Source organism: Bacillus inaquosorum (assembly GCF_023238325.1).
Taxonomy (GTDB): Bacteria; Bacillota; Bacilli; order Bacillales; family Bacillaceae; genus Bacillus; species Bacillus inaquosorum.
Genome location: NZ_CP096592.1, coordinates 523,529 through 638,871 on the forward strand (window position 1 = coordinate 523,529; position 115,343 = coordinate 638,871).

110 protein-coding genes, 7 tRNA genes, 13 pseudogenes and 1 riboswitch (2 of these 131 running past the window's edge) are annotated in these 115,343 nt (G+C 39.7%); of the genes and pseudogenes, 81 read left to right on the top strand and 49 right to left on the bottom strand.

Going from position 1 to position 115,343, the window contains the following annotated elements:
* Positions 1-55, top strand: the 3' end of a protein-coding gene (rsbX, locus tag M1M80_RS02665; protein WP_060397967.1) for a phosphoserine phosphatase RsbX. 545 nt of this gene lie to the left of the window's left edge; the window shows 55 of its 600 coding nt (coding positions 546-600); the start codon falls outside the window, past its left edge; the stop codon is at positions 53-55.
* Positions 56-261: 206 nt separating this feature from the next.
* Positions 262-2,421, top strand: a complete 2,160-nt coding sequence (locus M1M80_RS02670) for a Tex family protein (RefSeq protein WP_060397968.1) — start codon at positions 262-264, stop codon at positions 2,419-2,421.
* A 9-nt stretch (positions 2,422-2,430) separates the two neighbouring features.
* On the opposite strand, the gene cmpA is transcribed toward M1M80_RS02670, so the two are convergent.
* Positions 2,431-2,544 (bottom strand): cortex morphogenetic protein CmpA, encoded by a 114-nt coding sequence (gene cmpA, locus M1M80_RS02675; protein ID WP_003225207.1) that lies wholly within the window; start codon positions 2,542-2,544, stop codon positions 2,431-2,433.
* 103 nt (positions 2,545-2,647) lie between these two features.
* On the opposite strand from cmpA, the gene M1M80_RS02680 reads away from it, so the two are divergent.
* From M1M80_RS02680 to M1M80_RS02720, 9 genes and pseudogenes are all read left to right on the top strand, one after another.
* A complete protein-coding gene (locus M1M80_RS02680) occupies positions 2,648-3,100 on the top strand; it encodes a SprT family protein (RefSeq protein ID WP_019257543.1) in 453 nt (150 codons plus the stop codon).
* Between the two features lie 122 nt (positions 3,101-3,222).
* Positions 3,223-3,297, top strand: a tRNA-Asn gene (locus M1M80_RS02685).
* Between the two features lie 4 nt (positions 3,298-3,301).
* Positions 3,302-3,392: transfer RNA gene (locus M1M80_RS02690), tRNA-Ser, on the top strand.
* Positions 3,393-3,421: 29 nt separating this feature from the next.
* Positions 3,422-3,493, top strand: a tRNA-Glu gene (locus M1M80_RS02695).
* 12 nt (positions 3,494-3,505) lie between these two features.
* Positions 3,506-3,580: transfer RNA gene (locus M1M80_RS02700), tRNA-Gln, on the top strand.
* A gap of 26 nt (positions 3,581-3,606) precedes the next feature.
* Positions 3,607-3,682: transfer RNA gene (locus tag M1M80_RS02705), tRNA-Lys, on the top strand.
* Positions 3,683-3,693: 11 nt separating this feature from the next.
* Positions 3,694-3,775, top strand: a tRNA-Leu gene (locus M1M80_RS02710).
* A gap of 79 nt (positions 3,776-3,854) precedes the next feature.
* A tRNA-Leu gene (locus tag M1M80_RS02715) sits at positions 3,855-3,938 on the top strand.
* A gap of 171 nt (positions 3,939-4,109) precedes the next feature.
* Positions 4,110-4,222: pseudogene (locus tag M1M80_RS02720) on the top strand (phosphatase RapI inhibitor PhrI).
* A gap of 147 nt (positions 4,223-4,369) precedes the next feature.
* Here the strand turns inward: M1M80_RS02720 and M1M80_RS02725 are convergent.
* Positions 4,370-4,684 carry a YfzA family protein gene (locus tag M1M80_RS02725; protein WP_003240437.1) on the bottom strand — a complete coding sequence of 105 codons (315 nt, stop codon included), beginning with the start codon at positions 4,682-4,684 and terminating at the stop codon, positions 4,370-4,372.
* 156 nt (positions 4,685-4,840) lie between these two features.
* A pseudogene (locus M1M80_RS02730) lies at positions 4,841-4,992 on the bottom strand (IS1595 family transposase); the annotation flags it as partial.
* A 585-nt stretch (positions 4,993-5,577) separates the two neighbouring features.
* Here M1M80_RS02730 and M1M80_RS02735 point away from each other — a divergent pair.
* From M1M80_RS02735 to M1M80_RS02745, 3 genes are all read left to right on the top strand, one after another.
* Positions 5,578-6,003: a MarR family winged helix-turn-helix transcriptional regulator gene (locus M1M80_RS02735; RefSeq protein WP_032732229.1), complete on the top strand. Its 426-nt coding sequence runs from the start codon at positions 5,578-5,580 to the stop codon at positions 6,001-6,003.
* Positions 6,004-6,175: 172 nt separating this feature from the next.
* Entirely contained in the window at positions 6,176-7,135 is a 960-nt protein-coding gene (locus M1M80_RS02740) for an NAD(P)H-dependent flavin oxidoreductase (protein ID WP_060397969.1), read from the top strand.
* A 235-nt stretch (positions 7,136-7,370) separates the two neighbouring features.
* A complete protein-coding gene (locus M1M80_RS02745; protein WP_060397970.1) occupies positions 7,371-7,919 on the top strand; it encodes an NADPH-dependent FMN reductase in 549 nt (182 codons plus the stop codon).
* Between the two features lie 619 nt (positions 7,920-8,538).
* On the opposite strand, the gene M1M80_RS02750 is transcribed toward M1M80_RS02745, so the two are convergent.
* The gene (locus M1M80_RS02750) at positions 8,539-9,360 is read right to left on the bottom strand and encodes a MerR family transcriptional regulator (RefSeq protein WP_060397971.1); all 822 of its coding nucleotides are present in this window, start codon (positions 9,358-9,360) and stop codon (positions 8,539-8,541) included.
* Between the two features lie 162 nt (positions 9,361-9,522).
* Between M1M80_RS02750 and M1M80_RS02755 the strand changes: the two genes are divergently transcribed.
* A complete protein-coding gene (locus M1M80_RS02755) occupies positions 9,523-10,347 on the top strand; it encodes an SDR family oxidoreductase (protein ID WP_003240449.1) in 825 nt (274 codons plus the stop codon).
* Positions 10,348-10,477: 130 nt separating this feature from the next.
* Here M1M80_RS02755 and M1M80_RS02760 read toward each other — a convergent pair whose 3' ends face one another.
* Positions 10,478-11,371: a DMT family transporter gene (locus tag M1M80_RS02760; protein WP_060397972.1), complete on the bottom strand. Its 894-nt coding sequence runs from the start codon at positions 11,369-11,371 to the stop codon at positions 10,478-10,480.
* 576 nt (positions 11,372-11,947) lie between these two features.
* Between M1M80_RS02760 and M1M80_RS02765 the strand changes: the two are divergent.
* A pseudogene (locus M1M80_RS02765) lies at positions 11,948-12,193 on the top strand (response regulator aspartate phosphatase); the annotation flags it as partial.
* Positions 12,194-12,372: 179 nt separating this feature from the next.
* Here M1M80_RS02765 and pdxR (M1M80_RS02770) read toward each other — a convergent pair.
* A complete protein-coding gene (pdxR, locus tag M1M80_RS02770; RefSeq protein ID WP_060399989.1) occupies positions 12,373-13,848 on the bottom strand; it encodes a MocR-like pyridoxine biosynthesis transcription factor PdxR in 1,476 nt (491 codons plus the stop codon).
* 268 nt (positions 13,849-14,116) lie between these two features.
* Here pdxR (M1M80_RS02770) and M1M80_RS02775 point away from each other — a divergent pair, with 268 nt between their 5' ends.
* Both M1M80_RS02775 and M1M80_RS02780 read left to right on the top strand, forming a co-directional pair.
* Positions 14,117-15,055 carry a DMT family transporter gene (locus M1M80_RS02775; protein WP_060397974.1) on the top strand — a complete coding sequence of 313 codons (939 nt, stop codon included), beginning with the start codon at positions 14,117-14,119 and terminating at the stop codon, positions 15,053-15,055.
* 450 nt (positions 15,056-15,505) lie between these two features.
* Positions 15,506-15,652, top strand: a pseudogene (locus tag M1M80_RS02780) (tyrosine-type recombinase/integrase); the annotation flags it as partial.
* A 2-nt stretch (positions 15,653-15,654) separates the two neighbouring features.
* Here M1M80_RS02780 and M1M80_RS02785 read toward each other — a convergent pair.
* A pseudogene (locus M1M80_RS02785) lies at positions 15,655-15,788 on the bottom strand (tyrosine-type recombinase/integrase); the annotation flags it as partial.
* 3 nt (positions 15,789-15,791) lie between these two features.
* Here M1M80_RS02785 and M1M80_RS02790 point away from each other — a divergent pair.
* The 3 genes and pseudogenes from M1M80_RS02790 to M1M80_RS02800 all read left to right on the top strand — a co-directional run.
* Positions 15,792-15,893, top strand: a pseudogene (locus M1M80_RS02790) (lipoprotein); the annotation flags it as partial.
* Between the two features lie 691 nt (positions 15,894-16,584).
* Positions 16,585-16,818, top strand: a complete 234-nt coding sequence (locus tag M1M80_RS02795) for a helix-turn-helix transcriptional regulator (protein WP_003240464.1) — start codon at positions 16,585-16,587, stop codon at positions 16,816-16,818.
* Positions 16,815-17,171, top strand: coding sequence for a hypothetical protein (locus tag M1M80_RS02800; RefSeq protein ID WP_060397975.1), 357 nt, complete (start codon positions 16,815-16,817; stop codon positions 17,169-17,171). Before M1M80_RS02795 ends, M1M80_RS02800 begins: the two co-directional genes overlap by 4 nt.
* Before the next feature lie 371 nt (positions 17,172-17,542).
* On the opposite strand, the pseudogene M1M80_RS21640 reads toward M1M80_RS02800, so the two are convergent.
* Positions 17,543-17,686 (bottom strand): annotated as a pseudogene (locus M1M80_RS21640) (SMI1/KNR4 family protein); the annotation flags it as partial.
* A 1-nt stretch (position 17,687) separates the two neighbouring features.
* Here M1M80_RS21640 and M1M80_RS02805 point away from each other — a divergent pair.
* The 6 genes and pseudogenes from M1M80_RS02805 to cspC form a co-directional block, all read left to right on the top strand.
* A pseudogene (locus M1M80_RS02805) lies at positions 17,688-17,905 on the top strand (hypothetical protein); the annotation flags it as partial.
* Positions 17,906-17,916: 11 nt separating this feature from the next.
* Positions 17,917-18,245, top strand: a pseudogene (locus M1M80_RS02810) (lysozyme family protein); the annotation flags it as partial.
* Between the two features lie 181 nt (positions 18,246-18,426).
* Complete coding sequence (locus tag M1M80_RS02815; RefSeq protein WP_060397977.1) at positions 18,427-19,119, top strand: FadR/GntR family transcriptional regulator; 693 nt, start codon at positions 18,427-18,429, stop codon at positions 19,117-19,119.
* Positions 19,116-20,324 carry a CynX/NimT family MFS transporter gene (locus M1M80_RS02820; protein WP_060397978.1) on the top strand — a complete coding sequence of 403 codons (1,209 nt, stop codon included), beginning with the start codon at positions 19,116-19,118 and terminating at the stop codon, positions 20,322-20,324. Before M1M80_RS02815 ends, M1M80_RS02820 begins: the two co-directional genes overlap by 4 nt.
* A 370-nt stretch (positions 20,325-20,694) precedes the next feature.
* A complete protein-coding gene (locus tag M1M80_RS02825) occupies positions 20,695-21,612 on the top strand; it encodes an EamA family transporter (protein WP_060397979.1) in 918 nt (305 codons plus the stop codon).
* A 572-nt stretch (positions 21,613-22,184) separates the two neighbouring features.
* A complete protein-coding gene (gene cspC / locus M1M80_RS02830; RefSeq protein ID WP_003240492.1) occupies positions 22,185-22,388 on the top strand; it encodes a cold shock protein CspC in 204 nt (67 codons plus the stop codon).
* A 623-nt stretch (positions 22,389-23,011) separates the two neighbouring features.
* Here cspC and M1M80_RS02835 read toward each other — a convergent pair.
* Positions 23,012-23,473 (bottom strand): CarD family transcriptional regulator, encoded by a 462-nt coding sequence (locus M1M80_RS02835; RefSeq protein WP_080428960.1) that lies wholly within the window; start codon positions 23,471-23,473, stop codon positions 23,012-23,014.
* 492 nt (positions 23,474-23,965) lie between these two features.
* Positions 23,966-24,853 (bottom strand): AraC family transcriptional regulator, encoded by an 888-nt coding sequence (locus M1M80_RS02840; protein WP_060397981.1) that lies wholly within the window; start codon positions 24,851-24,853, stop codon positions 23,966-23,968.
* A 226-nt stretch (positions 24,854-25,079) separates the two neighbouring features.
* Between M1M80_RS02840 and M1M80_RS02845 the strand changes: the two are divergent.
* From M1M80_RS02845 to M1M80_RS02855, 3 genes and pseudogenes are all read left to right on the top strand, one after another.
* A pseudogene (locus M1M80_RS02845) lies at positions 25,080-25,199 on the top strand (hypothetical protein); the annotation flags it as partial.
* A gap of 138 nt (positions 25,200-25,337) precedes the next feature.
* A complete protein-coding gene (locus M1M80_RS02850) occupies positions 25,338-25,715 on the top strand; it encodes a hypothetical protein (RefSeq protein WP_060397982.1) in 378 nt (125 codons plus the stop codon).
* 583 nt (positions 25,716-26,298) lie between these two features.
* The gene (locus tag M1M80_RS02855) at positions 26,299-26,892 is read left to right on the top strand and encodes a YdeI/OmpD-associated family protein (protein ID WP_060397983.1); all 594 of its coding nucleotides are present in this window, start codon (positions 26,299-26,301) and stop codon (positions 26,890-26,892) included.
* A 121-nt stretch (positions 26,893-27,013) separates the two neighbouring features.
* On the opposite strand, the gene M1M80_RS02860 is transcribed toward M1M80_RS02855, so the two are convergent.
* Positions 27,014-28,183, bottom strand: coding sequence for an MFS transporter (locus M1M80_RS02860; RefSeq protein WP_060397984.1), 1,170 nt, complete (start codon positions 28,181-28,183; stop codon positions 27,014-27,016).
* A gap of 93 nt (positions 28,184-28,276) precedes the next feature.
* Positions 28,277-28,558: an HPr family phosphocarrier protein gene (locus tag M1M80_RS02865; RefSeq protein WP_060397985.1), complete on the bottom strand. Its 282-nt coding sequence runs from the start codon at positions 28,556-28,558 to the stop codon at positions 28,277-28,279.
* 443 nt (positions 28,559-29,001) lie between these two features.
* On the opposite strand from M1M80_RS02865, the gene M1M80_RS02875 reads away from it, so the two are divergent.
* Both M1M80_RS02875 and M1M80_RS02880 read left to right on the top strand, forming a co-directional pair.
* Positions 29,002-29,547: a TetR/AcrR family transcriptional regulator gene (locus M1M80_RS02875; RefSeq protein ID WP_060397986.1), complete on the top strand. Its 546-nt coding sequence runs from the start codon at positions 29,002-29,004 to the stop codon at positions 29,545-29,547.
* Positions 29,548-29,584: 37 nt separating this feature from the next.
* A complete protein-coding gene (locus M1M80_RS02880; protein WP_060397987.1) occupies positions 29,585-30,361 on the top strand; it encodes a GNAT family N-acetyltransferase in 777 nt (258 codons plus the stop codon).
* Positions 30,362-30,594: 233 nt separating this feature from the next.
* Here M1M80_RS02880 and M1M80_RS02885 read toward each other — a convergent pair whose 3' ends face one another.
* The 7 genes from M1M80_RS02885 to M1M80_RS02915 all read right to left on the bottom strand — a co-directional run bounded on the left by M1M80_RS02885 (position 30,595) and on the right by M1M80_RS02915 (position 39,390).
* Positions 30,595-31,482 carry an LCP family glycopolymer transferase gene (locus M1M80_RS02885; protein ID WP_080428961.1) on the bottom strand — a complete coding sequence of 296 codons (888 nt, stop codon included), beginning with the start codon at positions 31,480-31,482 and terminating at the stop codon, positions 30,595-30,597.
* Positions 31,483-31,713: 231 nt separating this feature from the next.
* The gene (locus M1M80_RS02890) at positions 31,714-32,544 is read right to left on the bottom strand and encodes a polysaccharide deacetylase family protein (RefSeq protein WP_060397988.1); all 831 of its coding nucleotides are present in this window, start codon (positions 32,542-32,544) and stop codon (positions 31,714-31,716) included.
* A 261-nt stretch (positions 32,545-32,805) separates the two neighbouring features.
* The gene (locus tag M1M80_RS02895) at positions 32,806-33,942 is read right to left on the bottom strand and encodes a TolB-like translocation protein (protein WP_080428962.1); all 1,137 of its coding nucleotides are present in this window, start codon (positions 33,940-33,942) and stop codon (positions 32,806-32,808) included.
* Entirely contained in the window at positions 33,933-35,390 is a 1,458-nt protein-coding gene (locus tag M1M80_RS02900; RefSeq protein ID WP_060397990.1) for a sensor histidine kinase, read from the bottom strand. Before M1M80_RS02900 ends, M1M80_RS02895 begins: the two co-directional genes overlap by 10 nt.
* 3 nt (positions 35,391-35,393) lie before the next feature.
* Positions 35,394-36,095: a response regulator transcription factor gene (locus tag M1M80_RS02905; protein ID WP_060397991.1), complete on the bottom strand. Its 702-nt coding sequence runs from the start codon at positions 36,093-36,095 to the stop codon at positions 35,394-35,396.
* A 697-nt stretch (positions 36,096-36,792) separates the two neighbouring features.
* Positions 36,793-37,650 (bottom strand): YitT family protein, encoded by an 858-nt coding sequence (locus tag M1M80_RS02910; protein ID WP_003240507.1) that lies wholly within the window; start codon positions 37,648-37,650, stop codon positions 36,793-36,795.
* A gap of 363 nt (positions 37,651-38,013) precedes the next feature.
* A complete protein-coding gene (locus M1M80_RS02915; protein WP_003240509.1) occupies positions 38,014-39,390 on the bottom strand; it encodes a sigma-54 interaction domain-containing protein in 1,377 nt (458 codons plus the stop codon).
* Between the two features lie 202 nt (positions 39,391-39,592).
* On the opposite strand from M1M80_RS02915, the gene M1M80_RS02920 reads away from it, so the two are divergent.
* Positions 39,593-40,576 (top strand): proline racemase family protein, encoded by a 984-nt coding sequence (locus M1M80_RS02920; RefSeq protein WP_003240511.1) that lies wholly within the window; start codon positions 39,593-39,595, stop codon positions 40,574-40,576.
* A 443-nt stretch (positions 40,577-41,019) separates the two neighbouring features.
* Positions 41,020-42,378: a branched-chain amino acid transport system II carrier protein gene (gene brnQ / locus M1M80_RS02925; protein ID WP_060397992.1), complete on the top strand. Its 1,359-nt coding sequence runs from the start codon at positions 41,020-41,022 to the stop codon at positions 42,376-42,378.
* A gap of 746 nt (positions 42,379-43,124) precedes the next feature.
* Here brnQ and M1M80_RS02930 read toward each other — a convergent pair.
* Positions 43,125-44,015, bottom strand: coding sequence for a LysR family transcriptional regulator (locus M1M80_RS02930; protein ID WP_003240517.1), 891 nt, complete (start codon positions 44,013-44,015; stop codon positions 43,125-43,127).
* 169 nt (positions 44,016-44,184) lie between these two features.
* On the opposite strand from M1M80_RS02930, the gene fumC reads away from it, so the two are divergent.
* Positions 44,185-45,573, top strand: coding sequence for a class II fumarate hydratase (gene fumC, locus M1M80_RS02935; protein ID WP_060397993.1), 1,389 nt, complete (start codon positions 44,185-44,187; stop codon positions 45,571-45,573).
* 288 nt (positions 45,574-45,861) lie between these two features.
* On the opposite strand, the gene M1M80_RS02940 is transcribed toward fumC, so the two are convergent.
* On the bottom strand, positions 45,862-46,623 hold the full coding sequence (locus M1M80_RS02940; protein ID WP_060397994.1) for an MBL fold metallo-hydrolase: 762 nt from the start codon (positions 46,621-46,623) through the stop codon (positions 45,862-45,864).
* A gap of 241 nt (positions 46,624-46,864) precedes the next feature.
* Between M1M80_RS02940 and M1M80_RS02945 the strand changes: the two genes are divergently transcribed.
* On the top strand, positions 46,865-47,275 hold the full coding sequence (locus M1M80_RS02945) for an Lrp/AsnC family transcriptional regulator (RefSeq protein ID WP_003240524.1): 411 nt from the start codon (positions 46,865-46,867) through the stop codon (positions 47,273-47,275).
* Positions 47,276-47,418: 143 nt separating this feature from the next.
* Here the strand turns inward: M1M80_RS02945 and M1M80_RS02950 are convergent, their stop codons facing one another.
* On the bottom strand, positions 47,419-48,282 hold the full coding sequence (locus M1M80_RS02950) for a DMT family transporter (protein ID WP_060397995.1): 864 nt from the start codon (positions 48,280-48,282) through the stop codon (positions 47,419-47,421).
* Between the two features lie 154 nt (positions 48,283-48,436).
* On the opposite strand from M1M80_RS02950, the gene pdxR (M1M80_RS02955) reads away from it, so the two are divergent.
* Entirely contained in the window at positions 48,437-49,828 is a 1,392-nt protein-coding gene (pdxR, locus tag M1M80_RS02955) for a MocR-like pyridoxine biosynthesis transcription factor PdxR (protein WP_060397996.1), read from the top strand.
* A 447-nt stretch (positions 49,829-50,275) separates the two neighbouring features.
* Complete coding sequence (locus M1M80_RS02960; protein WP_003240530.1) at positions 50,276-50,701, top strand: MaoC family dehydratase; 426 nt, start codon at positions 50,276-50,278, stop codon at positions 50,699-50,701.
* A 51-nt stretch (positions 50,702-50,752) separates the two neighbouring features.
* Here M1M80_RS02960 and M1M80_RS02965 read toward each other — a convergent pair whose 3' ends face one another.
* A complete protein-coding gene (locus M1M80_RS02965; RefSeq protein ID WP_060397997.1) occupies positions 50,753-51,325 on the bottom strand; it encodes an alpha/beta hydrolase in 573 nt (190 codons plus the stop codon).
* Positions 51,326-51,408: 83 nt separating this feature from the next.
* Complete coding sequence (locus M1M80_RS02970) at positions 51,409-51,738, bottom strand: winged helix-turn-helix transcriptional regulator (protein WP_060397998.1); 330 nt, start codon at positions 51,736-51,738, stop codon at positions 51,409-51,411.
* A 367-nt stretch (positions 51,739-52,105) separates the two neighbouring features.
* Here M1M80_RS02970 and M1M80_RS02975 point away from each other — a divergent pair, with 367 nt between their 5' ends.
* Positions 52,106-52,978 carry a YitT family protein gene (locus M1M80_RS02975; RefSeq protein WP_060397999.1) on the top strand — a complete coding sequence of 291 codons (873 nt, stop codon included), beginning with the start codon at positions 52,106-52,108 and terminating at the stop codon, positions 52,976-52,978.
* 121 nt (positions 52,979-53,099) lie between these two features.
* Here M1M80_RS02975 and M1M80_RS02980 read toward each other — a convergent pair.
* A pseudogene (locus M1M80_RS02980) lies at positions 53,100-53,265 on the bottom strand (winged helix-turn-helix transcriptional regulator); the annotation flags it as partial.
* 347 nt (positions 53,266-53,612) lie between these two features.
* On the opposite strand from M1M80_RS02980, the gene M1M80_RS02985 reads away from it, so the two are divergent.
* The 4 genes from M1M80_RS02985 to M1M80_RS03000 all read left to right on the top strand — a co-directional run bounded on the left by M1M80_RS02985 (position 53,613) and on the right by M1M80_RS03000 (position 57,874).
* Complete coding sequence (locus M1M80_RS02985) at positions 53,613-55,265, top strand: FAD-dependent oxidoreductase (RefSeq protein WP_060398000.1); 1,653 nt, start codon at positions 53,613-53,615, stop codon at positions 55,263-55,265.
* A 54-nt stretch (positions 55,266-55,319) separates the two neighbouring features.
* Complete coding sequence (locus tag M1M80_RS02990; RefSeq protein WP_060398001.1) at positions 55,320-55,667, top strand: ArsR/SmtB family transcription factor; 348 nt, start codon at positions 55,320-55,322, stop codon at positions 55,665-55,667.
* A 12-nt stretch (positions 55,668-55,679) separates the two neighbouring features.
* On the top strand, positions 55,680-56,978 hold the full coding sequence (locus tag M1M80_RS02995) for an arsenical efflux pump membrane protein ArsB (protein ID WP_060398002.1): 1,299 nt from the start codon (positions 55,680-55,682) through the stop codon (positions 56,976-56,978).
* 149 nt (positions 56,979-57,127) lie between these two features.
* Positions 57,128-57,874, top strand: coding sequence for a MerR family transcriptional regulator (locus tag M1M80_RS03000; RefSeq protein ID WP_060398003.1), 747 nt, complete (start codon positions 57,128-57,130; stop codon positions 57,872-57,874).
* Positions 57,875-57,990: 116 nt separating this feature from the next.
* On the opposite strand, the gene M1M80_RS03005 is transcribed toward M1M80_RS03000, so the two are convergent.
* Positions 57,991-58,911: a DMT family transporter gene (locus M1M80_RS03005; RefSeq protein ID WP_060398004.1), complete on the bottom strand. Its 921-nt coding sequence runs from the start codon at positions 58,909-58,911 to the stop codon at positions 57,991-57,993.
* Positions 58,912-59,045: 134 nt separating this feature from the next.
* Here M1M80_RS03005 and M1M80_RS03010 point away from each other — a divergent pair, with 134 nt between their 5' ends.
* Positions 59,046-60,494: an aminotransferase-like domain-containing protein gene (locus M1M80_RS03010; protein WP_060398005.1), complete on the top strand. Its 1,449-nt coding sequence runs from the start codon at positions 59,046-59,048 to the stop codon at positions 60,492-60,494.
* 78 nt (positions 60,495-60,572) lie between these two features.
* Here M1M80_RS03010 and M1M80_RS03015 read toward each other — a convergent pair whose 3' ends face one another.
* The gene (locus M1M80_RS03015) at positions 60,573-61,190 is read right to left on the bottom strand and encodes a flavin reductase family protein (RefSeq protein WP_060398006.1); all 618 of its coding nucleotides are present in this window, start codon (positions 61,188-61,190) and stop codon (positions 60,573-60,575) included.
* A gap of 90 nt (positions 61,191-61,280) precedes the next feature.
* Between M1M80_RS03015 and M1M80_RS03020 the strand changes: the two genes are divergently transcribed.
* A complete protein-coding gene (locus M1M80_RS03020; protein WP_060398007.1) occupies positions 61,281-61,961 on the top strand; it encodes an ArsR/SmtB family transcription factor in 681 nt (226 codons plus the stop codon).
* Positions 61,962-62,049: 88 nt separating this feature from the next.
* On the opposite strand, the gene M1M80_RS03025 is transcribed toward M1M80_RS03020, so the two are convergent.
* From M1M80_RS03025 to M1M80_RS03035, 3 genes are all read right to left on the bottom strand, one after another.
* On the bottom strand, positions 62,050-62,487 hold the full coding sequence (locus M1M80_RS03025; RefSeq protein WP_060398008.1) for a carboxymuconolactone decarboxylase family protein: 438 nt from the start codon (positions 62,485-62,487) through the stop codon (positions 62,050-62,052).
* 89 nt (positions 62,488-62,576) lie between these two features.
* Positions 62,577-62,753, bottom strand: a complete 177-nt coding sequence (locus M1M80_RS03030) for a hypothetical protein (protein WP_080030882.1) — start codon at positions 62,751-62,753, stop codon at positions 62,577-62,579.
* Positions 62,750-62,899: a hypothetical protein gene (locus M1M80_RS03035; RefSeq protein WP_003240557.1), complete on the bottom strand. Its 150-nt coding sequence runs from the start codon at positions 62,897-62,899 to the stop codon at positions 62,750-62,752. The genes M1M80_RS03030 and M1M80_RS03035 overlap by 4 nt, the downstream gene beginning before the upstream one ends.
* A 272-nt stretch (positions 62,900-63,171) precedes the next feature.
* On the opposite strand from M1M80_RS03035, the gene ydfH reads away from it, so the two are divergent.
* The 3 genes from ydfH (at position 63,172) to M1M80_RS03050 (ending at position 67,325) form a co-directional block, all read left to right on the top strand.
* Positions 63,172-64,395, top strand: a complete 1,224-nt coding sequence (gene ydfH, locus M1M80_RS03040) for a two-component system sensor histidine kinase YdfH (protein WP_104010195.1) — start codon at positions 63,172-63,174, stop codon at positions 64,393-64,395.
* Positions 64,388-65,029, top strand: coding sequence for a two-component system response regulator YdfI (gene ydfI / locus M1M80_RS03045; RefSeq protein WP_060398010.1), 642 nt, complete (start codon positions 64,388-64,390; stop codon positions 65,027-65,029). The genes ydfH and ydfI overlap by 8 nt, the downstream gene beginning before the upstream one ends.
* Positions 65,030-65,150: 121 nt before the next feature.
* Positions 65,151-67,325, top strand: a complete 2,175-nt coding sequence (locus M1M80_RS03050) for an MMPL family transporter (protein WP_060398011.1) — start codon at positions 65,151-65,153, stop codon at positions 67,323-67,325.
* Positions 67,326-67,377: 52 nt separating this feature from the next.
* Here M1M80_RS03050 and M1M80_RS03055 read toward each other — a convergent pair whose 3' ends face one another.
* The 3 genes from M1M80_RS03055 to mneP form a co-directional block, all read right to left on the bottom strand.
* The gene (locus M1M80_RS03055; protein WP_060398012.1) at positions 67,378-68,067 is read right to left on the bottom strand and encodes a DUF554 domain-containing protein; all 690 of its coding nucleotides are present in this window, start codon (positions 68,065-68,067) and stop codon (positions 67,378-67,380) included.
* Positions 68,068-68,158: 91 nt separating this feature from the next.
* Entirely contained in the window at positions 68,159-68,971 is an 813-nt protein-coding gene (locus M1M80_RS03060) for a MerR family transcriptional regulator (RefSeq protein ID WP_060398013.1), read from the bottom strand.
* Positions 68,972-69,126: 155 nt separating this feature from the next.
* The gene (mneP, locus tag M1M80_RS03065) at positions 69,127-70,020 is read right to left on the bottom strand and encodes a manganese transporter MneP (RefSeq protein ID WP_060398014.1); all 894 of its coding nucleotides are present in this window, start codon (positions 70,018-70,020) and stop codon (positions 69,127-69,129) included.
* 499 nt (positions 70,021-70,519) lie between these two features.
* Between mneP and M1M80_RS03070 the strand changes: the two genes are divergently transcribed.
* The 4 genes from M1M80_RS03070 (at position 70,520) to M1M80_RS03085 (ending at position 73,161) form a co-directional block, all read left to right on the top strand.
* Positions 70,520-71,140 (top strand): nitroreductase family protein, encoded by a 621-nt coding sequence (locus tag M1M80_RS03070; RefSeq protein ID WP_060398015.1) that lies wholly within the window; start codon positions 70,520-70,522, stop codon positions 71,138-71,140.
* Between the two features lie 27 nt (positions 71,141-71,167).
* Entirely contained in the window at positions 71,168-72,106 is a 939-nt protein-coding gene (locus tag M1M80_RS03075; protein WP_060398016.1) for a ring-cleaving dioxygenase, read from the top strand.
* A gap of 138 nt (positions 72,107-72,244) precedes the next feature.
* Entirely contained in the window at positions 72,245-72,634 is a 390-nt protein-coding gene (locus tag M1M80_RS03080; RefSeq protein ID WP_060398017.1) for a DoxX family protein, read from the top strand.
* Between the two features lie 188 nt (positions 72,635-72,822).
* Positions 72,823-73,161, top strand: coding sequence for a thioredoxin family protein (locus M1M80_RS03085; protein ID WP_060398018.1), 339 nt, complete (start codon positions 72,823-72,825; stop codon positions 73,159-73,161).
* Positions 73,162-73,227: 66 nt separating this feature from the next.
* On the opposite strand, the gene pdxR (M1M80_RS03090) is transcribed toward M1M80_RS03085, so the two are convergent.
* On the bottom strand, positions 73,228-74,613 hold the full coding sequence (gene pdxR, locus M1M80_RS03090; protein WP_060398019.1) for a MocR-like pyridoxine biosynthesis transcription factor PdxR: 1,386 nt from the start codon (positions 74,611-74,613) through the stop codon (positions 73,228-73,230).
* Positions 74,614-74,758: 145 nt separating this feature from the next.
* Between pdxR (M1M80_RS03090) and M1M80_RS03095 the strand changes: the two genes are divergently transcribed.
* The 4 genes from M1M80_RS03095 to M1M80_RS03110 all read left to right on the top strand — a co-directional run bounded on the left by M1M80_RS03095 (position 74,759) and on the right by M1M80_RS03110 (position 77,273).
* Positions 74,759-75,394 (top strand): FMN-binding negative transcriptional regulator, encoded by a 636-nt coding sequence (locus M1M80_RS03095; RefSeq protein WP_060398020.1) that lies wholly within the window; start codon positions 74,759-74,761, stop codon positions 75,392-75,394.
* 313 nt (positions 75,395-75,707) lie between these two features.
* Complete coding sequence (locus M1M80_RS03100; RefSeq protein ID WP_060398021.1) at positions 75,708-76,307, top strand: TetR/AcrR family transcriptional regulator; 600 nt, start codon at positions 75,708-75,710, stop codon at positions 76,305-76,307.
* On the top strand, positions 76,304-76,648 hold the full coding sequence (locus tag M1M80_RS03105; protein WP_003240587.1) for a DoxX family protein: 345 nt from the start codon (positions 76,304-76,306) through the stop codon (positions 76,646-76,648). The genes M1M80_RS03100 and M1M80_RS03105 overlap by 4 nt, the downstream gene beginning before the upstream one ends.
* Positions 76,649-76,799: 151 nt before the next feature.
* The gene (locus M1M80_RS03110) at positions 76,800-77,273 is read left to right on the top strand and encodes a GNAT family N-acetyltransferase (RefSeq protein ID WP_060398022.1); all 474 of its coding nucleotides are present in this window, start codon (positions 76,800-76,802) and stop codon (positions 77,271-77,273) included.
* 10 nt (positions 77,274-77,283) lie between these two features.
* Here the strand turns inward: M1M80_RS03110 and M1M80_RS03115 are convergent.
* Positions 77,284-77,594, bottom strand: a pseudogene (locus M1M80_RS03115) (HIT domain-containing protein).
* Positions 77,595-77,945: 351 nt separating this feature from the next.
* Between M1M80_RS03115 and M1M80_RS03120 the strand changes: the two are divergent.
* The 4 genes from M1M80_RS03120 (at position 77,946) to M1M80_RS03135 (ending at position 82,337) form a co-directional block, all read left to right on the top strand.
* Positions 77,946-78,971 (top strand): Gfo/Idh/MocA family oxidoreductase, encoded by a 1,026-nt coding sequence (locus M1M80_RS03120; RefSeq protein WP_019257606.1) that lies wholly within the window; start codon positions 77,946-77,948, stop codon positions 78,969-78,971.
* A 93-nt stretch (positions 78,972-79,064) separates the two neighbouring features.
* On the top strand, positions 79,065-80,069 hold the full coding sequence (locus tag M1M80_RS03125; RefSeq protein ID WP_003240593.1) for a LacI family DNA-binding transcriptional regulator: 1,005 nt from the start codon (positions 79,065-79,067) through the stop codon (positions 80,067-80,069).
* A gap of 87 nt (positions 80,070-80,156) precedes the next feature.
* Positions 80,157-81,500 carry a sugar porter family MFS transporter gene (locus M1M80_RS03130; protein ID WP_060398023.1) on the top strand — a complete coding sequence of 448 codons (1,344 nt, stop codon included), beginning with the start codon at positions 80,157-80,159 and terminating at the stop codon, positions 81,498-81,500.
* 15 nt (positions 81,501-81,515) lie between these two features.
* On the top strand, positions 81,516-82,337 hold the full coding sequence (locus tag M1M80_RS03135) for a sugar phosphate isomerase/epimerase family protein (protein WP_060398024.1): 822 nt from the start codon (positions 81,516-81,518) through the stop codon (positions 82,335-82,337).
* A gap of 58 nt (positions 82,338-82,395) precedes the next feature.
* On the opposite strand, the pseudogene M1M80_RS21600 reads toward M1M80_RS03135, so the two are convergent.
* From M1M80_RS21600 to dinB, 4 genes and pseudogenes are all read right to left on the bottom strand, one after another.
* Positions 82,396-82,518: pseudogene (locus M1M80_RS21600) on the bottom strand (Hsp20/alpha crystallin family protein); the annotation flags it as partial.
* Positions 82,519-82,666: 148 nt separating this feature from the next.
* The gene (vmlR, locus tag M1M80_RS03145) at positions 82,667-84,292 is read right to left on the bottom strand and encodes an ABC-F type ribosomal protection protein VmlR (protein ID WP_060398025.1); all 1,626 of its coding nucleotides are present in this window, start codon (positions 84,290-84,292) and stop codon (positions 82,667-82,669) included.
* Positions 84,293-84,614: 322 nt separating this feature from the next.
* The gene (locus tag M1M80_RS03150) at positions 84,615-85,991 is read right to left on the bottom strand and encodes an amino acid permease (RefSeq protein WP_060398026.1); all 1,377 of its coding nucleotides are present in this window, start codon (positions 85,989-85,991) and stop codon (positions 84,615-84,617) included.
* A 175-nt stretch (positions 85,992-86,166) separates the two neighbouring features.
* Entirely contained in the window at positions 86,167-86,685 is a 519-nt protein-coding gene (gene dinB, locus M1M80_RS03155) for a damage-inducible protein DinB (protein WP_060398027.1), read from the bottom strand.
* Positions 86,686-86,850: 165 nt separating this feature from the next.
* Here dinB and M1M80_RS03160 point away from each other — a divergent pair, with 165 nt between their 5' ends.
* The 4 genes from M1M80_RS03160 (at position 86,851) to M1M80_RS03175 (ending at position 91,464) form a co-directional block, all read left to right on the top strand.
* Positions 86,851-87,309 carry a MarR family transcriptional regulator gene (locus M1M80_RS03160; protein WP_029316777.1) on the top strand — a complete coding sequence of 153 codons (459 nt, stop codon included), beginning with the start codon at positions 86,851-86,853 and terminating at the stop codon, positions 87,307-87,309.
* Entirely contained in the window at positions 87,306-89,963 is a 2,658-nt protein-coding gene (locus tag M1M80_RS03165) for an MMPL family transporter (RefSeq protein WP_060398028.1), read from the top strand. Before M1M80_RS03160 ends, M1M80_RS03165 begins: the two co-directional genes overlap by 4 nt.
* Positions 89,964-90,100: 137 nt before the next feature.
* On the top strand, positions 90,101-90,703 hold the full coding sequence (locus tag M1M80_RS03170) for a TetR/AcrR family transcriptional regulator (RefSeq protein WP_060398029.1): 603 nt from the start codon (positions 90,101-90,103) through the stop codon (positions 90,701-90,703).
* Between the two features lie 20 nt (positions 90,704-90,723).
* Complete coding sequence (locus M1M80_RS03175; RefSeq protein WP_060398030.1) at positions 90,724-91,464, top strand: SDR family oxidoreductase; 741 nt, start codon at positions 90,724-90,726, stop codon at positions 91,462-91,464.
* Between the two features lie 37 nt (positions 91,465-91,501).
* Here the strand turns inward: M1M80_RS03175 and M1M80_RS03180 are convergent, their stop codons facing one another.
* The 3 genes from M1M80_RS03180 to M1M80_RS03190 form a co-directional block, all read right to left on the bottom strand.
* Positions 91,502-92,131: a nitroreductase family protein gene (locus M1M80_RS03180; RefSeq protein WP_003240607.1), complete on the bottom strand. Its 630-nt coding sequence runs from the start codon at positions 92,129-92,131 to the stop codon at positions 91,502-91,504.
* A 15-nt stretch (positions 92,132-92,146) separates the two neighbouring features.
* Positions 92,147-92,641 carry a MarR family transcriptional regulator gene (locus tag M1M80_RS03185; protein WP_080010747.1) on the bottom strand — a complete coding sequence of 165 codons (495 nt, stop codon included), beginning with the start codon at positions 92,639-92,641 and terminating at the stop codon, positions 92,147-92,149.
* Positions 92,642-92,725: 84 nt separating this feature from the next.
* On the bottom strand, positions 92,726-93,283 hold the full coding sequence (locus M1M80_RS03190) for a helix-turn-helix domain-containing protein (RefSeq protein WP_003225384.1): 558 nt from the start codon (positions 93,281-93,283) through the stop codon (positions 92,726-92,728).
* 118 nt (positions 93,284-93,401) lie between these two features.
* On the opposite strand from M1M80_RS03190, the gene M1M80_RS03195 reads away from it, so the two are divergent.
* From M1M80_RS03195 to M1M80_RS03205, 3 genes are all read left to right on the top strand, one after another.
* Positions 93,402-94,127 (top strand): AzlC family ABC transporter permease, encoded by a 726-nt coding sequence (locus M1M80_RS03195; protein ID WP_003240610.1) that lies wholly within the window; start codon positions 93,402-93,404, stop codon positions 94,125-94,127.
* On the top strand, positions 94,124-94,447 hold the full coding sequence (locus tag M1M80_RS03200; protein WP_019257616.1) for an AzlD domain-containing protein: 324 nt from the start codon (positions 94,124-94,126) through the stop codon (positions 94,445-94,447). Before M1M80_RS03195 ends, M1M80_RS03200 begins: the two co-directional genes overlap by 4 nt.
* A 194-nt stretch (positions 94,448-94,641) precedes the next feature.
* Positions 94,642-95,850, top strand: a complete 1,209-nt coding sequence (locus tag M1M80_RS03205; protein WP_060398031.1) for an MFS transporter — start codon at positions 94,642-94,644, stop codon at positions 95,848-95,850.
* 38 nt (positions 95,851-95,888) lie between these two features.
* Here M1M80_RS03205 and M1M80_RS03210 read toward each other — a convergent pair whose 3' ends face one another.
* Entirely contained in the window at positions 95,889-96,626 is a 738-nt protein-coding gene (locus M1M80_RS03210; RefSeq protein ID WP_019257618.1) for a sulfite exporter TauE/SafE family protein, read from the bottom strand.
* Between the two features lie 233 nt (positions 96,627-96,859).
* Here M1M80_RS03210 and M1M80_RS03215 point away from each other — a divergent pair, with 233 nt between their 5' ends.
* From M1M80_RS03215 to M1M80_RS03225, 3 genes are all read left to right on the top strand, one after another.
* On the top strand, positions 96,860-97,534 hold the full coding sequence (locus M1M80_RS03215; RefSeq protein WP_060398032.1) for a GntR family transcriptional regulator: 675 nt from the start codon (positions 96,860-96,862) through the stop codon (positions 97,532-97,534).
* A 127-nt stretch (positions 97,535-97,661) separates the two neighbouring features.
* Positions 97,662-98,924, top strand: a complete 1,263-nt coding sequence (locus M1M80_RS03220; RefSeq protein WP_060398033.1) for a glycoside hydrolase family 18 protein — start codon at positions 97,662-97,664, stop codon at positions 98,922-98,924.
* A gap of 162 nt (positions 98,925-99,086) precedes the next feature.
* Positions 99,087-100,274, top strand: a complete 1,188-nt coding sequence (locus M1M80_RS03225) for a macrolide family glycosyltransferase (RefSeq protein ID WP_060398034.1) — start codon at positions 99,087-99,089, stop codon at positions 100,272-100,274.
* Positions 100,275-100,311: 37 nt separating this feature from the next.
* On the opposite strand, the gene M1M80_RS03230 is transcribed toward M1M80_RS03225, so the two are convergent.
* Together M1M80_RS03230 and phoB are read right to left on the bottom strand one after the other, a co-directional pair.
* Positions 100,312-101,022 carry a DUF4352 domain-containing protein gene (locus M1M80_RS03230; protein ID WP_032732239.1) on the bottom strand — a complete coding sequence of 237 codons (711 nt, stop codon included), beginning with the start codon at positions 101,020-101,022 and terminating at the stop codon, positions 100,312-100,314.
* A 65-nt stretch (positions 101,023-101,087) separates the two neighbouring features.
* The gene (gene phoB, locus M1M80_RS03235; protein ID WP_080428964.1) at positions 101,088-102,476 is read right to left on the bottom strand and encodes an alkaline phosphatase PhoB; all 1,389 of its coding nucleotides are present in this window, start codon (positions 102,474-102,476) and stop codon (positions 101,088-101,090) included.
* A gap of 388 nt (positions 102,477-102,864) precedes the next feature.
* On the opposite strand from phoB, the gene M1M80_RS03240 reads away from it, so the two are divergent.
* On the top strand, positions 102,865-103,236 hold the full coding sequence (locus tag M1M80_RS03240) for an iron chaperone (protein WP_060398036.1): 372 nt from the start codon (positions 102,865-102,867) through the stop codon (positions 103,234-103,236).
* 132 nt (positions 103,237-103,368) lie between these two features.
* On the opposite strand, the gene M1M80_RS03245 is transcribed toward M1M80_RS03240, so the two are convergent.
* Together M1M80_RS03245 and M1M80_RS03250 are read right to left on the bottom strand one after the other, a co-directional pair.
* Positions 103,369-103,854 (bottom strand): DUF4944 domain-containing protein, encoded by a 486-nt coding sequence (locus tag M1M80_RS03245; protein WP_060398037.1) that lies wholly within the window; start codon positions 103,852-103,854, stop codon positions 103,369-103,371.
* A 9-nt stretch (positions 103,855-103,863) separates the two neighbouring features.
* Complete coding sequence (locus tag M1M80_RS03250) at positions 103,864-104,352, bottom strand: GNAT family N-acetyltransferase (protein ID WP_060398038.1); 489 nt, start codon at positions 104,350-104,352, stop codon at positions 103,864-103,866.
* Positions 104,353-104,437: 85 nt separating this feature from the next.
* On the opposite strand from M1M80_RS03250, the gene M1M80_RS03255 reads away from it, so the two are divergent.
* Both M1M80_RS03255 and M1M80_RS03260 read left to right on the top strand, forming a co-directional pair.
* Complete coding sequence (locus M1M80_RS03255) at positions 104,438-105,415, top strand: HD domain-containing protein (RefSeq protein WP_060398039.1); 978 nt, start codon at positions 104,438-104,440, stop codon at positions 105,413-105,415.
* Positions 105,416-105,622: 207 nt separating this feature from the next.
* Positions 105,623-106,192, top strand: coding sequence for a YdhK family protein (locus tag M1M80_RS03260; protein ID WP_060398040.1), 570 nt, complete (start codon positions 105,623-105,625; stop codon positions 106,190-106,192).
* Between the two features lie 13 nt (positions 106,193-106,205).
* Here M1M80_RS03260 and pbuE read toward each other — a convergent pair whose 3' ends face one another.
* Complete coding sequence (gene pbuE, locus M1M80_RS03265; RefSeq protein ID WP_060399991.1) at positions 106,206-107,372, bottom strand: purine transporter PbuE; 1,167 nt, start codon at positions 107,370-107,372, stop codon at positions 106,206-106,208.
* 54 nt (positions 107,373-107,426) lie between these two features.
* Positions 107,427-107,526: riboswitch (purine riboswitch) on the bottom strand.
* A 176-nt stretch (positions 107,527-107,702) separates the two neighbouring features.
* Here pbuE and M1M80_RS03270 point away from each other — a divergent pair.
* The 8 genes from M1M80_RS03270 to M1M80_RS03305 all read left to right on the top strand — a co-directional run bounded on the left by M1M80_RS03270 (position 107,703) and on the right by M1M80_RS03305 (position 114,938).
* Positions 107,703-108,014: a PTS sugar transporter subunit IIB gene (locus M1M80_RS03270; protein WP_003240632.1), complete on the top strand. Its 312-nt coding sequence runs from the start codon at positions 107,703-107,705 to the stop codon at positions 108,012-108,014.
* Positions 108,014-108,346 carry a PTS sugar transporter subunit IIA gene (locus M1M80_RS03275; RefSeq protein ID WP_060398041.1) on the top strand — a complete coding sequence of 111 codons (333 nt, stop codon included), beginning with the start codon at positions 108,014-108,016 and terminating at the stop codon, positions 108,344-108,346. Before M1M80_RS03270 ends, M1M80_RS03275 begins: the two co-directional genes overlap by 1 nt.
* An 18-nt stretch (positions 108,347-108,364) precedes the next feature.
* Positions 108,365-109,690, top strand: a complete 1,326-nt coding sequence (gene celB, locus M1M80_RS03280) for a PTS cellobiose transporter subunit IIC (RefSeq protein ID WP_104010194.1) — start codon at positions 108,365-108,367, stop codon at positions 109,688-109,690.
* An 18-nt stretch (positions 109,691-109,708) separates the two neighbouring features.
* A complete protein-coding gene (gene gmuD, locus M1M80_RS03285) occupies positions 109,709-111,106 on the top strand; it encodes a 6-phospho-beta-glucosidase GmuD (RefSeq protein WP_003240637.1) in 1,398 nt (465 codons plus the stop codon).
* A gap of 139 nt (positions 111,107-111,245) precedes the next feature.
* Positions 111,246-111,959, top strand: coding sequence for a transcriptional regulator GmuR (gene gmuR, locus M1M80_RS03290; protein WP_003240639.1), 714 nt, complete (start codon positions 111,246-111,248; stop codon positions 111,957-111,959).
* A 28-nt stretch (positions 111,960-111,987) separates the two neighbouring features.
* The gene (locus M1M80_RS03295; protein ID WP_060398042.1) at positions 111,988-112,887 is read left to right on the top strand and encodes an ROK family protein; all 900 of its coding nucleotides are present in this window, start codon (positions 111,988-111,990) and stop codon (positions 112,885-112,887) included.
* A complete protein-coding gene (manA, locus tag M1M80_RS03300) occupies positions 112,884-113,831 on the top strand; it encodes a mannose-6-phosphate isomerase, class I (protein ID WP_060398043.1) in 948 nt (315 codons plus the stop codon). The genes M1M80_RS03295 and manA overlap by 4 nt, the downstream gene beginning before the upstream one ends.
* A gap of 18 nt (positions 113,832-113,849) precedes the next feature.
* Entirely contained in the window at positions 113,850-114,938 is a 1,089-nt protein-coding gene (locus M1M80_RS03305; RefSeq protein WP_060398044.1) for a glycoside hydrolase family 26 protein, read from the top strand.
* A 65-nt stretch (positions 114,939-115,003) separates the two neighbouring features.
* On the opposite strand, the gene M1M80_RS03310 is transcribed toward M1M80_RS03305, so the two are convergent.
* Positions 115,004-115,343 carry the 3' end of a manganese catalase family protein gene (locus tag M1M80_RS03310; RefSeq protein ID WP_060398045.1) on the bottom strand. The gene runs 515 nt beyond the window's last position, so the window shows 340 of its 855 coding nt (coding positions 516-855); its start codon lies beyond the right edge, outside the window; its stop codon occupies positions 115,004-115,006.

Consider the following 115,343-nt stretch of genomic DNA (forward strand, 5'->3'; position numbering starts at 1 on the left):
GTATACGACATCGAGAAAAGATGATCTGACCTATATTCTTGGACAGCTGTCCTAATAAATCAGAAAAAGAAGCTGGACATCCGGCTTCTTTTTTTGCGGTGAGGATTAGAATTACGATGTGTGTTTGAAAACATTCTAAGCGACCTGCAGGAATCATAAAAAATGAGTAAACACGGGCAGCGCCAGCTGTCTTTTTTTATGTGTTTTTTTCGGTTTTTGATACACTAGAGAAAGAACGACAAAATTGGAGGCTTTGGTTACATGGAAACGTCAGCCCTTTTAAAACAGCAAATTGCGAAAGAAATAGGTTTATCACAAAAACACGTTGAAAGTGTCATCCGCCTGCTAGAGGACGGTAACACAGTCCCGTTTATCGCCCGGTACCGAAAAGAGCAGACGGGTTCAATGGATGAGGTTCAGATTCAGACGATTTCTGAACGCTGGCAATACATACAAAACCTGAATCAGCGAAAAGAAGAAGTCATCAGGCTCATTGCAGAGCAGGATAAACTGACAGATGACTTAAAACGAAAAATTGAGCAATCGGTGAAGCTTCAAGAAGTGGAAGACCTTTACCGCCCGTATAAACAAAAACGCAAAACAAAGGCGACAGTCGCGAAAAGCAAAGGCCTCGAGCCGCTTGCTGACTATATCTTGACACTTCCGCAGGATGATCGCCTGGCAGCAACTGCAGACCAATACATCAGTGAAGAAAAAGAAGTGTTCACAAGGGAAGAAGCGATTGAAGGCGCCAAGCACATTATTGCGGAACAAATCTCAGACGAGCCGAATTTCAGAAAGTGGATTCGCCAGGAAACTTTTAAAAAAGGAACCATTAAGTCTGCATCCGGTAAGTCGGCAGACACCGACGAGAAAAATGTTTATGAAATGTATTACGAGTATGAAGAGCCAATCGCAAAAGTCGTTCCGCACAGGGTGCTGGCGATGAACCGCGGCGAAAAAGAAGACATTTTAAAGGTATCTATCGAACCGCCTGCGGATCACATCAAGGCGTATTTAGAAAAACAGATCATCAAGAACCGCTCAACATCCGTAAAAGAGATTTTGCAGGAGACGATTGAAGACAGCTATAAAAGGCTGATCCAGCCGGCAATAGAGCGTGAAATCAGAAAAGAGCTGTCAGAAAAAGCGGATGAACAGGCGATTCATATTTTCTCTGAAAACTTGAGAAAGCTTCTGCTTCAGCCGCCGATGAAAGGCAAAACCGTTCTCGGTGTTGACCCGGCCTTCCGAACTGGCTGTAAGCTCGCTGTGTCAGATGAGACCGGAAAAGTCTTGAAAATTGATGTCATCTACCCGCATGCGCCAGTCAAAAAAACGAAGGAAGCCCATGAAAAAGTCAAAGCGATTCTTGAGCAGTATCAAGTCGAGATGGTGGCGATCGGAAACGGCACGGCGTCCAGAGAAACGGAGCAATTCATCGTCAATGTACTGAAGGACATGTCGCGTGAAATTTATTATGTGATCGTCAATGAAGCGGGAGCAAGTGTATATTCGGCTTCTGAGCTTGCCAGAGAAGAATTCCCTGAACTTCAGGTTGAAGAGCGCAGCGCCGTATCTATTGCGCGAAGACTTCAAGACCCGCTCGCGGAACTCGTCAAAATCGATCCAAAGTCTGTGGGTGTCGGGCAGTATCAGCATGACGTCAGCCAAAAACGCTTAAATGAATCTCTGCGTTTCGTCGTCGAAACGGTCGTTAACCAGGTTGGAGTAAACGTCAACACAGCATCCGCCGCGCTGCTTCAATATGTAGCGGGATTATCAAAGTCTGTCGCAGGCAACATTGTCAAAAAACGTGAGGAAATCGGGAAGTTTTCGAATCGAAAGGAATTGAAGGACATCCCGAGACTCGGTGCGAAAACCTATGAGCAGTGTATCGGTTTCTTAAGAGTGCAGGAAGGGACAGAGCCTTTGGACAGAACAGGCATCCACCCGGAAAGCTACAAAGAAACAAAAGCGCTATTGAAAAAGCTCGGCCTTACAACAGAACAAATCGGCACGGCGGAATTGAAGGACAAAATCAATCAGCTGGCGCTTTCTGAAACGGCAAAAGAGCTGGGAATCGGAGAAATCACCCTGAAAGATATTTGTGAACAGCTGACAAGGCCGGAACGTGATCCTCGCGATGAGGTGCCTAAGCCTTTGCTGAAAACAGACGTCCTTCAGCTGGAAGATTTGAAAGAGGGAATGGAGCTGCAGGGCACCGTGCGCAATGTAGTGGACTTCGGAGCGTTTGTTGATATCGGAGTCAAACAAGACGGGCTTGTGCATATCTCAAAACTCAGCAATCAATTCGTCAAGCATCCTCTTGATGTCGTATCTGTCGGCGATATCGTGACAGTTTGGGTTGACGGCGTAGATGTACAAAAAGGCAGAGTATCGCTGTCTATGGTAAAATAAAAGCACTGCTTACGAGCAGTGTTTTTTCCTATAGAAATACCAGCATTGATTCAGCAGTTTAATTTGGTAATTATCTTTTTCAAGGAACGCTTTTTGCATCTGCTTTTTAAGCCAATTTGGCATAGGCTCATTCCTCCTCAGCTTTTATCATAAGAGGGACGGTGATTACCATATTGTATGCGAACGGTGAATTGTCCCGTTCAATGTTTTTTAAGTGAGGTGCACCATGGATAACAAAGAGCTTCAAAAGCTGACAGAGGATATTTCTGAAACGTATTTTAAAAAGCCGTTCCGCCATCAGGCGCTTTTTAATGACCGGCTCAAGACCACGGGCGGAAGGTACCTGTTAACCTCTCATAACATTGAATTGAACAGGAAATATTTGATTGAGCACGGCAGGGAGGAACTGATCGGCATCATTAAGCACGAGCTCTGCCATTATCATCTTCACCTTGAGGGAAAAGGGTACAAGCACAGAGACAGAGATTTTCGAGTGCTGCTGCAGCAGGTCAACGCGCCAAGGTTCTGTACACCCCTTAAGAAAAAAACAGAAAGCAAAAAAACTTATATGTATATCTGCACGGCCTGCGGCCAACAGTATATAAAGAAGCGTGCCATGAACCCTGACAGATACAGATGCGGAAAATGCCGCGGAAAAATAAAAAGAATTTTTTCGTGAAAAAGGTTGACGAATATGGCAAGCCTATGTTACATTATAAAAGTCGTCACGAGAGATAAATAAAAACATTTACCTCTTGACACTGTAAATTGAGGCTGATATAATAAGTCTTGTCTCATTATTCCACAGTAGCTCAGTGGTAGAGCTATCGGCTGTTAACCGATCGGTCGCAGGTTCGAATCCTGCCTGTGGAGCCATATTGGAGAAGTACTCAAGTGGCTGAAGAGGCGCCCCTGCTAAGGGTGTAGGTCGCGTAAGCGGCGCGAGGGTTCAAATCCCTCCTTCTCCGCCATAAGAATTCGATATAAGTTCTCAACCATCGGCCCGTTGGTCAAGCGGTTAAGACACCGCCCTTTCACGGCGGTAACACGGGTTCGAATCCCGTACGGGTCATTCCATTTTCGTTGGGCTATAGCCAAGCGGTAAGGCAACGGACTTTGACTCCGTCATGCGTTGGTTCGAATCCAGCTAGCCCAGCCATTTTTATTTTTGAAATTGAATAGTAAGAGCCATTAGCTCAGTTGGTAGAGCATCTGACTTTTAATCAGAGGGTCGAAGGTTCGAGTCCTTCATGGCTCACCATTTGTCTTTTTGCGGGTGTGGCGGAATTGGCAGACGCGCTAGACTTAGGATCTAGTGTCTTACGACGTGGGGGTTCGAGTCCCTTCACCCGCACTTTATTTACAAAGTGCACGCAAATCAGTTTTACTAGGTTAAGAGCCTACTAAACCAGCACAAACAGTTTAATGATCACGCGGTCGTGGCGGAATGGCAGACGCGCTAGGTTGAGGGCCTAGTGGGTGAATAACCCGTGGAGGTTCAAGTCCTCTCGGCCGCATCCCAATAATACCAAGGGTTTAACCACCTTTGGTATTATTTTTTTGTGCGGAAAATACGGCTAGAAGTAGAGAAAGAATTGCTAAACATGGAAGAAAACCAAGATGCCCTGTTATAGTTATATTATCAGTCGCTGATTATTTTCATGAACAAGGAAATTTAATGCTCTCTAATCAGCCGGATTCTATTGGCAGCAGTCATTTTAAGTAGTGTGTTATCAATAACTTATTTGCAAAGTGATCATAATACTGAGATCAAAGTCGCTACAGTAGGGTAGGGGCATAGGTTACTAAAATAATTAGAAAAAGCTTAATCTTTTTGATTAAGCTTTTTTTAAAAGTTCTGTTAAAGTTTAATGTTAATTTATAGTCTAAGTAAAACTCTTCTCAAACTTTATTCATTTTAATAAACCATATTTATTTTTAATCACGGTTATTTAGAGCTATTGCTATAGTGTCTAGGCGAAAATACGTTTTTTAATGCACTTATTATTCCAGGCACAAGAAAGAAGACGCCAAAAAAGACAGTAAGTAAATTTAATTGTGGTGTTTCATAAAAAGTAAACCATTCTATAAAAATTGATGATTCCGTAATTCTCCCAAATAGTGTTCCATCAATCTCTTTATAATTAGGTAACCATCCTGTTGTTTCAAATGTAATAAAAATTATCTGTGACAATAAAAATACACCAATTTGAGAAACCCAATATTTTTTCAAAGATGAAACACTTTTTTGCTTTTCAGCCAACTAAAATCCCTCCCTGCATTAGATTCCATTTTATATTGATATACGGAAAATTAAAGTTCAAAATTTAACATCTTTTTCTATTGTTTATTTTGTTATTGAACTCAACTGCATGTTTAGTTCAATTAAACTGCCCGTTAGTTGAATAAGAAATAATGTTTATATCGTAAATCTAGATATCCTTAGTATATCATACGTTTCCATATTTTGTATTAATTTTCTTTTATCAAGTTATTTATAGTAACAGTATTCCTTTGATGTTGAATGGATTCTAACACTTGAAACCAAGCTAGATAATTGTTCAGATATTGAAGGAAGTTGACGCGGAGAGATACCTGTATACACTGCAAGAATGGGAGCAATATCAAAGAGATTTAGAATTGTTTTATTACGACAGGGCAATGAGTGACATATCACTTGATGAAATGTAGAGTTCCGTTGGTCTCTCATAGGTGCCCAATTTGTGCCCGGAATTCATAAAAAATGATGAAAATAGGTGTAAATAAAATAAACAGATGCTTTGATTAAAAGCCTTTGTAACCCATGATACGTTTTCACTATGTTGAGGGACTCGATTTAATGAAGGTACAAAACCATATTGGTATCTTTTAATTTTTGCCTTATCGTTATTCGTCTCGTTGTTTATCAAGACCTAAATTGTAAAAAGTCATATAAAATAAGGAGTGAAACATGTTATACATGAATAATATGTTTCACTCCTTATACTTTTTGTTCAACAATCGCATCGGTTTCTAAAAGAAAGATATACCATTCTTATGTCACAAACGGAGCAGGTTAGCTGAAGAAGAGCAATCAATGTAGAAACGTTGACAACTAAAACACAACCATGATATATTTAGCCCGCTAAATATTTTTTGGCTAGAGGAGGTTTATCTTTGAAGATTAGTGTGGACTGTGATATTCGTATGTCCTTGGATAAAGTTTCTTCCCAAATGCGTCGGAATTATAGTGAGAGCCTTAGAGAACTCAATCTTTATGTCGGCCAAGATAATTTACTCTCGCGTTTGTGGTTAGGTGATGGAATAACACAAATGCAGCTATGTGAACATTTAAAATGCGAACCGCCTACGGTAACAAATATGGTTAAATCGCTAGAGCAGAATGGTTTCATATACCGTAAACGTGATGAAGAAGATGCAAGGGTTATGCGAATTTATCTAACGGACAAAGGCAAAGAATTAGAAGAACCCGTTAGAATTAAATGGAATGAACACCAAGAAAAATTACTACAGTCAATTTCAGCGGAAGAACGCTTAATATTAAGGGATTTAATAAAGCGTATGGAGAAAAACTTATCTTAAGTTTTCTCTCAAATGTATATTTAGTACCCTAAATAAATATTTAGTAACCTGGAAGATACTCTGCCCAAAATATTGTACTAATAAGTAAGCCAAACTGAAAATTATTTAGTAAACTAAGTATTTCTTTAAACCAACTGAAGGTTGAAAATAATCTAAGCAGGAGGATTCAATAATGAATAATAGAATATGCAAAATATTAAATATAGAAAAGCCGATTATACAGGGCCCGATGTCTTGGGTTACTAATGCCGAATTTGTTGCGGCGGTAAGCAATGCTGGTGGATTAGGATTTCTAGGTCCAAATGCCGGTCAGGTTGATATAACTCGTTCACCCGAAATAAGTGCGGAAAGAATGAGAACTGAAATACAAAAAACAAAATCATTAACTAATAAACCATTTGGAGTACCTGTAATCGTAAATCGTGATTTAGCTTACACATGGCCAATTTTAGAAACAGTTATTGACGAGAAAGTTCCTGTTGTTATTGTGAACGATATACTGGATGAAAGAATCTTTAAACCATTAAAAGAAAACGATATTAAAATTGTTTATAGACCACTTACTCCTACTATTGAAAATGCAAAAGCTGCAGAAGAATTTGGAATAGATGTTTATGTAGCGACTGGATTTGATGAAGGTGGTACGGTTCCAGAACGAGTTATTGGAACATTTTCGATTGTTCCAATGATTGTAGATGCTATAAATACCCCTGTAATGGCAGCTGGTGGTATTGGAGATGTTAGAGGAGTGCGTGCCGCATTTGCTTTAGGCGCTGAAGGTGTGTTTGCTGGTAGTGTCTTTATTCCAACAAAAGAAAATCCAGCAGCAGAAAACGTGAAACAAATGATTGTAGATGCTACAGCAGAAGATTTACTAATGTTCCGTACTTTACCAGCATACTATCGTTCTTTACCTACTAAATTTGCGAATGAACTAGTAGAAATGGATAAACAAGGTGTTAGTCGTGAAGAAATAGCAAAAATGATGCGTGGATCAATTGGAATGCGTATCGGCATGCTAGAAGGCAATACAGATGAGGGCTATATTTCTGTGGGTACTGGAATTACGCCAATTAAAGAAATCAGAACTGTAAAAGAAGTGGTTGATACTTTAATGCAAGACTTTAATTAAAATATTAGGGTCTTCGGAATATTTAATGGAATTCCCTTTTCAATAGTTAAAAACATTTACTTATAACTCGGACTATTTGGCGGTATGTTAGTTCAAACACTAGTTAAATTAAATTCGATATTCGAATGCATCACGTGCAAAATAAATTTCACCCTAAACTAAGAAATAGTTTAATGGAAACAGAGTCTCTGAAGTGAAGTAATTTTAATTAATATTTATTGTAGGAGAGATTCGTATGGAAACAAAGATTAATATTGTAGCCCTATCAGGAAGTAGCCGGAAAAAATCATCAACTCAAAAAGCACTTAATAGCCTAAAAAAATTCATGCCCAACGGTGTTGAATATGAAATATACAATGGTATTGAAAAACTTCCGCATTTTAATCGTGATTTAGATAGTGATAAACCACCAGTAGAGGTGCAAGTATATAGAGAATCGCTTTCAAGAGCCGATGGAGTCATTATCTGTACACCCGAATATATAAAGGGTGTACCTGGTGTCTTGAAAAATGCTTTAGAATGGTTGGTGTCGTCTGCAGAGCTTTATTCGAAACCAGTAGCGGTTATTACAGCTTCATGTGATGGGAAAAATGCGCATCAAGCATTACAACTCAATCTAAGTGTGTTAAATGCGAATGTATTCGATGGTGGAGCGTTATTAATTTCAGGAGCAAACAATAAATTGAACGAAGACGGGGAATTTATAGAAAATGAGGTTAATTCCTCACTAGAGTTATTAATATCTAAATTGCTTGAAGAAGTCAATAAGAAAGGTTCTTTTTAGAACAGGTGTTTAGATAAATAAAAAGGACAACGGGTAATTGCCGACAGATTAGTTAGTATGCTTAGTTTTTTGTTTTCTTCGATCTGTTTGGTTTTCAGCTTCAGATAACAAAGACTTTACTTCAAATACCTTCATTGTCCAATCCTTTCAGTGATTTTATATCTAAATATTACCATGGAATAGATGTGAAAGTTTCAAAAATTGTTGTTTAAGAAGAAGTAACGAATGTTAAAACATTTGATCCTAGTGAGATTTGGAGAAGTGGGGGAGTATAGGGTGATTTTTGCTCACCAAATATTAACCATAATTCATACAAACCTATAGAAATGATGTAAAGTGAAGTTAGAAAGTGTAATGAAAATAAGCTTTCATAACCAGTGATACTGATTTACAATGTTGAGGGACTCGATTTAGATGAAGATACCAAATCATATTGGTATCTTTTTTGCTTTAGATTTATTAAATCTCCTTTAGGAGTTCATGACTTGCCACCAAATACAAGTTGTGTTCCTGAGGTTAATCAACTTTATTATTTTTGCATTCTTTCGTTTTAAGTCTTGAATAACACCTTATATGTTTACAAACCATTTTTCTTTGTCGTCGCCCAATATAATGAGCTTCACTTTAAAATTTGCACAAAAACCTTAATTAAATACTTTTCATAGCCTTTAACTGATAGCTCATCTAACATAACTTCCTCATAGAAAAAGCCTTGCAATTGTAGGCCTTTGTCATAAGAAAACTTTAATAATCTGTTATAAGTTTCTTTAATACGTGAATACCCGTCTGAGTGATACGCAGTTAAATATGTGCCTTTGCTTCGGACATAATTATAATGATTCAGTGTTTTGTCAACCCTAGTATAAAGATGATCATAACTAAAAGGTTTACCACTTACTATTTTCTTAATATCCATCATCCAACCTGGTGAGTGATGAGTATCTATATTGTAAGTGTTTAAGTACTTATTATGATTTATCATGGAATCATAAATGCTTTTATCTCCTGTAAAAGGTTCTGCTTCAGTTAATACTAATGCTTCTTCTTTCCTTTCTTCAAATATAATAGCTGAACGATCTATTTTGGCTGCTTTCTTCGTAATACTTGATTTCTCCGAGATGATTTTTTTCATTTTTTGAAGCTGTTTAATTTTAGCGTCAAGAACTGCTTCTTTACTTTCAAGAAGATAAATAAGTTCATCGGGAGATCTTTTATTAAGATATTCCTTTATCTCCTTTAACGGCATTTCTAATTCTTTTAGGGTTGATATTACTTGAAAAACATCGATTTGATTTATTGAATAATATCTATACCCGTTATCAGCTTTCAATTCCGGAGAAAAAATCCCAATTCGATCATAGTAAAATAGTGTGTCTTTGCTTACTCCCATTAACTTGGAAAATTGCCCAGTCGTTAAATGAGTTTGTAAATGTAAGTCCATTAAAACATCTCCTTGACTATGGTGTTACACCACCCTTTATTATAACCAAGAAGGGCAGAGATGAGTAGATATGGAGTTCATTTTATATATTCATTTCATTGATTATTTCGATAATTTTCTGAGTCCTTCAAATTTAAAATGTGATTTTGGGAGGAAATAAACATGACAATCTTAGTTACAGGAGCTACGGGAACAGTAGGCTGCTGCATTGTGGGGCTTTTACATGAAAAAGGAGTTAAGGTAAGAGCGTTAACAAGAGCTATAAACAAAACAAATCTGCCTGCTGAAGTTCAAATTGTCTCTGGAGATCTTGATAAACCTGAATCTTTACAGCCTCATCTTTATAAAGTCGATAGTTTATTTTTTATCACGCAAAGTGATCAATCAGACACTAAATTCATGACAAATAAAAAAATTGTTCAAATGGCTGAAGAAGCTGGCGTTAAAAGAATAGTTGCAATAATGGATTTTGAAGGGAACCCTATTGAAGAAGTAATTAAGAATAGCGGAATGGAGTGGACGATATTAAGGCCTGTAGAATTTATGAAAAACGTCCTTTATGATTGGGCAGAATCTATCCAAAAAGAAGGAATAATTCGAACTGCATTCCCTGATAGTCTAAGCGCTAGAATCCATGAAGCTGATATTGCGGCTGTTGCAGTAAAAGCTCTCACGGAGGAAGGACATCATAGACAAACATACGATTTGACTGGACCAGAAGCATTAACTCCTAGAATTATGGTTAAACAAATTTCTGAAGTTATTCAAAAACCTATTGAGTTGATTGAAATGACAGAAGATGAAATGAAAAAAGAATGGAAGAGCAAAGGATATGAAGAGGAGTTTATTAATTATTTCATCATAGAAATGGGAAAAAACCCGCCAAAACAAGTTTATACAGTTTTACCAACAATAGAACTGGTCACAGGAGAACCAGCAAGAACATTTGCACAATGGGTTAAGGAAAATAAGCATCACTTTGAGTGAAGTTTAGAAATAATTCTCTTAAATTAACAGGATATTTGTCAATTGCTAAAGCCGAATTTTTTTATAATATGAAAAAATCTGCAAAAGAACAAAACCAGTGGGAAATGAATGCCGCCCACTGGTTTGTGTGTTACTTAGTTGATAATTTCTTTAATTGTTTTGGAAATTTGATTGATTTATTCTCACTAACAAATGTTGAGCCTAAAAGGAGTGCGCCACCTAGCATTTGAACAATGGTCATTTGTTCTTGTAGGATCATTGCAGAAATTAATATAGCTACAAATGGATCGACATAGCTTAGCATAGCAATACTCTGCCCTTTTAATTTTTGCATACCCGAGAAAAATAACCAAAATCCTATACCGGTGTTTACAATTCCTAAAATGATGATAAAAGGGACGGATGATCTAGATACTCCAAAGATACCGAATCCTTCTGTGAAAAACACATATGGCAAGAGCAGTAATGCTGTTATTCCAAGTTGGATGATTGTAATTTCTAACCTGCCCATGTGGTGAATAAATTTATTGATTAACATCAATGCAGCGTAAAATGCAGCTGCAACTAACCCGAAAAAGATCCCAAGTAGATCCTCTGTTCCAGATGCACTTATGCCGTTTCCAACAACTAATAACATTCCTATTATCGCTATACCAATACAAACAATTTTTTTGACAGGTAGTTGTTCCTTAAGGATAAATGGTGAGAGAATCATGACAAACACCGGTGCAAAGTAATACCCTAATGTTGCATTAGTAAGTGTTGTATGATCGTACGATTGATAAAGAAATATCCAATTTCCGCCTAATGCAATACCAGATAGAAATAAGATATAAGCATTAGCTTTTACTAATTTCCACGGAATGGTTTTCTTCATTATAAAAAACACGATTATTAAAAATAAACATCCAATTGAACTACTTAGTAAAGCTGTTTCACTCGAAGATAAATCAATGTATCTTACAACTAAACCCATTGTACCGAAAATAATCATTGATAATATAAACTGTATCTTAGATTTCATTGTCTACTCCTTCGAATCTGCGAAACAGCTTATATTTCGCAGATTCTTAATCTGTTTTAAATATAAGCTTATTCACTGCTGATTCAACAGCTGGAGTAAACGGCGGTGGCGGTGATGTTGAAAATGGCTTCCAGACGTAAAGATTTATATCTGAGAGTAGCATGTTAATCCCCCTATTTATACTGTATTTTCAAAAAGTTAGATATTACGAAAAGATGGTTCTAAATAGATTATACATGAAACATTTTCTTGAAGGATACGAATGTTTCATATTTAATTATAAATACTTGGAAGACCGACTGGGGTTGTCGAAGAAACACCAGACTTAAGGGAAAAGAGACAGAAGTATGAAGAGTAGACACAATGTGTTTGCTCCTCTTTTTTTCTGTCTTGAAAGGGATCATCGTGATGGTTGGCGTCAAGTCGCCAAAGTATTGCTATAACCGCAAAAAAAACCGCAAAGGAGTAGATAAAATGTACCTTTTTGTAATTCGTATTTGTAAAATAAAGGATGTTCTGACATAATACAATTAATGTAAATGTTCTCACAATTTATGTAAGGATGGGGCAATTTTCTTGCGGGGTGTTTTCTTAGATAAAGATAAAATTCCGTACGACTTAGTCACAAAAAAATTAAATGAATGGTATACATCAATAAAAAATGATCAAGTTGAACAAGCAGAGATTATAAAAACAGAAGTAGAGAAAGAGTTGCTAAACATGGAAGAAAACCAAGATGCCCTGTTATATTATCAGCTATTAGAATTTAGACACGAGATAATGCTGAGTTATATGAAATCTAAGGAAATAGAAGATCTCCATGTAAAAGGATACGAACAAAAACCGATGTCCCGCACATATAGGAACATCGGTTTTTTCTTTATTGAGGACTTGTGATCACTTATATTAAATACGATTAAGAATCTTCGAAATATAAGCTGTTTTGAAGATTCTTAGGAGTGGACGATGAAAACATTCAGTCTATATTATCAATGATTACTTTAAAAATTTGGCCTATTTTCACTTGTTTTTTGGGATGAAATCGCAGCATGAAAGATATTACATAATGTTGTAATTCCATGTTTCAATAGTTCCTCATTTATATATGAGTAACTAATACGCAAATGATTATTTTCTTGCCCTACTGGATAACATGCTGATCCTGGTAAAAATGTTATCTGTTGTTTTTTTGCTTCTGATAAAAGAAGATGACTATCAATCCAAGAAGGCAAACTGATCCATAAATTTAATCCTCCTTCTGGTATCGTCCAAGATACACCCTCAGGAGAAAGACTTGTAAGTAAATCAAGAGCTAAATCTCTTCGGATTTTTAGAGCCGTCCTCAACTTCTTTGAGTGATCTATCATTCTTTTAGAGTTAATCAAGGGAAGAATAGCCTTTTGTGTAAGTAAAGGACTTCCTAAATCAGCATTTGCTTTTGCAGCTAATAAACGATTGAAAATAGAGCCAGAAGCTGTTAATATTCCTATTCTACAACTCGGAGCAATCGTTTTGCTCAATCCTCTTAAATAAATTACATTACCAAACTGATCCATGCTTTTAAGGGTGACAGGTGGTTTCTTTTCAAAATAAATCTCGCTGCATGGATCGTCCTCCACAATAATACTATGAATACTCCCGGCTATATCAAGTAACTGCTTACGTCGTTTTAGAGACATAACAAAACCTGTTGGATTATGAAATGTAGGAATCGTAAAGATAACTTTGGGCTTATGTTTTTCACATACGTTTTGGAGTATATCTATTCGCATTCCATCTTTATCAACAGGCACCGTAAGTATGGTAGCACCTCTTCCCCGAAAAATATCAATTGCCCCCGGGTATGTCGGTGCTTCCATTACTACCACATCCCCAGGTCCAACAAATGTACGAGCAACAAGATCTATACTTTGTTGAAGACCACTTGTAACTAAGATATTTTCTGGTGTAGAAGTAACCCCTGACCTTTTTAAATAGGCAGACATTTCACTCCTTAGTTGATTATCACCTTGAACATTCCCGTATATAGACAATAACTCTGGATTCTCCGAAAGAACCTGTTGTACCTCATGCTCAAAATATCTGTTTGGAAGTAGTTTAGGATCTATCATGGACGATGAAAGATGAACTTTTTGAGGAGCAATATGATAACGAGCAAACTGGGATCTTGGTAGATAATCTTGAAGTGATAATTGCCAATCGTATGAAGGTATTGCTTCTACTTTCTTTTTCTCGCTTATTTTTGCTTTTACAAAAGTACCTTTTCCTTGGATAGAGGTAGCAAATCCATCTTGTTCTAATTGTTTGTACGCCTTGACAGCTGTAACCAAACTTACTTCCAGTTGTTTGGAAAGACTACGTACAGAAGGCAATTTCGATCCCTCTTCCAAAAGTCCTGAACGGATTCGGTCAACAATAGATTGATATATTTGTTTAGATAGTGATTCCCTTTTATTTCTTTGAATATCAATTTGCACCATAAATCCTCCTAAGTGTTATACATTTGGTTAGTGTTATAGACTTATTTCATATAGCAGATTTTAATATATTTATTTTAACCCTTGAATGAAAGTTATTCACACATAAGAATAAAACGCTATTAAGTAAGTCTTCATACAGTAGTTCCACAGATGAAAACACAAGGTTAAGTGTTATAGAAATGTGTTGAGTGTTATACAAACGTTAAAGTAATATGGCACTTATAGTTGAACATAGCATTACACTTGGAAAATGGAGGAGTAACTTGTGAATCAAAAACGCTTATTACTAACTTACGGTTTAGTGTTTTTTGTTACAGCTATTTGGGGACTTAATCTTGTTATAATTAAAGTATTGGTGGAAGATTTACCCCCTCAAACAATGACAGCTTTTCGAATTATGATGGCTGGGATTACAGCATTAATCATGATCGTTCTGGGGAAATCATTTCGTCGTTTATCGAAAAAGGAATGGATTTATACATTACTTGGAATGTTATTCGGTGTCATCTTACACCATTCGCTAATAGCAGTAGGCTTAACAATGATTGATGCTTCGAATGCTTCTTTAATTCTTGCATTAGTTCCACTCACAACTGCAATACTTGCTGTTCTCTTTTTAGGTGAACAATTAACAAAATTACGAGTGCTTGGTTTTATTCTAGCATTAACCGGCGTCTTCTTTATTCAGGGTGGATCATTCAGTAACATGCAATTATCTCAGGGAGAATTAATTTTAATTATTGCCATGTTTGTCCAAGCCATTAGTTTTATTTTCGTAAAAAAGGCAACAGAAACACTTGATTCAAAACAGGTAACAACAATAATGTACCTAGCTGGCTCAATTGGATTGTTGATTATTAGTTTTATAACCGAACCTGGAGGGGTCAGTGAAATGACTTCTGCATCTTTATTTACTTACTTTTTATTTATCGTATCAGGGTTAGTGGCAACGGGAATTGGATATATTGTTTTTAATGCAGCTATTCAGCAGATAGGTGCAGGTCAAACAGCCATATTTAACAACTTTGTTCCATTTTTTGGTCTTGTTTTTTCCGCTATTTTTTTAAATGAAACAATTACAACTTCACAATTAATCGGATTTGTATTTATTGTGGCTGGTGTTCTATTTGGTACAGGTTATATTGGTAGACTATGGGCGAAAAAACATAGACGGATTAACAATACTAAAAAGAGTGTGGGATAAACTATCTCTCGCCAGCTTTTTTAAATTGGATGGAAACTTTTGAATGTGGAAAGTGATATAGTGGTTATTGGCAGAGTGACACGTGCAATACCATAAAAATATTCAGTGGTTTAATAACCTAAAAACAGAGCCCATTTTATTGAGGTACTTGAAGAAAGAGGATACCAAATGAACAGGTAGGTATCTTTATCGTTTTAGCTCACCATTTTTTAACCATATTTCATATAAACGTATAGAAATGGTGCAAAGTGAATATACAGAGTGTAATGAAAATAAGCTTTCATAACCAATGATATGGATTTACTATGTTGAGGGCCTAGTGGGTGAATAACCCGTGGAGTTCAAGTCCTCTCGGCCGCATCAATGATACCAAGGGTTTTGACGCCCCTGGTATTTTTTTGTGCTTATTTTTATTGTCTGCTGCCCACAAACTGCCCACTTACCTAAAGGAAGTCATCACAAGAAGAGTTGTTTAATGAATTAGGTATTAGACATTCACATGATACCTATATCTTTCAATATAAAGATATACCTTCAAGAAAAGATATATTCAGTCGAAAGATTAAATACTTTTGCAAGGACAGCGATCTTACTCCTCCTCTCCAATGTTCTAGTAGCTTAAGCAATTTTTTATTGATACTAACTCGTCGAATCGAATTTTTGGAACAACATATTGACCATCAAGCCAGGTACACGATTTATTCACATCTATTTCTAATATGATTTTGTCAACTAAGGAGATAAATACGAGAAGATGACCGGTATGCCGGGAAATGGAGAAAATGATCGTCTTGGCTTGTCGAAGAAAACACCAGACTATGAAGAAGTAAAAGGTTAAGGGACAAAGTTAGAGGAGTAAACAATGTGTTTACTCCTCTTTTTTTCTGTCTATAAAAGGATTTGCACGATGATACCGTTAAGTGCAAAAGTATTGTTGTAATTGCTTACTGATTAATAAAAAAATCCTTCATTGTAATGAAGGATTTATAAGGTGATTCCATAATTTTTTTCTTTCGTAGATGGGCTGATGCCATGTTACACATTTTCCTTCTCCATATATCATTTTTGATGACTATTAGAATATTTCACAATTGCTTTTGCCAATTTTTCCGGAGCCATTATATCTGCTGAGTGATCTTGCCCCGGAAGCGTTTCGTATTTAGAATTAACAATTGTAAGTGCACATAATCAAAATAATCATGAAGATAACAAACCATATTGGTATCTTTTTTGTTTATGCTTTAAAGTTATAAGTTGTTTTTCAAATTGTTGTGCTCTCCATCACCCGATTTCATTACTCTAACCGTTTTTTGCACTACTGAATATCATAAAACGCACCACCAAAAACCAAATAACACCAGATTGATAAGTGAACCTGACAGAATCATGAATTTCATCAGGTTCTTTCTGCATTCTGGTTCTTAAATCAAAGTAATCTAAGTAAACATAAAGGTATTTTATATTTTTGTATAAGTTTACTTTACTTTTGTATAAGGTAAGTTTATAATTTGGTTCAAGAGGTGATGGTCATGAAGAAGGATTTTGGTGATTCGATCTCAAATAAGGTTTATGAATATCGTGTACTTGCCAGATTGTCTCAGCAAGAATTAGCAAAGAAAGTCGGGGTTTCCAAACAAACCATCTTTGTAATGGAGAAAGGAAATTATGTTCCGACTCTGCTGTTAGCTTTTCGAATTGCCGAATTTTTTAATGTGGATGTAAACGAGATTTTTACTTATGAGAAAGGAAATGATCAAAAATGAAAATGAATTCGATCACAGATACTATCACTAACGCAATTTTTTCTCCTTTAAAGTCCTGGGCTGAACATTCTCCGGGAAATTGGAATATTCTTATTGGCAGTGGGTTTGTATTGCTTGTAGTCGGATTGTTTCTGACATTCGTATTTACTAAAAAAATGGGTAAGGCTGACGAAAGAACAAACCAAATCGCTTTAAAAGGTAGCCTCTGTACGTTATATGCACTAATTTTTTGCGACTTGCTTTTCCCAAAAGAATATATGTGGCACGTTTTCTTCTTATTTAAGTATTCTATTGCATTCGTCGCTTCAGGAATCTATCTAGCCGTTCGATATAAAAAAGATTTTTTAAACTAAAGAACTAAATTAAACTTATAGAAGTGATGGAAAGTGAAGTTAGTAAGTGTAATGAAAACAAGCTTTTATAACCAATGATATGGATTTACTATGTTGAGGGGCCTAGTGGGTGAATAACCCGTGGAGGTTCAAGTCCTCTCGGTCGCATCAATAATACCAAGGGTTGTAGACCCCTGGTATTTTTTTGTTTATAGAATATTGATCTGTTACTGCCCACTTACTTATAATAAGTCGTCTGGTTTGTCAGCAAATTTAGGGCGCTTTTTTTCCGTTAAAGCGCCCCTGTGGTAGTACATTATCCTCAATTACTTCTTTGGATTATAAGTTTATAATTAACCTCCTCGCATTATTTTTCTTTTAACTTGTAAAGTTTAATCTTCCCAATCCTGATCTTCGTCTAAGTCCTCTTTACCTTTTTTCAGTTGCTGAAAAAGAAATTCAGGAAAATTATTTGCAGCAGTATAACCATATCCTTCATGGTTGTCCCAAAGGATAACAGGACATTCTCCATTTATTTCGGATCAAAAAGTCATAATGAGTCAATCTGAACCACAACATGGCTTTGAAAGCCCTCAACCTACAAAAGTAGAGGATCAACCTATTGTTCATCACAAACCATTAGACGAACTGAACAAAGTGTAAATACATTCGAGCAAGTGTCTTTAAATGATATAGCAAGACGCACTTCTTCAAAAGTAGAAGATCGACTGAGAAGGGATAAAAGAACAAGATGATGAGTAAATAGGTAGTTCTTTCTTTAGTATTCTCGGCTACTTATCTTCTTTTTTGCTATGTATCGTAGTGGTCATGACGATTTCAAGAGAAAATCAAGTCGGAGACGATTTTATAGGCGGCGGGGATGGCGAATATGAAACAGTAGGCATTGCACCGAAAGTGGGACGATGTAGGGCGGTATTTGAGAAATACGCCCGTCAGAAAGGCGTTTTTGACCAAGTGAATATTATTATGGCGCTCACCATGCAGGAAAGTGGTGGGCGTTCTTTAGATATTATGCAAGGTTCCGAGAGTATCGGCTTACCTCCTAACTCCATAACTCATACAGAATATTCGCTTGTAAATTTAAATAAAGGCTCTGCCATTTTGCTGTTAAATTCTATATCATCACCATGAGCATCGGCATTCCCTGCCTCTTTAATTACCTTCTTATTTTGTTGTCTTAATTTCATAGGTGTGATAAAATACCAATTAACCAAACATCCTATGTTTGATAAATGCATTACAGGAGGATAGACACATGCTTCAGAAAACAAACCGGCAGACGCTGGTTGAGCAAGTCGCTCTACAAATGGAAAGTTTGATCGAATCAGGCAAGTGGGGTGTCGGGATGCGCATTCCGGCCGAGCCGGAGTTGATGAACGAGCTGAATGTTAGCCGCAATACATTAAGGGAAGCAATTCGGGCATTGATACATGCGGGACTCTTAAAGACGAAACAAGGTGACGGAACTTATGTCTGCTCTTCAAGTGCTTTGGGGGCCGTGTTGAAAAAACGTATTTTGCGCTCCGATACGTTGCAAACATTAGAAGTCCGGTATGCACTCGAACGTGAGGGAGCCCATCTAGCTGCACAACGCAGAACCGACGACGAGGCCCGCGAACTTCTTCTCCAACTTGAACGCTGCGAGGCAGCGGCAGAACTCGGTAACATTGATGGCTTTGTAACGGCGGATATTCATCTGCATCAAAGCATCGTCAAGGCGTCGCATAATGAAATATTGATCGAAATATACAACCATATCGCTGAAGCGTTGCAAGATTCGATTACAAGCCTGACTCGTTATGAAGTCGATGCGGATTTTTTGGAAATGCACAGACAGCTGGTGGAAGCGATTGTCGGTCAGGACGCCGATCGTGCCGTGGAAGCAGTTCATCGCTATATCCAGGAATCGAAGGATGTTATCGCCGTTGAAGAGGGGGAGCGGCCATGAGCGTACAAAGTGGTACGAAGCCAACTGGGTTAAAGCGTTCGCTCTCATTGAGTTGGCCGATCATCATAGGCATCGTCCTTATATCACTGACGATGCGGTCACCGCTAACGTCGGTAGGCCCACTGGTAGGATCGATTCGTGAGTCCCTTGGATTATCGAATACAGCGGCAGGCTTGCTCACGACATTGCCGTTGCTTGCTTTCTCGCTTCTTTCCCCCTTCGCGCCTATCTTGGCGCGCCGCTTCGGGATGGAACGGATCATACTTTATGCATTGGTTCTTCTCATGGTAGGTATTGCTGTCCGCTCGCTGACTGCAACAGTTCCTTTGTTTGCAGGCACCGTTTTGCTTGGACTCGCGATAGCGGTGTGCAACGTGCTAATTCCAAGTCTTGTTAAACGGGATTTTTCTCATAATGTCGGTCTTATGACAGGGCTGTATTCAGTGTCGATGAATTTATGCGGTGCGGTAGCCTCCGGTGTAAGTGTCCCGCTCGCCCGCAATCTCGGTTTTGGCTGGAATGGCGCACTTGGAATCTGGGGCCTTCTTGCTCTGGTAGCCGCACTATTCTGGTTTCCTAAAGTGCGGGCGAGTCACGCGTCAGTCATGATAACAACTAGCGGTGCGTCGACGCGGCGAAGTCTGTGGCGTTCACAGCTGGCATGGATGATTACACTTTTTATGGGATTGCAGTCTCTGCTTTTCTATGTTTTGATCGCTTGGTTACCTGAAATCATGACAAGCCGGGGCTTGAGTGAAGACAGCGCTGGTTGGATGCTATCGCTATTTCAATTCGCTTCGCTTCCTGTATCATTCATCGTACCGATCGTTGCGGGACGCATGAAGAACCAGCGTTTACTGGTTGTCATAATGACTGTCCTGTTTTTTGTTTCATTGAGTGGCCTTTATTTCGGCGATAATGCACTTATTTTGTTATGGACAATTTTACTCGGAATTGCTGGGGGATGTGCGTTCAGTTTGGCTATGATCTTTTTAAGTTTGCGGACGAAGGATGCCTCCGATGCGGCTTCTTTGTCCGGTATGTCGCAATCTGTTGGATATTTGCTGGCTGCAACAGGACCGACCTTGTTTGGTTTGCTCCATGACGTCACGGCAAGCTGGAACCTCCCAATATCATTGTTGCTTATGGTCAGCATTCTGCTGTTCATATTTGGCCTGGGTGCGTCAAAAAATCACACGGTATAAGGGGCTTTGTTTCAGTAAAGCTCTTTCTAGAGGAACCCATGAACTGCCTATGCCGTTGGGTTTAATAAAAAAGGCGAGTTGGTGCATAACATAGTTATGAATGTATTTCTAAAAAAAGACATTATGTTTCATGTTCAGTTTTTCATTAAACGGTATTTAAATTTTATAAGGACAAATTTAAAATAAGTTTTGTAAACAGAATCAATTATTTTATTGACAATTAACATTTTTTGATTTTATAATACTGTTAAATTTGAATAATAAAATCTATTTTAGAGCGTGGATTTTTCTAGAGGAAACTCTATTTTCGCCACACTACTGTCAATTGATAGTAGTGTGGTTTTTTTTATGAAAAAAGGAGGGAGAACTTTTGAAAAGTTGGCATTATGGATTAATTGTATTTTTAGGTGGGTGCTGTTATGGGATATTATCTACATTCGTTAAGCTAGCCTATTCAGCTGGTTATTCGGTCACTGAGGTGACAGGTGGGCAGTATTTATTTGGCACACTGATGGTCTGGATACTAGTTTTGTTTACAAAAAAGCGAAAAGTAACGCGAAGTCAAACTATTAAGTTACTACTATCCGGCATCCCTTTTGGTTTAACAGGAGGATTTTATTATCAATCGTTACAATCACTTCATGCATCACTGGCTATCATTTTACTTTTCCAATTTGTTTGGATTGGTACATGTTTCGAGTGGATGTTTTATAAGAAAAAGCCTACAAAAGGGAAAATAATTTCGATAGCTATCCTGCTAGTCGGGTCTATCCTAGCAGCTGGGATTATTTCAGCGAAGGGAATGAATATGTCTTGGCAAGGTATAGTCTGGGGACTACTCGCTTCCTTAACGTTTTCAACCTTCATCCTTCTTAGTGGTTCAGTTGGGAAAAATACTCCACCCTTACTAAAGAGTGCTCTGCTTTCCACCGGGGGTTTAGTCGTTGTATTTCTATTGTTTCCCCCTATATATCTATTTGATCTTCCTGTTTTAAAGGGCGTGGCACCCTATGGTTTGCTTCTTGGTTTTTTTGGAGTTGTCCTTCCGCCTCTTTTGTTTACCATTGGGATGCCACATGTTGGACCAGGACTTGGCACCATATTAACAGCATCTGAACTTCCAGTAGCTGTTTCAATGGCAGCACTAGTGTTAGAAGAGCATGTGAGCATAGTACGATGGATGGGAGTCATCCTCATATTAGGTGGAATTGCCGTCGGTAATGTACGTGTAAAAGCTAAACTGGATTCTGGCCAGGCACAACGAGATTCTTCTTCGCAACATTCTTGATTGCGTTTAACTAAGGGGTCAATGCATTAATGGCGCTCATCAATTAAGAGACTAACTCTTTTTACTAATACATTGAAAAGGAGTATTATCATGACAAAGTATAGAGATTTCCTGAAGGTTTTTTAATGGGGTATTGACATCGCAACACACCAATATTCTGTGTCCTCTTCTTTTTCTAATGAGGACGTACCATCGATAACTCCATTATTCATTAATTAAAAAGGCAGATTATTTATGGGCAAGTTTATTTTTTATGAGCATCTTAGCAAATGGGGATATACCATGAGTGACCGTTTGGAAGCATCTGCAGAAACAAAGCTTGAACCGATGCGAAATTATTGACATTTTCTATTTTTGCTTATTGCTTCTGCACTGATATCCACATGTTTAATAAATAATGCCATTAATAAAATGATAATATTAATTTGCAGTTATTTCCGTTTCGTGTTAAGATAAAGAAGAATTATTTTTGTTCGGTGTAAAGGATAGTATGAATATCGACTTTTCGTCTTGATGATACTTTGGGCAGGGATAGTAAAACAATGTGTGGTAACGCACTAGGAGGCAACAAAATGGAACAAGGTACAGTAAAATGGTTTAATGCAGAAAAAGGTTTTGGATTTATCGAACGTGAAAATGGAGACGATGTATTCGTACACTTCTCTGCAATCCAAGGTGACGGATTCAAATCTTTAGACGAAGGTCAAAAAGTAACGTTTGACGTTGAGCAAGGTGCTCGTGGAGCTCAAGCTGCTAACGTTCAAAAAACTGCTTAATCTTCAATCGTGTATACAAACAGGCTCTTTATAGAGGGCCTGTTTTTTTATGTTCTGCTGTATAATACTCAATAAAAAACCCTACTCAACGTTCGAGTAGGGAGATGCTACAAGGTAATAGAAAAAGATTTAACACTTCAAAGGTTTGTTTACAGTATAACATACTTGATTGACAATATGCGGAATGTATATAAATTAATTACTTTTCTTTTCGTATAGACCTACATTTAAGATAAACAATTACTATTCACTGTCGCAATGGATATAAGAAATTCTTAAAGATAGAGGTGAGATTGATTGTACTTTCTTCCAGAAATAATCACTTAGATATACCTAACTCAATGAAAGCCCTGCCTCTCTTCCATCCTTACGGCTCCTTGTCCGTGCCAGTGTGAATCAGGATTACAAAAATCGAGTGACTATTTTCTCGAGTTTTTTGATAAAACTTTAAATGTTCGTGAAGACATTTAAATAATAAAAATGGATTAGAAGGAATAACAAAAGAGGTTAATGTTCTAAAAGTAAGTTGAAGAAGTTGAACGTTTTTGAAATGGATTTACTTTTTATCATAATATTATCGGAAAATTCAGGGTATTTATGCAATACATGATCTATAATTAATCTTAACAGAAACTTTTTATTTGTTTTTCAGTGATTCCTTTAATTACTTCCAGTTCACTAATCAAAAATTCATATGCATTATCCAACATTTTTTTTTCGCTTGCATTAAGTGCTTTTTCTTTCTTCATACGCATTAAATCACGTACAACTTCAGCGCCTTCTTGTATTTCACCCGTTTTTATTTTGTTCGTGTTTACTATAAACCTTTGCTTATACGGCAGTAACCTATCTGATTCTCCATGCTGAAAAATGTGTATAATGTGTTTTAATGCACGTATATCAGTAACTGGTCGTATACTTGAACTCAATATTTTACGCGTTGGAATCATAACTTGCATATTACTAATAGTCATTTTTATGACATAATACTGTTGTTTTTTTCCTAAGATTTCTTTTTCTTCTATGGCTTCAATTATACCTGCTCCGTGCATTGGATAAACAATGTTATCGCCAATTTGAAACATATAATCCACCTCCATATATGGTAACCTTCTTAAGGTTACCATATATGGAGGTGGATTATCAAACTTTTAATAATAACATGATTAATTTTTTGTTGTCAATAACTTTTTTTATAAAATCAGATCAAGCAAAAATAACATCAAAACAATAGGGAACTTGTCGGATTTCCAATAAAGGAAATGTCAATGGGTCCATGTATATAAATCAGTTTTTCATTAAAAATGAGTTATTAAAGCTCCTTTAGGAATTCATGACTTGGCATCAATGACATGTTTGCTGATCTATATGGGCACAAATTTAATCACCAATTTTCAACCATAATACGTGAAAACTTATAGAGTGGAGGATAGAGAGTGTAATGAAAAACATGCTTTCATAACCAGTGATATGGTTTTATAATGTTGAGGACCTAGTGTTAGAATAATTCACCCAGCTTATGAAATGTTTGCTGACGTTGAAAGAGGAAGGGGTTAGACCCCTTCCTTAAAGAACCTTTAGTTCCTCTTATTTCTCTTTTTTGAAATTGGTATCCAAATTTCACTTTTAAAAGATGGTGATGTTACATCCTTATGCTCGTTCCACAGTATTTCTGGACCTTCTATTTGTTCATAATTTGACGATGGAAACCATTCGGAATAAATGCGTCCCCATACTTCTTGCAGTGTATCCGGAAATGGTCCGATTGCTTCGAATACAGCCCACGTTGAGGCAGGAACTTCAAGCTGTGAGAGGTTATTTGGACACTGTTTCGTTGTGGCTACGCCAATATAGTGATCGAGCTCTCCTTTTTCCTCTAACCGACCTTCAGAAAAGTTCGTGGATGCACTAATCAGACCCAAAGGCGCTACATTAGAAAGCTTTTTAAGTTTATTGATTGCCTCTTCATCTAAACTGTTCCACATAGATGCAATTTCCGGATTAACCCCTTTAAAAATAATGGGAACTCTTTTTTTAATGCCAACGATGCGAAATGCCTCTTTTTCTTCAATACGATAGTTCATTTCACTTCCTCCTTTGATTGATAATTGGAAGGTCATTCGTGGATAAGCTTTAAGTGAATGGCCATTATTTCTAGCTTCTGATGGTCTTATGCCATGCAAATTTTGAAATGCTCGTGCAAAGGAATCTGGTGAGTTATAACCGTACTTTATTGCAATGTCAATAACCTTTACGTTGCTGTCTTTAAGTTCAAAAGCTGCAAGAGTAAGACGTCTGCGACGGATATATTCCGATAATGAAATACCTGCAAGGAAGGAAAACATCCTTTTAAAATGATAATCAGAGCAGAAAGCAAGCTTCGCTACTTCTTTAAAATCAATATCATTAGTGAGGTTTTCTTCAATATACGTTAATGCTCTATTCATCCTTTTAAGCGAATCCATTTATTTGACCTCCTTTAACAAAAGAATAACAGGAGTGAAAAGTATCTACCCGACATTCCGTGCACAGTTTTGCAGGATAACTTATATGTAATAAAGTATGTTATTCACCTGTATTTGTACAGGTATTTTTTTGGTTTCTTAAAACATTCTATAAAGACATATGCATACTACAACAATTATTCGGTGGTTTGTTTTGAAATTTCTTTTTTGAAGCGCTGTAGGTTTTGAATTGTCTGATTTCCATGAATTTGTTATGTTGTTAGATAAAGGTTACATTACAGTAATTGGCGAAAAAGGAGTGAAGTTTTCAGGAGGTCAACGTCAACGAATTGATATTGCAAGAGCTTTATCAGTTCACTAGAAGAATTAATGAAAAATAGAACTGCATTCATATTTTTTCATTGAATAACATAAAGTGGTTATGGAAATTGAAAAAAAGCAGGATACCCGTTTTTAGTACGTTTAAAAAAAAGGAGTCATAACGTTGTTAAAAAGGTTTTCTCTGGTTTTTCTTACGCTAATTATGTCTATAATTGTTGTACTTGTGGCCGCTAAAAATTTCCCTGGAGATAATGTCATTTCATTTGATGAGCCTATTATTTTAATGATATCAATTGGGATCGTTGTATTTTTATTCATCCCTCCTTTAGTCATGTCCTTTTTTGGTAACTGGGTTGTACGAATAATATCTGGAGTATACCAATGTTTTATTGTTTTAACTTTTATGGGGCTCATTCCAATTGGATTTCTTATTCCCAATGGCTTTTTGACAATTCTTCTTTCTATTGCAGGAACTTTAGTTAGCATAACTAGTGTTGCAGTAACCTTATTAATTGGTAAGAATAAAGAAGTTAAATACTAATAAAATAGTTACATTTAATGAACTATCCCTGCCAAGTTGACGGTGAAATAATAAACAAGGTTAGAAGGCTTTATTCCAAATTTCGATGGAAAGAGGCCTTCTCTTTTTTTTGTAGGTTTTTTATGTTATGAACATGGATATAGCCCTTGATGACTTGGGTGTAGCACTTGAATAGCAAAGTGTACCGGGGCATATCTTATAAGATTTCCTGCATTGATAACGTTTATTATAAATCAGGAGATGTATTTCGACGTGAAATGCAACAGCCCGCAAATTTCCTATTTACCTCAAAGTAAGTCCTCTAAACGGTCAGCAGTTTCTTGTCCAAGCCTTTTTTTATGGTTGCATAATCTTCACCGTAAGCTTAATCTATTGAATAAATCATATAGTTTGAACCTATACAATGGATGATAGGAGAATAAAACAAATACCGTGATGTCAAAAATAAAATTGACAGGGCAGGGGGAGGGGATGAAGAAAAACAGAGCGTGATATCTATGTAGAATCGGGAAGAGCCTAAAAAATTGTTAGTGGAATAATGCAAAGGAATAAACCGAACTGCTCCGGAAAGAGGGGGATCATGATGTCATATAGCAGAACGAATCCTAAGGTTGATGAATTTTTAAATAAAGCTACAAAGTGGAAGGAAGAATACGAGAAGTTAAGAAATATCTGTCTTGACTTTGAGCTGACCGAAGAATTTAAGTGGAAGCATCCTTGTTACACGTTTAATAGTAAAAACATCGTTTTAATACATGGATTTAAAGAATATTGTGCGCTTCTGTTTCACAAAGGTGCCTTGATAAAGGATGACCATGGGATTCTCATCCAACAAACGGAGAATGTACAGGCGGCACGCCAGATTCGGTTCACCAATGTTCAGGAAATAGTTGAAATGGAAACGATCTTGAAAGCCTATATTCATGAAGCCATTGAGGTTGAAAAAGCCGGTTTGGAAGTGGATTTTAAAAAGGATACAGAATATAAAATTCCTGAAGAACTTCAAAATAAATTCGATCAAATCCCTGCCTTGAAAGCTGCTTTTGAAGCATTAACCCCGGGGCGGCAAAGAGCATACATTCTTTATTTTTCTCAAGCCAAACAATCCAAAACACGAGAGTCAAGGATTGAAAAATATATGGAGAAAATCCTCAATGGAAAGGGATTAAAGGATTAGTGTGATCGATGAGAACATACATGGAACTTGTTCACAATGCTGAAGGTCTGCCTAAACAAGAAAAACATACCAAATAATATTGGTATGTTTTTAAATTTCACCTACCATCCGGGTGTACAGTTCATCTGAAAAATTGTTTCGCGGGACTATACAAAGAAGTTCTTAGTAAAATTGATATCAAGCTTAATATGACTGATAAAAATCCCACTAATACAACGTATTGCATACCAAATACTGATATAAATAATCCGCCTGCAGCTGTACCAATGGTTGTTCCTAAGTTAGCGGATGTTAAAAATAATCCATTAGCGAAATCAGGAGCTTCTGGAGCTGCAGATGTAATCCAATATTGATTGATATTATTTCCTATCCCAGCTACTATTCCCCAAACTAAAGTAATGATAGCCATAGGTAAAGTAAACTGCCCTATTAAAAATAATATGATGTACACGATTCCTAATATGAATGGATAAAAAATGACAGATTTGATGGGGTTTTTAGTGAGTAACTTACCTGCCGCAATGTTTCCAATCATATTCGCCCCGCCGAAGATGACTAATATTAAACTAATTGTATTTGGAGACATTTCCGTAACTGTTTTCAGATATTCCGCAAGATAACTATACACCCCGAATATTGCTGAGTTTATTAAAATAACAGCGATAATGGAAAGCCAAGTAACTGTTTTTTTTAATACGCTTACCTGTGCTCCATAAGAAAGTCTTTCTTTTACAGGCATAGAAGGGAAAAATACGAATGTAGCAATGAATGTTAGAGCATTCACGATAGCAAAGAATGACATGGCCATTTGAAGCGAAAGCGTACTAGCAAGAAAACTTGCGATTGGCACACCAAGCACCATACCTGCAGACACTCCCATAATTACCTTAGCAACAGCCTTTGGTGATTCTTCCTTGGGAACTGAGTGAGCAGCTATTGTAAAAGCCGCTGAAAAATAAATGGGATGAAAAATGGCTGGAATCACTCGAGCAATTATTGCGATCGTAAAGTTTGTTGCAAATAGAGAGACTATGTTACCAAGAACAAAAATACCAAGTACAAGCAACATTGCCTTCTTGCGGTTTATCCCGGAAAATAATAACGGCATAGTTGGCCCGCATATAGCAACAGTAAGTGCAAAGAGGCTCACCAGCCATCCTGCCTTAGATACACTAATATGAAAATAATCAGCAATGAAAGGTAATATCCCGATAACTCCCATTTCGGTGTTTATAATGCCAAAAGTTCCAACGGTCAATATAAATATTAATAAATTATTTCGTTTGGTCAAACAAGCAACCCCTAACTTCAGTATTTAATAATTAGGCTACAGGTTTACATTTTTTAGGGTATATATATCCGGTCCACCTTTGATGGGCGGACATCAAGTTTCCTGTACATAATCTCTTTTTATTAAATAATCTTTAATGAATTGTATAGCCTGCGCCTCGTCCGCTCCATCAGCCTGTATATATATTTGGGTTCCAGGTTTTATTCCTAAGTCCATAATATCCATTATGGATTTAGGTGAGTGTTTTAGATTAACAGTTTTTCCTCGATATTTAAGAAAAATATCTGATGTAAATCGATGAGATAAACTTACTAACAAGGTTGCTGGTCTCGCAAATCCTGTTTCCTTAATGATCGTAAATTGTTTTTTAATCATTCTTCACCTCATATGATCATGATTGACACCAATGTAACCTTTAATAAAACCTTTTTAAAAAGCTAAGAGAGGAGGTTTTAAAAGCCTCATTTTTTCTTCAGATTCTCTTCGAAGAAGGACTCAAGCTTGTAAAACGGGATGTACTGCTTTTTGTCGTACAGATCCACATGCCCTGCATTGAGTTTGCCGCCAATTTGTAAGTATCTTCGCTGAAGTACCTGGAGTGGCATTTTCACCTGCGATGAACAGAATAGGATTTTGTAACTAAAATGGACATTGACGTCATTTGAAAAGGAAAAGCATTATTGATTAATGAATCAGCAGTTGTTTATTATTGTAAATAGAAAAATAGTGTGTACAATGGTTAAATTCATGCAATTTGTTGATTATTCAACATTTCAAACGAAATTGTTGATTATCTTAAGAAAGTTTGGTGACCAGCTATGACCAAAGTGGATAGAAGAATAACAAAAAGCCAAGAAGCTATTAAGAGGGCTCTGATTGAGCTGATGACTGAAAAAAGTTTTGATAACATTACAATTAAGGATATTGCTGACAGAGCAAATGTTAATCGAGGAACCATCTATCTTCATTATTTAGATAAATTTGATCTGTTGGATAAAATCATGGAAGAACATATAAATAATATGGGGGATTTTTGTGAATCGGCAGCTGAAATGGATTGGATTGAATCGACTGTACACTGCATGGAATACCTTGAGAGTAATTATTTATTCTTTTCAACGATGTTAGCCAGTGAAGGAGCGCGATATTTTCGCAGCCAGTTCCTTAAGTTTAATATCGAAGAGTTTAAGAAAGATGTCGATATAACGAAAGGAAAAAATCACGGCCAAAGTGAAGATGTCATTGTTGAATTTGTTGCAAATGCTTACGTAGGGGTAGTGGAATGGTGGTTAAAAAACGAAATGCCTTATCCGCCTCGTGTCATGGCAGAAAAAGTGGGGGAATTGTTAGAGAGGATTGTATAATTTATCTACTTCTAGGATTCTCCAAGGAGTTGTCAGTTTGCAAGAGTTAAGCAAAGAAAAATATAATGGCTTGATAACATTGTTTCAAAACAAATGTTGCCCAACATTTGTGTATTCAATATTAGATCAAACGATTCCGGGAGTTGTTTATGTAGATGATCAAACATTGCCTAAATCGTTTTTTATAGGGACTGAATCAGGAATTTATTATATTGCGGGAGAACACGGGAATCAAGAATTTAACGATTTCATTGCTGGATTTTATGAAGCACAATCGAAATCAACAAAAAGATTTACCTTGTTTTCTTCTAGCGATACATGGGATAGAGTAATGAAAACAATACTGAAAGATGAATTGAACCAAATGAAAAGAATGGCATTTTCTTTTCAGCAAAAACCTTCTAAAACGGTTTTGAGACTTCCAAAGGGGCTTATATTGAAAAGAATAGACGAAGACATCATTTCTAACAGCACAGCTTTTAACAGAGCTTATTATAAGGAGTACTGGGATTCTGTCTCACATTTTTCTGCAAATGGCTTTGGATTTGCTGTAGTACATGGCAATCATGTTGTAAGTGAGTGTACCTCTATATTTTTAGGGCATAATCATGCAGAAATGGATATCTATACACTTGAAGAATATAGAGGCATGGGTTTAGCTTACTGTGTTGGAAGTGAATTTATAGAATTTTGTCTGAAAAATGGGATTATTCCTAGTTGGGATTGTGATGTTTATAACAATTCGTCCATCACTTTAGCAACTAAACTAGGCTTTAAGGCAAAAAACGAATATTCTATTTTCTATTCTGGATAACCGTATATAAGCAGTAAAGCAAGATGAACAATTAAAAAAGGGGAGAGTACCGGTGAAAATCAGTCGGATTCTATTGTCAGCGGTGGCCCATATAGAAAGTGATTCGTTTGTAAAAGAAGTTAAAATAGCGGGACGCAGTTGGGGCATAAAACGAGATATAAAATATTCACGAAAAAATGAGAGAAGAGATAAAAACTCTTCTCTATACCTGAGTAATAGGTCATGAATTTATTTTAAGATTCTAGATTCAGTTGCTGGCGAAGTTTTTTCGATAAGTCCTTTCTCGTTTCATCAGTTACAACATGGAACCATAAGTGATCTATTTTTTTATCATCACCTTTTATTTCTATCTGATGAATATTGTTAACGGCTTCTTTATAAGAACGTTGAATATCAATCATTTTATCAAGTGTTAAGTTCGTTTGAATATTTTCTTCTAATGCGGTTAAAATCCCTTGGTAATTTGCTAATGATTTTAATTGTGCACCTTCGTGAATAATTTCGTTAATGATTTCACGCTGCCGCTGCTGCCGCCCAAAATCACCGCGTGGATCTTCTTTTCTCATCCGTGCATATTTAAGAGCGATCTTTCCATCAATGTGCTGTTCCCCTTTTGGTATATGTACGCCTTCAAGGGTGAAAGGGAAATCATTATTCACTTTGATACCGCCAATAGCATCTACAATATCTTTAAAACCTTCCATATTCACTTTGATATAATAGTTGATTGGAATGTTTAAAAATTGTTCGACGGTTTGAACGGTACCTTCAATTCCTTCATAAGTATAGGCTGCGTTTATTTTAATATTGGTATTCTTTGATTGCATAAATACTCTGGTATCACGCGGTATGCTTACCATTGTTGATGTTTTAGTCTCTGGATTTACAGTCAGTACGATCATCGAATCAGTGCGCCCCTTATCACCGGGGCGCTCATCTACTCCCAGCAAAAGAATGGATATAGGATCATGCCCAATACCATCATCTTGTTGCTTGGAATCTCTATGTAGAGGCTCATACATATGATTGACTGATTTTGCTACGTTGCGGTAAATACTGTAGCAAGTCAGGCCTCCAATGGTTAACAAGAGGGCTAGAATAAACAATATAATACTTTGCATTTTCAGTTTCCTTCTCCCAATTTTCACTATCATAATCCTTTCTAAACAAGTTGGTAGATTCCTATACAAGTTGTTATGCACTGTATCTTATGCTTCGTATCTCAGATATTTTTGGAATGAAATTGTGTTAAAAAGGTTAACGGTTCCCTCATAAATAATTCCTTCATCTCTGTGATATTTTTAAGCTAATATAAGATACCTTAATCATGATTTTATTGTTAGACTTTTACTTCAATTGAATCTGAATTGTACCGGTTTTATTGAATCATCAATTGCTTTCATTTCGTAGCCGCTTTCCCGGAAATATTTTAATAATTCTTCTAGATATGCCGCAGTAGTCGGTTTTTCATGCATTAATACAACAAGCGGCTCTTTCCCGACAAGATTGTTTACTTGTTGAATTGTATTTTTTACAAATTCGCCGTGAGAGTACTTCCAGTCCTCTGAGTCTACTGTCCAATCCCATAGATTAAAATGATCGCGCTTAACAACTTCTCTAAATGGGCCGGTAATGTAGGGCTTTGACCCGTAAGGTGCTCTTATCAAATGTGTGTTGATTTTGGTCGTTTCATTGATAAAATCAAGCGTGTCGTTCATTTCTGTAGCAAAGCTTTCAGGGGATTTATAGATTTCGGAAACCTGATGCGTCACGCCATGAGACCCAACAGAGTGACCGCTTTCCACCATTTTTCTCACAAGATCAGGATTTCGCTCGAGATTAGGTTTTAACATAAAAAACGTTCCTTTTGCATTGTATTTATGGAGCAAATCCATAATTTTTTCTGAAGCAGCAGGGTTTGGGCCGTCATCAAAAGTTAAATAGACCACCTTTCCGATTTCAGATGATGATTTTTTTTCTTCCTTTTTTTCTGCTGCATTTTTGTTCTTTTCTTTGTGCATCTGCTCAGAAGCAGCAGCACTTTCTTTTATGGGTTCCTGCTTTGGACCGGCAAGTGCTTTCCAAGAAATGCATAATAAAGCTATACCTAGAATAATCAATATCCCAAAACCTATTTTGCCTATTTGATTCAATTTACGGTCCCTTCTTGGTGAATTTGACACTTTTTCCAACTCCTCAATTGTAGATATCAAAACTAGTTTTTTTAAAACCAGTTACATCGATTAGAAAGTCAATTAAACTCCGGGGCAAAGTTTGATAGAAATGATGCTCTTTTAATATAAAGAGAAGATATCGCAGAAGTTTGATCAACTTGTAAACAAAATGTCAAAAAAGAAGGAAACAGCATATAGACTAGCAGATTGCAATAAAAAACCTTATTTCCGTCTTCAACAGAAATAAGGTTTTAAGCATAAAGCGGCAGATTATTTAAATGTTATGATATAAGAGTGATCATCAAAAAATCGGGCCGATGAACTTTCCATAGCGGAATATGGATTTTGGTTATATACGAGCAGATTGCTGCCATCCGGACTCCAATATATTTCTGATGGATTGGTGCCATGGTATATTGGCTCTGCGAACAGGATATTTTTCCCTTGCAGCTTTCCTGCATACGTATTGTCCTTGTCATATAAAGAGTAAGCAATTTTCTTTCGATCATTTGATATTTTGAAAACCGCTACATTTTCGAGCAGAACAGAAAGCTCACTGTTTCTGAGATCGTATTCATACAAGGTTTCTCCGGTACTTAAAAATACAAACTGGTCATTGTTTAACCAAACAGGTTCGGCATAGCTGTTCTGGCGCTTTTTCTGAACAGTGATGCCATCATCGCTAACGTTCCCCGTCATAATGCGATATTGTTGCCCGTGTAACGCCGTAAGCAGCACCTTGCGTCCATCATCTGAAATAGAAACTGCTGTAAGCGACTCTTTTTCATCCACATTCTTCAATGGATACGTTTTGAGCGTTCCGGAATCTATATTGTATACATTGACTGCAGTCTGGCCATTTTTCGCAGGATCTATGACAAGATAACAAATGGATTTGCTATTATTTGACCATGAAACATCCTGTACAAAGGCATTTTTGTTAGATGCAAAGCTGGCGATTTCCTTTTTGTTTCTGTTCGTCAATGACATCAGATTTAATGTTGTCCTATCCGATGACATTGTTGATCCGACGATGTTCTTTCCATCTGGAGACATCTTTAAGTTGATAGTGTTGCTTTCAATGCTTTTCAGCGTCTCAGGTTTTTCAAAAGGGAAGGAAAGACGCTGAAGCTGATGCGTTTCATGTTCAGTTGTGTCATCTCCTTTGAAAAAACCGACTATAGAGTTCGATGAAGACCATCCAAGCAACTCGTCAGCTTTGGGGAGGCGATATATCTTCTTCACTTGAAAGGAGCCTGACTTTTGATTATCATCAATATGATTCTCTTCCTCGTTTGGAATAATAATCGTTTCCGATTTCTTTCCCACATTATAACTGGATACAAAAATCAAGAAAATCAATAATATGCCTAATAAAATAATAAACTGTTTGTTCTTCATGATGATTTCTCAACCTTCATGTAAGCTAGTTCAATGGTGATATTTGTATGGTTTTCTTTGTAGAACATTTTGATTGTTCCCTCATGTTCCTCAACAATTGTTTTAACTATACTTAAGCCCAAGCCTACACTTCCTTCTTCTGAGACCTTTTGGTTTACCGAATAAAAAGGCTGAAACACTTTTGTGTATTGGTTGTCATCATACGGATCACTTGGATTCTTGAATATAAAAAGAACCTGGTCTCCAATAACGTTAGCCTTAATTATGATATTTGAATTCGATAAACTGTATTTGATCGCATTATCCAGAAGATTAATAAAAAGCTGGCGCAGTCTATTCATTTGACCATAAACATAGAGGCCTTCTTCAATTTCACAGATGATCCTTTTTTTATATCGTTCTGCACGAATTCTCATAGATTCGCATACATCTTTCAAAACGGTTCCAGCATCAATCCTATCGAAATTACGATCTTTAGATGTTTCTCGAGATACCTCAAGAAGTTTTATGACCAAATTGTGCAGGCGCCGGCTTTCATCAACAATATGATTCATTCCTTTATCAAAAAACTTCTGATCCGATTCCCCTTTTTCTTTTATGATCTCGGCGTAGCCTTGAATAGAAGTCAAAGGTGTTTTTAGCTCATGCGTCATATTGTCAAAAAAACGTTTTTCCTGTTCGTTAAGTTCCTTTAACCGATCCCGATCTTTTTCGATGGTTGAAATTTGATCTCTAATTGTGGTAATCATGTCATTGAAATTACTAGTAAGCTGGCCGATTTCATCTTTTCTAGAAAAGTGAATATCAACATCCAGCTTTCCCTTTTTGACTTCTGAGGTGGCCTTTGTCAGCTTGACAATTGGAATTGTGATGTGTCTGGAGAGTATATAAGAGAATAGGAAGGCCGCCACAAAAATAGCAAGTGCGATATAAAAAATAATATTTAAAATCTCTCCGCTTTGTTTGTAAAGCAGATTAAAATCTTTAGAAAAGCGTAATATGCCAACTTTTGCACCATCAATGATAACTGGATAAGAGAAAGACACCTGTGCTTTATTTCGATCATAGGTGATATGGTAAGCATTCTTTCCGTTAACCGCTTTTTTTAGGTCCTCATCACTGCCTTGCGAAAACACCGTTTTATTAGAAGAAGACAACAAAGTGCCATCCACGGTATAAACACCTACATTGCTTCCAGTTGAATGAGTTAAACTCTCCACGATTTCTTCGGCCATATCGCCGAAATAAAGTTCATTGTTTTTATAATGATTGATTAAAAATGCTTGGTTGATATACACGATACTGTTTTTTTTCAATTCTATTAAATCTGAGGTCACAATTTTTTCATTACTAGACCAAATGACGCTTTTGACCGTTTGATTAAGCACGAGGAAAGAGAGAGAGAAAATCAGAAAAAAACCAATAATGAATTTACCCTTGATGGTCCGAAACACTCTCTACTCCTCCTGCTTCTCAAATTTATATCCGATGCCAAACACTGTCTTAATCAAGTCACTTGCATCCAGTTTTTTACGGAGTCTTTGAATATGAGTATCTACCGTACGTGTATCCCCGGCAAAATCGTATCCCCAGACGAATTCCAACAGCTCTGAACGTGTAAAGATTTTCCCCCGATGGTCAATCAACGTCTTAAGCAGATCAAATTCTTTAGGAGTCAAATCAACAATGATCCCGTCTTTTTTAACTAATCTCTCATCTGGGGTGATCACAATATTCTTAAACTGAATATGATCCTCATTAGACGTTCCTCGGTCGTTTACGTGGTTAGCTTGTTCAAGGCGCCTAAGTATCGTACGAATTCTGGCGATAACCTCGCGCAAGTCAAATGGCTTTGTAATATAATCATCAGCCCCAAATTCCAACCCAAGTACTTTATCAGTGATGTCTGACTTTGCGGTGATCATAAGTATAGGGATATTATATTGATGGGTTACTTTTTTACAGATATCCAATCCGCTGCAATCTGGCAGCATCCAATCGAGCAGCAGAAGATCGGGTTTGAATTGGTCTAGTTGTTTCATCCCTAAATCTCCGTTAGCCTCAGTACACGTGTGGAAACCTTCTTGCGTAAGTCCGTATGAAAGCAGATCAGCTATTGCTTCGTCATCTTCGATAATAAGTATTTTAGTTTTATTCATTATTTCATTCATTCCCTATTTCATCATTATATTTATTTATTATATGTCTTAGTTTACAATATCAATTTATTATAGCATCCTTTCAATAGAGTTTAACTTCAGATCATACAACACTTGGAGATTGTGGGGAATCATTGCCTGCAAAGAAAAACTTCGCTTCAAACTCCAAATGAAATTAAAGATTGAAAGAGACAGAAATTCTGGATAAAAAGATGTTTATTTCTGTCCCATATCATGCATTCATTGATTATATAATTAAAGGATACGGCATCAACGCTCATCGTTCAGCATTACTCCTATGACAATCCGCATTTATAGATATCAAGAATAAAGAGTTGAAAAGAAAACTATATCTTTATGCAAATAGCCAACATGACCTTGAACTTGTATGGAATAATTCGGAAAAACTATCTTTGGAAATTATATAGCTAATAATCTTATAAAAAATGATTTGTATTTCATAGAGTAAAACTATTAGTTATACCCTTGTGGAAATGGCGGAAGGAAATGGACAGGCGCTTACTTTAACAGACATGGCACCAAGGACATGTGCATAATCAGTGGTTTATTTATAAGTGGAGGTAATGAATGATTTCAAACGCTTGAAATATTTAGGGAGGAGTGAGCTTTTTAATAAGCACTCCTCCACTCTCCATCAAAAAGTTAATAGCAGCAAATAAATTAAAAATCTGTTTATTTAATTTGCCTTTTTAGCTAACTTATTGTTCATCAATCCGAACTTCCCGCCTACCGCTTCTTTCACTTCATGAATAACGATAAAGGAGTTTGGATCAATGTCTTGAACACTCTTTTTAATTTTTAGCAGCTCGTTCTTTTTAATGACAACATAGATAATACGTTTATCCTTATTAGCATAATAACCATATCCATAAAATATAGTTGCGGCGCTGCCGAACTCACTAGTAATGAACTGTGCAATTTTTTCATATTGATCTGACATAATGGTCATAGCTTTCTTATTATGAAAACCTTCAATCATTATATCGACGATCTTGACGCACAAATAAACAAAAATAAACGTGTATAATGTGTTATTAATTCCCACAGCAAATATGGAGGCAAATATAATGAAGCTATCCATATAGAATAAGCTTTTTGAAATACTATACCCTTTAGTATAATTTAATAAATAAGCCATAAGAGTGGTTCCTCCGGTAGAACCATCTGCAATAAAAATCATGGCGAGCCCTGCCCCCATTAATAAAGCTCCAAACACAATACCTAAAATGATGTCATGGATGGCAAATGGAATAAAGCTTACAATCTTAAGGAAAACAGACGTCATAATGGCCCCGAATGTGGTATAAAGGATCGTTTTCTTTGTTAAGAATTTATAAGCTGCAGCTATAAAAACAAGGTTTATTAGAAACGTACTTATACTTGTTGGTATATGAAATAGATAATATAAAACTAAAGCAATACCAACTGTGCTTCCATCACCTAATTTATTTGGAATAACAAAAAACTCAATAGATGCAGCAATTAGAAATGTTCCAATGATAATTAAAAGGACATCTTTGTAAATATTTTTCATTATAAAAACCTCCTTTTCTATAGGATTTGCATAAAAAATAATAAAAAACGTCTCAGATATTGTTATGTTAAAAACATAATCAATTTCTAAGACGAAAGAATTACGATACTTATTTATTTCTCTACTTTCCTCAAAATAATTTATTCAATTAAAAGTACATCTTAAAAAATCATTTGAGAGGATTGCTCGATATCCCCGATGATTATATAAATTTCCCTGATTGATGTCAATATTAATTGTAAATAGATTATTAGTACACACGTAATCAAAATTTATATAGTTTTTCGCTGTATAAGCTATATGTTGCTTCGATCGTGATCAGATGTGAATACGGTTATGAATAGGAGTTAAAGCAGATTATCATTATATTTTAATATTATATTGTTTTATCTTGTTATAAAGACTCACCCTTGAAATCCCAAGTATTTTTGCTGCAGCACTTTTATTTCCATATGTTTCTTTTAAAACTTCCCTGATCTTATCTTTTTCTAATAAAGCTTTCTCATGGGCTAGTCCTTCTTTATTTATATTTTTATCTATGGTCACCACAGGAAACACATTTTTAATATCCTCAGCGCTAATATTTAGTTTATCCGTAAATATAATCATTCTTTCTACTACATTCCTAAGTTCTCTAACATTCCCAGGCCATCTATAGCTTGTAAACAATTCCATTGCGCTATCCATTAAAGCCGGTGTTTCTTTTTGATATTTTGTTGAATATTCTTGTGCAAAGTTTTTAACCAATAGAGAAATATCTTCATTTCTATCTCGGAGAGGAGGAATATTTAGAGTAACAACATTTAAACGATAATATAGGTCTTCACGAAATGCTCCTTTTTTGACCATTTCCTCTAGGTGGCTATTAGTTGCCGCAACAATTCTGATATCAACTTTTATGGCCGTATTTCCTCCTATCCGATACACTTCTCTCTCTTGCAATATCCTTAATAATTTTACTTGCATATCGAGCGGCAGCATGCCAATCTCATCTAAAAATAAAGTGCCGCCATCAGCCATTTCTACTTTCCCTTGTTTTCCAGATTTGTGGGCACCAGTAAAAGACCCTTTTTCATAGCCGAAAAATTCACTTTCAAAAAGGGCTTCTGGGATCGCACCGCAGTTAATTGGAATAAATGGTTGCTCCTTTCTTAAACTGGCTTCATGGATGCCTTGGGCAAAAAGTTCTTTTCCAACTCCACTTTCCCCATAAATTAAAACCGTAGCATCAGTTTTTGCCACCTTCAACGCCAATCCCTTTGCATTTTGTATAGCAGCACTATGTCCTTTTATTTCAGATAAAGGATCTAAATGTTTTTGTAATTTATATTGCTGCTTTATTTTCTGTAGCTCCGTAGTCCGCAATGTCAATTTTTCGTTTAACATTACAATATTTGTTATATCTTGATCTATTGAAATGGCTCCTATTAATTCTTGCTTTTCATCGAAAATAGGGGAAGAGCTTATTAATACATGTTTATCAGGCCTAGGCTGATGATAGACATTAAAGACCGGTTTATTGGTTTCAAGTATTTCTAACAGTTTCAAATCCTCTTTTTTGAAAAAATCACTAATCTTCTTATTTTTGATATCTTCAAGCGGTATCCCGTACATTTCCTGTGCATGTGAATTCCAATAAACTACTTTTCCGGACGAATTGATAATTGTAATCGCATCAGAGCTGGTTTCTATTAATGTATTCAAATAATAGAGCAAATGCTCGTTTGATATATCTTTCATGGCATACATCCTTTTGAGGAAATGGTTGTAAAGTGTAAATGTCACTTTGTTTACAATAATGTAAAGTTAATTAACGATTTTATTGTAATCAATTGGCGAAAGAGTTGCAATTACGCTACTAATAACAATACTTAAAATTGGCACAATATTTGCATTATTAATTGATATCCTTTTAAATTTGTAAATTGGAGGTTATCGATTAATGGAATTACTGCAAAGTTATATTGAGACTATTGATGCTCATACCATGGGAGAAGCAGCAAGAATAGTAGTAGGGGGAATACCAAAGATCCAAGGTAAGTCCATGATGGAAAAAAAGCATTTTATGATAGCTAGAATGGATCATATCCGTAAACTTCTTATGCATGAACCAAGGGGGCATCTCAATATGTTTGGAGCCATCTTAACTGAGCCGTGTCATTCAAAATGCGACCTGGGTGTTTTATTTATGGATAGCGGCAGTTATTTGAATATGTGCGGTCATGGAACGATTGCATCTATTACGATTGCTATTAATAATGGCCTAATTGACAGAAAGGACAAAGTTTTACTTGATACGCCTTCTGGAATAGTTGAGTGCCATGTAGTCTACGAGAAAGAAAAAGTGAAAGAAGTATCTTTCATTAATGTTCCAGCATTTTTATTAGAAAAGGATATAAGCGTATACGTTGAAGACATTGGCTATTTAACGATAGATGTAGCCTTTGGAGGAAGTTTTTTTGCAATAGTCGATGCCGAACAGTTAAGTCTCGAACTTAACATTGAAGAACAAGACAAAATAGCACCGCTCGGTATGGCCATTAGAAGGGCTGCAAATGAACAATTAAACATCAGGCATCCTGACATACCAGAAATAAATAAAATTGATCTCGTCGAATTTAGTTTAGAGTTAGGCAAGAATCATTATAAGAATGCAGTTGTGTTTGGAGATGGACAAATCGACAGGTCCCCTTGTGGAACAGGTACATGCGCCAAGCTATCAACATTAGAGCTTAAACCAGGTGAGTACATCATTCAGGAAAGCATCATTGGCTCCAAGTTTAAAGGCACAGTAATTGATTATACGAAGGTTGGGGATTTTAGAGCTATCATACCTAAAATTACTGGAGCTGCGTGGATGACTGGTATTCACAAGTTCTCATTGGAGGCAACTGATCCGTATAAGGAAGGCTTTTTATTTAAATAGGTAAATTGTTTATCGCTGGTGTCACGAGTTTAAATGGGGGACTCACAAAAGATTTTTTGTTATTGCCTTCTCAAAATAAATTGCTTAATAACTGTGCAAAACGTTGGGGCTAGCTTGGAGCGCAGTCTGTTGTTGCCGGTACAATTATTGAAGAAATGGTTGTAAGGCAAGGCATTAAATGCTCAGGGTATTTCTGCAACGATTGACAATCTGGGTGTATTTGTTTTTGACAAACAGGAAGCAATTAAGGCGCAAAAACAGATATCGGAACACATGACCACAAAATTTCCTTTATAGGATGATAAAACTACTATTTTTAGATTCCGTTTCAATCATTTCCATTACCTCAGTCTTTTGTTTTTGGATCATTATCGGTAATAGAAAATACTGATTTATCTTTTAGATAGAGAATATAGATTTATTTCGACAGAGGGGGAATAATAATGAAGAAAAGCCTGCCTTTTTCACAGGTTCTTGCAATCGGATTGATGCTTTTTTCCATGTTTTTAGGTGCAGGAAACGTCATTTTTGCTCCGATGGTAGGTCAACAAGCAGGAACAAATACTTGGATTGCAATGAGTGGATTCTTAATAACTGGAGTTGGGCTGGTTCTGCTTGCAATTATTGCTTTAACTCGCGGAGGAGGAACTGTCGAAAAACTTGCAGAGAGAGTACATCCGCTTTTTGCCTCAATATTCGTATTATTGCTTTTCCTTATGCTCGGTCCTATTTACGTTATTCCGCGGACAAACTCTGTCTTATACGAAATTGCTATAAATCCATTAGTTGATACAAAAACGAATACAAGTATTTATTTACTTATTTTCTCTTTTGTATTTACTTTTCTAACAATCATTCTCTCATGGAATACAACAAAGTTTGTGGGCCGGCTAGGTAAGATTATCACGCCAGTATTTTCAATATTAATAATCATTTTAATTTCAAAATCGCTTATTACCCCTATGGGAAGTATAGGTGAGCCTCAGAAAGAGTATATGAGCGGAGTTTTTTTAAAAGGAGTAACTGAAGGATATTATACAATGGATGTTCTCGCAGCTTTTGTTTTTGGAGGGATATTCATTAAAAGTATCAGTTCCTTAGGTATTAGTTGTGAAAAGGAAGTATCCACTTTATTTATTAAAGCGGGGATTATCACAATAATTGGTTTAGTCGCTTTGCAAATTTCAATGGCATGGATAGGAGCTTCTAGTGTGGAGGCGATTGGTTTTAAAGAAAATGGCGGAGAAGTGTTAGCACAGAGCGCGATTACTCTATTTGGCCCGTTTGGAATTTGCATCATTGGAACCGTTATTTTTTTAACGGGGATTACAACCAATATTGCCTGTTTAGCAGCTGTATCTGAGTATTTCGAAAGGATTGTCCCTTCGGTCTCGTATAAAAAATGGTTGATCATATTTTCTATTTTAAGTTTTGTTATTACAAACTTTGGTCTCAGTACTATACTGACATTCACATTTCCAATACTATTATTACTCTATCCTATAGCGATTGCCTTGATTGTATTAATTTTCACAAATAATTTGTTTAGCGGTCATAGATCAGTTTATATAGCTACAGTAATTGGTGTAGGATTTGTCGCAATCCTCGATGCCCTAAAGGAAGTGAATTTTTTAACAGAAGTCGTCAATCATATCTTTGGATTTATTCCGTTATTTGAAAATGGAGTAGGATGGATGACTACAGGCTTGATAGGATTTATTATAGGGCTGCTAGCCGCAAAAGCAAGAAAAGAACCGGCCATTTTGATTAATAAACCGGGAAGAGAGATCACTAAAATTTAAGTAACACCTTATGCAAATCGAATATGCTCGTAAAAGGCAGCAGAGGGATAAATTCAATACAGGGAATGGTGCTTTGGAGTGTAAGCCATAAAGTAACTAAACGTGTAACCTGGTTCAGTATTGATTTGTAAAATGTTTAGGGAACAAGCCGATTTTTAAAATTGCCTTGTTTTTTTATAAGTTTATTACTGTGAATAGGGCAGCATTTTTTTAACCGAAACCTTGGTTTATCTTTTTTCGAAAATGTTTTCAAGCGGAAAAATGGTGAAGAATTTGGAGCGTAAACATCCAGATTAAAAAAAATTATTGGAGACTTACAATTATAAGTTTTTGGCATTGGGGATGATTTGTCCGATAGCCCCAACAGATGTCGTGTGTTTTTTATCAGCAGCCGTTGGGTTAAAGTATCGTGTTTACATTTTAACTGTAATTATTACGAATATCCCTCTATTAATATTTTCTAGCTTTATTGTGATCAACTTCAGTGAGTCTTTAGTGGGTACTGTATTAGTTATCGTATCATTTGTTTTGATTTCTTTTGTATCCATTAAAATGTGGAACATTCTTAAGCAGAAGCAAAGGGTGTAGGGATAAACTATAGATCGTATATGACGTGATGTTCAGTAAATACAGGAGCGCAATAAAGAAAGGATATATGAAAGAAGATACCATGCAAAACTGGTATCTTTTTTATGTGAGTTTTTCTAGAGTATCCTGTACATTCCAGCAATGACAGTAACTTAATACTATATCGAATCTATTTGAGGAAACTGATTGATGATATATTGCTTGAAGTTTTCAGTGACAGGTGATAGATACTTCCCTTCAATCCAAGAAATACCGACTACACGCTCAAACCTTGGCCAACTAATACGTACCTTTACGATATTTGTTTGGTCTAAGCCTTTAAAATCAGGAAGAATTGAAACGCCAAGACCCGCTGCAACAAAACCTGCGATTGTAGCAGCTTCTTCACCTTCAAATACAATGTTTGGGGTAATATTAACCTGTTCAAAAATATGATCTATTGTCACTCGAAGAGCGAAACCTTCTTTCATTAAAACAAAAGGCTCATTAGCAATTTCGTTTAACGTAATATCCTCACGAGTAGCTAACACATGATTTTTTGGCAAAAATAAAAAGAGCTCCTCCTTCCATAAGGGTTTCCACATTATATTTGATTCGGCTGGAAAAGAAGCAAGTAGGCAGAGATCAAGTTCACCTGATTTTAGTTTATCTAAAAGCAAATTAGAGTGAGACTGGTTTAGTTGAAAATGAACTTTTGGGTAATTATTTTTAAATGTTCCAATTAAATGTGGGACGATTGTTGTACCCAGGGTATGTAAAAAGCCTAAAGACACTTCACCTTGATCCGGTTTTAAAAGAGATTGAATTGCTTCCTTTCCTTCAGTAAATTCTTTAATTATGGAATCAACCCTCTTGAGGAATATTTCCCCATACTTATTTAATTTAATGGACCGGCCTTGTCTATCAAAAAGCGGAACACCTAAATGATTTTCTAATCTAACAATAGATCGAGAAAGTGCTGGCTGTGTAATTGATAAAGTTTCAGCAGCTTTCGTTACATGCTGTATACGAGCAAGAGTTTGGAAGTACTCTAATTGTTCCCATTCCATTAAAAAAATCCTCTCTTTTTATAAATCATTACATAAATGAATTAAAATCATATTTATTATGCATTATACATCATAATTTATGAGTGTTATGATAAATTCATCGGCAAAATAAATAAAATTTTATATAAATATTAAATTAATTAGGGTGTTCAAAAGGAGGAACTATTAAATGAGCTATCGAATTGAAAAGGATACTTTTGGAGAAATAAAGGTGCCTGCTGATAAGTTTTGGGGGGCGCAAACACAACGTAGTAAAGAGAACTTCAAAATAGGTTCTGAAAAAATGCCTAACCGTATTGTTAAGGCTTTTGCTATATTGAAGCGCAGTACAGCTATTGCTAATAATCGTCTAGGTAATTTGGATAGTGAAAAAACAGAGGTTATTACAGCAGTTTGTGATGAAATTCTTGAAGGCAAATATGATGATAATTTTCCACTCGTTGTTTGGCAGACGGGAAGCGGAACACAAAGCAATATGAATGTTAACGAAGTTGTAGCAAACATTGCAACAGCTTTATTAAAAGAGAAAGGCTCTATACAAACCATACATCCAAATGATGATGTCAACCGCAGTCAAAGTTCGAATGACACTTTCCCAACAGCGATGCATGTTGCAGGTGTATTAGCTATCTATGAACAATTAGTTCCTGCACTTGATCAACTTCGGAACACATTAGATGAAAAAGCAAAAAAATTCAATGACATTGTAAAAATAGGACGTACACATCTTCAAGATGCTACACCTTTAACTCTTGGACAAGAAATTAGCGGTTGGGTATATATGATTGACCGTTCGAAAGAAATGATATTGGAAGCAACTGAAAAAATGCGTGAGCTTGCTATCGGGGGTACGGCTGTAGGGACAGGCATTAACGCACATCCACAGTTTGGAGAGGTTGTCTCAGAGGAAATCTCGAAGTTTACAGGCCAACATTTTAAAAGTTCACCTAATAAGTTTCATGCCTTAACTAGTCATGATGAAATAACGTATGTACATGGTGCTATGAAGGCATTAGCTGCTGACTTAATGAAAATTGCGAACGATGTTAGATGGCTTGCAAGCGGTCCCCGCTGTGGTATCGGGGAAATTTCAATCCCGGAAAATGAGCCCGGCAGCTCCATTATGCCCGGTAAAGTTAACCCTACACAATGTGAAGCCCTTACCATGATTGCGGCTCAAATTATGGGGAATGATGCAACTATTGGTTTTGCTTCAAGTCAGGGCAACTTTGAACTCAATGTATTTAAACCAGTTATCATCTATAACTTCCTTCAATCCGTACAGTTACTGAGTGATGGAATAAAATCTTTCCATGATCATTGTGCGGTTGGTATTGAACCTAATAAGAAAACCATTGAGGAAAATCTTTCCGGCTCTTTGATGCTTGTCACAGCATTGAATCCTTATATCGGATATGAAAATTCAGCAAAAATTGCCAAGTTTGCTCATAAAGAAGGCTTGACGTTAAAAGAGGCTGCTGTGCAACTCGAATTATTAACGGAAGAACAATTTGATGAGATGGTTAAGCCAGAAGATATGGTGAAACCAAACATTTAAATCTTTTAAGATAAAAACTAGTTACTAATCAGTAACTAGTTTTTTATTTCAATTGTGATGAAACCATTGACATAAGTTTCAATAGAGGAAATTTTAAATACTCCAAAGGAATCATGAGAGAAAACATAACGGATTTCCCCGTTTATTTTTTCAGATTCTATTAAATCTTTGCACCAGGAATCAGTCTATCTAATTGCGGGTAGAATACAAAGTTTATTAGGGCAGAAGTCTTTTTCAACCGTTTCAAAAAAATTGTTTTCAATGCCCATTCTGTCCTTCAATAAACATTTATAATGAATATGATTCACCATCATCAGGCACTAAGACACGAGAGGAGATTCCTTTTTCATGAATAAAAGATTTTAATTCAGCTCTTGATAATCCCCAATGGTTGACAGCCTCCATGTGGCTCACGATGATTTTTGCTTTTGCAGCAGCCTTATACGTTTCATAGATATCTTCTTTACCCATGACGAGAGAACCGCCTTCAAAGAATTGATTATCTCCGCCGTTCACTACAATGATGTCCGGCTGATGTGTATCAATCTCTTCTTGAACCGCATCATACCAGACTGTATCTCCGGCGATATATAATGTTTTCTCACTTTGGTGTTTGAACACAACACCGCATACAAGACCTGCAAGTTTTAGAATTTCTCCTCTTCCGTGTTCGCCTTTTGTTTTAATTAACTGAATGCCTTCAAAGACTGTGTCTTTAGTTAAAACCTCGACGTTTTTAAAACCGGCATTTCGTATTTCTGTTGCATCTTCTTCATTTTGGGAGAACAGCTTGATATCTTTTGGCAATACCTTTTTAGCCGCCTCATCCCAATGGTCGAGGTGTAGATGGGTAACAATAACAGCATCAATATCGTTAATAATATGGTCTACAGAGGCTGGCAATTCAACTAAAGGGTTGTTTTGATCCTGTCTTGGCGCGTTTGGAAATGGCGGATAAGCACCCTTCTCAGCCAACATGGGATCTATTAAAAACGTTTTGCCTGCATATTTGACAACAAGTGTGGCATTACGGATTTGTTGAATGTTCATGTATAACACTCCTTTTTTTTTAGATGTGTATAGTTTACGGGCAGCCGCTGAATAAATACATGGAACAAATCAAGTCTTTCTGTCGATTGACTTGATTTTTGAAAGTATGTAATTTATTTTGTATAAATTGTCATTAAGGCAGAATCAGGTTAATTAAATGAAACGAATGTTAAAGTAATGTGCAGGACTGCACCTTTTAGAGAGATGATGAACAGAAAGATTTTAGAAGGGATTTGATTTCATGTTGGATCACACAGACATGCAAATATTAGAGGAGTTATCTCAAAATAGCCGTATTACAATGAAAGAATTAGGTGAGAAAGTTCATTTAACAGGTCAAGCAGCAGCCTCAAGGGTTGCCAAATTAGAAGACAACGGTGTCATTGAGGGATATACAATTAAAGTGAACCAAGTGAAATTAGGGTGTTATATACATGCTTTGCTTAATATCTATACAAAAAGCACCCATCATCAGCCATACCTGTCATTTATCAAAACACAAGAGAAATATGTCATCAATAATTATAAAATCAGCGGTGATGGCTGTTATCTTCTTGAATGCAGATTTCCGTCTAATGAAGCGTTAGATCAATTTTTAGTGGAATTAAACAAGCATGTCAATTATAAATTATCGATTGTGATTAACAAGTAGAGGCTCTTTCTCTTTAATAGCTAAATAATCTGTGAGGTCTAAGTCCTCTCAGCCGCATCAAGATACCAAGGGATGCAGCCCTTGGTATTTATTATGCCTTCATTTATTTTTGAAGTTTACTCATCCAGCCTAAATCGTCTTCCTTACTTTGCAAATCGCCGGGCAGCTGCCACGCACATGATAACGGCAATATTCACTGTAACGAGTGCCCAGCCCACTTTCTCGTGCAGAATTACTGAGGCAAGCAGCAGTCCAAAGAAGGGCTGAAGAAGCTGCAGCTGCCCAACCGCCGCAATTCCGCCTTGGGCGAGACCTCGATACCAGAACACGAAGCCGATCAGCATGCTGAATAAGGACACATAGGCAAGACTGAGCAGCGCAGGCACGCCGATGCCCGACCATGAGTCTGGTGTAAAAAAGAACGACAAAGGCAGCATCAGAGGAAGCGACAGAACAAGTGCCCAAGAGATCACCTGCCAGTTCCCCAGACGCCGTGAAAGCCTAGCCCCTTCTGCATAACCAAGACCGCATACGACGATAGAAGCCAGCATGTACGCGTCGCCAAGCGGGGATGATCCTCCCCCCTGGATCAGGGCGAAGCCTGCTACTAGTAAGCTGCCAGCAGCTGAAAAAATCCAGAAGACTGGACGGGGACGTTCCCCTCCGCGCAGGACGCCGAAGATCGCCGTCGCAAGCGGAAGAAGCCCAATGAAGACAATAGCATGTGCGGATGTGACATACTGAAGCGCTAAGGCTGTCAGCAACGGGAAACCGATCACCACGCCGAATGCTACCACCAATAGTGAAATGATGTCTCTTTTGGCAGGATGCTGCTGCCGGAAAATGAGAAGGAGACCCCCAGCCAATACACCAGCTATCGCAGCGCGGCATACGGTGAGGAACAATGGGGTGAAGTCCGTCACAGCTAAGCGGGTTGCAGGCAGCGAGCCGCTGAAAATGAGTACGCCTATAAAACCATTTATCCAGCCATTTGTTGTTTTGTTCATTGCAATCACTCCAAATATGGTTCTTTTTAATGATCTGGATTTTCTTAACAAAACCAGTATCTAAGGATTACAATGACTATAAACTGGAATTGGCCTTTTATAAACAGCCAGTTTTCATAAAAAAATGCATACCAGTTAGGAGAACAACGTGCAAATGGATATCACGCCTTTTTTGAATAGAAATCTGGATATTCCGCTTTATCAGCAGCTTTATCGGTATTTCAAAGAAAACATGCACCAGGGGCGTATTCAAAAAGGAATGAAGCTCCCTTCAAAAAGACTCCTGGCGAGTCAGCTTTCCATCAGTCAAACGACTGTAGAACGTGCCTATGAACAGCTTGCCGCTGAGGGCTATATCGTGAGTAAGCCAAGAAGCGGATGGTTTGCTGATTATCATGATTCTGATTTTGCCTATCGTAAAATGCCAAGCGCATCACTAATTAAAGAAAAAGCACAAGAAAATAAACAATGGATTGATTTTCACTATGGAAATGTAGATTCTTCTTACTTTCCTTTTTCCGCATGGCGAAAAAGCATGGTCAATAGTTTAGACCAATATGGCCACGAGCTTTATCGTCCGGGAAATGATTTAGGAGAGTTTGAGCTGAGAACACTCATTGCAGAGTACCTGTATCAATCACGCGGTGTTCATTGTATCCCCGAACAAGTCATCATAGGTGCCGGGAACCCGATTCTTCTGCAAATCTTGTGCCAAGTTTTTGAGCCGAATATTTCCATAGGATATGAGGATCCCGGTTATCCAAGAGCACGCAAGATTTTTGAAGCCAATCGCATGAATATTCTTCCTATACCAGTTGATGATGAAGGAATCTGTATACAGAAGATCAAAGAACAGCAGCCAAACCTTGTATACGTTACGCCTTCTCACCAATTTACGCTGGGAACCATTATGACGATTAACAGAAGAATTCAGCTGCTCAAATGGGCGGCTGAAAATCAATCATTTATTATAGAGGATGATTATGATGGGGAATTTAGGTACACAGGACAGCCGGTTCCTTCCTTGCAAGGGCTTGACCAGCATAACCGTGTCATTTATATGGGCACTTTTTCTAAGTCTCTTCTTCCCTCGCTGCGTATCAGCTATATGATTCTTCCTTCGCCTCTTTTAAAAAAAGGCCATGACATCACGTCATTATATAAGCAAACGGTGTCCTGCCATAGTCAGCTGACGCTAGCTGAATTTATAAAAAATGGAGAGTGGCAAAAACACATCAACAGAATGAGAAAGCTTTACCGTAAAAAAAGAGCCATTTTATTAGAGGCTGTGCAAAGAGAATTAGGAAAGCATGTCAGGATTCGCGGAGAAAACTCCGGGCTTCGCATCTTACTTGACGTTTATTTGCCATTTAGCGAAAAAGAGTTAATTGAGAAGGCAAAGGAGCATGGCGTGAAAATTTATCCTGTTTCTCTTTCTTATAAAAACAATCCTCCTACAAAAACGGTCTCACTTGGATTTGCAGGGGTTTCTGAATTCAACATACGAGAAGGCATAAAAAAACTGAAAGCTGCTTGGAAGATATGAGAGGTCTTTCAGCTTCGTTTAGAAAATAAAGATGCTTTAATATTCGAAATGGTTAAAGACGACTAGTTTTTATATGATAAAAACCAAATAGTTATTGTTTTACGTTTTAACAACTTAAACTCAGTAAAGATCGATAATCGCACCGTAAGTATCTTTAGTATAACTAGGGAAGAGTGAAGTCAAGTTGAGATACCTTAGGAATCATTAGGGGATGACGGCTTTAAAAATATCAACAGCAATGAATGACAATACTGAAGATATGAGTGCCTTCAGTCTCCAGCTCATAATAAGTATTGGATGATTTTTTTATTGATCCCCTTTTTACAATACCAATTAGAACCTTCTGCATCATAGGCAATTGATGAAGCTGTAGATGAAATTTTTTATTTGCTGATGTCGCAGTGCTACAATAAACAAGTACACAAATGACAAAATAGAGGTGTAAGCATGAAGTTAGATGAGTTTACAATTGGTCAGGTATTCAAAACGAAATCTTTAAAATTAACAAAAGATGATATTATGCGGTTTGCAGGTGAATTTGACCCTCAATATATGCATTTAGATGAGGAAAAAGCGAATAAAGGCAGATTTAATGGCATTATCGCTTCTGGCATACAAACGCTGGCCATTTCTTTTAAACTTTGGATTGAAGAAGGGTTCTATGGAGACGATATTATTGCCGGAACAGAAATGAATCATATTACATTCATAAAACCCGTTTATCCAGATGATGAACTGCATACAATTGTTGAGGTTCTTGATAAGCAGCCAAAGAGAAACGAAATGGGAATACTCACTGTATTGTTATCTACTTTTAATCATAAAGAAGAAAAAGTATTTGAAGGTGAGTTATCGGTATTGATTAAGCAATAACGCAGAAAGCCCGCTTTTCTAAAGCGGGCTTATTTAAATACTAAGAATGTTTTAGCGGGTTTCTTTTGAAAAATAGGAGGTTAAAATATCATGAACAATAGGTAAAGAAGTAAATCCCTCATTTTCTAAAAAATGACCCCCGTGTTGGACTTCATAAAACGCAGCGTCAATTTGTTGTGCCAGATCCTTGCTCCATGCAAATGGCACAATTTGATCGTCCTTAGAAGCAATGACAGCACGGTGCTTTGCGGACCTGATGATTTTTTGATCATCAAATGATCCCTGTGTAAATTCATCTAACATCTTTAAATTGGACAATGATTTGGCAAAGCCGGAAACAAGAATGATTCCGCCAAGCTGTTCGCGCAATTGAGTACGTTCCAAAAACCTCAAAATGGCAGGGCACCCTAAGCTGTGTGCAACCAAATACGTATTCTCATGTAAATGGTGTTGATACAAAGAGAGTGTATCCAGCCAATCTTCAAGTCTTGGCTCAAGCGGATTAGGCATGTCCAAAACTTCTGCTTGAATCCCGTCTGCGAGCAGGCGTTTTTTTAGCCATGGAAACCAATGGTTTGCTGAGGAGGCTCTGTAGCCATGAATGATATAGACTTGTTTTGTCATCTTTTTCTCCTAATAAAATATTTTTATTTAGTATAAAATTCCTCTCATTGGGAGACAAGTACGCACTTTTTTGTAAGTGGTTTTTATTCATGAGGTGCGCCTTGTGTTATTCCCCACTTGCACATTTCATCTATGAGGGGATACAAAGACAGCCCTCTGTCTGATAACGAATACTCTACTTTGAGGGGGATTTGAGAAACCTCTGTCCGATGAATAAGGCCGTCGGTTTGTAATTCCTTGAGCTGTGCGCTTAACATTTTATGGGTGATTAAGGGCATAGCCCGTTTCAGCTCTCCGTATCTCATCGTTTTTTCACATCCTAACTCATAAAGAATTCTCATTTTCCATTTGCCCCCTATAAGAGATAAGGTGTATTCAAATGGGGCTTGTTTGCTGCGGCATAAGCTATTCAATGTAATCAAACCTCCTCTTTTAAAAGTATAATATCAGAATGAATCAGGATTTTCGGTGTTCTGATCTGGAAGCGTACATGTTTGATCTCGTTTGTATGAAGGATACCGAGGAATGTAAGTTCCTTGGTATTTGTATTTTAAACGGACTGCTAAATCTCATCTGCATCGTTGAATGTTCTAAGTCATAAAGGGTTACCTTATCTTTAAGATTTGATATTCTTCGGTTTGTATATGGGATAAAATGTTATAAGAAGCAATCCTCTTACAAAAATTCCTGATTAACCTTTTTTAAAAGCATGTTTTTAGCTGAAAAAATCTATTATGGTATAGTTAAATATAACGAAATATTTAAGAAATGAGGAATGGTATGGATACAATCAAAAAACGTAAGAAATTTAAGGCGAAAATGATTCTGCAAGTCATCATGGTTATAATCGGAGGAATTATAGCGGCATATGGACTAGAAACAGTGCTTATTCCAAACAGTGTATCTGATGGAGGGGTGACTGGTCTTAGCATCGTTGGTTCACAGCTATTCAATTTGCCGCTGGGAATTTTGATTGCTGTTATTAACATTCCGTTTGTGTGGTTAGGATATAAGCAAATTGGGAAAAGCTTTGCGTTATTATCAATTATCGGAATCGTATCACTTGCTGCGGGTACAAGTTTTTTCCACCATACCCCGGCTATCATAGAGGGAGATACCTTGTTAATTACCGTTGTTGGCGGGATTATCCTTGGATTCGGAATGGGGTTAGCGCTGCGTAATGGCGGCGCATTAGATGGAATTGATATGCTTGCTGTGCTGCTTTCCCGAAAACTGCCATTTGGAACGAGCGATCTCATTCTATTCTTAAACTTATTTGTGTTTATTTTTGTTTCCACAGTATTTGGTTTGCAAGGGGCGTTGCTTTCAGTCATTGCTTACTACATTGCATCCAAAGTCATTCATGTGGTTGAGGAAGGTTTAAGCGGTTCTAAAACCTTTCAAATTATTACCGCCGAACCTGAATTAATGGTAGAGACCATACGTGATCAATTAGGCCGAAGCGCCACATATAAAGACGCTTACGGGGGATTTTCCCACGAGAAGTTTAAAGAAATCACATGTGTCATCAACCGCTTAGAAGAAACCAAACTAAAGGAAATTATTAATGATATTGATAAAACCGCCTTTGTTACCGTATATGACGTAGCTGAAGTGAAGGGCAGCAATTTTAGAAAACTTAATCATCATTAGAAAAAAATGACCTTTCACCATCATCTATTGGACATGTAATCATCAGTCGTATCATAGAAATACCAAGGGTTTTGCGCCCTTGGTATTTTTTGCATTTTACTGATTTAAAGCAATTTAAATCTTATCTTCTGCTTGTTGTTTCAATTTTATTGATTCTGTCTCTATACTTTTCTCCCCAGTCATTCATATGCAGGATAACACGTTCTAACGTTCTGCCAAACTCAGTTAGAGTATTCCACTTTTGGAGGGACCTGTTTATAAACCTCGCGGTGAATCACGCCATCCCGCGCACCTAGAGGGTAAGATCTTTAGTGCGGGCAAAAACAGCAGAGAAACAAATTTAAATGGCATTCTTTAACTCGAATTTATAAGGAGCAGCTTTTGACTTTGGATAAAGGTATATAAAGTGAGACTTCTCATAATGGGACTTGACACTAAGAAAATAAATTTCATTTGATGTTTCGAATATAAGTGATTGATTATATAAATAAAAACTTATATAATCGCGGTGTAACAAAATCTAATGATTTTGGCGCTTTGGGGCGTGACTCAGATTTTGTTTTCGGAGTTTATTTTGTCATCGCAATTTATGTGTTTGAAATACTTGAAATCACTCATAATGGAGGATTATTCAATGAAGATGATTATAGTTGGTTCGGTTGCAGCTGGTACGTCTGTTGCGGCAAAAGCACGAAGAAATAATGAAAACATTGATATTACAGTTTATAATGCAGATTATGATATTTCATATTCAATTTGCGGTATTCCATACTTTTTAGGCGGGGAAGTAGAAAATCTGAGTTCCCTGACTCCTAGAAGTGCTGCATGGTTTAAAGATCGATATCATGTTGACATCTTTACCCGCCATGAAGTGACTCAAATCAATATTGAACAAAAGAGCGTTGTGGTGAAGGATCTTGAAACGGGAATTGAAAAGATTGATTCATACGATTCGTTAGTTCTCGCCACAGGCGCATCGCCAATCACTCCAAATACCCCTGGTGTTGATAGAGAGCATGTCTTTCAAGTAAGGACGATACAGAATACTGCTCAAATTGATCAGTATTTGACAAAAGAAAATCCTAAAAGAGCAACGATTATTGGAGCGGGCTATATTGGACTGGAGTTAGCTGAACAGCTTACCCGCAAAGGGTTGGACGTAACCTTGATTCAACGCAGTCACCAAGTTATGCCACACCTTGATAAGGATATGGCGTTTAGAGTTGAAGAAGAACTTCGAAGAAATGGAGTGCACTTGTTATTAAATGAAGAAGCCACATCCATAGAGGAAAAATCAGTTCATACAAGATCAGGGCAGTGCATTGAATCAGATATTGTGATTTTAGCTGCCGGTGTCCGGCCTAATACGAAAATTGCAGCAGACGCTGGTGTTGCCCTTGGTTCAACCGGTGCGATTGCAGTGAATTCAAAAATGCAAACGAACGTAAAGGATGTCTATGCAGTGGGTGATGTTGCAGAAAGTTATTCCTTGATTACAGGTGATCCGGTTTATCGCCCGTTGGGATCTACTGCAAATAAGATGGGACGGATTGCAGGGGATGTACTTACCGGCGGGGATCTGGAGCATCGCGGCATCCTTGGAACAGGTATCCTGAGAGTGTTTGCCTTAACTGTAGGGCAAACCGGGCTAAGCGAAAAAGAGGCAAGAGAGCATGGGTATGACGTTGAAGTTCTATATAATCTCAAACCTGCGAGAGCTGACTATTTAGGCGGCAAAGAATTGGTGATAAAGGCTGTAGCAGATAAATCCACGGGGCGTATTCTCGGTGTCCAAATTGTTGGGGAAGAAGGCGTAGATAAGCGTATCGATGTGTTTGCAACAGCTATTACGTTTAAAGCGAAAGCAGAGGACTTATTCCATTTAGATTTGGCATATGCTCCGCCATTCAGCACCACCAAAGATCCAGTTATGTATACGGGAATGGCTCTTGATAATGCAATCAAAAACAAAAATCGTTTAATCACGCCAAATGAATTAACGAAAAGGATGGATAATGGAGAACGTTTGCAAATTATCGACACAAGGGCTGAAAAACAGTATCGCGTCTCACACGTGCCTGATGCATTGAATATTCCTTTGTCAGAACTTCGGGAACGTGCAAACAAACTAGATCCTGATCTCACCACAATCACTTATTGCAATAGCGGGGTAACAGGAAATGCAGCCCAAAACATTTTGATCAATATGGGAATAAAAGACGTTTACAATCTTTCCGGAGGAAACAAAAACTTTCAAACATATATCAAGCTAAAGGGTAATGTATAATCAATTAGCCTATATAATGATTTAATTATATATTGATTTAAAGGAGGGACTCATATGACTGTTGATACAAAAATAGGAGTTGCTGCGATGACCCGCTGTTTAAAAACACTTAGTGATCAAACAAGGCTTATGATGATGAAAATATTTCTTGAAAAAGAATATTGTGTCTGTCAATTGGTTGATATGTTCGAAATGAGTCAGCCTGCTATCAGCCAGCATTTGCGAAAATTAAAAAACGCGGGATTTGTGAACGAGGACAGAAGAGGGCAATGGCGTTATTATTCAATAAATAAATCATGTCCCGAGTTTGATACACTGCAATTACTCTTACATCAAATCGATCAGGAGGACGAATTGTTAAAGCACATTAAACAAAAGGAAACTCAAGCGTCTTGCCAGTAAGGAGGTATTAGATTGACTTCAGTCATTTTGGCGTTATTCATCTTTTTATTAACTTTAGTATTAGTCATATGGCAGCCGAGAAACTTGTCTATAGGATGGTCAGCCTGTGGAGGAGCTGTTTTGGCTCTAATAGCCGGGGTTGTGAATTTTCATGATGTGTTAACTGTGACAGGGATTGTTTGGAATGCGACATTGGCTTTTGTAGCAATCATTATTATATCTTTAATCCTTGATAACATCGGTTTCTTTGAATGGGCAGCGCTACATATGGCAAAGGCTGCAAAAGGAAACGGTGTGCGCATGTTCGTTTATGTATCTATATTAGGAGCGATAGTAGCTGCTTTATTTGCAAATGACGGTGCGGCTCTTATATTGACACCGATTGTATTAGCGATGGTCAGAGCTTTAAACTTCAATGAAAAATTGGTTTTTCCTTTTATCATTGCCAGCGGGTTTATTGCAGATACGACCTCGCTTCCATTAGTAGTGAGCAATTTGGTCAACATCGTTTCAGCAGACTATTTTCATATCACGTTTATTGATTATGCATCCAGAATGATTGTCCCGAACTTGTTCTCGTTACTGGCAAGTATCATTGTACTTTACCTTTTCTTTAGAAAAAGCATACCAAAACGTTATGATCTGACTGAGGTAAAAAAACCTGTTGAAGCCATAAAAGATCAGAACATGTTCAAGCTATCATGGTATATCTTGGGGTTGTTGTTAGTTGGATACTTTGCAAGTGAATTCTTATCTATCCCTGTATCAGTGGTAGCGGGTATCATTGCAATCTTTTTCTTAATTGCTGCACAAAAGAGTCCAGCCGTTCATACAAAAAAAGTGCTGAAAGAAGCGCCGTGGGCTATTGTGTTCTTTTCAATTGGCATGTACGTTGTTGTGTACGGTGTCCGTAATGCTGGATTGACAGATGTCCTTTCAGATGTGATTCAAGCCATGGCTGATCAAGGAGTGTTTGCAGGTACGATTGGAATGGGCTTTATTGCGGCGATTCTTTCTTCCGTTATGAATAACTTGCCGACTGTCATGATTGATGCACTGGCTATTGCCGGCACAGATACACATGGGATGATGAGAGAAGCGCTCATATATGCAAATGTCATCGGTTCAGATTTAGGACCTAAAATAACACCGATTGGTTCCTTGGCGACACTATTATGGCTCCATGTCCTTTCACAAAAAGGTGTGAAGATTTCCTGGGGCACGTATTTTAAAACAGGAATCATTCTAACAATCCCAACACTATTTATTACACTTGTCGGCCTGTACATTTGGCTGATGATTATTCATTAACCGGAAAATCGTAATGAAAAAGAACCTATAAAAGGTTCTTTTTTTCATTACATGGCTTGTTGTTTTTAGTCATAAAAGGTGAAATGAATGTGTTGACTCTTACCTTCGAGGATACCTTAGTATAAAGAACACGGAAAGGAGGAATTGAAGTGTATACCGTTCGTGAAGTTGCAAAGTTAGCTCACACAACAGTGAAGACGTTACATTACTATCACAAATTAGGCCTTTTGATTCCGGAGCAAACGACGGAAGCAGGCTACCGTTTATACGGAAAAAAGGATATCGAACGATTACAGCAAATCCTTTTTTACAAAGAACTGGATTTTCCTCTCAAAGAAATTCAACAATTATTAGATGGAGAAACTGATAGAGAAAATATGCTGATCCAGCAAAAATATTTATTAGAACAAAAAATCGAACGATTTAAAGGACTGGTCAAGACAATCAATTCCTCTATCAAAAGTGCCAAAGAAGGAGTCGATTTAGATATGGAAACAATGTTTAAAGGTTTTGAAACTGAAGATGAATGGGAAGAAGCCTTAAAAGACCAAAATGAACATTTGAAAAAAGAGTATGATTTTGATTTATCCAATCAAACAATTGATGTAGAAGCAATGAACGATTCTGCCATAGAAGCGCAGTCATTTAATGAAGATATGGTTCGATTCTTGCAAGAAGGCTTCTCGGCAAACGATCCAAACGTTATGGATCGAGTAAAAGAACACTTAGCCTTTTTGAGAAAAAAGGGGCATCCATCAACACCGCAAGACTTTCTAAATCAGACAGAGTTTTTCATCGCTGATGAGTTTCATAGAAATATGCTTGAGCAATTGCAAACAGGTTACGCTTATTTCCTGAATAAAGCAGCAGCTACTTATTTGGCAAATATAAAATAGCATTCAATCATAAGCCATTTATTGCCCAGTTTCAAAAAGAGGTTATAAATGAAAATATGTTTTTACCAGGTAACGAATAAATGAGATACCAAACGATGTTTGGTATCTTTTTTGCTTTAGAGTTTGTTACCCCTTTTAGAAGAAAAATGGGGGATTAAAATCTGATTCATTTTATTTCCTTTTAGGTAGGTGAAACACACTCCGCTGATTGTCACCACCCCGCCTAGCAGGGAGAAGAATACGGGTATTTCACCTATCCACACCCAAGAAATGATCAAGGCCAAAGCCGGTGTTACATAAAGTGAAAGGGTTGCTTCAGAAGCACCGACGAGTGAAGTGACATATGCAAGTGCAAAGTATGGCACAACTGTTGGCAATAAACCTAAATAAACAATAGACAATGTTGCGTTCATGGATGCGTTTATCATCTCTCCGCCTAAGCCTGGCAAAAAAACAAGCATAGGTACTGTTCCGCCCCAAATTGTAAATGTAACGAATGGAATAAAACCATATTTTTTGATGTAACGGGGTTGAAAAACGAAGTAAATGCTTTCTGAAAAAGCTGCCAGCAGAATGACCACAATACCTTTCAATGAATATGTATAGTCTCCTGTCCCAAATGCAATTAATGACACACCGAATAAACTGATGATAGAGCCTATCCATTTAGTAAATCCAAAATGCTCCCTAAAAAACAGGCAGGATAACATAGCAGAAAAGATTGGTGCTGTGGTGACGAGTAAGCTTGCAACTCCGGCACTCACTGTTTTTTCACCGATATTCAGCAAGCTGTGATAGAGTGCAAAACCTAAAATTCCTAAAAAGAAAATGGCAGGAATGTCCTTCATGTCAGGTAAGCGCATCTGTGTAAAAACCGCAAAAAGCAACAATGCCAGAGAGCCGACTAATAAACGAAATAAAGCAAGATGTTCTGGTGTGTAATCTTCCAAGCCTGCGCGAATCCCAGGAAAAGCTGATGCCCACAAACCGATCATCAGACTGTTAGATATGATCATTTGAACTGTTTTCTTTCGCATATTTCTCCCTCCTCTTTACAAAAACCAACCAGTTATTTAATGTGTTTCTATACTAATAAAGATTTGGTGATATGGCTTCAACCAGTTAAACGGATTTTAACCCAACCAATTTAGTTTGAAGGAGACTGCTTATCATGAGCTTTCCAGAAGAAAAAAAGATGAAAAAACTTCCTAAGTACATACAAATCATTCATTTTATAAAGGAGAAAATAGGAAATGGAGAGTGGCCGATTGGAAGCAAGATTCCAAGCCAGCGCACGCTTGCAAAAGACTTTCAGGTAAATCGAAGCACAGTGATTACAGCCTTAGAGGAATTAATGGCAGACGGGTTAATAGAAGGCAGAATGGGGAAGGGCACAGTTGTTATCAACAATACATGGACACTACTGGCTAAGAATTCTGCTCCTAATTGGGATCAATATGTAACCTCTGGAATCCAGCAGCCTAGCCAAAAAATCGTTCAAGAGATAAACCAATCCGAATCAAATACGGATCTAATACAGCTCAGCAAAGGCGAACTTTCAACTGAGATTTTTCCTTTGGCTGCTATGAAAGAGATGATGGGCAAGGTATCTCAAAACATGGAAGCATTCGGATATGAGGAACCAAAAGGTTATTTCCCATTGAGAGAGGCATTAAGCAACTATTTAAGAACTATTGGAATTAATGCTTCACCTTCTTCCGTTCTGATTGTTTCTGGAGCGTTGCAAGCCTTACAGCTGATATCAATGGGCCTTTTGCAAAGAGGATCAACCGTTTATCTTGATCAGCCATCCTACCTTTATTCATTACACGTGTTTCAATCTGCCGGTATGAAACTGACTGGCCTTCGTATGGATCGAGACGGGCTTTTACCGGAAAATATTCATATGCCTAGAGGGGCACGGGGAAGGGCTATATTATATACAAATCCATGTTTTCATAATCCGACCGGTATTTTAATGTCCAAAAAGCGACGAGAAGAAATCTTAGCAGCAAGTGAGAATACACAGCTTCCCATTATTGAAGATGACATTTATCGTGAGTTATGGATCGATGAAGTTCCGCCATATCCTATCAAAACAATAGATAAAAGTGGACATGTGCTATACATAGGCAGTTTATCGAAAACGTTAAGTCCTGGCTTGAGGATCGGATGGATCGTCGGACCGGAACCTGTGATCGAACGTTTATCCGACATTAAAATGCAAACAGATTACGGATCCAGTTCATTATCACAGAGAGTAGCGGCAGAGTGGTTTACATCCGGCCAATACCAGCGGCATGTAGAAATCGTTAGACAGCAATTAAAGGTGAGAAGGGAATTGGTCTTGAGTGCTTTAGAGACCCATTTGAAGAATGTTGCAACATGGAATGTTCCTAAGGGAGGATTCTTTGTTTGGATAAAAATACTGCCTACTATATCAATGAAATTACTTTATACGAAAGCCTTATCAAAAGGGATTCTTCTTAATCTCGGCAGTATCTATGCTCAGGAGAAGGGGAATTATGTACGCTTATCATATGCTTATGCATCCCTTGAAGACCTTCAAAAAGGGATTTATGAATTGGGTTTGATGATAAAAGAATTGGCAAGTAAGTAACTCTATATCCTTAAATAGATGTTCACTAAAAAAGAGACCAAGCCTGATGATGGCTTGGTTTTGAAAAGGTAAAAAAGATCATGTTTCTGAACGAAAGGTCTTTCCTATTTCTCTTCCTAAACCAAAATAATGTCTAAAATTATAGATAAGCGGACTCCATTTTGAAGGGTTTATATGGTTTTCGTTCAATATGATCCTTTCCTCGGCGTGAAAATGTAATGCTTGTGTCTCTACAATCGCAAATGATGGTTCATATTCTGGGATCCGAATATGTTTGACTTCGGCTTCGATGTGGATAGGGCATTCTTTAATTCGTGTTGGTGCTACCGTCTTTGATTTCAAAGGTGTTAAACCCGCTGCCTCATATTTTTCTTTTTTATATGTAAACCCGAGCTGTTTCTTCAAAGGCGGCACATTCTTTTTTCCGCTATAAGACGAAATTCTTTCAACGTGTTCCCATAAATCCGGGCCAGGCAAATTTATGACACATTCTTTGATTCTTTCCAAATTTTCAATGGCTTTTCCTCCCAGGCCTACTCCAAGCACAATATAGTTTCCAAGAGCCCAAGAAGAAGACATAGGACTAATATTAGTGGTGCCATCCTCATTCAATGTGGAAAGAAGAAATGTTGAGGACCCATAATACATGATTTTTGGTTTGATTTCTTTAAAATGAGTGTCTTGTTCAATGTCCAACGCTTATTCCTCCTTGTCATCATTACATACATATTGTAAAGGTTTAACATTTCAACTATCATCGAAATATGAATGTAAGGAGGAAAAATCATGAATCCTAATATTGCAAAAATCTCTTCGTTGCTATCTGATCCCTCTCGTTCTTCCATTCTTCTCAGCCTAATGGATGGAAGGATACACCCTGCGGGAGAGCTTGCATATCTCGCTAACATTAAACCTCAAACTGCAAGTTTTCACCTGAATAAATTGCTTGAAGCAAAGCTGATTAGCGTAGAGAAGCATGGAAGACATCGGTATTATAGGTTGTCTAACTCAGAGGCTGCCAGCGTGATCGAACAGTTGCTTAGTATTGCGCCTAAAGAAAAAGTCACGTCTTTAAAAGATTCAAAAGAGAAAAGTGACTTGCATTTTGCCCGCACCTGTTATGATCATCTGGCAGGTTATGTGGGCGTACAAATCACAAATTCACTAGTTGAGCAGGGGATGTTAAAAAAAGTCGATTTAAACTTTGAGGTGACGTCAGAGGGCTCTTTGTTCTTTTCGAATTTTGGCATCAACGAAGAGCAGCAGCGAAATAAGAGGAGGGCATTTGCCCGCTGCTGTTTAGATTGGAGTGAGCGGCAGCATCATCTTGCAGGAGCGTTAGGAAATGCCCTATTGGTACGCATGTTAGAAGAAAAATGGATCGTTCGTATGCCGAAAACGAGAGCGATTAAGATTACACAAAGCGGCAAAATCGCATTTGAGAAGTATTTGAAAATGTATATTTAGGGTTTGAGTATTGGAGGAGAGGCATTTTTACTCACATATAATAAAGAAGGAGTGGAATTCGATAATATCTTACTCCTTCTTTTTATGTTTAAGTTGCTTTATTCCCCATTGCAATAGAGATGCGATTCCAACTGTTTATCTGATTGATGATGAGAACAAGGTCAACATATTGTTTTTCATTATAATGCTCCCGCACTCGATGGTACAGCTCATCAGGAACCCTTTTAGATGGAATGAGGGTGATGTGCTCAGACAGTTCGAGAGCCGCTTTCTCTTCAGGTGAATAAAAATCACATTCATTCCAAGCGCTTAAACAGTAAATTCGCTGTTCAGTTTCGCCCATTTTGCGGGCATCGGAAGTATGCATATCTAAGCAAAAAGCACAGCCGTTTATTTGAGAAACTCTGATTTTGATCAGTTCTCTCGTGGTTCGGTTAATTGAGGATTGTTTCGTGTATTTCTCCATATCCATCATCATCTTCATACCTTCAGGTGCAACATCATAGTAGGACACTCTTTGACTCATAAGGCAAGACTCCTTTCCTTAAGATACTTAGATTGTATCCCGGTATTGATCATTTTACCAATGTGCAGTTTGTATGGCATTATATTTCACTATCTTTTGGCAAGAAGCTGCTTTGAATAAAAATAGGGATAGCCCAAAATGATGAGTGGAGCTGCTAATGCAAGCAGGATCCAAGAGCCTGAGTGACTGTCTCTAATGACTCCAATGAATATACAAGTACCGATAAGAAAATATAATAAAGCACCTAAAAACCAATACATGTTCATTCCTCTTTTTCTTTACACGTGATCTTTGATTGAGTATTTTTGTCTTTCTCATTGCTTAATCTATCAGGGCACTGATTTTTTAACACTTTTTCAGTTCGGATGCCTTTTCTTTTTAATGATAAAATTGTGAGATCAATCGATTTCATGATGATCATTCCTTCAATGAATAGTGGGTTCCTCATTATTTTAAATGTAAATTTGGAAAGATAAAACGTACATAAAGGCAGATCGATTATGTACGTTTGGGCAATGATTACATGTTGCGAACCTCTAATGGTTCAATGCACCTTGGTATTGTTGTGTTCCTTCTCTTCCTATAAAATGATTGGATAAAAGTATGAGTTGCACGTTCAAATAAATGGTGTGCCGCTTTCATTAGGAACGGTTCAGTTAAACTGTTAAAGGAAGTGGATGAGGTTTGTTTAGAAGGAATCCTTTCAAAGAAAAATACTACTCACATGATAGGCGCGCATTAAATATGCTTGCACTCAGAGTTCCAGGACTAGCTTTTATTCTCATGATCTACATAGCCTCTATCGTGCTGCAATTTATTACTGGGAGCTGGTCCATTTTATTGCTTCATGTGTTTACAATATTGACAGCTATTTTTGCTTTGCTGCATTGGCACTCATATCGCTGGGTGAAGAAAAGGGTCATTCTCTATTTTGTACTGCAAGGTTTGATCACTTTTTCACTTGCTAATCTCATGACTGGCTTCTTAGTGCTGATCATCATTGGCCTTTATGCATTTTTGATTGGACAGATTATAGGAATGGCAGACAGAAGAAAGACTTTCCTCATTCTTTATTTATTGCTTCTGCTGTCAATCAATGTTCCATATCAGATTCACAAAGGTGAATATTTGCATTTTCTTGTCATTGCCGTACCTATTATGATTGTGATTATCACTTATGCCGCTACATTTTTTGCCCAAGTCGATGAAAAAATAAAAGCGCAGCTGACTCTTGAAAGGCTGGAGCTTGCCCATCAGCAGGTAGAACAGCTGACACTGCAAAACGAGAGACAGCGTATGGCCCGGGACTTACACGATACGCTTGCTCAAGGTCTGGTTAGTTTAAATATGCAGCTGGACGCTATTCATGTTCATCTCGCCAAAGACAACACAGAGAGAGCAAAAGAAATCGTTCAACAATCTATGAATAGAGTCAAAAGCACATTAGCTGATGCACGTTCAGCGATTGACGATCTGCGCAGCAAATCTGAAGAAATCGGTTTTTTAAAAGAAAGAATTACCTCATTAATGGATCATTTTCAGGAGTCAACAGGCACGGCTTGTTTTTTAGACTACAGGTTACATCAGGTGCCAGACGTTCGTACAGCTGAAAACTGCTATTACATCATTGGAGAATGCATAACGAATGCAGCAAAGCATGCCGAAGCAGAAACGATCTGGGTAGCCATTTGGGATGATGAAAAAGGGAGACTGCATTTAACTGTCAAGGACAATGGCAAAGGATTTAATGTTGAAAAGGGAAAGAAAAAGAGAGGACATTATGGGCTTCTTGGTATACAAGAACGCGTCAGAGCAATGAATGGCCAATTCAATATAAAGAGTACAAAATCTATAGGAACACACATCGAGATTAACGTACCAATTCAGGGAGAGATGCAGGATGAATAAGGTTTTAATCGTTGATGACCATCTTGTCGTGAGGGAAGGTCTGAAGCTTTTAATTGAAACGAATGATTACTACACCATCATAGGAGAGGCGGAAAATGGCAAAGCAGCAGTCCGCCTTGCAGATGAATTAAAACCGGATATCATTCTCATGGATTTGTATATGCCTGAGATGAGCGGATTAGAAGCCATAAAACAAATAAAAGAAAAACACGACATCCCCATCATTATTTTGACTACGTATAATGAAGATCACTTAATGATCGAAGGAATTGAATTAGGAGCGAAAGGATATCTGCTGAAGGATACGAGTTCAGAAACCCTATTTCATACAATGGATGCAGCGCTAGGAGGAAATGTGCTGCTGCAGCCTGATATTTTAAAACGTCTGCAAGAAATCCAATGGGAGCGGATGAAGAAGCAGAGCAGTGATACGCAGCTGACAGAAAAGGAAGTCATTGTTCTAAAAGCAATTGCGAAAGGTCTTAAAAGCAAAGCGATCGCCTTTGATTTGGGCGTCTCTGAGCGAACCGTAAAGTCTAGATTAACGTCCATTTACAATAAATTAGGCGCGAATTCAAGAACTGAGGCAGTGACGATTGCCATGCAAAGAGGCATTCTGACATTAGATGAATAACATCATATATTTGAAATTTGCCCAAACGTACATGCCCGAATGTACGTTTTTTTTATTTCATTGTCAACTACAATGAGAAAGCAAAGAATGTGATCAAGCAATGTGCTGAAAGGAGATTATCATGTCAAGAATGTTATATAAATTAGGAGGATGGGTTGCTCGCCATCGCATAAAAGTAATATGTGCGTGGATCGTTGTGTTAGTTGCTTCGATAGGGCTTGCCATCACGTTAAAACCAAGTTTTTCTGAGGATATGTCCATACCTGACACACCTTCGGAAAAAGCGCTGGATGTCATTCATAAAGAATTTCCTCACGGTCCTGATAAAGGGAGCATACGGGTTATTTTCGGTGCTGAAGATGGAGAGAAGCTTACTGCAAAGTCAGCGAAAAAAGCAATCGGAAATACGTTCAAGGAAATCAATAAAGATGATTCCGTTGACTCGATTGCGAGTCCTTTTGTTACAGGAACAATCGCGAAAGACGGCACAGTTGCCTATGCTGATATCAAGTATAAATCTTCAGCAGATGATATCAAAGATGACTCTATCAAACACTTAAAAGACAGTTTGAAAATGGCTGATGATGAGGGATTACAAACGGAACTTAGCGGAGATGTGCCAGGAGCCGAGATGGAGATAGGCGGAGTATCTGAAATTGTCGGCATTATCTTGGCCTTTGTCGTGTTAGCCATTACTTTCGGCTCTTTGTTAATAGCAGGTTTGCCGATTTTAACTGCATTAATCGGTTTAGGTGTAAGCATTGGTCTGGTGTTGATTGGGACACAAGTATTCGACATCGCTTCCGTCAGTCTTTCATTAGCCGGAATGATTGGCCTTGCGGTTGGTATTGATTATGCTTTATTTATTTTTACGAAACACCGCCAGTTTTTAGGTGAAGGTATACAAAAAAATGAATCGATTGCGAGAGCCACGGGAACAGCAGGAAGTGCAGTCGTTTTTGCCGGACTTACTGTTATCGTCGCGCTTTGCGGATTGACTGTCGTTAACATTCCGTTTATGTCTGCAATGGGGCTGACAGCAGGGCTTAGTGTACTGTTGGCTGTTCTCGCTTCAATCACGCTTGTGCCTGCCGTCTTATCAATAGCAGGAAAACGGATGATTCCGAAACCAAACAAGAAAAAAGAAAAACAAAGCTCTGAAACAAATGTCTGGGGACGCTTTGTCACAAAAAATCCTATCATGCTAAGTGTATGCAGCATTCTCATTTTGCTCGTCATTAGTATCCCATCTATGCATTTAGAACTGGGCTTGCCTGATGCAGGGATGAAAGCGAAGGATAATCCTGATCGCCAGGCTTATGACTTGCTTGCCGATGGTTTTGGAGAAGGATTTAATGGCCAATTAACACTTGTAGCGGATGCCACAAGTGTGACAGGAAATAAGGCGGAAGCCTTCGCAGATGCAGTGAAAGAAATAGAGGAACTAGACCATGTATCAAGTGTCACTCCTGCAATGCCTAATAAAGAAGGGAACTTTGCCATCATTACAGTAGTTCCTACAACAGGGCCAAATGATGCAGCAACGAAGGATTTGGTAAAGGATGTACGCAGCTTATCAGATAAAAACGGGGTAGATTTGCTCGTTACTGGATCAACTGCAGTGAATATTGATATTTCTGATCGCCTGAATGATGCGATACCGGTGTTTGCTGTACTCATTGTCGGTTTTGCGTTTGTGCTGCTGACGATCGTTTTTCGTTCGCTGCTGGTGCCGCTTGTTGCGGTTGCAGGTTTCATATTGACGATGACAGCCACTCTCGGAATCTGTGTATTTGTCTTACAAGACGGGAACCTCATCGACTTTTTCAAAATACCTGAAAAAGGGCCGATACTCGCGTTCCTGCCGATTTTATCTATTGGGATTCTGTTTGGATTAGCGATGGATTATCAAGTGTTCCTTGTAAGCAGAATGCGTGAAGAATATGTGAAAACAAAAAATCCGGTACAAGCGATTCAAGCTGGATTAAAACACAGCGGGCCTGTTGTCACTGCGGCCGGCCTGATCATGATATTCGTGTTTGCTGGATTTATCTTTGCTGGTGAAGCTTCTATTAAAGCCAACGGATTGGCTCTTTCCTTTGGTGTGCTCTTTGATGCATTTATTGTAAGAATGACACTGATTCCAAGTGTGATGAAGCTGATGGGGAATGCAGCCTGGTATTTGCCAAAATGGCTGGACAAGATCATTCCCAATGTGGATATAGAAGGGCATCAACTCACAAAGGAGATACAGCCGGAAATAGATCATGAACAAAAGAAACAAATCAGTGTGTAGTAGAAAAAGCAGATCTTTCATGATCTGCTTTTTTGTTTAATATTTAAAATAATTAAAAATGCAATCCAAATGCCTGAATCACAAAAATCACAATAGGCGGTATTAACAGGGAAGGCAGCAGATTCAGCGTTTTACATTTCTTGATTCCCAGAATGCTTAACCCTGAGCTGAGGATAAGTATGCCTCCTACAATTGTGATTTCGTTTATAAGGTCTGTATTGATTGCGCTCTCCATTACTTTAGCAAATAAATAGATGGAGCCCTGCCAGGCAAATAACACAATGGCAGCCGCTGCTATTCCAAATCCAAAAGTCGAAGCGAGCACAATGGAGGTAATCCCATCTAACATACCGTTTGTCAGGAGGTACGTATAATTTTTATTCAGCGCGGCTTCAACAGGGCCCAATATTGACAGCGAACCTATACAAAATAATAAGATCGCAGTTGATAAACCTTCCGCTAAATTGCTTTTAGAGAATTTGTTCACCAGCTTGTTGAATCGCAACTCCAGATCGATGCTCTGGCCAATCAATCCTCCAAGGGCTAAACTCACGATAAAAAGAATGGGGTATTTACTATCAGGCAAATGCTGTGTAATGGCATTGATCCCTAACGCCATTGCAGCGAATCCCATTGCCTGCATCAGAATATCCTGGTATTCATCTTTAATGCCTTTTTTGAATATCCCTCCGATGATACTTCCTGCAATGATCATAACTGTGTTAAAAATAGTTCCAAACATAAGCTTTCTCCTCCAATAATGATTCCTGCATAAAAAATAAACCCTCTAGTTAGTAGAGAGTCAAGGGATATTGACAGCATATTCTTGGGGTTTACTTGATGGGCAGCAGGATTTCAGTCACATAATTGTCCAGATTATTCGTAATCCCATAATCAATGAGTGTGATTTCGATTGAGTCCCCCGCTACCTCATAATGATGTTCTTTCATATATGCCAGTAACTTTTTGTAATAGGGTTCGGCTTCTGGATGTGACCCTTTAAACCTAATTTGCAGATATTCTCTTGAAGGAAAAATGATTTCTGATGAAGTGTTTTCATTTTCATCTTCAAGAATCATGAATATGCTGGAATATTTGTCGAACTGATTTGCTTTTACATTTGCTGCTGAAATGGATAAACCTATCTTGCCTATAAATATATCCTCGTTCACATTCAGATGAGTTCTCAATGCTGCCAATGAATGTTCGATATCATGGCCGAGAATATACTCATGCTGTAAATAAGCCACACGTAATGCGGGAAGTTTGATTTTTGAAATGAGATGTAATGGCGTGTTGACGGCATCTTCTATTTGGATGATCCGGCGGGAGATCTTTTTTTCAATGCGTTCCAATTCTTTCTTTTTGCGATCAATTTCAGTTTGCTGGCTTTTCAGTAAATGAATCAGAGTGTTTGTATTTTGGGAATTGTAAAAATCAAGAAGTTTATTGATGGGCAGGCCTAAAGCTCTCAAATACTTGATGGTGTCCAGCCGCTCAAACTGTTGGGTAGAATAATATCTATAGTTTGTTTGCTCGTCTTTATATTCCGGTTTCAAAAGACCGATTTCATCATAATACCTAAGCGCAGAGATTTTCACATTGAATAACTTTGAAACTTCTCCAATCGAAAAAAATTCCTTCATTCTAACAACCTTTCTGTACATTTGTTTGATTTATTCTTTACATACATCCACATTATATATGATGAAGGAGCCCTAAAGGTAATCGGGGTTAGAGGCTGAGGGTAGAAGGCGGATAATGCAGTGAAAAAAGCCCCTTTTTTTTGAAAGGAGCTTTTCTATTCTTCAAAATAAGGATTCACATGGATAAGCACTTCTTCAACATCTGAAAACTGTCTTTTGATTTCATTTCGGATTTCTCGGGCAATATCGTGTCCCTGCTTAATCGTCAAATCATAATCCAAAGATAAACGGACATCAAGCAATTTATAGTGGCCATGTTCTCTCGCGCGAATTTTATCGAGCCGTTTTACTTGAGGACAATGCAAAATAACAGCTTTATACTCCTCTATCAGCTCGGGATCAACACTTTTCTCCATGAGAACATCAACAGACGGCCTGATTAATTCCATTGAAATCTTAAAAATGAGGTAAGCCACGATGGCGCTGGCAATTGCATCGGCGTACAACAGAAAGGACCATCCGCGGGTGTTTCCGATAATCGCCAATAGGACGCCGATAAAAGCGGCGAGAGAGGCAACGATATCGCCTTTATGATCGTATGCAATCGCTATAATCGCTTTGCTGTTCCATTTTTCCCCCTGCTTTATGGAATAACGATATAAGATCTGCTTAGCCACGTACGAAATCAGAGCTGCAAACAATGCGCTGTATTGCGGAACGCTTGGCCCTTCAACAAAGGACAGAATCGCTTCTATTAGGATGTAAACGGATACGATCACTAAGATAATTCCTACAATCGCCTCACTAATGACCTCAGCTTTTCCATGTCCAAAAGGATGGTCTTGATCAGGCGGTTTATTGGAAATGCCGATGACTGCCAGGACAGCAATCGAAGCAACGACATCCGCTGCGGAATGGATTCCGTCTGCAAAAACAGCTTCACTATCGCCTATCAGCCCAAAAAAGACCTTTCCTGCCATTAAGATCAGATTGGCTATCAATGCAATCAAAGCAACCTTTTTGCTTATTTGTTCTCTTTCACTTGCCATTTTTTCCTCCTATAAAACTGCACAAAAAAATAGGAGTGCTTTGTTCGCTCTCCGTATCCTTTCTTGTGTAATCACTTTGCTTATCATACCAATTGAATTTCGAGTGGGTCTATAGCAACGTTGTTTCCTGTTTACTAATAAATAAGGTGACAGAAAAAAAGTTGGTGCCAGGCTAAAGATCACACGGCAAACAAAGGAGTTTTTAGGAAACAAGCAGTGATTATCCACAAACTAAATTCAGTTTTAGTGAAAAATTTCCACCTATTTTTAAAAAACTGTTGACATGAGAACATTCGTATTTTATTATTATCTCATATTCAAGATATTTTAATTAAAGATATTTAGTTTGGATTTCAGAATAAAACATGCAGGACTACTTAAAAAAGCGTGTTGCTGAATAATGTAGAGCAATCTCAATCATTGTCATTCTTTTGCATCATATGCAATCGATTTTTTATAAAATAATATCTCGAGTTCGAGATAAAAGGGGTGTTCATAAATGGCTGAATTTTCACAGTTAGTTAATGAAAGAAGATCTGCAAGCAATTTCCTTCCAGATCATCCAATCACGAAAGATGAACTCAATGAGATGTTTGAATTGGTTGCATTGGCTCCATCGGCTTTTAATTTACAGCATACAAAATATGTGACGGTACTTGACCCGGATGTAAAAGAAAAGCTGAAGCAGGCCGCAAACGGACAATATAAGGTATTGAGCTCATCGGCAGTTCTTTTGGTATTAGGGGATAAGCAGGCATATCAGCAAGCGGCTGACATTTATGAAGGATTAAAGATGTTGGGGATATTAAATAAACAAGAGTATGATCACATGGTTCAAGACACAGTTTCGTTTTATGAAAACAGAGGAGAGCCATTTAAGAGAGACGAGGCGATAAGGAATGCTTCACTTTCTGCGATGATGTTTATGCTGAGCGCTAAGGAAAAAGGCTGGGACACCTGCCCTATGATCGGCTTTGATGATGAAGCCGTGAAACAGATTTTGAATATAGATGACCAATTTGAGATTGTCATGATGATTACAATTGGGAAAGAAAAAACAGAGAGCAGAAGGCCGCGCGGCTACCGGAAGCCTGTGAATGAGTTTGTTGAATATATATAAATTGAACGTTTAAAGGAGCGGGTAAAAATGGCTAAAAAAACGATGGGAATACATCATATTACAGCAATTGTCGGTCACCCTCAAGAAAACACAGATTTCTACGCAGGAGTGCTGGGGCTTCGATTGGTCAAGCAAACGGTCAATTTTGATGACCCGGGTACGTATCATCTTTATTTTGGGAATGAAGGCGGAAAGCCTGGAACAATCATCACCTTCTTTCCGTGGGCAGGAGCCCGCAAAGGCATCATTGGAGACGGTCAAGTAGGCGTGACCTCTTATGTCGTGCCGAAGGGGGCCATGGCATTTTGGGAAAAGAGACTTGAAAAGTTCAGCGTTCCATACACAAAAATCGAGCGTTTTGGAGAACAGTATATAGAATTTGATGATCCGCATGGCCTGCATTTAGAAATCGTGGAAAGAGAAGAAGGAGAAGCCAATACTTGGACTTTCGGAGATGTAACACCTGAGGTTGCCATTAAAGGTTTTGGGGGTGCAACTTTGTTATCAGCACAGCCTGAAAAAACAGGTGAACTGCTAGAAAACATTATGGGGCTGGAACGAGTCGGCAAGGAAGGAGACTTCGTTCGTTATCGCTCTGCCGGTGATATCGGAAATGTGATTGACCTAAAATTAACGCCTATTGGCCGCGGGCAAATGGGAGTCGGCACGGTGCATCACATTGCTTGGCGAGCTAGCGATGACCAAGATCAATTAGATTGGCAAAGATATATTGCTTCTCACGGATATGGTGTGACTCCTGTTCGGGATAGAAACTACTTTAATGCGATTTACTTCAGAGAGCATGGGGAAATCCTGTTTGAAATTGCAACGGATCCACCGGGATTTGCCCATGATGAATCACAAGAAACAATGGGTGGAAAATTGATGCTGCCTGTGCAGTATGAACCGCATCGAACACAAATTGAACAAGGGCTGCTGCCGTTTGAAGTGAGAGAGTTAGATTGATTTTAAATAATGCTGACGCATGAAGAAAATAAAGAGGCATATATTCAACAGATGATTGCTAAGACGGTACTGGCGGCAAAGAATCAGACTGGTGCCTTTCAGCATATCATGTTACATCAAAAATAAGGAGAGATAAAAATGGAAGATGCAGGACTGTTGCTTATTCGTATTATAATTGGTGTGGTGTTTCTGTTTTATGGATCACAAAAGTTATTCGGCTGGTTTGGCGGATACGGGATTAAAGGAACCGGACAATGGTTCGAGTCAATTGGGGTTAAACCAGGTAACGTCGCGGCCGCTTTATCAGGTCTTGGGGAATTAGTAAGCGGAATTCTATTTATTTTAGGTGTATTTCTCCCGCTTGGAGCTGCTATCATAACGATTATTATGTTAGGTGCCATCGTAAAAGTCCATGGAGCGAAAGGATTTGCAAATGGCGCCGGCGGTTTTGAATATAACGCAGTGCTGATTGCAGTCTCCATTGGGGTTGCACTCATCGGTTCAGGGGCTTACGCTTTGCATTTTTAATATACAAGTATTTAAGAACAGTTACTGCTCGCCAGTAACTGTTCTTTTGTTTTGAGATTTTTGAGCATAACTTGCGGGTACTCTGCAAAGCAAAAAAGCGGATATTATAAATATAAATGTGTATAGTGAATGATACGCGTATAATGAGCTTGGTCATGAAAGGCAGACCAATTTGAAGGGGGAATTTGATGAAAGAGATGACAAAATTACATTCATTGGATTCTATAGAGAATTTTATCAAACAGCACCAATTCAGTTTTCTCTACATTTCAAGGCCCGGCTGTACAGTATGTCATGCTGTTCTGCCGCAGCTCAGAATATTATTGGAGCAGTTTCCAAACATCAAATTGGGGTATATCAATGCTGACGCTGTAGAGGAGGTTGCCGGCAGATTTTCAGTCTTCACTGTCCCTGTGCTTCTTTTGTTCATTGATGGGACTGAGTTTCTGAGAGAAGCCCGTTTTGTTCATTTTGAACAGCTCGAAGAAAGGCTGAAAAGGGTTTATCAGTTATATCAAGATGAATAAAGTGTTTATACCTTTCAAATAAAAAGCCCCCTTTTAAGGGGCTTTTTGTCATAGAAAGGGACAACGTCATGCCGTCCCCCATGCTTGTTTTAAAAGCTGGACGCCATGTGTTATGTCATCAAAGCCAAGATGTCCGAAACCCAATTTAATCAGCGGATGATCAGAAGCGTTGTTTACAAAATAGAGCGCGGTAGGATAGACTTTTACTCCGTATTCCAAAGCACGCTGAATCAGCGATTCTTCTGAACAATTCTCATGAACCTTTACTAATATGTATAACCCGGACTGTTCACCTATTACGGATACATGATGTCCGAACTGATGCTTCACACTTGCAGCCAAGTGCTGCATTTTGCGTTTGTAGACAACGCGCATTCGTTTGATATGACGGGTCCATTCTCCTTCTTTCATAAACTCTGCCATGGTGAGCTGGCTCAGCAAAGAAGCGGTGCTTTCGAATTGATGAAATCGATGCTGATAGCGCTGTAAAATGGGCTCCGGCAGCACCATATAGCAGAGGCGAATGCCTGGGAGAAAAGATTTTGAGAAATTCCCCAGATAAATGACTCTTTGTGAATGAATAGAGGCCAGTGCAGGGAAGGGCTGCTGTGTGTAACGGAATTCACTGTCATAATCATCTTCAAGAATATACCCGTCTTTTTTAGCCGCCCAATGAATCAGTGCTTGCCGCTCCTGAATAGACATGCTTACCCCATAAGGGCTGTGGTGAGAGGGTGTTACATAGATTAATCTTTCATTCATTTGATGTAATGCTGAAAAATCGGCGCCTGTCTCATAAACAGGCAGCGTTTCGAGAGTAAAACCTTGCATCTGAAAAGCTTCTCGTGCCCCAACATATCCAGGATCCTCTACGATGATGCCGGAAAAATCATTTTTTAAAATCTGTCCAAGATAAATAAGCATTTGCTGTGTGCTGCTGCCAATCATAATCGAATTTGCATCTGTTTTTACGCCGCGGGATTCTAACAGGTATGCCGCGATTTGTTCACGAAGGCGTTTTTCCCCGAATGGTTCCCCGTATAGATAGCTCTTCTCTAAAGTCAGCATTTGATTCGACAGCCTTCTCCATATTTTAAGCGGGAAATGAGTTTGATCTACAGCGCCCGGACGAAAATCAATGAGAGCTTGCAGAGGTGTTTCTGTTTGCTTGTTTTGAGAAAGCGTCTCTTTCCCCTGAAATAAAAGAGGCTCGATTTCATTTGCAAAATAACCTTTTCTTCTTTCTCCTCGAATGTAGCCTTCCGCTATCAGCTGATCATATGCCATCAAAGTTGTATTGCGGCTCACCTGCAAAGAATGGGCGAGCTCACGAATGGAGGGCAATTGTTCATTCGCTTCTATATGCCCCTGTTCAATTAATGATTTAAACTGCTCATAAATTTGTATGTATTTAGGACGATCATGATGAAAAGCAAAAATCATATTTTTCACTGCTTTCACCTCTGACATGCATATTTGTTTAAAACTGTACCTTTGAAAATGTCAGTTAGTATCATATTATACCTTATAAATAACTGATCATGGAGACAGTTTCCTGTTCGACAGTGATCGGCTTAATCAGAAGGGAGATTGGTTTATGTTTATTCCTGCCCCATTTAAACTTAACGAATCAGACGCTTATGATGTCATCCGGGAAAATGGTTTTGCGACGTTGTTCTCGATGCATGAAGGCATGCCGTTTGCAACCCATTTGCCGCTGCTGATAAGTGATGACAAAGCCTGCTTATACGGTCATTTTGCTTTGCAGAATCCTCAATGGAAGGACATCGTCGGCCAATCCGTTTTGGCTGTTTTTCATGGTCCCCATTGCTATATCTCGCCATCGTGGTATGAGACGAATAAAGCCGTCCCGACATGGAATTACGTTACGGTCCACGTTTATGGAGAAGTAGAGCTTTTAGAGAATGAAAAAGAATTAGCAGACTCTATGAAAGACTTGGTATTGAAGTATGAAAGCCCGGATAGCTCATACAAACTAGAAGATGTCGATCCTGCATTTTTGGCGGGCATGAACAAAGGAGTGAAAGGGGTCAAAATCAAAATCAGCAAAATAGAGGGGAAAGCGAAGCTGAGTCAAAATCATTCACTGCTACGGCAAACGTTAGTGATGAATCAGCTTAATCAGATCCCGCATACCGATGAACAGAAAATCTCCGGTTTGATGAAGGAAAATATCAATAAAAAAGAAAGAGAAGGCGTCTCAGGGAAATAGCCTGTTAAGACAAATTAAAGGATTGTATCGGTCATGAACTTTTCAATAAAAAGGAGCTTTCTGAAATTGAGCTGGAGCGAATGGATCAATATTTTCTGTATCATAGCATGAGGATCAATCATGGGATATCAATGATTGACCCACTAGCATATCAGTATTCCTCACTTCATCATAATGCAGTGCAAAACCCCTGAATAAAGGAAGTTGGTAAACACGATCAGTTTGAAATTCATTGACATAAAAGCCAACGGCATGAAATAATACTCACAAGTAACATTACTTGTGAGTATCTTTTTGTAGGGGATGATCCTAATTGAGAAGCAAAAAAGGACGTAAAGGGGAAGAAAGCCGGAAACGATTACTCAAAGCTGCTGCTAATGAATTTTCGATTCGGGGATTCCATGAGACGAAGGTAAGTGAAATTGTGAAAAGAGCCGGACTGACGCAGCCTTCTTTTTATCTGTACTTTCAAAGCAAAGAAGCCATTTTTGAGGAGTTAATCACCGATTTTTACTCTCGTGTAAGAAAGCTGACAGCGTCACTTCTTCTGGAAAACGGATTAAATACGAATGATGTATCAAAGCGGGTGCTGTCTGCTGTGGAAACTGTTTTTCAATTTCTGGCTGAGGACAAGGATTTAACCAAGATCGGCTTTTTTCTTAACCCAGAAGCGAAACAAATGAAAAAAGACTTGGCGATGGGTTTGAAAGAGAACTTAGAAGCAGAACAGCGGCATGGTTATTTTCGTTCTGACCTGGATATGGAAACGGTCGCTGAGTGTTTGATCGGCATGATCGAACATTTAACCGATTCATTTTTGTTAACCGGAATCAAAGATCCGGCAAGCCTCGCAGCACAGGTTGTGAATCTTTTAATATACGGGATGCTTCCGAAAGGGAGTGACGTAAGATGATATCTATTATTATGAAGGCCAGTTTGGCAGCTTTTATGCTCGCGGGAGGCATCATAAAGGTGTTCCGCGCTCCCTTTCAAGTTGAGCATTGGCGGCATTATCAATATCCATTATGGTTTCTGACTGTTACTGGCATTCTTGAAATAGCCGGGGCACTTGCTATGACAGCGGGAATTTGGAATCGGTATGCAGCGTTTGGGGCAGGTGTGTTGTTTGTCGTTCTCATGGCGGGAGCAGTTCATGCACACGTTTTTCGAGCACGCCAATCGGTCCTCATGACGATCCCTGCGATGATCTGTTTGATTGTTTCTATCATTATAATCATTTGGGAGTCCACGTAAGCTATTTACTTAACAAACCAATTTGCAGGAGATCTCCTCCTCTTATCGAATAATAGAAACAGGTATAAACCGAATAATAGAAATAGATCTTCATTTGTACGTTATTCGTCCGGCACCGGCTGGACTTTTTTTCATAAAGGAGGAATGCAGGATGGCGTTAACTTTGGAAGACATGAGTATGGAGGAGTTCGAAGCATTTCGCGGGATGTCCGTGCAAAATTATGCGAAACAAAACATACAATCGGGAACTTGGACGGAAAAAGAGGCGCTTGAGAAATCGGAGCAGGCATATGAGAACATGATTCCGAATGGACGAAACAGCAGCAATCATTTCTTTTGGAACATCACAAATGAACAAGGGGAAAGGATGGGCTGGCTCTGGCTGTATGCTGATCCGCTTCATCCGCAAAAGGAAGCGTTTATCTATTCCTTTGGATTGTATGAAGCCTTTCGCGGTAAAGGGCTGGCTCAATTGGCGCTTCAAAGTCTGGATGAAAGAGCAAGAGAGCTTGGTGCGGAAAGACTTGCTCTCCATGTGTTTGCGCATAACGAGACAGCCGTCTATCTTTATCAGAAGATGGGATATGCCATGACCAATATACGTATGCGGAAACAGCTGTGCTGATAATAGCTGCTTACTTAAGCGGTTTCCCAAACACAATATGCCAATGTAAATGTGGTAAGCCCCTAAGTTGGTGATCACACGGCATGCGCCCTTTTCTTCCATCACCATGGAAGCGACTTTTGATTCGCACCCATTAATTCAAGAAGCAAGTCATGGTCGTTCTCTTCCAGGGTGATCATGAGGAGATATGTTTCTTCGGGACAATATGGACTGGATAAAAAGGGTTTGTATGATAGTAAGCCAATACGTTATCTGCCTCTAATACCTTATTTGCTTCGTTTTGCCGCTAAATACTTCATCACAGTAAAAGTCTTCAGTCATATGATCCATCCTCACTTTGTTTCATTTACTCTTCTGCTTTTCTTCATTACCTCCCTTCTATATATGAGAAGTTTCCATTTGAACCATCAGGGGCCGCACACCCTTGGTATTTTTTTGCCCCTGAACCCTTAGTCATTGCAGGCTTGATCGACGGCTAAAGGATAGGTCTGCTTTAAACACAGCAAAAAAAGATTGACCTTAAATAATGTAAGGGGTTACAATTGAAAGCAATTAGGAAAGACTTTCCCTATCTTGAATGTGTTTTATAAATATTTTAGGGGTTATTTTTTATTATGTAATGATATTTAAGAGAAAGACTTTCCTTATTTTCGCAGAATGGGAGTGGTACTGATGGGAAATGTACAGGTTGGGCTATTAGGTGCGGGACGGATGGGAGCTTTTCACGGAGAAAGTATTGCGTTCCGTGTGAAAGGAGCAGATTTGTATGCAGTTGCAGATCCGGTTCCGGGGAATGCAGAAGCATTTGCAAAAGCAATCGGCTCAAATATTAAAGCGTTTACAGATCCGTTAGATATGCTGGAGCATCCTGATATTGATGCGGTCATCATTGCTTCGCCGGCAAGGACGCATGCCGCAAACATTATTGCAGCGGCAAAGAAGGGGAAAGCTGTATTTTGTGAGAAACCGATGGCTGTCACGCTGGAAGAAGCGGATGAAGTCATAAGGATAGTAAATGAAGAGTCTATTCCGCTTCAAATCGGTTTTAACAGACGTTTTGCTAAAGGCTTTCGCAGTGCGTATGAGGAAATCCGTGCAGGAAAAATTGGCACGCCTCAGTTAATGCGTTCCATCACAAGAGACCCGGCACTCGGCGATCCGACACCAATTCCACAATGGACGATCTTCTTAGAGACGCTGATTCATGACTTTGATACGTTACTCTACCTCAATCCAAATGCGAAGCCGATTGAAGTCTATGCCGCGGCTGATGCGCTTGTCAGACCTGATTTTAAAGACAAAGGATTTTTGGATACTGCAGTTGTCACGATCAAATTTGATAACGGAGCGATTGCAACGGCGGAAGCGAACTTCCAAGCCGTTTATGGATATGATGTCCGCGGAGAAGTGTTCGGATCTGAAGGCATGCTGACCATCGGAGATATCCGCCATACAAACATGACAAGGTATAACAAAGACGGAGTCAGCTACAACACGATTCGCTACGATCAGGACTTATTATTTGATGCTTATGTTGATGAGTTACAATCATTTGTGGATGCCGTTCGAAATCATAAGCCAACCTTAGTTACAGGCGAAGATGCGCGTGCAGCACTTGCTATTGCCGCAGCTTGTATAGAATCTTGCAAAACGAAGCAGCCTGTCACATTAAAAGACGGAGTGCCGCAAACGGTTTGAGTTTTTGATAGAAGAAGCACCTTTTTAAAAAGAAATTCTGGTAAGCATTCGTTTATACTAGAGAGGATCTATTTTATAAAGGTGGCCTTCTTAATGAAAACAACCATTTATGATGTTGCTAAGGAAGCAAACGTTTCAATCTCTACCGTTTCAAAGGTTCTTAATAATACCGGCAATATAAGCGAAAAAACGAAAAATAGAATTTGGAAAGTGATTGAGGAGCTTCAATATCAGCCAAGTGTTGTGACTTCAGCGAGAAAAATGATGAAGACCATCGGGCTGCTCATTCCTGACATCGCCAATCCGTTTATGGCCGAACTGGCCAGAGCTGTGGAGGACAGCGGCCGTAAAAAGGACTTCAGTGTCATCATATGCAGTACGGACAATAATTCGCTGAGAGAAGAAGAATATATTACCATGCTGAAGCAAAAGCATGTAGACGGCATTATTGTGGCGACGGGTCTCAAAAACAGTCAGGCGATACGCGAACTGATTGAAAGCGACATGCCGGTTGTCATGCTGTCGAGAGATATACCGCATCTGCCTGTAGACACTGTAGTGGCGGATGATTTTAAAGGGGGATACGAGGCAGCTGTCCATTTAGCCCAATTAGGGCATACAAATATAGCTGTCATAGCAGAAAAGATTAACAATACATCAATCAAAAATCGTGTCATTGGCTTTAAAGAAGGACTGCAGGTTTCAGGAATCCAAATTGATGAATCAGCTATTCTGGACTGTCCATATGACTTGTCAGCCAGTAAAGACATCAGTTTAAAGCTGCTTAATCAAAAACATAGGCCGACGGCTGTCTTTGTGACGACTGAGCTGCTTGCTTTAGGCGTTTTGCAGGCTGCAAGGCAGCTTCATATTTCTATTCCTTCATCCCTTTCTCTAATTGGGTTTGACAACAGCGTCCTTGCAAAGATCAGTGATCCCCAATTGACGACTATCGCACAGCCGACTGAAGAAATGGGAGAAAAGGCAATTGAACTGCTGATGGACGGCATGGCCAATTCAAAACAAAAGAAAGTGATACAGCGCGTGATGCTGTCTCCTTCATTAATAGTGCGGGATTCAACGGCGTCACTGTTATGACCCTTTTGGTATTTTGGGGGATCTTTCTCTTAAACGAAGGGATCTCCCTTACTTAAACGTTAAATACAATCAGTCGGAGGTGTCTTGATGACATCCAAAAAGGTCTATATCAGTTTTATTTATTTTTTCGGCGCATTAGGAGGTTTGCTGTTCGGGTACGATACGGGTGTAATATCCGGCGCGTTGCTGTTTATTAGAGAAGACATGGAGCTGACTCCATTTTTAGAAGGATTGGTTGTCAGCGGAGTACTGATTGGCGCTTTAGCCGGAGCAGCCTTTTGCGGAAGATTTTCCGACCGCTATGGCAGGAAAAAAACAATCATCTGGCTCGGTGTGCTTTTTACAATTGGAGCCATTGGAACAGGCTTGGCTCATAATATCGGAATATTATTACTATTCAGAATAGAATTAGGTGTAGCGGTTGGAGGAGCTTCGGCAATTGTTCCTTTGTATCTGTCAGAAATGGCGCCTGCCGCGATCAGAGGCAGAATCGCTTCATTGAATACATTGATGAATTCTTTCGGGATTCTCATGGCGTATATTGTAAACTTTGTTTTTTCATCTTCCGGCAGGTGGGATTTGATGCTCGTATTAGCAGTGATTCCCTCCGTCATTCTCATGGCCGGCATGTTTTTTATGCCTGAAAGCCCGCGGTGGGTGCTGCAGAAAAGAAGTGAGGATGAAGCGCGCCATATTTTGCTTCTGACTAGAGATCCGAAAACAATCGATGCTGAGATCCGCAGTATGAAGGAGATCAAGACGGAAGAGCGTGTTTCAATATCAACATTATTATCTCCGGCAATCAGGCCGATCTTATTTATCGGTATTGGGATCGCCATCTTTCAGCAAGTGATAGGCACGAATACGATTATTTATTATACACCGACCATCTTAGAAAATGCGGGATTCGGCGCTGCCAGTGCCATTGCAGGAACCATAGGCATCGGCATTATCAATGTCTTATTTACGATCATTGGCTTGCTGCTGATTGATAGGATAGGGCGAAGAAATCTTATGCTGATCGGCAATGTCGGAATGTCTTTGGCACTTGGTATTTTGGGTGTCAGTACGCTATTCTTTCATGCACCCGGGTGGCTGCTGTTATCCTGCTTATGCTTGTTTATGGTAGCGTATTCAGCGAGCTGGGGAATGGTCGTTTGGGTAGTGCTGGCTGAAATTTTCCCGTTACAGATCAGGGGGACGGCGCTGGGAATCGCAAGTACCTGTCTGTGGCTGGCGAATATTGCAGTGTCGCTGTCCTTTCCGCTGCTTTTAAATCTGATCGGTACAGGTTCTTTATTTCTCATGTACGGCGCCATTGGCGTTCTTGCCTTTCTCTTTGTTTATCAATATGTGCCGGAGACTAAAGGCAAATCATTGGAACAGATTGAAGGAGAAATCATGTCAAAGAATACAGCTTCATCTTTCTAAAAGGGGGATTTCAATATGGGAAGAGAATATGGGTTATGCTTATGGACTTTCGGCAGCATTCCATTTGAACAAAAATGCCGGCTGGCTGCAGAAATCGGAGTAGATGGGGTTGAGGTCGAAGGGGATATTTCGCTGAATCCGAAAGACATTGCCGAAACATTGGCTGCTCATCAAGTAAAGGTTTTATCGGTAACGCCAAGGAATGTGGATATTTCAAGTGCGAATGAAGAAGTTCGGTCAAAGGCTGTACAGTATTTCTTGGATTTACTAGATTGGGCTGTGGATGCAGGCGCCCCCCGTATCTGTCTTCACGGCGATGTCGGTAAAGTGAGAGGGAGCGGTGATGATGCGCGGGATTGGAGTTTATTGGTCGAAGGCGCTAAAAAAATCATGGCCAAAGCGGAGGAATTACAGATTCAGGTCGTATTCGAAGTATTAAACCGGTACGAAAATCATCAAGTGGTCACTGGCAAAGAAGCGTTACAATTCATACGTGATGTCAATAGCCCCAATCTCGAAGTTCTTCTCGATGCGTATCATATGAACATAGAAGAAGCTGATCCTGTGAAGGCCATTAAATTGGCAGGTCAGAAACTCGGAGTCTATCACGTGGCCGATTCAAATCGCCAGGCGATCGGAAACGGCCATGCGAATCTCAAAGAGCAAATCGAAGCGCTCAATTTTATCGGTTATAAAGGCCCGATTATTATGGAGATGGTGGCGGCTGGACCGGATCCGTTTACTCCGATTAAAGGAAATGCCTATTTGGAAGTAGTGGCAGGGTATTATAAGTCATCATTAGAGACATTAAGGTCGTGGGAAGGCTTGAAAATATAAAGAAAAAAGGACAACGGCTGTTGTCCTTTTTAATAAAAATCAACATATTGCCTTGCGTTAACTTAGGCATTCTGACGACCAGTACTCCATTCGTGTAGGTTGCTTTTACGCCTTCGTGAGAAACAGCTGCCGGCAGTGTCACGGTTCTGTGGAAGCTGCCCGCGTAACGTTCTTTTCGATCCCGGGAATATCGGAATGTAGCCACCACTTCATTTTTAGTTTGGTGTACATCCACTTTTATGCTGCCTAGAACCTCCTGTGTGTCTATTTCGTTTGTCAAAATTATTTGCTTTTTTGTGTTCTATATTGTTTTAGAGGTCCTCACGGCTTCAATCCAGCTCTTTAATCCGTTTCGTAAGCTCATTGAAAGCCTGATCCAGCTCCTTGTACCCTTTATCATTTGGCATCATAAAACTGAGCTTTCCCAGTACTTCTTGTCTCTCTGTCTCAAGCTTTAAACGAAGCTCCTCCCGCTCATTTCTTTCTGTTGGAACGTCATTCAATTGCTTTTCGATGCCATTGTCCGAGATGACGAGTTTACTGTTTGTTGTTTTTTCGAGAAAGTATCGGTCATGTGAAACCGCCAGCAATGTACCGCTGTATTGTGACAGTGTTTCTTCCAGCTGTTCGCGTGACGGCAGATCGAGATGGTTTGTCGGCTCATCTAAAATCAGCACGTCTTTTTCCTCCAGAATATATGCCATCAGCTTGCACTTTACACGCTCACCCATACTCATATGCTTGATCGGCTCAGTCCATTGGGAAGCTGTAAAACCCAAGTGCCTCATCAGGCTTTGAACATGCCCTCTTGCTTTGTATGTTTCATTATCAAATAACTCTTCCGGTGTTTGTTCTAAAGGCAAATCAAACACTTCCTGCGTTAAATAGCCGATATTTGCGGACGGCGACACCCATACACTTCCCTCAGCTGTTTCCTGTCCCAGAATGATTTTCAGTAATGTCGTTTTTCCGCTGCCATTGGGGCCTATGATCGCAACCTTTTCGCCATGCTGAATCGTAAAGTTTGCGTTTTTAAAGAGGGTTCTTTCGCCAAAAGCCTTCGTTATATGCTGAACTTCTAAAAAACGTTTTCCTGTTTTTTTGGTTGTGTCAATTGAAAAGTGTACAGTGTATTCCGGCTTAACGGGTTCCGCCTTTGCTTTTTCCAGTTCTTTTTCAAGCCGCTTCTGCTTGGATTTAATTTGGGCATCCGTACGCTTCGCTTTTACACGGTGATATTCTTTAAACCCTTCCTTTTTCGTCGATTGGTCATGGGCTTTTTTCGACCATGAAGCAAGCTCATTCATTTGTGCTTCAATCCGTTCAACCATTTTTTGCTGCTTTTCATATTCACGCTGCTGGGCGAGTCTTTTCTTTTCACGGAACTTCATATATCCAGAGTAATTCCCTTTGAATTCGATCAGCGTTTGGTCTTCAAGCGACCATATTTTTGTGGCAGCTTCGTCTAAAAAATATCGATCGTGAGAAACGAGAATCACAGTGCCTCTATAACTTTTCAGCTGTTGAATGAGAAACTGCAGGCTACTTTCATCAAGGTGGTTTGTCGGTTCATCTAACAGTAAAAGATCTGCATCCTCCGACAGTCCTTTCGCCAGCCGCGCTTTCAGTTTTTCACCGCCGCTTAACTGTTGGAAATCACGGACGGGCACACGCCATTTCTCCAATAATTTCTTTTCGGCAGGCGTCTGATCCGCGAAGGAATACGACGCGGTTTCCTGTTCAACCATCGTCATTTTTATATCCTGCCGAAGGATTTGTCCCTGTGCAGGGGCTAAGTCATTGTGTATGAGGTGCAGCAGCGTAGATTTCCCAGCGCCGTTTTTGCCGATAATCCCAATGATATCTCCTTGCTGAACACTTGCATTTACGTTTTTAAAAACAGTCAGATCCTTCACTTCATAACTGACGTTTGTTAATGTTACGATCTCTTTCATCCATATCCCTCGCTTTAAAGGGAGAATAAAAAAATCCTCCCAAAATGTGTTGGAAGGATTAGCCGCGCCTGTGCATGATCAAATAAGCTATTTTTCACAAATAGCAGTGTCGTATATATAGAAAATGGGCAGACTAATCCTATTTTTTCTGATTTGAAATATTGATTTCAAACGGTAAAAATAAGATTAGTTAATCATTGTCCACCCATCATCCCTTCTTGTTTTGATTACAAATACTATAGCATACCTTCAAATTCGAAAGCAAAGGTCATTTTCATCAAAAAAACTCCTGCTCTCATTTCTGAGGCAGGAGCTGCGAATCTTATTGATGCTTCGCTTTTCTTACTTTATAAATCACAATCAGCAAAATAAACCAAACCGGTGTAACGAATAGCGAAACTCTGGTATCCTCAGCCAATGCCAGCACAACAAGGATAAACGCCAGAAACGCAAGAATCAGGTAATTTGTAAACGGATAAAGCGGAAGCTTAAACTTATTTGTTTTTGCTAGTTCAGGTCTTGTTTTCCGGTATTTCATATGGCAGATGACCGTAATACCCCAAATATAGATAAAGCATAAGGTTGAAATGCTTGTGATCAGGGTGAATACGCCTTCTGGCATGATGTAGTTTAACGTGACACCGATTAAAATCACGATAGCCGAAAAGAACAATGCATTTCTAGGTACTTTACGCGGAGTCAGTTTCGCCATTGATTCAGGCGCATTGTTATCTTTCGCCAGGGAATAGACCATACGGCTTGTACTGAATACAGCGCTGTTGCATGCTGAAGCAGCGGATGTCAATACAACAAAGTTGATAATGCTTGCTGCCCCGACGATGCCCACCGCGACAAATACTTGTACGAATGGGCTCTCGCTAGGATTGACGACATCCCAAGGATAGATGCTCATAATCACAAGAAGAGCACCAATATAGAAAAGCAGCACCCGGACAGGGATATTGTTGATCGCTTTAGGAATTACTTTTTCAGGGTTTTCTGTTTCACCGGCTGTAAGTCCGACCAGCTCAATGCCGACAAAGGCAAACACAACCATCTGGAACGAGAGGATAAACCCGTGCATGCCATTCGGGAACATGCCTCCGTGGCTCCAGAGATTTGTGAAACTGGAGACCCCTGAGCTTGTGGAAAAACCTTTGAAAATCATCACAAGGCCAATGACGATCAGGGCCAAAATGGCAATGACTTTAATTAAAGCAAACCAAAATTCTAATTCTCCAAAAAGCTTGACGGTTGCCAGGTTCATAATCAGTAAAATAATCAGAGCGATTAAGCCGGGCACCCATTGCGGCACACCTGGGAGCCAATATTGGGTGTAAAGCCCGACGGCTGTCAGATCAGCCATCGCAATGGAAATCCAGCAGAACCAATATGTCCAGCCGGTGATAAAGGCTGCCATATCGCCTAAATAGTCTTGCACAAAATCAACAAAAGAGTGATAGTTCAAATTCGATAACAACAGTTCACCCAGAGATCTCATAATTAAAAAGCAAATGATCCCCGTGATCATGTAAGCAAATAAAATCGACGGTCCAGCAAAATGAATCGATTTTCCAGAGCCGAGAAATAAGCCTGTCCCAATGGCTCCGCCGATGGCGATGAGCTGGATATGCCTGTTTTTCAAGCCTCTCTCCAATTTTTGCTGATTTATATTGTCTTTCGTCATGTCGTCTGTCACTTTGTGTGTTCCTCCATTGAAAAATGTTTATTGAGTCAGCAATATGTTTTTAATGATTATTATAACACTAAAATTTCTATCTTTTTTACTATAAAGGATATATGAAAAGAAATTTTAATGTGATTTGGACTATTTCTCATAAAAAAAGCGGCTCCATTTAGGGAGCCGCTTTTTCTTATGCCATTTCTGTTTTTTTTATATACAGGTAGAGCCCGTAATCTGTCGGAGCTGATGCATATCCTGCCTGCCGCAGCATTGCCGTGATATTGCCGCGGTGGTATGTCCCGTGATTGACAACGTGGGGAACCAGTTCAGAAACAGTCGTTTTCATGATTCCGCCAGAGGGGTTTTGAATCTGGAGGGGCTTATTGAGCTGTTCTTTTTGCTTTAAAAATAATGTATAGCGCTCAGATAACGTTAGAAACAGGGCTTCCATTTCCCCCATTTCTTTTGCCTCTGTCTGTTCTTTAAGCTGTTCAGCTAACGCCATAGCATCACTCAAGCTTTTGCCGGAAAACACTTCAATCCAGCCTAAATCAGAAAGATAAACATGAGACAGCACATGGGATATCGACGGAAACACACTTTGCATGTCTTGGCGATATACCTCTTTTGGAAGCTCTTTTAATCGGCTGAATATTTGCTGATTGGCCCAGACGTTATATTCATACAATTTTAATGAAAAATCTGACATGTTAATTTACCCCTTTCGCGTTTATAACTTCTATTGTACACGAACGGGTGTTCTTTGTGGAGGTTCGTGAATAAAATATGTTGACAGACATAGTTTAGGGGAATAAACTAATTGACATTGATCATAAAGTTTACAGGGGTAAACTATAATGAGGAGGGGAAGATGTTGAATGAACAAAAGCTATGTCAGGCGATAAACCTGTTTGTAGAAGTATTACTTGAAGGGACAGAGTTTGTGCATCGTGAAATCAATCAGGATGTCTTCAAACATATCTCAAGGGAACAGGCGGACCTGTTAAAAATTTTAAAAGTTAAGGGCCCAACCTCTCCCGGCAGCCTGGCCATGTATCAAAATGTACATAAGAGCGCGATTTCGAACAGACTGAAAAAGCTGCTCGATAAGGGATTAGTTGAATGGGATGACTGTCCGGCCAAGAGTGATAAGCGCTCTAAGCTAATTAACATCACAACCAGCGGTGAAACCATACTAGAAGAATTAGATTCAGCCATCTTTAACGCTCTCAAAGGGCTGATCGATGATATAGATGAGGAACACTTAAATTCCATCATAGAGATATTCACCATTCTAAAAAGCAAATTTAAAGGAGGAGATCCTGCCGAATGAGAGCAATCATCAAATTCAAGTGGGCAATTGCAGCCGTTATATTAGCACTTACCGTTGTATTGAGTTTGTTTTCTCCGAACTTAACGGAGCTGGCCAATCAAAAGGGGCAGGCCCAGCTTCCCGCTGATGCCGTTTCAGAAAGAGCAAACGCCATTTTAAAACAAGCGGGAGAAGACAATAATTCGATCAGTGTTGTCTTTACATTAGACCACGCTTTGAAGAAAGAAACAGAGGATCAGCTTCGCACAATGGTCGATAAAATCAAAAAGATCGACGGTGTAGAAGAGGTAACGTCTCCTTTGACAGCTGAAAAAGAAGTCAAAGACCAATTAATTTCAAAAGATAAGAAAACCGTCCTCATTCCTGTCACGATTACAGGTTCTGATAAAAAGGCGGAAAAAATCGCGGATGACATTTATAAAATCGTTCCTGATGATTTGACCGCATATATTACGGGAGCTTCTCTCATCAATCAGGATTTCGCTCACAGCTCAGAGGAAGGGCTCAAGAAAACGGAAGTAATCACCGTCTGCCTGATCATCGGTTTACTGCTGATCGTGTTCCGATCTGTTGTGACGCCTTTTATCCCGATTGTGATTGTCGGTTTCTCTTATCTGATCAGTCAATCCATTTTGGGGATCCTTGTGTACAATGTTGATTTTCCTATCTCAACGTTTACGCAAACCTTCTTAGTCGCCATCCTGTTCGGTATCGGAACAGATTACTGCATTCTGCTTCTTACCCGATTCCGTGAAGAATTGGCAAACGGGCATGACAAAAAAGAAGCGGCGCTTATCGCTTACCGTACAGGAGGAAAAACCTTATTTATCAGCGGATTTGCGGTATTGATCGGATTTTCCGCCTTAGGATTTGCGAAGTTTGCGATTTTCCAATCCGCAGTAGGAGTCGCAGTCGGTGTTGGAATCTTAATGATCATCCTCTACACACTGCTGCCATTATTTATGGTGACGCTGGGTGAAAAATTATTCTGGCCTTCTAAGAAAGTGCTGTCCCACAGTGACAATAAATTATGGGCGTTTCTCGGGAGACATTCCGTTGTACGTCCGTTTCTGTTCATTGTCATCACGGTAATTATCACGCTTCCGTTCATTCTGACCTATGATGACCAGATTTCATTTGATTCGACTGCGGAAATCAGCAGCGATTATAAATCAATCAAAGCTCTCAAGGCCATCAAGGACGGATTCGGTGAAGGGAAAGCGTTCCCGATCAATGTTGTCGTGAAAGGAGACAAAGATCTCACAACAGCTGATACAATCCCTTATCTCGGAAATATCAGCAAAGCGATTGAGAAAGTCGATCATGTTGACTCTGTCATGACCATCACGCAGCCGACTGGTGAAAAAATCAAAGATTTATATATTGATAAACAGCTAGGCTCGGTTTCAGACGGGCTCGATAAGACGGTAAAAGGAATTGCCGATGTCCAAAGCGGTTTAACGGATATAGAAAACGGACTCAATCAAATGGCGGGGCAAACCGGCTCAGCCTCAAATAGCAGCTCCGGCGGTTCACTGGGCGATGCGGCAGACGGCTTAGGCAAAATCAATCAGCAGCTGCAGCTAGTGGGCAAACAGATTTCCCAAACCGGCAACACCGCACAGACCGTACAGCAGCTTACGGCAATCAGCGGACAGCTTGGTCAGATTCAAATCGGCCTTGAACAAGCAAACCAGCAGCTCTCAGGCCAGCAGGCACAAGCCGGAACGCTGGCGGAAAGCCTGAAGAAGCTTGCCGAAGGCGTCAAGAGCGCAAATGATGGCCTGACGAAAATCACTGACGGCATAACAGCTTCCAGTGATATGTTAGAGGATATGAGTAAAAGCTCAGCCGTAAGGGATACAGGGATATTCATTCCTGATCAAGTGATGAAAGATAAAGACTTTAAGAAGTCAATTGACCAATATTCCTTTGCAGACGGCAAAGGCGTGCAATTAAGCGTCGTCTTGGATTCCAATCCTTATTCAGAACAAGCCATTACGACAATAAATCAAATCAAAAAAGCTGTAGCAAACGAAGTTGACGGCACTTCTCTCGAGGATGCACAGATTGTATACGGCGGGGTCACGAGTATGAATGCGGACTTAAAAGAGCTGTCCACAACGGACTTCTCCAGAACAATGGTGATCATGATTATTGGCCTGTTTATTGTGTTAACCATTTTGTTCCGCTCAATGATTATGCCGATCTATATGATCGCGTCACTGCTGCTCACGTACTATACGTCGATATCCATAACAGAATTGATTTTTGTAAACGGCTTAGGAAACGCCGGCGTCAGCTGGGCAGTACCGTTCTTCAGCTTTGTCATCTTGATCGCGTTAGGGGTAGATTATTCGATCTTCTTGCTGGACCGATTTAAGGAAGAGGTGCATATGGGCATTGAGCAAGGTGTTATCAGATCAATGAGCAAAATGGGATCCGTCATTATTACAGCGGCCATTATTTTGGCTGGAACGTTCGCGGCGATGATGCCTTCAGGCGTCAATACGCTGATGCAGGTGGCAAGTGTCATCATTATCGGGCTCTTGCTTTACGGTCTTGTCATCCTTCCGCTCTTCATTCCGGCAATCATCGCGACCTTTGGCGAAGGCAACTGGTGGCCGTTCGGCAGGAAGAAAACAAAAGAATAACCAAGAGAAGAGTGATGAATAGTTCATCACTCTTTTTTTATGACAAATGACAAAAATAAATATTTGTCATTTGTTTGCGGTTTTGCTAAGATGTCCTCAAGGAGGTGTCTCATGCGGCCCTGAAAAGCCGCAGCACTATGAACAGATCTTCAGATGGTGACGTGTTAACCAAAAAACAAATACTGATAGCGACAGAAGAAACACTAAGGCGTTTTGGTGTCGCCAAAACATCAATCACAGATGTAGCGAAAGCATTACATGTAAGCCATGGAACGATCTACCGCCATTTCAAAAGCAAAAAAGAGATTCTGGAAGCGGCGACTGAAATGTGGCTGAATGAAAAGATCAGCGTGCCTCTTACCGCTGTATATGAGGATTCTTCGCTAAAAGGTGCTGCGCATGTGAAAGCTTATATCAAGAAATTGTTTGATCTAAAGCGGTATTATGCTTCAGAAGATGAAGAATTATTTGCCATGTATGCGAAAGTAACGGGTGAATGCTCTGAGATGGTCAACAAAAGTATTGTTCATATGGTCAAGCAATTGAGTGTTCTTTTGAATGACTGTGACACGAAATCAAATGATCATGAGGAACTGGCACGAGGCATTTTTTACGCTACAGAACGTTTTCATCATCCCGCTCATGCGTACGAGTGGAAAAAAGATACGATTGAAGAGGAATTTGAAAGTGTTTGGTCATTGCTTGAAAATGGTTTTTTAGCTTTCACGGAAAAATCGTAATCAATCGGAGGGTGACATACATGGAACGGGTAAAAGGAAAAACAGCGATTGTAACTGGAGCTTCAAGGGGAATCGGTCGGGCAATTGCCGAACAGCTGGCTGATCTCGGCATCAAAGTAGCAGTCAATTATTCAAGCAGCCCGGAAAAAGCGGAAGAGGTTGTGGAAGGCATCAAGAAAAAGGGCGGAGAAGCTGTAGCTATCCAAGCCGATCTCAGCCGGGTAGCCGGCGTCGAGTCGTTATTTACAAAAACCATCGAGGCCTTTGGAAAAGTAGATATTCTCATCAACAATGCGGGCGTCAATATTTATCAGCCAATCGAAAAAGTAACAGAGGAAGACTTCGACAAGCAGTTTAATCTCAATGCTAAAGGAACGTTTTTCGCCTGCCAGCAAGCGATGAAATACATGGAGGAGAAGGGGAGAATCATCAACTTCTCGACATCCGTCGTCGGTCAAATGTTTCCGACATACAGCGTGTATGCGGGAACAAAAGGTGCGGTTGAGCAATTCACCCGCCAGCTTGCAAAAGAATTAGCAGTAAAGCAAATCACCATTAACGCGGTTGCGCCGGGGCCGGTGAACACTGAGCTGTTTACTGTAGGCAAAACCGAGCAGCAAATTGAAGGTTTGAAAAAGACCATCGCACTCGGCCGTATTGGTGAACCCGAAGATATTGCAAATGTCATCGAGTTCCTTGTAAGTGAAAAATCACAATGGATCACAGGCCAGACGATCCGCGTGAACGGCGGCTTTATTTAAAACAAAGAGCCCGGAAAATATTCCTGGGCTCTTTGTTTTATTTCCATTCTGCAATTGTATCAATCGGCAGACGGTAGGAAGCATAGCCTTCGTCTGCTGCTTTTCCGATAGAAAGAAGCATAACCGGTACATAACGTTCTTTATCTAATCCAAATGTTTCTGCGATGTTTTCTTTATCGTATCCGCCGATCGGGTTTGTATCGTAGCCGTGTGCGCGTGCAGTCAGCATTAGCTGCATCGAAACGAGGCCTCCGTCAATCAGGATCGTTTCGCGGTTCACCTGTGCAGGAAGCTTTTCAAAATGAGCGGTCAGCGCAGCGATTTGTCTGTCTTTGACCTCCTGCGGCATGTAACCGAGTTCCACAGCTTTTGAATAGATTTCTTCTAAGTAGTCTGCATTGTTCATGTCTGCAAATACAGCAATGACAGCAGATGATGTTGTGACTTGTGTTTGGTTAAAGCTTGCAAGCGGTGCGAGCTTTTCTTTTCCTTCCGGGCTGTCAATGACGAGAAAACGCCATGGCTGCGCGTTAACAGAAGATGGCGCAGTTGTTGCTTCCTCTAAGATTTCTGTCATCTCTTCTTTAGTGATTTTTACTGTCGGATCATAGTTGCGAATGGAACGGCGTCCTTTCATAATCTCCATAAAATCATTTGTTTTGATCATGTTGATACACTCCTCTTATGCTTCAATATTGTCTATGTTGTTCCGCATGCGCGCCAGCACATCAATGAGCAGGCGGCGCTCTTCTGTACTTACATTTGCGAGCATTTCCTTCATGAAACGCTCCTTTTCTTTCTTAGAAGACTCGATTCGCTCTCTTCCTTGGTCTGTTAACCGAACAAGGGTGATGCGATTGTCCTCAGGCTTGCGCCGTCTTGATACCATGCCTTTGGCTTCCAGCTGTTTTAGGTGTCTAGTGACGGCTGCGCTATCTATATTTACTTTCTTTTGAAGGTCGCTTTGACTGATCTCATCTGCATGATAAAGCAATGTCAGCAATTCCAAACGAGATTGGCTGATGCCCGTGCATGCCTCGAACTTCATGCCAATCACCTTGTTCACGCCTTGCAGCTGATATAAAATCTCGGCTTCCTCTGAACAAAATGATGCCAAAACCCATCCCTTCTTTCTTGTCAAAACTATTAATTGATATATCAATGATTGACACGTCAATTAATATACAACGAATGCTTTCATCTTGCAAGCCATTTGCACATATGAAAAACCTCCCAGCGATTTAAGCTGAGAGGTTGTTTGTCACCCTTGCGGCTCAGGATAAAACATCAGCAGAAAAAAACTGGCCGTTTCTTCAGATGAATTGATGTAGCTGTGCGGGGTTGACCCTGTAAACTGCAAGGCGTCTCCGGAAGCGAGCATATGCTCCTGACCCTGCAGAATGACTGTTAATTCGCCTTCTTTAATTAAAATATATTCTTCTCCTAAATGTGTTTTTGCTTCATGTATACATCCAGGTTTCAGATCCACAACGTAAATTTCAAACTTTGTTTCAGGATTGTAAGGGAAAAAAGGGTAGACGCTGTAGTTTTCTTCATTATCTGTAACAGGTTCGATATCCTGCAGGTTGATTTTTCTAACTTTTGGTTTGTCTTCTTTTAGAAATACAGAAAAGGATACTTGAAGCCCGTTTGCGATCTTCCATAGCGTGGTGACAGTCGGGGTTGATTTCCCTTTTTCGATTTGTCCGAGCATCGCTTTGCTGACACCCGTTAATTCAGAAACTTGATCAAGGGTCAGGTTTCTGTTTTTTCTAAGTTTGACTAGATTCATTGCGATAATGGCTTGGATATCATCCATACATGTATCTCCTTACGTCCATATTCGCTTTATTATAACATATGGAAGTCTGTTATCACATTCTATTGTCAGTTATAACATACGTGTGTATAATATGTTAGACGAGGAGGAGAACAGAATGATATCTGAAAAAGAAATGACTCATGCAAAAACTGACGAGCCAACATTCCTGCAGGGATTTCAAGATTGTGTTCCGACGCTGGTCGGTTACATCAGTGTAGGCTTGGCTCTTGGAATCGTGGGGGTTGCGTCGCATTTAAGCGTAATGGAAATTGTGTTAATGTCAGGATTGGTTTTTGCAGGCGGCGCCCAGTTCATTATGTGTGCGTTGTTAGCGGCGAACAGCCCAATGTCAGCCATTATTCTGACAACGTTTATTGTGAATTTGCGGAATTTTCTACTAAGTGCCGCGCTTGCTCCTCATTTTTCAAAGTATTCACTGGCGAAAAATGTAGGGATCGGCATGATGGTAACAGATGAATCGTTCGGTGTTGCTTCAAATAAGATTGTTAAAAAAGAGCCGATTAACGACCGCTGGATGTTCGGTTTAAATCTTACTGCGTATGCATGCTGGGTGCTTTCCTGTGTGGCAGGTGCTGTTTTTGGCAAGTGGATTACCGATCCGGAATCGTTCGGACTTGATTTTGCGGTGACGGCTATGTTTTTAGCGCTGCTGGTTCTTCAACTGGAACATGTTGTGCCGGCGAAGCTTAAACATTATGTATCTCTCATTATCTATATGGTGATTGCCATGGTTGTTTTTTCTTTCTTTATGCCGTCTCATCTTGCTGTCATCATATCAACGGTCATCGTAGCAACAATCGGGGTGGTGACTGATAAATGAGTGTCAATACATACATCTTGATGGTGATTATCGGCTGTGCGCTGGTCACGATGATTCCCCGCGTCATTCCCTTTTTAGTTGTTCGGAATATCACTTTGCCGGAGCCCGTGCTCAAGTGGCTATCCTATGTGCCGGTGTGTATATTGACAGCACTTGTCGTAAAGGATTGTATGATTCAGTCAAATGATTCTCTTCAATTGAATTGGCCTGTAGCCGTCATCCTGATCCCGACTCTCTTGATTGCGATGAAAACGAAAAGTTTATCCATTACTGTGATCAGCGGTGTTCTTCTTATGGCGGGTTTGCGGTTATGGGCATAGAACAGAGCTATATCGGAACTCAAAAGATCAGGGCAGCAGATCCTGATCTTTTTATGTCTTTCGTTCAAGCTTTAAGCGGCTTTCACAGACTGAAAGTTATGATACAATATACAAATGTTTTACAGCTTCAATCCATCGTTGGAGTTGACATCCATTTTATATAAGGGACTAGGTTGAAGGGAAGGTTTGATAACATGCTGCACAATCCAACTGGAAAAGAACGCTTGGCATTGGCGTTTCTGCTCGGCATGCTTGCTATATTGGGCCCGCTTAATATAGATATGTATTTGCCGAGTTTTCCTGAAATCGCGGATGATTTATCAGCAAGTGCTTCACTTGTACAGTTAAGTTTAACAGCCTGTCTGGTCGGGCTTACCATCGGCCAGCTGATTGTCGGGCCGGTCAGTGATGCGCAGGGAAGACGGAAACCGCTCTTAATCTGTATATTTTTATTTGCATTATCTTCTCTGTTTTGTGCGCTATCGCCCAATATTACAACATTAGTGGCTGCGCGTTTTTTACAGGGGTTTACCGCTTCCGCAGGGCTTGTGCTGTCTCGGGCCATCGTTCGCGATGTATTTTCCGGCAGAGAGCTTTCTAAATTTTTCTCGCTGTTAATGGTCATTACAGCTGTTGCGCCAATGGTTGCGCCTATGACAGGCGGTGCCATTTTGCTTTTGCCATTTGCAACGTGGCATACGATTTTTCATGTGTTAACGATTATCGGATTTTTACTTGTTCTTCTGATTGCATTGAGATTAAAAGAAACGCTGCCGCCAGAAAAACGGATTCCAAGCTCAATCGGCACATCTGTTAAAACGATGGGCAGCCTGCTGAAGGATCGATCCTTTATGGGGTACGCGTTAACTGTCGGATTTATTCACGGGGGAAGCTTTGCTTATGTATCTGGTACACCATTTGTATACCAGGATATCTATGGGGTGTCTCCGCAGGTGTTTAGCATTCTTTTCGGCATTAACGGCCTGGCAATTATATCGGGCAGTTTTATTATCGGGCGCTTTGGCGGAATCATTCATGAAAAGAGCCTGCTTCGCATGGCGGTCATTACGGCTATGATTGCGACTGCTGTGCTTTTGACCATGACCATGATTCACGGCCCTCTTGCCACATTAGTCATATCCATTTTCATTTACATGATTACAATCGGCATGGTTCTGACCAGCACGTTTACGCTGGCCATGGAGAAGCAGGGGCATCGTGCCGGAAGTGCAAGTGCGCTGCTAGGAATGCTGCCGCTGCTCCTCGGTTCGATCGTGTCGCCGCTTGTGGGCATTAATGAGACAACAGCCATCCCGATGGGAGCGATCATGTTTGTGACAGCTGTCATCGGCTCGCTGGCGTTTTTTGGATTAACGAAAGAACGAGCAGAGCAGAACCAATAAATAAAAAACCTGACAATATGTCAGGTTTTTTTGTCTTATTAGAATAACAACAGCAGGCCCGCAATCGCCGGGGTCAAAAAGATGGCCGATTTCAGGACCACCTTTGGCATAAGGTTGGTGAATTTCGCACCGACATAGGCACCGCACATTGTGCCGACCAGAACCTTGATCAGCAATACATAATCAACAAATCCTTCTGTGATATACCCGATGCCTCCTCCTACCGCGAGAGGGATGATTACAAGCATCGTCGTTCCGACAGAATGGCGGATGGACAGGTTCAGCATAATCATTAAACCGATTTGAATAAAAGGCGCTGACCCGATGCCGAATGTGCCGGAAAGAACGCCGGCTACAATTCCTAAGATGACCGCTCTCGTATACGTTGAAAGAGTGCTTTGATTCACTTGTGCCTTCTCTTTTAAAAGAAACAATCTGATTAAAATGAGAATCGCTGATAAAAATAACATCCCAGCCGTCAAGTAATGAAGCAAATCAGCCGGAATGAAAGATGTCAGCTTGGCGCCGAAAAATGAGCCGACCGCAGCAAAGCATCCGACTGTTAAGCCGATTTTCATTTGAATGTTCCCTTCACGATAGTGGCTGTACGCCCCTGATAAGCTGGTGAAAGCCATCCCGGCGAGGGAAGTGCCTAAAGCCGTATGAATCGGGACGTGGAAGAGAAGAGTTAAAAGGGCAATGACAAAGCCTGCTCCTCCGGCACCAATAAAGCCTAAAATAATACCGAGAAGAAACATAACAAAAATGATGAGCATATTTTTTCCTCCATTGAAAAGATCTAATAAAATAAGTGCGCTATTCTGGCGGAGGTATGGTGTCCTATTGGCGATGAAAAACAGTTGCCAGTAGTCCGTCGACCGTCGTTCAGCAAACATATCGTACCTCAAATTTTGAGATCTGACAAGGCAGTTTGTTGCTTCCCTTTACCATCTGTTATATGATTTTGATGAAGAAAAGCCCCTGAATATATTCAAAAGAGGTATTATATATGGACGATTTTAAATTAGACAAGCCGACTCCTTACTACCTGCAATTTTATAACCAGCTGAAAAAAATGATTTTCAACGGGACTTTTAAGCCGGGGGAACGGATAAACGAAACACAGCTGGCGAAAAGCTTTGGCGTCAGCCGCTCTCCGATAAGGGAAGCCATGCGGCTGCTTGAGAAAGACGGGTTGTTAAAAGCAGATGACCGAAATGGATTTTCTATCACGTCGTTAACGGCAAAAGATGTAGATGAGATTTATAAAATCAGAATTCCGCTGGAGCAGCTGGCAGTCGAGTTAGTCATAGACGAAGCGAGTGAGGAAGAGCTTGCCATACTTGAAAAACAGCTTGAAGAAACAGAAAAAGCCATTCACAACGGAACGGAAGATACGGAAATCATCAGTTTAAACCAAAGGTTTCATGAGCTGCTTGTCGATTTTAGCCATAACAGACATTTGAAAAATTTGCTTGAGCATGTAAATGATCTGATTCACTTTTGCAGAATCCTTAATTATACTGGTGACCACCGTGCAGAAACGATCCTGAGTGAACACCGCAAGATATTTGAAGAAGTGAAAAAGAAAAACAAAGAAGCAGCCAAACAGTATGTGATGGCTCATTTCAATCATGACTGTGAGCATTTGAAGCGTGTGCTTGAAGAAGGAAAAGAGAATTGATATGCGTGATCCGGTACCAAGGGGGGAGCTGACCCCTTGGTATTTTTTATGTGTTCACCAACATATATAAGGAAACCGATTAATAAGATTTTATGATGGATTGACTAACGAATAATGGGGGTTAAACATGTTTATCCATATCGTCGGGCCTGGTGATTCTCTGTTTTCCATAGGCAGAAGATACGGTGCTTCTGTTGATCAAATCCGGGGTGTGAATGGTTTAGATGAAACGAATATAGTGCCGGGGCAGGCTCTCCTTATCCCTCTTTATGTATATACCGTTCAGCCGGGAGACACGCTGACCGCCATTGCGGCAAAAGCGTTTGTTCCACTAGAGCGGCTGCAGGCCGCAAACCCGGGCATCAGCCCAAATGCTTTACAGACAGGAATGAAAATAACGATTCCATCTATCTCAAATTATATTGCGGGTACGTTAAGCTTTTATGTTCTCCGAAGTCCTGAGCTCGACCGGGCGTTAATCAATGATTATGCGCCATACTCGTCTTCGATTTCGATTTTCGAATACCATATTGCACCTAACGGCGACATTGCAAACCAGTTAGATGATGCGGCCGCTATTGAGACAACATGGCAAAGGCGAGTGACACCGCTGGCCACCATAACCAACCTTACATCGGCAGGGTTCAGTACAGAACTCGTTCACCAAGTCCTGAATAATCCGACAGCGAGAACCAACCTGGTCAACAATATTTATTACTTAGTTTCCACAAGGGGATATGGGGGTGTGACAATCGATTTTGAACAGGTGAGCGCCGCAGATCGGGATCTTTTCACTGGTTTTTTACGTCAGCTGAGAGATCGCCTTCAGGCTGGAGGCTATGTGCTGACGATAGCTGTTCCGGCAAAAACAAGCGATAATATCCCATGGCTGAGAGGCTACGATTACGGAGGGATTGGAGCGGTTGTCAATTATATGTTTATCATGGCTTATGATTGGCATCATGCCGGGAGTGAGCCGGGCCCTGTAGCTCCGATTACTGAGATCAGGAGAACCATTGAGTTTGCGATTGCGCAGGTGCCGAGCAGAAAAATCATTATCGGAGTCCCGCTCTACGGGTACGACTGGATCATCCCTTACCAGCCGGGCACAGTTGCTTCAGCCATTTCAAATCAAAACGCAATCGAAACAGCGATGAGGTACCAAAGCCCGATACAATATTCAACCGAATATCAATCACCTTTTTTCCGGTACAGAGATCAGCAGGGGCGAACGCATGAGGTATGGTTTGAAGATGTCAGGAGCATGAGCCAGAAGATGCTGATCGTCCGCGAATACGGGTTGCAAGCCATAGGCGCTTGGCAGTTAACCTTGGGCTTCACGCCAGGCCCGTGGCTTCTGCGGAAATTTTTTACAATCAGAAAGGTATAAAAAAGACACCAAAGCTCGGTGTCTTTTTTGGATTTTTAGTCCAGAGCAGCAGAATTGTTCAATCATTTGTCCCTTGCATGGCGATACGTCCCCATTTTACGATTAGTAGTGTAGTCTGATCAAACAAAGTTTCAGAATACGATATGAGAGGGAGTTGTCAAAATGAAGACAGTATTGATTTTAAATTTTCCTGCGGAAGGCCATGTGAATCCTACCTTAGGCATCACAAAAGCGTTTTCCGATAAGGGATATGATGTCCACTATATTTCCACTGAAAAATATAAAAAACGATTAGAAGCGGCGGGAGCAACTGTCCATCTTCACCAGGATCTGCTGCGAACAACACCTATTCATATCGGTTCGCCCAATGGCATTCTTGATTTCTTGAAAATCCATATCAAAACCTCGCTGGACATTTTACATATTGTGAAAGACTTATCTAAGAACATTCAATTTGATTTTGTGTATTATGATAAATTCGGTGCGGGTGAATTGGTGAGGGATTTCTTAGATATTCCAGGGGTCTCTTCATCAGCGTCCTTCCTGTTTGGCGAAGAGCATCTGAAAATCCTGCCGCTGCATCCGGAATCTGGAGCGCCGCTTGAATTGGATCAAGAGTGCGAAGATCTTTTAGAAAGAATGAAAGAAACGTACGGTGTTGTCCCGAAAAATCTGGTTCAATTCATGAACAATAAAGGGGAATTGAATGTAGTGTATACAAGCCGTTATTTTCAGCCTGAAAGCGATCGTTTTGGGGATGAATGTTTGTTTATCGGCCCCAGCTTTCCAAAGAGAGCGGAAAAAACAGATTTCCCGATTGAACAGTTAAAAGATGAAAAGGTTATTTATATTTCAATGGGGACTGTTCTGGACAATACGGAGGAATTTTTCAACCTCTGTATTGATGCATTTTCTGGCTTTAACGGAAAAGTCGTCATCGCTGCCGGAGAAAAAGCGGATCTGACCAAATTAAAGCAGGCGCCGGAAAACTTTATCATCGCCCCGTATGTCCCTCAGCTGGAAGTGCTGGAGCAAGCTGATGTCTTCATTACACACGGCGGAATGAACAGCGTAAATGAAGGAATTCATTTCAACGTGCCTCTGGTTGTAATGCCTCATGACAAGGATCAGCCGATGGTGGCGCAGCGCCTTTCTGAACTCCATGCAGGCTATGTCATCTCTAAAGATGAAGTCGATGTACAAAAATTAAAACAGGGCGTAGAGGCGGTTATACATCATGATCAATATACGGAAGGCATTAAAAAAATCAATCAAAGCTTCCAAGAGTGTATGGACATGGATGAAGTGATGGAGCGGATTGATGAATTGATTCGCCAAAAAAACAGATAAGAAAAGAACTCCCGTACCAGGTACGGGAGTTCATCATTTAAAACTTGATTTTGATCTTTTGAGCATCACTGATTTTCTTATGATTTTGGTCAAAGACGTCACTTGTTGTAATTTCGATCCACTTGATCTCTTTTGCTTTCTTCTTATCATCAGCATCTTCGTCATGAGCATGGCCGCTTGATGCGTTCACAATAAAGCCGAGATTTCCGGACTTTTCGGCTCCGCCTTCCAATTCGCCATTTAACTCTTCAAGATAAATATCTTTGTTCCAATCAAAAGTTTCCCCTGTATTTGTTTTCATCAAGGCAATCGGCGCAACATTTACTTTCTTTGAAGATGTGTTCTTGATGTCAACAAAGACCTTAACGAAATCAAACTCTTCATCGTGTGTTAACACATGAAAGTAATCAATCATGCTGTAGTCCGGGCGCAAATGGATCAGCTTCATTTCTTTTACTGTTAACTCCACGTCGCCAATCTTATATGTTTGATTCACTTGCTTGATATCCTTTAAAACAGCTTTTCCCTTATCATCAGAAAACGTTTGGCCCACCTTCAGCAATGACCGGTCATCGGTTACTTGGGAATTAGGCTGATACTCATCTATGCTGTCTTTTTGAGATGATGTGCTTTGCGGTGTGGCTTTTACCGCTTGCTCCCCGCCCGCACTTTGTTTTTCTGTATTGGCGTTCGATGAGCAGCCCGCGAGCACGATGATAAAAACGAAGATCGAAAGAATTCCTCTCATGATGATTCCTCCATTAATAAGAGAGCCCGTTACTTCATACAAGCAACGGGACACCTTGTATTCTTTTACTTATCTTTAATCTTAATGTTGTATTGTAAAGAGTTGAAAACATTTTTGGCAATTTCAGTATTATCAATTTGGCCTGCAAAGTCTTCGCTAGACGGTCCGTACGCATAGACCGGAACATCTTCACCAGTATGTCCGCCTGTCGTCCAGCCGGTGTGGGAGCGTTTATTGAAAATTTCCTCGATCGCATTATCGATTTCAAGCACTTCTTTCGTTTTTGCGGCTTTTTCAACAGATTGAATTTCTGATTCAGTTAAAGCTAATTTCTTTTGATCAATATACGTTTTTAATGTTTTTTCAACATTTGCGCCGTCAACGATTTTTTCTGCCATAAAGTCAGGTGTGCGCTTTGCGGCTTTTATGGGTTCACTGAACCAGTTGTAGATGCCGTCAGCACCAATGGAATATCCGCCGGTTGAGTGGTCAGCCGTTGCGACAACCAATGTATGCTTGTCTTTTTTTGCGAAATCAAGAGCCGCCTTATAAGCTTGTTCGAAGTCTTCCATCTCGCTCATGGCGCCGACGATATCATTGTCATGGCCCGCCCAGTCAATCTGGCTGCCTTCCACCATGAGGAAGAAACCGTCTTTATCCTTGCTTAATTTTTTAATCGCTGTGTTTGTCATGTCTTTTAATGAAGGAATATCCTTCGTGCGGTCAATCTTTTTAGGCAGGCCGCCGTCCGCGAATAGTCCGAGAACTTGGCTGTCTTTATTCTTCAGCATGTCCTTGCGGTTATCCACATAGCTGTAACCCGCTTTTTTGAATTCCTTGATCAAATTGCGGTCCTTGCGGTCAAAATTGCTTTTTCCTCCGCCTAGAAGGACATCAATTTTGTGCTTGCCGTTGACCATTTCATCAAAATAATCATCGGCAATCGAGTTCATATTTTTTCGGCTGTGATCGTGTGAACCGAAAGAAGCCGGAGTGGCATGTGTAATTTCTGAAGTGGCCACAAGTCCTGTTGATTTTCCTTTTTCTTTTGCCGCTTCAAGTACCGTTTTGGCCTCTGAACCGTCGTTATCCACCGCAATCGCATTGTTATATGTTTTGATCCCGGCAGACATAGCCGTTGCTGCAGATGCAGAATCTGTTACGTTTTGTTCTGGATCTTCAGGGTAAGTCGTTTGCTGGCCGACAAGGTATTGATCAAAAGCGGTAGGCTCTACAAACTTTGTCTTTTTATTATCTTTTAAATAACGATGAGCGGACGTATAGGACACACCCATACCATCACCAATCAGAACGATCACATTTTTAATTTCGTTTTGATTCCCCTTTTTCTTTTCCTGGGCGCTGGCTTCAGGCACACTGCCGCTGGCTAAGCTGCTGAACGCAATAGATGATAAAACCGCAATAGGCAGTAATTTCTTCGGGAATTTTTTCAACTGGATAACCTCCTAGAAATATATGAATCTCAATGACAAACCCATTATATTTTTAAAGTGTTAAGCTAGTATTAATCGATTTTAAAGATTGGATTTACAAGACGAATTGACTGCTGGCTATCCTTAAAGAAGCAGTTCTATTCTGAGAACTTTTAGAAGGAAAGAGCGATAGTGCTAAAGAATAAATTGGAGGAATAGCTTCTGTGGGGAGGCGGACTGATAACTGCTATAGTCACATAGAAACAACCCGCTTACTTCTTGAACAATCAGGATTCTTTTAAGTATTACATTTGGAAATAGGATTGTTTAAGTACGTGTCTGGTCGGTTCCGTTTGGAGTTTTAATGAACTTCTCTGAACGGTATCATTTTATTTGAGGAGGGAACAACATGGATGTTTTTTCTGAATATGTAGCGGGGATTGATGACCCGTTCCACCGAGAAAGAACGGAAGAAGTGTTGACTTGGATAAAAAATAAATATCCAAATTTACATACACAAATAAAATGGAATCAACCAATGTTTACGGATCATGGTACATTTATTATTGGCTTTAGTGTATCTAAAAAGCATTTAGCTGTCGCCCCTGAAAGTGTGACGATAAGGCATGTACAGGATGATATTATAAAGGCCGGATATGACTATACCAAGCAGCTGATACGTATCCCTTGGAATGGCCCAGTTGATTACCCGCTACTTGAAAAAATGATTGAATTTAATATTCGAGACAAGACTAACTGCTCCACTTTTTGGCGGAAATGAAAAAAAATAGCTTTAGGAATGAATGATATGTCATTGTAAAGAAGAAAGGCATAACCTATTAGTTATATGAAATATGTTATGCCTTTTAATTTGTATTTTTTAAATTTCGCTCCTGATAAATTATTGTTGCTTTTAGTCAAACAAGGTTTTTTCATTAAGCGTAAACTGACTTGCGGAATAATGATCACCTTGCTTCCACTTCACTTCAATCGTAATCTCATGGCCTTCAAGCTCATGTTCATCTAATCGCTCTAAAAAAGAAACGGACTTCTCTTTTGCGCTTCCATCGCAAAAAGTCCCGCTAGAGTAATCTCGTATGGGGATTTCAGTATAAGAGCTCAGCAGAACCTCATCATCCTTTTTTACAATCAGTGATTCCATATAGGTGCTGTCTGCTTTATCTGTATCTCCGATCCAATAAAGATTGCCGCTATATTCATTCGGTGCATCTTCATGTTTGGAAAACACTGCTTCCCAATTTCGATCTTTGCTTTCTCCCTGCCATTTAGGGTACTCCAATCGCACATGATGGATCAGCTGATAGGAAAAAAAGATCAAGCAGAAAGCGAATAATAGGGAAGAGGTGAAAATGAGAGGGTATTTATAATGACTGGACATAAAAAACTCCTATTCGTTTTCAGCGATTATCTTTGAGAAAAGGATTTCATCCCGTATCAAAATGCCGTTTTCAGCTTTCACAGGGATCTCTGGCTTGATTTGTCGCGCTTTTTCAACTGCGTTCGGAAACAATGCGGCGAATTGATAACCTCTTTTTTGATAAAACGCCATTGCATGTACATTATCATTCGTTGTGATAAGCTTGATTCGATGACAATGTGCATGTTTAGCTGTCTCTTCAACCTGCTGCAGTAAAGCAGTGCCAAACCCTTTCTTTTCAATGATACTATCTAATGAAATAATTTCACAATCTTTCCCGTCTATCACGTATGTAATACAACCGATGATTTCGCCGCTCTCATCTACAGCGGCATAACCATCTAATTCATTACAACGAAAAATGCCGCTGGAAATCACCATCTCGGGTGTACCCCAATGCTTGGCAAAAAAATCGGCCATCATCTGTTTCGGTAATTCATTGTTTCGGATGATGATCATCGTAACACTCCTCTATTGAAAGATTGCATGTGTACTATCAATATACAATAAATAACAATAAGAAAATAGATGTAGAGGTGAAGGCATGAAAATCAACGATGACATTTACGGACAGCACGATATAGACGGAGTGCTGGAAGAGCTTATCAAGAGCGCTCCTGTGCAAAGATTAAAAGGAATCTATCAAGGCGGAGCAAGTTTTTTAGTCAATCGAAAGTGGGATGTGACTCGGTATGAGCACTCCATCGGCGTGATGCTCCTCATCAAACAGCTAGGAGGAACAATAGAGGAACAGATAGCAGGCCTGCTCCACGATGTGTCACACACGGCTTTTTCCCATGTGGTTGATGTTGTGTTTGAAAATGAAGCGGAAGACTATCATGAAAACATCTTTCAACAAGTCATTGTTCACTCTGAGATTCCGGGAATTCTAAAAAAACACGGTTATGATGCCGAAGAACTTCTATCAGACAATACGAGATGGACATTGCTCGAACAGCCCGCACCGGAGCTCTGTGCCGATCGGATAGACTATACGCTGCGCGATATGTACCGATATGGCCACATTAGTCTGCACGAAGCGCAAACCTTTTTGGATCATCTTATTGTGAGAAACGGTAGGATGTTTCCGGACGGTATCGAAGCCGCCGAATGGTTTGTCGGGGTGTATTACAAGGAAGTGATTGATTTCTTTTTGCATCCCGTGAATGTATTTGGATATGAATATTTAGCACGAACGTTGAAGGCTGCGTTGCGGCACAATGTCATATCCGCAGAAGACTTGCTGAAAACGGATCAAGAGGTACTCAACATCCTGCATGCCTCAAAAAATGAAGAAGTACTGAGCTTGCTTAAACCTATTCATCCCCGCGTTCAAGTAAAAGAAGATGACATCCAGTACGATTTCCATCAAAAGAAGAAAATGCGCCTCATCGATCCATCCATTTTTCATCATGACGAATGGGTCAAAGCCTCAGCTGTATCGGAAAACGTCAGAAAAATGGGAGAAGCCGCTTATCAAAAAGCGAAAAAAGGTGTGTATATAAAAGTGTTACATCACTAATTGCCGCGTAACAGCGGCTTTTTCCATGTTTGGCCATGCAAAGCAAGGGGAATAGGACAAACTGCGGGAACATTTTATGAGAATATCAGCGTATTTACATACCATTCGGGGGTATAGTATTATCGAGAGGGCATGTTTGCTTGCAGATATGCGGTTTTATGGTATGAGGGAAAATTACAGTGAAAAATGAAGCAAAGGAGAATGAACATGAAAGTCTCTAAAAAAGCACTGGGAATTCTGATGTTATCTCTTGTTTTTGTTTTATCTGCATGCGGCAATAACAATAGCACGAAAGAAAACACTCATGAAAATCATTCAAATTCCTCATCACATGAAGAAATGGAGCATTCCGGATCAGCTGATGTTCCAGAGGGATTACAGGAATCTAAAAATCCGAAATATAAAGTAGGCAGCCAAGTGATCATCAATACATCTCATATGAAAGGCATGAAAGGCGCCGAAGCTACAGTGACAGGCGCCTATGATACAACGGCGTATGTTGTCTCTTACACTCCGACAAACGGAGGACAGCGCGTGGATCATCACAAATGGGTGATCCAAGAAGAGATAAAAGATGCGGGAGATAAAACATTAAACCCCGGAGATCAGGTGATCTTAGAGGCTTCTCATATGAAAGGCATGAAGGGAGCAACAGCCGAGATCGACTCCGCCGAAAAAACAACCGTATACATGGTTGACTATACATCGACAACTAGCGGTGAAAAAGTGAAAAACCACAAATGGGTCACAGAAGACGAGCTTTCAGCTAAATCATAAAAAAATCCTCCTTTTACAAGGAGGATTTTTTTGCTGTCTGAACAGGTCTTGTTAAAGAAATTAAGGCAAACAGGACAGCAATAATGACAATTGAACCGCCGCACCATGCCGTTGAGACAACAGTACCTGTCTGATCCAAAACAACACCGCCAATCGCTGAGCCAAGGGCAATCCCGACTTGGAGGGCAGACGTATTAAAGCTTTGCTGAATGTCAGACGAATCTGGTGCAATTTCAATTAAATAGCTTTGCTGAGCGGGGGCGAGGCTCCAGCTCAGAAGTCCCCAAATCACCATGACAGGCAAAAAGAAAAACATAGACGATGTTGACAGCGGCAGTAAGAACATAATGATGGCAAAGGAACCGGTCACCAGCAAAATGCTCTTAAAGGAACCAAGCCGGTCAGAAAGCGCTCCTCCGAAAGGGCCTCCGCATACAGCAGATATCCCGAAAAGGAAATAACAAATGCTGACCCAGAAAGAGCTCAGGTGAAGAGTTTCTTCTAAAAACGGTGCAAAATAAGCGTATAGCGTGTAGTGCCCCGCTAATGTAAACATCGTGACGAGGTGTGAACTCGCGATTTTTAGATTGCCAATCGTCTTGAGCTGATCCCGGAAAGGAATCATTTTCTCCGTCGGTATCTTTTCAAAGAAGATTGAAATAATCAGCATGGAGACTAGCGCCAGAAGTCCGATGCCAAGGAACAAAATGCGCCATCCGAAGGAATCGCTGATTAAGATTCCGAGCGGCACGCCCAATGCGATAGCAGAACTGAATCCCATAAAAATAATTCCGATTGCGCGCGCTCTGTATTCAGGCGCTACAATTTTCGGGGCGATCGTTAAGGAAAGCACAACAATCAGCCCCGTACTCATCGCAGCCAATACCCTTGACACCATCAGCGTCGCAAAATTAGGGCTGAAATAGGCCACAAGATTGCTTAGGAAGAAAACAAATAAGGCAATTAAATATAAACGCTTTCGCTCAATCTTCGCAGTCAATGCCAAAAGCAGCGGCCCTGACACTGCATATCCCAGCGCAAACACACTGATCAGCTGCCCGGCTGAGACAATGGAAATGTCTAAATCATTTGCGATCTGAGGAAGAATTCCTCCCACAATTAACTCAACCAATCCGACTGCAATCGTAGAAGCTGCAAGCAGGAAAACTTTAAAATTCATAACAAACTCCTTTACATAAATGTTTTGATAAATAAAAAAATCCTGATTACAAAAAATGTCATAAACAATTTTTGTAATCAGGATTTTACGGTTCCTGGTAGACACCCTCAAACCATATTATTGAGGTTATACAAGTGATAATAGCTATTTAATTGATTCGTTTCCGTTGATGAGTGTAACACATTATGAATGAATCTTCCATAGAAAAATTTACAAAGCGATGAACTCTGAAAATATATGATTATATTTATTTTCTAAAAGTATAGACATTTAAAAATAAATGACTATAATAACAATTGTAAGCGTTTTAATCACAAGGGGGGATAGCAGTTGAAAAAAATTTTACTTGCGTGCAGCTCTGGAATGTCAACCAGTCTACTGGTGACAAAAATGAAGGAATATGCACAATCCATCGGAGAAGAAGCAGAGATTTGGGCTGTCGGCCAGGATAAGGCGAAAGAAGACATGAAAAAGGCGGATGCTGTTTTGATCGGCCCGCAAATGAGCTTTCTTAAAAGCGAACTGCAAAAAGAGGCAGATCAATACAACATTCAGGTTGAAGTCATTGACATGATGGCCTACGGAATGGCAGATGGCAAAAAAGCATATGAGCAGGCATTGTCCTTAATGGAGAATCAATAATGGAACAGATGAAAATTACGAATTTAACTGACGAACAAATCAGTTTTCAGCTTATCCTGCACAGCGGCAATGCCCGCAGCGCCATCATACAATCACTGCGCACCTATAAGGAAGGGAACAAGGAGGAGGCTGATGCCCTCATTACCAAGGCTGAGCATGATTTATCCGCAGCCCACGATATTCACTTTCAAATGATACAGAAAGAATCCGGCGGAGAAGCAGCCGCTTTCTCCTTACTGCTCATGCATGCGGAGGATCATTTGATGTCAACATTGACCATGAAAGAACTAGTGAAAGAGCTGCTTGATCTCTTTAAAACAAAGAATCTATAAATAATCGGGGTGGATAGGGTGTTCGAGAAAATCAGCCAATTCCTTGTTCCAATTGCAGGGAGGTTAAACAATAACCGCTATTTGCAAGTGCTGCGTGATGCATTTATGCTGGCTTTCCCGCTTACGATATTCGGGTCCATTTTTGTGGTGTTGACGAACCTGCCGTTCTTAAACAAAATCATGAATGCTTCAATGCTTACGGCGTTTCAGTCTCATTTCGGCATTGCGTCTACGGCGACAATGGGCATTATGTCTGTCTTTGTTGTCTTCGGGATAGGCTATTACCTGTCAAAAAGCTATCAGGTCGAAGCTGTATTTGGCGGCGCAATCGCTTTGGTTTCCTTTTTGCTCTTAACGCCATTTGTCGTTCAGCCGGAAACAGGGGATGCCATTACAAGCGTTATCCCGGTCGACCGTCTCGGTGCAAAAGGGATGTTTCTTGGCATGATTACGGCATTTCTTTCTGGTGAAATCTACAGAAGAATCGTTCAAAAAAACCTGACGATCAAAATGCCTGCAGGTGTTCCGCCTGCTGTAGCAAAATCATTCGCCGCACTTATTCCGGCATTTATTACATTGACCGTGTTTTTGCTGATTAACGTTCTGGTGACTCAGCTTTTTAAAACAAATATGCACGATGTCATTTATCATGCGATTCAGGCTCCGCTTGTCGGACTTGGAAGCGGTATCATTCCGACGCTGATTGCGGTGTTTTTTATTCAAATCCTCTGGTTTTTCGGTCTGCACGGACAGATCATTATCAACTCCGTGATGGACCCGATTTGGAATACACTGCAGGTAGAAAACCTTGCTGCTTACACAGCGGGAAAAGAAGTTCCTCATATTATTTCAAAACCGTTTATGGAGATTTATACAGTAGGGATGGGCGGAACCGGGATGACGCTAGCGATTGTGTTTACCATTCTCATATTCATGAAAAGCAGGCAGATGAAGCAAGTATCAAAGCTTGGCCTTGCTCCCGGTATTTTTAACGTGAACGAACCGATTATCTTCGGACTTCCGATTGTCATGAATCCAATCATTATTGTGCCTTGGGTGTTGGCACCGATGGTTGTTACGCTCGTCACCTATCTGGCCATGTCAGCGGGGCTCGTTCCGCCGCCGACCGGTGTGACGGTGCCGTGGACGGTTCCATTATTCATCAATGGCATTATGGCGACGAACTCGATCATGGGGGGCGTGATGCAGCTTGTCAATCTGCTGATTGTCTTCGTGATATGGTTTCCGTTCCTGAAAGCAATGGATAAATTAAATCTGGCAAAAGAAAAAGAACAGGCTGTTCAGGAAACAGCTCAGCAAAATGATAACAGTATTAAAATGTGACATAAGGGGAGAGAGACCTTGACACAAACAGAACAATATCGTTTTCCGAAAGATTTTTGGTGGGGATCATCCGCTTCAGCAACACAAACGGAGGGTGCCGCCGATAGAGACGGGAAAGGGCAGAATATATGGGATTATTGGTTTGAAAAAGAGCCGCATCGTTTTTTTGATCATGTCGGACCCGCAGCCACATCTCAATTTTACGACAACTATAAAGAAGATATCAGGCTGATGAAGGAACTTGGCCACAACTCGTTCCGGATGTCGATTTCCTGGTCGCGTTTAATACCGGACGGAACAGGTGAGCTCAATGCCAAAGCCGCGGAGTTTTATCATAGCGTCATTGATGAGTTGATCGTTAACGGAATAGAGCCTTTTGTCAATTTGTTTCATTTTGATATGCCGATGGAGCTTCAAAAAATCGGCGGCTGGGTAAACAGAGAAACGGTTGACGCTTATGAAAACTATGCAAGAACGTGTTTCCGTTTGTTTGGCGGCCGGGTGAAAAAATGGTTCACGCATAATGAACCGATCGTGCCTGTAGAAGGCGGATACTTATATGATTTTCATTATCCAAACAAGGTGGATTTTAAAGAGGCCGTCCAGGTCGGTTTTCATACGATGCTGTCAAGTGCCCGTGCGATTCAGGCTTACAGGGAGATGAAGCAGGACGGAAAAATCGGCATCATCTTAAATTTGACGCCTTCATACCCGAGAAGCAGCCATCCGGCAGATGTGAAAGCAGGGGAAATAGCTGACGCGTTTTTTAACAGATCCTTTTTAGACCCATCTGTCAAAGGTGAATTTCCAAAAGAGCTGGTTGCCATTTTGAAGAATGAAGGCTTTGTGCCTGACTATAAGAAAGAAGATCTTGAGGTCATCAAACACAATACGGTTGACCTGTTGGGCGTGAATTATTACCAGCCGAGACGTGTAAAAGCAAAAGAACATCTTCCAAATCCCGACGCTCCTTTTTTGCCGGACAGGTATTTTGATCCTTACGTCATGCCGGGCCGCAAAATGAATCCGCATCGCGGCTGGGAGATCTATGAAAAAGGCGTTTATGATATTTTGATCAATTTAAAAGAAAACTACGGGAACATCGAGTGCTTTATTTCCGAAAACGGCATGGGAGTCGAAGGCGAAGAACGCTTCAGGGATGAACAAGGCATTATTCAAGATGATTACCGGATTGAATTTATCAAAGAGCACCTCAAATGGATTCACCGTGCCATACAGGAAGGCTCAAACGTAAAAGGGTATCATTTATGGACGTTTATGGACAACTGGTCTTGGACAAATGCCTATAAAAACCGCTATGGGTTTGTATCAGTCAATCTCGAAAAAGACGGAGAAAGGACCGTCAAAAAGAGCGGAAATTGGTTCAAAAAGGTTGCTGAGCAACACGGTTTCTAGATGTACAGGTCTTCCGGCAATCATCATGATGAATAGAGATCACGAACAGCCGCAACATTGATGAAATAGGGAAAAGAACTTATGATATCCGTAAAGAAGCTTATGTGATATCAAACTTTAACGCTGCCGGAGGATACCAATGAATAAATACGAAATCATTGCAAATGAAATGAGAAATAGAATCAAAAATAACGTCTATCCGATCGATCAGCCGATTCCCGATGAAGTTTCTCTTGCCAAAGAGTTCAACTCAAGCCGCATGACGATGAAAAGAGCTTTGGATAATTTAGTTGCAGAAGGGCTGCTGTTCAGAAAACGAGGCCACGGCACGTTTATTATTCAGTCAGCGATACAGGATGACCATGTCCATGTGGTGAGTAATGAAATCCTCGGATTGACCAACTTGCTGAAAGATAAGGAAATCAAAAGCAAGGTCATTCAGTTTGAAGTGCAATTTCCCACAGAGGAAGTGGCTGCCCATTTGTCTATTGATCAGAAAACACCCGTTTATTATGTCGTTCGGCTGCGGATTGTAGAGGGAGAACCATATGTATTGGAAAAAACTTATATGCCGACTCATTTAATACCGGGCATTAATGATGATGTCCTTCATGATTCGATCTACAACCACATCACAAACGAGCTGCAGCTCAAAATCGCCGGAACGCATCGGAAAATCAGGGCCTGCAAATCTGATCATATTGACCAGCAGCATCTGGGTTGCAAACAGGATGATCCAATTCTGGAAGTCGAACATGTAGGCTTCTTAGATAACGGCATGCCATTTGAATATTCCTTTTCACGTCATCGGCACGACAAATTTGTTGTCACCTCGGTAAACATTCGGCGCTGATCGCGGAGATAACAAGGAGGCCATCTGCATGCTTGGCGGTATTGAAGCAGGCGGCACAAAATTTGTTTGTGCCGTCGGTAAAGAAGATGGAACGATCATTGACCGAGTAGAGATTGCTACAACGATGCCGGATGAAACGATAGAGAAAGTGATTCAATATTTTCGCCAATTCTCATTACAGGCCATCGGCATCGGCTCCTTTGGTCCTGTAGATACCGATAAAACCAATAAAACATACGGAACCATTACGGCTACGCCGAAAGCGGGCTGGAGACATTATCCCTTTTTGCAAACCATAAAAAATGAAATGAAAATCCCAGTCGGATTTAATACGGATGTCAATGCTGCGGCGCTGGGGGAATTCCTTTTCGGTGAAGCGAAGGACCTCGACAGCTGCCTGTATATGACGATTGGCACTGGCATTGGTGCAGGGGCAATTGTAGAGGGCCGGCTTCTTCAGGGGCTGTCACATCCAGAGATGGGCCATATTTATATCCGCCGGCACCCGGATGACGTATACCAAGGGAAGTGCCCATATCATAAGGACTGCTTTGAAGGCTTGGCTTCCGGTCCTGCCATAGAAGCGCGCTGGGGAAAAAAAGCTGCTGATTTAGCACATATCAATCAAGTTTGGGAACTGGAAGGGTACTATATTGCCCAAGCGCTGGCTCAGTATATTTTGATCCTTGCACCTAAAAAAATCATTCTTGGCGGCGGCGTCATGAATCAGAAACAAGTTTTTCCTTATATTTATCAATACGTACCGAAAATAATGAACGGCTACTTGAATTTTTCTGAATTATCAGAATTGATAAGTTCGTATATCGTTCCTCCCCGTTTAGGCAGGAATGCCGGAATCATCGGCACGCTTGTTTTAGCGGATCAGGCCTTACAAGCAGAAACAGCATCTGGGGAGGTACGGTCATGAAGCACCCTTTATTTTTGGAGCCTGTCTTTAAAGAAAGGATATGGGGTGGAACAGCGCTTCGTGATACCTTCGGCTATGCGATACCTTCAGAAAAAACAGGTGAGTGCTGGGCTGTTTCTGCACATGCCAATGGCTCGTCGGCTGTTCAAAACGGCCTACTGGCAGGTAAGACACTAGACCAAGTATGGCAGGATCATCCGGAGGTTTTCGGTTTTCCAGATGGAAAGGTGTTTCCGCTGCTGGTGAAGCTGCTTGACGCCAATATGGATCTCTCCGTGCAAGTACACCCTGATGATGATTATGCGATGCTGCACGAAAACGGTGATCTTGGGAAAACGGAGTGCTGGTATATTATTGATTGCAAAGAAGACGCAGAACTGATTTTGGGCCATCACGCAAGCACAAAGGAAGATTTTAAACGGCAAATGGAAAGCGGCGATTGGAACGGTCTGCTGAGGCGCATCAAAATCAAGCCCGGAGATTTCTTTTATGTGCCAAGCGGTACGCTCCATGCTTTATGTGAGGGAACCCTTGTCCTTGAAATCCAGCAAAACTCTGATACAACGTATCGTGTATACGATTATGACCGCTGTAATGACCAGGGCCAAAAAAGAACTCTTCATATAGAAAAAGCCATGGAAGTCATAACGATACCGCATAACGATAAAGTGCATACACCGGAAGTGAAAGAAGTTGATAACGCGGTGATCACTGTTTATGTACAATCGGATTATTTCTCAGTGTACAAATGGAAGATTAGCGGCCGAGCTGATTTTCCTTCTCATCAAACCTATTTGCTGGGGAGTGTTCTGAACGGATCAGGACGAATCGTAAATAATGATATTCAGTATGAGTGTAATGAAGGCTCACACTTTATTTTGCCTGCGCATTTTGGCGAGTTTTCAATAGAAGGAACTTGTGAGTTGATGATATCTCATCCTTAATGAACGGGGGAATGACATTTGTTTAAGAAACATACGATCTCTTTGCTCATTTTCTTTTTACTAGCGTCTGCTGTTTTGGCAAATCCAATTGAAGCGCACACTGTGTCGCCTGTAAATCCTAATGCACAGCAGACAACAAAATCAGTGATGAATTGGCTGGCTCATCTGCCGAATCGAACAGACAACAAAGTCCTTTCAGGAGCGTTTGGAGGGTACAGTCATGACACATTCTCTATGACTGAGGCTGAAAGAATCCGAAGCGCTGCCGGACAATCACCTGCTATTTACGGCTGTGATTATGCCAGAGGGTGGCTTGAAACGACAAATATTGAAGATTCAATAGATGTAAGCTGCAACAGCGATTTACTTTCGTATTGGAAAAGCGGAGGAATCCCGCAAATCAGTATGCATCTGGCAAATCCGGCTTTTCAGTCAGGGCATTTTAAAACTCCGATTACTAATGAGCAGTATAAAAACATATTAGATTCTTCAACAGCAGAAGGGAAGCGGCTGAATGCCATGCTCAGCAAAATTGCTGACGGACTTCAAGAGCTGGAGAATCATGGCGTGCCTGTTCTGTTCAGGCCGCTGCATGAAATGAACGGTGAATGGTTTTGGTGGGGACTTACATCATATAATCAAAAGGATAATGAAAGAATCTCTCTATATAAACAGCTCTACAAGAAAATCTATCATTATATGACCGATACAAGAGGACTTGATCATTTGCTTTGGGTCTACTCTCCCGACGCCAACCGAGATTTTAAAACCGATTTTTACCCGGGTGCATCTTACGTGGATATTGTCGGATTAGATGCTTATTTTCAAGATGCATATTCTATTGACGGTTACGATCAGCTAACAGCGCTTAATAAACCATTTGCCTTTACAGAAGTCGGTCCGCAAACAGCAAACGGCAGCTTCGATTACAGCCTGTTGATCAATGCAATAAAACAAAAATATCCTAAAACGATTTACTTTCTGGCTTGGAATGATGGGTGGAGCCCAGCTGAAAATAAGGGTGCTTCAGCTTTATATAATGATCGCTGGACACTCAATAAGGGAGAGATATGGAACGGTGATTCTTTAACGCCTATCGTTGAATAAATACGATGCATTGTCACACTTTAAGAAGGTGCCCAAGAAGTTTCTTGAGCACCTTTATACTCTAATCAGGCATTCATATCGCCTAACCCAGGACTGTGTTCATTTGGCATTTCCGGAAGCATTGGTACAGGGAACCCTGCCGGAGGCTCTATTACTTGTAACTCTCCGCCATTTCTGCTCGGAGATGTTCCTTGATAGATTTCGCCGATTCTTGTCTCATCCAATCTGAAATTAAATTGTGCATTGTGATAGCCTAATTCGACATATTTTCTGCACTCAGGATATTTATTAATGTCGTAATTCGGCACAGGCAAGAGCTTAGCCCACTCAACGCCCAATGTCTCGAGCGCTTTCGCAAACGCATTCTGGTGAGCATTGTCGCGTACAATCAGGAAAGCAAGTGTC

Excerpts from the sequence above, each read along its gene's own strand:
- M1M80_RS03240 (WP_060398036.1), top strand. The coding sequence starts at position 102,865 with ATGGATGTTTTTTCTGAATATGTAGCGGGGATTGATGACCCGTTCCAC.
- M1M80_RS03025 (WP_060398008.1), bottom strand. The coding sequence starts at position 62,487 with ATGAGTCAAAGAGTGTCCTACTATGATGTTGCACCTGAAGGTATGAAG.
- M1M80_RS03215 (WP_060398032.1), top strand. The coding sequence starts at position 96,860 with ATGGACGATTTTAAATTAGACAAGCCGACTCCTTACTACCTGCAATTT.
- brnQ (WP_060397992.1), top strand. The coding sequence starts at position 41,020 with ATGAAGAAAAGCCTGCCTTTTTCACAGGTTCTTGCAATCGGATTGATG.
- M1M80_RS02800 (WP_060397975.1), top strand. The coding sequence starts at position 16,815 with ATGAAAATGAATTCGATCACAGATACTATCACTAACGCAATTTTTTCT.
- ydfI (WP_060398010.1), top strand. The coding sequence starts at position 64,388 with ATGAATAAGGTTTTAATCGTTGATGACCATCTTGTCGTGAGGGAAGGT.
- M1M80_RS03220 (WP_060398033.1), top strand. The coding sequence starts at position 97,662 with ATGTTTATCCATATCGTCGGGCCTGGTGATTCTCTGTTTTCCATAGGC.
- M1M80_RS02875 (WP_060397986.1), top strand. The coding sequence starts at position 29,002 with ATGACCAAAGTGGATAGAAGAATAACAAAAAGCCAAGAAGCTATTAAG.
- M1M80_RS02930 (WP_003240517.1), bottom strand. The coding sequence starts at position 44,015 with ATGGAATGGGAACAATTAGAGTACTTCCAAACTCTTGCTCGTATACAG.
- M1M80_RS02855 (WP_060397983.1), top strand. The coding sequence starts at position 26,299 with ATGTCATATAGCAGAACGAATCCTAAGGTTGATGAATTTTTAAATAAA.
- M1M80_RS02750 (WP_060397971.1), bottom strand. The coding sequence starts at position 9,360 with ATGGACTTACATTTACAAACTCATTTAACGACTGGGCAATTTTCCAAG.
- M1M80_RS03210 (WP_019257618.1), bottom strand. The coding sequence starts at position 96,626 with ATGCTCATCATTTTTGTTATGTTTCTTCTCGGTATTATTTTAGGCTTT.
- M1M80_RS03110 (WP_060398022.1), top strand. The coding sequence starts at position 76,800 with ATGGCGTTAACTTTGGAAGACATGAGTATGGAGGAGTTCGAAGCATTT.
- M1M80_RS02840 (WP_060397981.1), bottom strand. The coding sequence starts at position 24,853 with ATGGATTCGCTTAAAAGGATGAATAGAGCATTAACGTATATTGAAGAA.
- M1M80_RS02940 (WP_060397994.1), bottom strand. The coding sequence starts at position 46,623 with ATGAACATTCAACAAATCCGTAATGCCACACTTGTTGTCAAATATGCA.
- M1M80_RS03175 (WP_060398030.1), top strand. The coding sequence starts at position 90,724 with ATGGAACGGGTAAAAGGAAAAACAGCGATTGTAACTGGAGCTTCAAGG.
- M1M80_RS02910 (WP_003240507.1), bottom strand. The coding sequence starts at position 37,650 with ATGAAAAATATTTACAAAGATGTCCTTTTAATTATCATTGGAACATTT.
- dinB (WP_060398027.1), bottom strand. The coding sequence starts at position 86,685 with ATGTCAGATTTTTCATTAAAATTGTATGAATATAACGTCTGGGCCAAT.
- mneP (WP_060398014.1), bottom strand. The coding sequence starts at position 70,020 with ATGGCAAGTGAAAGAGAACAAATAAGCAAAAAGGTTGCTTTGATTGCA.
- M1M80_RS02905 (WP_060397991.1), bottom strand. The coding sequence starts at position 36,095 with ATGAATAAAACTAAAATACTTATTATCGAAGATGACGAAGCAATAGCT.
- M1M80_RS03105 (WP_003240587.1), top strand. The coding sequence starts at position 76,304 with ATGATATCTATTATTATGAAGGCCAGTTTGGCAGCTTTTATGCTCGCG.
- M1M80_RS03200 (WP_019257616.1), top strand. The coding sequence starts at position 94,124 with ATGAGTGTCAATACATACATCTTGATGGTGATTATCGGCTGTGCGCTG.
- M1M80_RS02945 (WP_003240524.1), top strand. The coding sequence starts at position 46,865 with ATGTTGGATCACACAGACATGCAAATATTAGAGGAGTTATCTCAAAAT.
- M1M80_RS03130 (WP_060398023.1), top strand. The coding sequence starts at position 80,157 with ATGACATCCAAAAAGGTCTATATCAGTTTTATTTATTTTTTCGGCGCA.
- fumC (WP_060397993.1), top strand. The coding sequence starts at position 44,185 with ATGAGCTATCGAATTGAAAAGGATACTTTTGGAGAAATAAAGGTGCCT.
- M1M80_RS03030 (WP_080030882.1), bottom strand. The coding sequence starts at position 62,753 with ATGAACATGTATTGGTTTTTAGGTGCTTTATTATATTTTCTTATCGGT.
- M1M80_RS03055 (WP_060398012.1), bottom strand. The coding sequence starts at position 68,067 with ATGTTTGGAACTATTTTTAACACAGTTATGATCATTGCAGGAAGTATC.
- M1M80_RS02920 (WP_003240511.1), top strand. The coding sequence starts at position 39,593 with ATGGAATTACTGCAAAGTTATATTGAGACTATTGATGCTCATACCATG.
- M1M80_RS03165 (WP_060398028.1), top strand. The coding sequence starts at position 87,306 with ATGAGAGCAATCATCAAATTCAAGTGGGCAATTGCAGCCGTTATATTA.
- M1M80_RS03205 (WP_060398031.1), top strand. The coding sequence starts at position 94,642 with ATGCTGCACAATCCAACTGGAAAAGAACGCTTGGCATTGGCGTTTCTG.
- M1M80_RS03005 (WP_060398004.1), bottom strand. The coding sequence starts at position 58,911 with ATGCGAAAGAAAACAGTTCAAATGATCATATCTAACAGTCTGATGATC.
- M1M80_RS02960 (WP_003240530.1), top strand. The coding sequence starts at position 50,276 with ATGAAGTTAGATGAGTTTACAATTGGTCAGGTATTCAAAACGAAATCT.
- M1M80_RS03120 (WP_019257606.1), top strand. The coding sequence starts at position 77,946 with ATGGGAAATGTACAGGTTGGGCTATTAGGTGCGGGACGGATGGGAGCT.
- M1M80_RS02885 (WP_080428961.1), bottom strand. The coding sequence starts at position 31,482 with ATGCAAAGTATTATATTGTTTATTCTAGCCCTCTTGTTAACCATTGGA.
- M1M80_RS02965 (WP_060397997.1), bottom strand. The coding sequence starts at position 51,325 with ATGACAAAACAAGTCTATATCATTCATGGCTACAGAGCCTCCTCAGCA.
- M1M80_RS02835 (WP_080428960.1), bottom strand. The coding sequence starts at position 23,473 with ATGTTTCAAATTGGCGATAACATTGTTTATCCAATGCACGGAGCAGGT.
- M1M80_RS03095 (WP_060398020.1), top strand. The coding sequence starts at position 74,759 with ATGTTTATTCCTGCCCCATTTAAACTTAACGAATCAGACGCTTATGAT.
- M1M80_RS03250 (WP_060398038.1), bottom strand. The coding sequence starts at position 104,352 with ATGATCATCATCCGAAACAATGAATTACCGAAACAGATGATGGCCGAT.
- M1M80_RS03170 (WP_060398029.1), top strand. The coding sequence starts at position 90,101 with ATGAACAGATCTTCAGATGGTGACGTGTTAACCAAAAAACAAATACTG.
- M1M80_RS02670 (WP_060397968.1), top strand. The coding sequence starts at position 262 with ATGGAAACGTCAGCCCTTTTAAAACAGCAAATTGCGAAAGAAATAGGT.
- gmuR (WP_003240639.1), top strand. The coding sequence starts at position 111,246 with ATGAATAAATACGAAATCATTGCAAATGAAATGAGAAATAGAATCAAA.
- M1M80_RS02795 (WP_003240464.1), top strand. The coding sequence starts at position 16,585 with ATGAAGAAGGATTTTGGTGATTCGATCTCAAATAAGGTTTATGAATAT.
- M1M80_RS02745 (WP_060397970.1), top strand. The coding sequence starts at position 7,371 with ATGGAAACAAAGATTAATATTGTAGCCCTATCAGGAAGTAGCCGGAAA.
- manA (WP_060398043.1), top strand. The coding sequence starts at position 112,884 with ATGAAGCACCCTTTATTTTTGGAGCCTGTCTTTAAAGAAAGGATATGG.
- M1M80_RS03190 (WP_003225384.1), bottom strand. The coding sequence starts at position 93,283 with ATGGATGATATCCAAGCCATTATCGCAATGAATCTAGTCAAACTTAGA.
- M1M80_RS03260 (WP_060398040.1), top strand. The coding sequence starts at position 105,623 with ATGAAAGTCTCTAAAAAAGCACTGGGAATTCTGATGTTATCTCTTGTT.
- M1M80_RS03035 (WP_003240557.1), bottom strand. The coding sequence starts at position 62,899 with ATGAAATCGATTGATCTCACAATTTTATCATTAAAAAGAAAAGGCATC.
- M1M80_RS02985 (WP_060398000.1), top strand. The coding sequence starts at position 53,613 with ATGAAGATGATTATAGTTGGTTCGGTTGCAGCTGGTACGTCTGTTGCG.
- M1M80_RS02915 (WP_003240509.1), bottom strand. The coding sequence starts at position 39,390 with ATGAAAGATATATCAAACGAGCATTTGCTCTATTATTTGAATACATTA.
- M1M80_RS03230 (WP_032732239.1), bottom strand. The coding sequence starts at position 101,022 with ATGAGAGGAATTCTTTCGATCTTCGTTTTTATCATCGTGCTCGCGGGC.
- M1M80_RS02760 (WP_060397972.1), bottom strand. The coding sequence starts at position 11,371 with ATGAAATCTAAGATACAGTTTATATTATCAATGATTATTTTCGGTACA.
- M1M80_RS03060 (WP_060398013.1), bottom strand. The coding sequence starts at position 68,971 with ATGAAGGAATTTTTTTCGATTGGAGAAGTTTCAAAGTTATTCAATGTG.
- M1M80_RS03255 (WP_060398039.1), top strand. The coding sequence starts at position 104,438 with ATGAAAATCAACGATGACATTTACGGACAGCACGATATAGACGGAGTG.
- M1M80_RS03225 (WP_060398034.1), top strand. The coding sequence starts at position 99,087 with ATGAAGACAGTATTGATTTTAAATTTTCCTGCGGAAGGCCATGTGAAT.
- M1M80_RS03085 (WP_060398018.1), top strand. The coding sequence starts at position 72,823 with ATGAAAGAGATGACAAAATTACATTCATTGGATTCTATAGAGAATTTT.
- M1M80_RS02815 (WP_060397977.1), top strand. The coding sequence starts at position 18,427 with ATGCTTCAGAAAACAAACCGGCAGACGCTGGTTGAGCAAGTCGCTCTA.
- M1M80_RS03050 (WP_060398011.1), top strand. The coding sequence starts at position 65,151 with ATGTCAAGAATGTTATATAAATTAGGAGGATGGGTTGCTCGCCATCGC.
- M1M80_RS03180 (WP_003240607.1), bottom strand. The coding sequence starts at position 92,131 with ATGATCAAAACAAATGATTTTATGGAGATTATGAAAGGACGCCGTTCC.
- M1M80_RS02975 (WP_060397999.1), top strand. The coding sequence starts at position 52,106 with ATGGATACAATCAAAAAACGTAAGAAATTTAAGGCGAAAATGATTCTG.
- M1M80_RS02740 (WP_060397969.1), top strand. The coding sequence starts at position 6,176 with ATGAATAATAGAATATGCAAAATATTAAATATAGAAAAGCCGATTATA.
- M1M80_RS03020 (WP_060398007.1), top strand. The coding sequence starts at position 61,281 with ATGAATCCTAATATTGCAAAAATCTCTTCGTTGCTATCTGATCCCTCT.
- M1M80_RS02820 (WP_060397978.1), top strand. The coding sequence starts at position 19,116 with ATGAGCGTACAAAGTGGTACGAAGCCAACTGGGTTAAAGCGTTCGCTC.
- pbuE (WP_060399991.1), bottom strand. The coding sequence starts at position 107,372 with ATGAATTTTAAAGTTTTCCTGCTTGCAGCTTCTACGATTGCAGTCGGA.
- M1M80_RS03080 (WP_060398017.1), top strand. The coding sequence starts at position 72,245 with ATGGAAGATGCAGGACTGTTGCTTATTCGTATTATAATTGGTGTGGTG.
- M1M80_RS03010 (WP_060398005.1), top strand. The coding sequence starts at position 59,046 with ATGAGCTTTCCAGAAGAAAAAAAGATGAAAAAACTTCCTAAGTACATA.
- M1M80_RS02755 (WP_003240449.1), top strand. The coding sequence starts at position 9,523 with ATGACAATCTTAGTTACAGGAGCTACGGGAACAGTAGGCTGCTGCATT.
- cspC (WP_003240492.1), top strand. The coding sequence starts at position 22,185 with ATGGAACAAGGTACAGTAAAATGGTTTAATGCAGAAAAAGGTTTTGGA.
- cmpA (WP_003225207.1), bottom strand. The coding sequence starts at position 2,544 with ATGCCAAATTGGCTTAAAAAGCAGATGCAAAAAGCGTTCCTTGAAAAA.
- M1M80_RS03075 (WP_060398016.1), top strand. The coding sequence starts at position 71,168 with ATGGCTAAAAAAACGATGGGAATACATCATATTACAGCAATTGTCGGT.
- M1M80_RS02950 (WP_060397995.1), bottom strand. The coding sequence starts at position 48,282 with ATGAACAAAACAACAAATGGCTGGATAAATGGTTTTATAGGCGTACTC.
- vmlR (WP_060398025.1), bottom strand. The coding sequence starts at position 84,292 with ATGAAAGAGATCGTAACATTAACAAACGTCAGTTATGAAGTGAAGGAT.
- M1M80_RS02865 (WP_060397985.1), bottom strand. The coding sequence starts at position 28,558 with ATGATTAAAAAACAATTTACGATCATTAAGGAAACAGGATTTGCGAGA.
- pdxR (WP_060397996.1), top strand. The coding sequence starts at position 48,437 with ATGGATATCACGCCTTTTTTGAATAGAAATCTGGATATTCCGCTTTAT.
- M1M80_RS02990 (WP_060398001.1), top strand. The coding sequence starts at position 55,320 with ATGACTGTTGATACAAAAATAGGAGTTGCTGCGATGACCCGCTGTTTA.
- M1M80_RS03275 (WP_060398041.1), top strand. The coding sequence starts at position 108,014 with ATGGAACAGATGAAAATTACGAATTTAACTGACGAACAAATCAGTTTT.
- M1M80_RS03245 (WP_060398037.1), bottom strand. The coding sequence starts at position 103,854 with ATGTCCAGTCATTATAAATACCCTCTCATTTTCACCTCTTCCCTATTA.
- M1M80_RS03125 (WP_003240593.1), top strand. The coding sequence starts at position 79,065 with ATGAAAACAACCATTTATGATGTTGCTAAGGAAGCAAACGTTTCAATC.
- M1M80_RS03295 (WP_060398042.1), top strand. The coding sequence starts at position 111,988 with ATGCTTGGCGGTATTGAAGCAGGCGGCACAAAATTTGTTTGTGCCGTC.
- M1M80_RS02680 (WP_019257543.1), top strand. The coding sequence starts at position 2,648 with ATGGATAACAAAGAGCTTCAAAAGCTGACAGAGGATATTTCTGAAACG.
- M1M80_RS03195 (WP_003240610.1), top strand. The coding sequence starts at position 93,402 with ATGATATCTGAAAAAGAAATGACTCATGCAAAAACTGACGAGCCAACA.
- M1M80_RS03135 (WP_060398024.1), top strand. The coding sequence starts at position 81,516 with ATGGGAAGAGAATATGGGTTATGCTTATGGACTTTCGGCAGCATTCCA.
- M1M80_RS03070 (WP_060398015.1), top strand. The coding sequence starts at position 70,520 with ATGGCTGAATTTTCACAGTTAGTTAATGAAAGAAGATCTGCAAGCAAT.